Source organism: Acidobacteriota bacterium, from assembly GCA_019347945.1.
Lineage (GTDB): Bacteria > Acidobacteriota > Thermoanaerobaculia > Gp7-AA8 > JAHWKK01 > JAHWKK01.
The window spans coordinates 1-115343 of record JAHWKK010000002.1 but is presented as its reverse complement, the minus strand read 5'-3'; the positions used below and the strand labels follow the sequence as shown (position 1 = coordinate 115343).

The 115343-nt window shown below is 60.8% G+C and carries 109 protein-coding genes, 5 tRNA genes and 3 pseudogenes (1 of these 117 running past the window's edge); 65 read left to right on the top strand and 52 right to left on the bottom strand.

All coding sequences use genetic code 11. From position 1 onward, the window contains the following. The 9 genes from KY459_02005 to KY459_01965 all read left to right on the top strand — a co-directional run. A protein-coding gene (locus KY459_02005; GenBank protein MBW3563478.1) for a lytic transglycosylase domain-containing protein crosses the window boundary here: on the top strand, positions 1 to 487 show its 3' portion. 266 nt of this gene lie to the left of the window's left edge; only the last 487 of its 753 coding nucleotides appear in the window; its start codon lies beyond the left edge, outside the window; it ends in the stop codon at positions 485 to 487. Positions 488 to 582: 95 nt separating this feature from the next. Continuing rightward, entirely contained in the window at positions 583 to 1713 is a 1131-nt protein-coding gene (locus KY459_02000; protein ID MBW3563477.1) for a LysM peptidoglycan-binding domain-containing protein, read from the top strand. Positions 1714 to 1794: 81 nt separating this feature from the next. Beyond that, positions 1795 to 1870: transfer RNA gene (locus tag KY459_01995), tRNA-Ile, on the top strand. Between the two features lie 140 nt (positions 1871 to 2010). Then, positions 2011 to 2721, top strand: a complete 711-nt coding sequence (locus tag KY459_01990) for a hypothetical protein (GenBank protein MBW3563476.1) — start codon at positions 2011 to 2013, stop codon at positions 2719 to 2721. Between the two features lie 2 nt (positions 2722 to 2723). Then, positions 2724 to 3401 carry a YggS family pyridoxal phosphate-dependent enzyme gene (locus KY459_01985; protein ID MBW3563475.1) on the top strand — a complete coding sequence of 226 codons (678 nt, stop codon included), beginning with the start codon at positions 2724 to 2726 and terminating at the stop codon, positions 3399 to 3401. Further along, entirely contained in the window at positions 3401 to 3721 is a 321-nt protein-coding gene (locus tag KY459_01980; GenBank protein MBW3563474.1) for a YggT family protein, read from the top strand. Before KY459_01985 ends, KY459_01980 begins: the two co-directional genes overlap by 1 nt. Before the next feature lie 60 nt (positions 3722 to 3781). Further along, positions 3782 to 4291, top strand: a complete 510-nt coding sequence (locus KY459_01975; protein MBW3563473.1) for a DivIVA domain-containing protein — start codon at positions 3782 to 3784, stop codon at positions 4289 to 4291. Further along, a complete protein-coding gene (gene hutI, locus KY459_01970) occupies positions 4281 to 5552 on the top strand; it encodes an imidazolonepropionase (GenBank protein MBW3563472.1) in 1272 nt (423 codons plus the stop codon). Before KY459_01975 ends, hutI begins: the two co-directional genes overlap by 11 nt. Before the next feature lie 42 nt (positions 5553 to 5594). Further along, positions 5595 to 5918: a septum formation initiator family protein gene (locus tag KY459_01965; GenBank protein ID MBW3563471.1), complete on the top strand. Its 324-nt coding sequence runs from the start codon at positions 5595 to 5597 to the stop codon at positions 5916 to 5918. Positions 5919 to 6317: 399 nt separating this feature from the next. Here the strand turns inward: KY459_01965 and rpsT are convergent, their stop codons facing one another. The 10 genes from rpsT to KY459_01915 form a co-directional block, all read right to left on the bottom strand. Further along, positions 6318 to 6584, bottom strand: a complete 267-nt coding sequence (gene rpsT, locus KY459_01960) for a 30S ribosomal protein S20 (GenBank protein MBW3563470.1) — start codon at positions 6582 to 6584, stop codon at positions 6318 to 6320. A gap of 70 nt (positions 6585 to 6654) precedes the next feature. Then, on the bottom strand, positions 6655 to 7464 hold the full coding sequence (ybgF, locus tag KY459_01955) for a tol-pal system protein YbgF (GenBank protein ID MBW3563469.1): 810 nt from the start codon (positions 7462 to 7464) through the stop codon (positions 6655 to 6657). After that, on the bottom strand, positions 7461 to 8048 hold the full coding sequence (gene pal, locus KY459_01950) for a peptidoglycan-associated lipoprotein Pal (protein MBW3563468.1): 588 nt from the start codon (positions 8046 to 8048) through the stop codon (positions 7461 to 7463). Before pal ends, ybgF begins: the two co-directional genes overlap by 4 nt. 91 nt (positions 8049 to 8139) lie before the next feature. Continuing rightward, positions 8140 to 9408, bottom strand: coding sequence for a Tol-Pal system beta propeller repeat protein TolB (gene tolB / locus KY459_01945; protein ID MBW3563467.1), 1269 nt, complete (start codon positions 9406 to 9408; stop codon positions 8140 to 8142). A gap of 13 nt (positions 9409 to 9421) precedes the next feature. Further along, positions 9422 to 10150 carry a TonB family protein gene (locus tag KY459_01940; GenBank protein ID MBW3563466.1) on the bottom strand — a complete coding sequence of 243 codons (729 nt, stop codon included), beginning with the start codon at positions 10148 to 10150 and terminating at the stop codon, positions 9422 to 9424. Next, positions 10147 to 10581 (bottom strand): ExbD/TolR family protein, encoded by a 435-nt coding sequence (locus tag KY459_01935; protein MBW3563465.1) that lies wholly within the window; start codon positions 10579 to 10581, stop codon positions 10147 to 10149. Before KY459_01935 ends, KY459_01940 begins: the two co-directional genes overlap by 4 nt. Positions 10582 to 10584: 3 nt before the next feature. Then, positions 10585 to 11145: a MotA/TolQ/ExbB proton channel family protein gene (locus KY459_01930; GenBank protein ID MBW3563464.1), complete on the bottom strand. Its 561-nt coding sequence runs from the start codon at positions 11143 to 11145 to the stop codon at positions 10585 to 10587. A 172-nt stretch (positions 11146 to 11317) separates the two neighbouring features. After that, a tRNA-Arg gene (locus tag KY459_01925) sits at positions 11318 to 11393 on the bottom strand. A gap of 73 nt (positions 11394 to 11466) precedes the next feature. Beyond that, entirely contained in the window at positions 11467 to 12912 is a 1446-nt protein-coding gene (gatB, locus tag KY459_01920; protein MBW3563463.1) for an Asp-tRNA(Asn)/Glu-tRNA(Gln) amidotransferase subunit GatB, read from the bottom strand. A gap of 36 nt (positions 12913 to 12948) precedes the next feature. Next, the gene (locus tag KY459_01915) at positions 12949 to 14055 is read right to left on the bottom strand and encodes a calcium/sodium antiporter (GenBank protein ID MBW3563462.1); all 1107 of its coding nucleotides are present in this window, start codon (positions 14053 to 14055) and stop codon (positions 12949 to 12951) included. Positions 14056 to 14225: 170 nt separating this feature from the next. Between KY459_01915 and KY459_01910 the strand changes: the two genes are divergently transcribed. Both KY459_01910 and KY459_01905 read left to right on the top strand, forming a co-directional pair. Next, positions 14226 to 15254 carry an AI-2E family transporter gene (locus KY459_01910; protein ID MBW3563461.1) on the top strand — a complete coding sequence of 343 codons (1029 nt, stop codon included), beginning with the start codon at positions 14226 to 14228 and terminating at the stop codon, positions 15252 to 15254. Between the two features lie 112 nt (positions 15255 to 15366). Next, positions 15367 to 15894 carry a PilZ domain-containing protein gene (locus tag KY459_01905; GenBank protein ID MBW3563460.1) on the top strand — a complete coding sequence of 176 codons (528 nt, stop codon included), beginning with the start codon at positions 15367 to 15369 and terminating at the stop codon, positions 15892 to 15894. Positions 15895 to 15898: 4 nt separating this feature from the next. Here the strand turns inward: KY459_01905 and KY459_01900 are convergent, their stop codons facing one another. The 3 genes from KY459_01900 to nuoB are packed head-to-tail and all read right to left on the bottom strand — an operon-like array spanning position 15899 to position 18826. Beyond that, positions 15899 to 16534: an NADH-quinone oxidoreductase subunit I gene (locus tag KY459_01900; protein MBW3563459.1), complete on the bottom strand. Its 636-nt coding sequence runs from the start codon at positions 16532 to 16534 to the stop codon at positions 15899 to 15901. Between the two features lie 19 nt (positions 16535 to 16553). Next, positions 16554 to 18332, bottom strand: coding sequence for an NADH-quinone oxidoreductase subunit D (locus KY459_01895; GenBank protein ID MBW3563458.1), 1779 nt, complete (start codon positions 18330 to 18332; stop codon positions 16554 to 16556). Then, positions 18329 to 18826 carry an NADH-quinone oxidoreductase subunit NuoB gene (nuoB, locus tag KY459_01890; protein MBW3563457.1) on the bottom strand — a complete coding sequence of 166 codons (498 nt, stop codon included), beginning with the start codon at positions 18824 to 18826 and terminating at the stop codon, positions 18329 to 18331. The genes KY459_01895 and nuoB overlap by 4 nt, the downstream gene beginning before the upstream one ends. 288 nt (positions 18827 to 19114) lie before the next feature. On the opposite strand from nuoB, the gene KY459_01885 reads away from it, so the two are divergent. Further along, positions 19115 to 20584: a M48 family metalloprotease gene (locus KY459_01885; protein MBW3563456.1), complete on the top strand. Its 1470-nt coding sequence runs from the start codon at positions 19115 to 19117 to the stop codon at positions 20582 to 20584. Positions 20585 to 20660: 76 nt separating this feature from the next. Here the strand turns inward: KY459_01885 and KY459_01880 are convergent, their stop codons facing one another. Beyond that, positions 20661 to 22019, bottom strand: a complete 1359-nt coding sequence (locus KY459_01880) for an FAD-dependent oxidoreductase (GenBank protein MBW3563455.1) — start codon at positions 22017 to 22019, stop codon at positions 20661 to 20663. A 75-nt stretch (positions 22020 to 22094) separates the two neighbouring features. Continuing rightward, entirely contained in the window at positions 22095 to 22979 is an 885-nt protein-coding gene (locus KY459_01875) for a formamidopyrimidine-DNA glycosylase (protein MBW3563454.1), read from the bottom strand. 153 nt (positions 22980 to 23132) lie between these two features. Between KY459_01875 and KY459_01870 the strand changes: the two genes are divergently transcribed. From KY459_01870 to KY459_01860, 3 genes are all read left to right on the top strand, one after another. Beyond that, positions 23133 to 23867 (top strand): LOG family protein, encoded by a 735-nt coding sequence (locus tag KY459_01870; protein ID MBW3563453.1) that lies wholly within the window; start codon positions 23133 to 23135, stop codon positions 23865 to 23867. After that, positions 23833 to 24909 (top strand): Mrp/NBP35 family ATP-binding protein, encoded by a 1077-nt coding sequence (locus tag KY459_01865; GenBank protein ID MBW3563452.1) that lies wholly within the window; start codon positions 23833 to 23835, stop codon positions 24907 to 24909. The genes KY459_01870 and KY459_01865 overlap by 35 nt, the downstream gene beginning before the upstream one ends. A gap of 69 nt (positions 24910 to 24978) precedes the next feature. After that, complete coding sequence (locus KY459_01860; protein MBW3563451.1) at positions 24979 to 26157, top strand: acyl-CoA dehydrogenase; 1179 nt, start codon at positions 24979 to 24981, stop codon at positions 26155 to 26157. A 394-nt stretch (positions 26158 to 26551) separates the two neighbouring features. On the opposite strand, the gene KY459_01855 is transcribed toward KY459_01860, so the two are convergent. The 7 genes from KY459_01855 to KY459_01825 all read right to left on the bottom strand — a co-directional run bounded on the left by KY459_01855 (position 26552) and on the right by KY459_01825 (position 33018). Further along, positions 26552 to 26642: transfer RNA gene (locus tag KY459_01855), tRNA-Leu, on the bottom strand. 382 nt (positions 26643 to 27024) lie between these two features. After that, the gene (gene rpoD, locus KY459_01850) at positions 27025 to 28743 is read right to left on the bottom strand and encodes an RNA polymerase sigma factor RpoD (GenBank protein ID MBW3563450.1); all 1719 of its coding nucleotides are present in this window, start codon (positions 28741 to 28743) and stop codon (positions 27025 to 27027) included. Positions 28744 to 28958: 215 nt separating this feature from the next. After that, positions 28959 to 30680 carry a DNA primase gene (dnaG, locus tag KY459_01845; GenBank protein ID MBW3563449.1) on the bottom strand — a complete coding sequence of 574 codons (1722 nt, stop codon included), beginning with the start codon at positions 30678 to 30680 and terminating at the stop codon, positions 28959 to 28961. A gap of 39 nt (positions 30681 to 30719) precedes the next feature. Next, positions 30720 to 31406 carry a rhomboid family intramembrane serine protease gene (locus tag KY459_01840; GenBank protein ID MBW3563448.1) on the bottom strand — a complete coding sequence of 229 codons (687 nt, stop codon included), beginning with the start codon at positions 31404 to 31406 and terminating at the stop codon, positions 30720 to 30722. Positions 31407 to 31408: 2 nt separating this feature from the next. After that, the gene (locus KY459_01835; GenBank protein ID MBW3563447.1) at positions 31409 to 32275 is read right to left on the bottom strand and encodes a hypothetical protein; all 867 of its coding nucleotides are present in this window, start codon (positions 32273 to 32275) and stop codon (positions 31409 to 31411) included. Next, entirely contained in the window at positions 32272 to 32901 is a 630-nt protein-coding gene (locus tag KY459_01830; protein MBW3563446.1) for a CDP-alcohol phosphatidyltransferase family protein, read from the bottom strand. Before KY459_01830 ends, KY459_01835 begins: the two co-directional genes overlap by 4 nt. 40 nt (positions 32902 to 32941) lie before the next feature. Next, positions 32942 to 33018 (bottom strand) — tRNA-Asp (locus KY459_01825). A 100-nt stretch (positions 33019 to 33118) separates the two neighbouring features. On the opposite strand from KY459_01825, the gene KY459_01820 reads away from it, so the two are divergent. Continuing rightward, entirely contained in the window at positions 33119 to 33775 is a 657-nt protein-coding gene (locus tag KY459_01820) for a hypothetical protein (protein MBW3563445.1), read from the top strand. A 9-nt stretch (positions 33776 to 33784) separates the two neighbouring features. On the opposite strand, the gene KY459_01815 is transcribed toward KY459_01820, so the two are convergent. Then, positions 33785 to 34438 (bottom strand): Bax inhibitor-1/YccA family protein, encoded by a 654-nt coding sequence (locus KY459_01815; protein ID MBW3563444.1) that lies wholly within the window; start codon positions 34436 to 34438, stop codon positions 33785 to 33787. 291 nt (positions 34439 to 34729) lie between these two features. Here KY459_01815 and dnaK point away from each other — a divergent pair, with 291 nt between their 5' ends. The 4 genes from dnaK to KY459_01795 are packed head-to-tail and all read left to right on the top strand — an operon-like array spanning position 34730 to position 38550. Beyond that, on the top strand, positions 34730 to 36634 hold the full coding sequence (gene dnaK / locus KY459_01810) for a molecular chaperone DnaK (GenBank protein ID MBW3563443.1): 1905 nt from the start codon (positions 34730 to 34732) through the stop codon (positions 36632 to 36634). A gap of 46 nt (positions 36635 to 36680) precedes the next feature. Further along, the gene (locus tag KY459_01805) at positions 36681 to 37103 is read left to right on the top strand and encodes a MerR family transcriptional regulator (GenBank protein ID MBW3563442.1); all 423 of its coding nucleotides are present in this window, start codon (positions 36681 to 36683) and stop codon (positions 37101 to 37103) included. Then, the gene (locus tag KY459_01800; protein MBW3563441.1) at positions 37084 to 38247 is read left to right on the top strand and encodes a sigma-70 family RNA polymerase sigma factor; all 1164 of its coding nucleotides are present in this window, start codon (positions 37084 to 37086) and stop codon (positions 38245 to 38247) included. The genes KY459_01805 and KY459_01800 overlap by 20 nt, the downstream gene beginning before the upstream one ends. Positions 38248 to 38274: 27 nt before the next feature. Beyond that, positions 38275 to 38550: a hypothetical protein gene (locus KY459_01795; GenBank protein MBW3563440.1), complete on the top strand. Its 276-nt coding sequence runs from the start codon at positions 38275 to 38277 to the stop codon at positions 38548 to 38550. On the opposite strand, the gene KY459_01790 is transcribed toward KY459_01795, so the two are convergent. The 4 genes from KY459_01790 to lpxC all read right to left on the bottom strand — a co-directional run bounded on the left by KY459_01790 (position 38536) and on the right by lpxC (position 42135). Continuing rightward, a complete protein-coding gene (locus KY459_01790; GenBank protein MBW3563439.1) occupies positions 38536 to 39060 on the bottom strand; it encodes a CoA pyrophosphatase in 525 nt (174 codons plus the stop codon). The genes KY459_01795 and KY459_01790 overlap by 15 nt on opposite strands. A 77-nt stretch (positions 39061 to 39137) precedes the next feature. Further along, positions 39138 to 40688, bottom strand: a complete 1551-nt coding sequence (locus KY459_01785; protein ID MBW3563438.1) for a glycosyltransferase family 4 protein — start codon at positions 40686 to 40688, stop codon at positions 39138 to 39140. Further along, positions 40673 to 41170 (bottom strand): hypothetical protein, encoded by a 498-nt coding sequence (locus KY459_01780; GenBank protein ID MBW3563437.1) that lies wholly within the window; start codon positions 41168 to 41170, stop codon positions 40673 to 40675. The genes KY459_01785 and KY459_01780 overlap by 16 nt, the downstream gene beginning before the upstream one ends. A gap of 80 nt (positions 41171 to 41250) precedes the next feature. Next, a complete protein-coding gene (lpxC, locus tag KY459_01775; protein ID MBW3563436.1) occupies positions 41251 to 42135 on the bottom strand; it encodes a UDP-3-O-acyl-N-acetylglucosamine deacetylase in 885 nt (294 codons plus the stop codon). Positions 42136 to 42311: 176 nt separating this feature from the next. On the opposite strand from lpxC, the gene KY459_01770 reads away from it, so the two are divergent. From KY459_01770 to KY459_01740, 7 genes are all read left to right on the top strand, one after another. Next, the gene (locus KY459_01770) at positions 42312 to 43868 is read left to right on the top strand and encodes an HD domain-containing protein (GenBank protein MBW3563435.1); all 1557 of its coding nucleotides are present in this window, start codon (positions 42312 to 42314) and stop codon (positions 43866 to 43868) included. A 24-nt stretch (positions 43869 to 43892) separates the two neighbouring features. Continuing rightward, positions 43893 to 44369 carry an SsrA-binding protein SmpB gene (smpB, locus tag KY459_01765; protein ID MBW3563434.1) on the top strand — a complete coding sequence of 159 codons (477 nt, stop codon included), beginning with the start codon at positions 43893 to 43895 and terminating at the stop codon, positions 44367 to 44369. Between the two features lie 71 nt (positions 44370 to 44440). Next, entirely contained in the window at positions 44441 to 45496 is a 1056-nt protein-coding gene (locus KY459_01760) for a hypothetical protein (GenBank protein MBW3563433.1), read from the top strand. Positions 45497 to 45499: 3 nt separating this feature from the next. After that, positions 45500 to 46345: an acetyl-CoA carboxylase, carboxyltransferase subunit beta gene (accD, locus tag KY459_01755; protein ID MBW3563432.1), complete on the top strand. Its 846-nt coding sequence runs from the start codon at positions 45500 to 45502 to the stop codon at positions 46343 to 46345. Beyond that, positions 46335 to 47384: a phosphatase PAP2 family protein gene (locus KY459_01750; GenBank protein MBW3563431.1), complete on the top strand. Its 1050-nt coding sequence runs from the start codon at positions 46335 to 46337 to the stop codon at positions 47382 to 47384. Before accD ends, KY459_01750 begins: the two co-directional genes overlap by 11 nt. Continuing rightward, positions 47381 to 48655, top strand: coding sequence for a bifunctional folylpolyglutamate synthase/dihydrofolate synthase (locus KY459_01745; GenBank protein MBW3563430.1), 1275 nt, complete (start codon positions 47381 to 47383; stop codon positions 48653 to 48655). Before KY459_01750 ends, KY459_01745 begins: the two co-directional genes overlap by 4 nt. A 67-nt stretch (positions 48656 to 48722) precedes the next feature. Beyond that, on the top strand, positions 48723 to 49979 hold the full coding sequence (locus tag KY459_01740; GenBank protein MBW3563429.1) for a serine hydroxymethyltransferase: 1257 nt from the start codon (positions 48723 to 48725) through the stop codon (positions 49977 to 49979). Here KY459_01740 and KY459_01735 read toward each other — a convergent pair. After that, complete coding sequence (locus KY459_01735) at positions 49973 to 50764, bottom strand: glycosyltransferase family 2 protein (GenBank protein ID MBW3563428.1); 792 nt, start codon at positions 50762 to 50764, stop codon at positions 49973 to 49975. The genes KY459_01740 and KY459_01735 overlap by 7 nt on opposite strands. Positions 50765 to 50823: 59 nt before the next feature. Here KY459_01735 and KY459_01730 point away from each other — a divergent pair, with 59 nt between their 5' ends. Continuing rightward, positions 50824 to 53178, top strand: a complete 2355-nt coding sequence (locus KY459_01730) for a hypothetical protein (protein ID MBW3563427.1) — start codon at positions 50824 to 50826, stop codon at positions 53176 to 53178. Here the strand turns inward: KY459_01730 and KY459_01725 are convergent. Further along, a complete protein-coding gene (locus tag KY459_01725) occupies positions 53126 to 53884 on the bottom strand; it encodes a glycosyltransferase family 2 protein (GenBank protein ID MBW3563426.1) in 759 nt (252 codons plus the stop codon). The two genes, KY459_01730 and KY459_01725, sit on opposite strands and share 53 nt — an antisense overlap. Positions 53885 to 53897: 13 nt before the next feature. On the opposite strand from KY459_01725, the gene KY459_01720 reads away from it, so the two are divergent. From KY459_01720 to KY459_01690, 7 genes and pseudogenes are all read left to right on the top strand, one after another. Next, the gene (locus tag KY459_01720; GenBank protein MBW3563425.1) at positions 53898 to 55319 is read left to right on the top strand and encodes a M20/M25/M40 family metallo-hydrolase; all 1422 of its coding nucleotides are present in this window, start codon (positions 53898 to 53900) and stop codon (positions 55317 to 55319) included. A gap of 173 nt (positions 55320 to 55492) precedes the next feature. Beyond that, positions 55493 to 55579 (top strand): annotated as a pseudogene (locus KY459_01715) (prepilin-type N-terminal cleavage/methylation domain-containing protein). 492 nt (positions 55580 to 56071) lie between these two features. Further along, positions 56072 to 56167 (top strand): annotated as a pseudogene (locus KY459_01710) (prepilin-type N-terminal cleavage/methylation domain-containing protein). A gap of 425 nt (positions 56168 to 56592) precedes the next feature. Next, positions 56593 to 57993, top strand: coding sequence for a M20/M25/M40 family metallo-hydrolase (locus tag KY459_01705; protein MBW3563424.1), 1401 nt, complete (start codon positions 56593 to 56595; stop codon positions 57991 to 57993). A 199-nt stretch (positions 57994 to 58192) separates the two neighbouring features. Further along, positions 58193 to 58465 (top strand): hypothetical protein, encoded by a 273-nt coding sequence (locus KY459_01700; GenBank protein ID MBW3563423.1) that lies wholly within the window; start codon positions 58193 to 58195, stop codon positions 58463 to 58465. Then, positions 58462 to 60663, top strand: a complete 2202-nt coding sequence (gene rnr / locus KY459_01695; GenBank protein ID MBW3563422.1) for a ribonuclease R — start codon at positions 58462 to 58464, stop codon at positions 60661 to 60663. Before KY459_01700 ends, rnr begins: the two co-directional genes overlap by 4 nt. A gap of 40 nt (positions 60664 to 60703) precedes the next feature. Beyond that, complete coding sequence (locus tag KY459_01690; GenBank protein ID MBW3563421.1) at positions 60704 to 61786, top strand: tetratricopeptide repeat protein; 1083 nt, start codon at positions 60704 to 60706, stop codon at positions 61784 to 61786. Between the two features lie 3 nt (positions 61787 to 61789). Here the strand turns inward: KY459_01690 and KY459_01685 are convergent, their stop codons facing one another. Further along, positions 61790 to 62992, bottom strand: coding sequence for a SpoIIE family protein phosphatase (locus tag KY459_01685; protein ID MBW3563420.1), 1203 nt, complete (start codon positions 62990 to 62992; stop codon positions 61790 to 61792). A gap of 43 nt (positions 62993 to 63035) precedes the next feature. Here KY459_01685 and pth point away from each other — a divergent pair, with 43 nt between their 5' ends. From pth to KY459_01635, 10 genes are all read left to right on the top strand, one after another. After that, positions 63036 to 63632, top strand: coding sequence for an aminoacyl-tRNA hydrolase (gene pth / locus KY459_01680; protein MBW3563419.1), 597 nt, complete (start codon positions 63036 to 63038; stop codon positions 63630 to 63632). Next, positions 63629 to 65098: a magnesium chelatase gene (locus tag KY459_01675; GenBank protein MBW3563418.1), complete on the top strand. Its 1470-nt coding sequence runs from the start codon at positions 63629 to 63631 to the stop codon at positions 65096 to 65098. The genes pth and KY459_01675 overlap by 4 nt, the downstream gene beginning before the upstream one ends. Next, positions 65098 to 65526: a hypothetical protein gene (locus KY459_01670; protein MBW3563417.1), complete on the top strand. Its 429-nt coding sequence runs from the start codon at positions 65098 to 65100 to the stop codon at positions 65524 to 65526. The genes KY459_01675 and KY459_01670 overlap by 1 nt, the downstream gene beginning before the upstream one ends. A 190-nt stretch (positions 65527 to 65716) precedes the next feature. Beyond that, complete coding sequence (locus KY459_01665; GenBank protein MBW3563416.1) at positions 65717 to 66670, top strand: diguanylate cyclase; 954 nt, start codon at positions 65717 to 65719, stop codon at positions 66668 to 66670. A 111-nt stretch (positions 66671 to 66781) separates the two neighbouring features. Then, positions 66782 to 67882, top strand: a complete 1101-nt coding sequence (locus KY459_01660; protein ID MBW3563415.1) for a VWA domain-containing protein — start codon at positions 66782 to 66784, stop codon at positions 67880 to 67882. A 608-nt stretch (positions 67883 to 68490) separates the two neighbouring features. Next, positions 68491 to 70146: a S8 family serine peptidase gene (locus KY459_01655; GenBank protein ID MBW3563414.1), complete on the top strand. Its 1656-nt coding sequence runs from the start codon at positions 68491 to 68493 to the stop codon at positions 70144 to 70146. Between the two features lie 30 nt (positions 70147 to 70176). Further along, positions 70177 to 71460: a serine--tRNA ligase gene (serS, locus tag KY459_01650; protein ID MBW3563413.1), complete on the top strand. Its 1284-nt coding sequence runs from the start codon at positions 70177 to 70179 to the stop codon at positions 71458 to 71460. A 76-nt stretch (positions 71461 to 71536) separates the two neighbouring features. Next, positions 71537 to 72379, top strand: a complete 843-nt coding sequence (locus KY459_01645; GenBank protein ID MBW3563412.1) for a thioredoxin family protein — start codon at positions 71537 to 71539, stop codon at positions 72377 to 72379. Positions 72380 to 72381: 2 nt separating this feature from the next. Further along, a complete protein-coding gene (locus KY459_01640; GenBank protein MBW3563411.1) occupies positions 72382 to 74166 on the top strand; it encodes a thioredoxin family protein in 1785 nt (594 codons plus the stop codon). An 18-nt stretch (positions 74167 to 74184) separates the two neighbouring features. Beyond that, entirely contained in the window at positions 74185 to 74874 is a 690-nt protein-coding gene (locus KY459_01635) for a porin family protein (protein MBW3563410.1), read from the top strand. Positions 74875 to 74884: 10 nt separating this feature from the next. Here KY459_01635 and KY459_01630 read toward each other — a convergent pair whose 3' ends face one another. Next, positions 74885 to 75769, bottom strand: coding sequence for an MBL fold metallo-hydrolase (locus tag KY459_01630; protein ID MBW3563409.1), 885 nt, complete (start codon positions 75767 to 75769; stop codon positions 74885 to 74887). 521 nt (positions 75770 to 76290) lie between these two features. On the opposite strand from KY459_01630, the gene KY459_01625 reads away from it, so the two are divergent. Then, the gene (locus tag KY459_01625) at positions 76291 to 76905 is read left to right on the top strand and encodes a superoxide dismutase (protein MBW3563408.1); all 615 of its coding nucleotides are present in this window, start codon (positions 76291 to 76293) and stop codon (positions 76903 to 76905) included. 145 nt (positions 76906 to 77050) lie between these two features. After that, positions 77051 to 77614: a GNAT family N-acetyltransferase gene (locus KY459_01620; GenBank protein MBW3563407.1), complete on the top strand. Its 564-nt coding sequence runs from the start codon at positions 77051 to 77053 to the stop codon at positions 77612 to 77614. Between the two features lie 123 nt (positions 77615 to 77737). On the opposite strand, the gene KY459_01615 is transcribed toward KY459_01620, so the two are convergent. From KY459_01615 to KY459_01570, 10 genes are all read right to left on the bottom strand, one after another. Then, on the bottom strand, positions 77738 to 80248 hold the full coding sequence (locus tag KY459_01615; protein MBW3563406.1) for a HAMP domain-containing protein: 2511 nt from the start codon (positions 80246 to 80248) through the stop codon (positions 77738 to 77740). Then, positions 80245 to 81765, bottom strand: a complete 1521-nt coding sequence (purF, locus tag KY459_01610) for an amidophosphoribosyltransferase (protein ID MBW3563405.1) — start codon at positions 81763 to 81765, stop codon at positions 80245 to 80247. Before purF ends, KY459_01615 begins: the two co-directional genes overlap by 4 nt. 42 nt (positions 81766 to 81807) lie before the next feature. Continuing rightward, positions 81808 to 82014 carry a dodecin family protein gene (locus tag KY459_01605; GenBank protein ID MBW3563404.1) on the bottom strand — a complete coding sequence of 69 codons (207 nt, stop codon included), beginning with the start codon at positions 82012 to 82014 and terminating at the stop codon, positions 81808 to 81810. Positions 82015 to 82052: 38 nt separating this feature from the next. Then, entirely contained in the window at positions 82053 to 82694 is a 642-nt protein-coding gene (locus tag KY459_01600; GenBank protein MBW3563403.1) for a DUF4126 family protein, read from the bottom strand. Between the two features lie 11 nt (positions 82695 to 82705). Next, the gene (locus tag KY459_01595; GenBank protein ID MBW3563402.1) at positions 82706 to 83332 is read right to left on the bottom strand and encodes a hypothetical protein; all 627 of its coding nucleotides are present in this window, start codon (positions 83330 to 83332) and stop codon (positions 82706 to 82708) included. After that, a complete protein-coding gene (locus tag KY459_01590) occupies positions 83307 to 85925 on the bottom strand; it encodes a PBP1A family penicillin-binding protein (GenBank protein ID MBW3563401.1) in 2619 nt (872 codons plus the stop codon). The genes KY459_01595 and KY459_01590 overlap by 26 nt, the downstream gene beginning before the upstream one ends. Positions 85926 to 85950: 25 nt before the next feature. Then, positions 85951 to 86694, bottom strand: a complete 744-nt coding sequence (locus KY459_01585) for a polyphenol oxidase family protein (GenBank protein ID MBW3563400.1) — start codon at positions 86692 to 86694, stop codon at positions 85951 to 85953. A gap of 232 nt (positions 86695 to 86926) precedes the next feature. Then, on the bottom strand, positions 86927 to 87514 hold the full coding sequence (locus tag KY459_01580) for a DUF4388 domain-containing protein (protein ID MBW3563399.1): 588 nt from the start codon (positions 87512 to 87514) through the stop codon (positions 86927 to 86929). Between the two features lie 45 nt (positions 87515 to 87559). Then, positions 87560 to 88036, bottom strand: coding sequence for a DUF2085 domain-containing protein (locus tag KY459_01575; GenBank protein ID MBW3563398.1), 477 nt, complete (start codon positions 88034 to 88036; stop codon positions 87560 to 87562). Beyond that, positions 88033 to 88839, bottom strand: coding sequence for a tetratricopeptide repeat protein (locus KY459_01570; protein ID MBW3563397.1), 807 nt, complete (start codon positions 88837 to 88839; stop codon positions 88033 to 88035). Before KY459_01570 ends, KY459_01575 begins: the two co-directional genes overlap by 4 nt. Before the next feature lie 371 nt (positions 88840 to 89210). Here KY459_01570 and KY459_01565 point away from each other — a divergent pair, with 371 nt between their 5' ends. The 6 genes from KY459_01565 (at position 89211) to KY459_01540 (ending at position 96942) form a co-directional block, all read left to right on the top strand. Further along, a complete protein-coding gene (locus KY459_01565) occupies positions 89211 to 90002 on the top strand; it encodes a DUF4412 domain-containing protein (protein MBW3563396.1) in 792 nt (263 codons plus the stop codon). Between the two features lie 194 nt (positions 90003 to 90196). Continuing rightward, positions 90197 to 91807: a methylmalonyl-CoA mutase family protein gene (locus KY459_01560; GenBank protein MBW3563395.1), complete on the top strand. Its 1611-nt coding sequence runs from the start codon at positions 90197 to 90199 to the stop codon at positions 91805 to 91807. A gap of 889 nt (positions 91808 to 92696) precedes the next feature. Next, positions 92697 to 94715, top strand: coding sequence for a DNA translocase FtsK (locus tag KY459_01555; GenBank protein ID MBW3563394.1), 2019 nt, complete (start codon positions 92697 to 92699; stop codon positions 94713 to 94715). 168 nt (positions 94716 to 94883) lie between these two features. Then, positions 94884 to 95780 carry a hypothetical protein gene (locus tag KY459_01550; protein MBW3563393.1) on the top strand — a complete coding sequence of 299 codons (897 nt, stop codon included), beginning with the start codon at positions 94884 to 94886 and terminating at the stop codon, positions 95778 to 95780. Then, positions 95777 to 96781, top strand: coding sequence for a hypothetical protein (locus tag KY459_01545; GenBank protein MBW3563392.1), 1005 nt, complete (start codon positions 95777 to 95779; stop codon positions 96779 to 96781). The genes KY459_01550 and KY459_01545 overlap by 4 nt, the downstream gene beginning before the upstream one ends. Before the next feature lie 85 nt (positions 96782 to 96866). After that, a tRNA-Thr gene (locus KY459_01540) sits at positions 96867 to 96942 on the top strand. A gap of 221 nt (positions 96943 to 97163) precedes the next feature. Here the strand turns inward: KY459_01540 and KY459_01535 are convergent. From KY459_01535 to KY459_01525, 3 genes are all read right to left on the bottom strand, one after another. Then, entirely contained in the window at positions 97164 to 97517 is a 354-nt protein-coding gene (locus KY459_01535; GenBank protein MBW3563391.1) for a hypothetical protein, read from the bottom strand. Between the two features lie 332 nt (positions 97518 to 97849). Beyond that, complete coding sequence (locus KY459_01530; protein MBW3563390.1) at positions 97850 to 98128, bottom strand: hypothetical protein; 279 nt, start codon at positions 98126 to 98128, stop codon at positions 97850 to 97852. 85 nt (positions 98129 to 98213) lie between these two features. After that, positions 98214 to 98513, bottom strand: coding sequence for a hypothetical protein (locus tag KY459_01525; protein MBW3563389.1), 300 nt, complete (start codon positions 98511 to 98513; stop codon positions 98214 to 98216). Positions 98514 to 98719: 206 nt separating this feature from the next. Here KY459_01525 and KY459_01520 point away from each other — a divergent pair, with 206 nt between their 5' ends. From KY459_01520 to KY459_01500, 5 genes are all read left to right on the top strand, one after another. Continuing rightward, positions 98720 to 99802, top strand: coding sequence for a hypothetical protein (locus KY459_01520; GenBank protein MBW3563388.1), 1083 nt, complete (start codon positions 98720 to 98722; stop codon positions 99800 to 99802). After that, the gene (locus tag KY459_01515; GenBank protein MBW3563387.1) at positions 99795 to 100088 is read left to right on the top strand and encodes a hypothetical protein; all 294 of its coding nucleotides are present in this window, start codon (positions 99795 to 99797) and stop codon (positions 100086 to 100088) included. The genes KY459_01520 and KY459_01515 overlap by 8 nt, the downstream gene beginning before the upstream one ends. Beyond that, positions 100085 to 100318, top strand: coding sequence for a hypothetical protein (locus KY459_01510; protein ID MBW3563386.1), 234 nt, complete (start codon positions 100085 to 100087; stop codon positions 100316 to 100318). Before KY459_01515 ends, KY459_01510 begins: the two co-directional genes overlap by 4 nt. 105 nt (positions 100319 to 100423) lie before the next feature. Next, positions 100424 to 101245 carry a hypothetical protein gene (locus KY459_01505; protein MBW3563385.1) on the top strand — a complete coding sequence of 274 codons (822 nt, stop codon included), beginning with the start codon at positions 100424 to 100426 and terminating at the stop codon, positions 101243 to 101245. Next, positions 101238 to 101783, top strand: coding sequence for a PIN domain-containing protein (locus tag KY459_01500; protein MBW3563384.1), 546 nt, complete (start codon positions 101238 to 101240; stop codon positions 101781 to 101783). Before KY459_01505 ends, KY459_01500 begins: the two co-directional genes overlap by 8 nt. 86 nt (positions 101784 to 101869) lie before the next feature. On the opposite strand, the gene KY459_01495 is transcribed toward KY459_01500, so the two are convergent. Both KY459_01495 and KY459_01490 read right to left on the bottom strand, forming a co-directional pair. Further along, positions 101870 to 102514, bottom strand: coding sequence for a hypothetical protein (locus tag KY459_01495; protein ID MBW3563383.1), 645 nt, complete (start codon positions 102512 to 102514; stop codon positions 101870 to 101872). A 424-nt stretch (positions 102515 to 102938) separates the two neighbouring features. After that, complete coding sequence (locus KY459_01490; protein ID MBW3563382.1) at positions 102939 to 103394, bottom strand: DUF4440 domain-containing protein; 456 nt, start codon at positions 103392 to 103394, stop codon at positions 102939 to 102941. A 219-nt stretch (positions 103395 to 103613) separates the two neighbouring features. Between KY459_01490 and KY459_01485 the strand changes: the two genes are divergently transcribed. The 6 genes from KY459_01485 to KY459_01460 all read left to right on the top strand — a co-directional run bounded on the left by KY459_01485 (position 103614) and on the right by KY459_01460 (position 108892). Continuing rightward, positions 103614 to 104288, top strand: coding sequence for a 50S ribosomal protein L25 (locus KY459_01485; protein ID MBW3563381.1), 675 nt, complete (start codon positions 103614 to 103616; stop codon positions 104286 to 104288). 190 nt (positions 104289 to 104478) lie between these two features. After that, positions 104479 to 104919: a TlpA family protein disulfide reductase gene (locus tag KY459_01480; protein ID MBW3563380.1), complete on the top strand. Its 441-nt coding sequence runs from the start codon at positions 104479 to 104481 to the stop codon at positions 104917 to 104919. Positions 104920 to 104992: 73 nt separating this feature from the next. Beyond that, entirely contained in the window at positions 104993 to 106285 is a 1293-nt protein-coding gene (gene cls / locus KY459_01475) for a cardiolipin synthase (protein ID MBW3563379.1), read from the top strand. 157 nt (positions 106286 to 106442) lie between these two features. Next, entirely contained in the window at positions 106443 to 106670 is a 228-nt protein-coding gene (locus KY459_01470; GenBank protein MBW3563378.1) for a hypothetical protein, read from the top strand. 29 nt (positions 106671 to 106699) lie between these two features. Continuing rightward, complete coding sequence (locus KY459_01465; protein ID MBW3563377.1) at positions 106700 to 108052, top strand: S8 family serine peptidase; 1353 nt, start codon at positions 106700 to 106702, stop codon at positions 108050 to 108052. Positions 108053 to 108067: 15 nt separating this feature from the next. After that, complete coding sequence (locus tag KY459_01460) at positions 108068 to 108892, top strand: hypothetical protein (protein MBW3563376.1); 825 nt, start codon at positions 108068 to 108070, stop codon at positions 108890 to 108892. 370 nt (positions 108893 to 109262) lie between these two features. Here the strand turns inward: KY459_01460 and KY459_01455 are convergent. From KY459_01455 to KY459_01430, 6 genes and pseudogenes are all read right to left on the bottom strand, one after another. Beyond that, positions 109263 to 109528: pseudogene (locus KY459_01455) on the bottom strand (type II toxin-antitoxin system RelE/ParE family toxin). A gap of 26 nt (positions 109529 to 109554) precedes the next feature. Next, positions 109555 to 109743 (bottom strand): hypothetical protein, encoded by a 189-nt coding sequence (locus tag KY459_01450; GenBank protein ID MBW3563375.1) that lies wholly within the window; start codon positions 109741 to 109743, stop codon positions 109555 to 109557. Between the two features lie 404 nt (positions 109744 to 110147). Beyond that, entirely contained in the window at positions 110148 to 111338 is a 1191-nt protein-coding gene (locus KY459_01445; protein ID MBW3563374.1) for an ABC transporter permease, read from the bottom strand. Continuing rightward, positions 111338 to 112489, bottom strand: a complete 1152-nt coding sequence (locus tag KY459_01440) for an FtsX-like permease family protein (GenBank protein MBW3563373.1) — start codon at positions 112487 to 112489, stop codon at positions 111338 to 111340. Before KY459_01440 ends, KY459_01445 begins: the two co-directional genes overlap by 1 nt. Next, on the bottom strand, positions 112486 to 113154 hold the full coding sequence (locus tag KY459_01435) for an ABC transporter ATP-binding protein (GenBank protein ID MBW3563372.1): 669 nt from the start codon (positions 113152 to 113154) through the stop codon (positions 112486 to 112488). Before KY459_01435 ends, KY459_01440 begins: the two co-directional genes overlap by 4 nt. 23 nt (positions 113155 to 113177) lie before the next feature. After that, positions 113178 to 114413: an efflux RND transporter periplasmic adaptor subunit gene (locus KY459_01430; GenBank protein MBW3563371.1), complete on the bottom strand. Its 1236-nt coding sequence runs from the start codon at positions 114411 to 114413 to the stop codon at positions 113178 to 113180. A 489-nt stretch (positions 114414 to 114902) separates the two neighbouring features. Here KY459_01430 and KY459_01425 point away from each other — a divergent pair. Then, on the top strand, positions 114903 to 115343 hold a 441-nt coding region (locus KY459_01425; protein MBW3563370.1), incomplete at its 3' end, for a transposase.

Here is a 115343-nt window from a genome sequence, read left to right as displayed (position 1 = left end):
TCCGGAGAAGACGCCCGAAGAGACCGTGGATGCCGATCCCGGCGAGGCTGTGGAGATGCTGTTCGAGTCGATTCCTTTTGGCGACCTGATCACGACGGCTGCGGAGAAGCACGAAGTCGATCCGATCCTCGTGTTGGCGGTCATCGAAACGGAGAGCAGTTTCGAGAAGGAAGCACGATCGCCTCGGGGAGCCCTCGGGTTGATGCAGCTGATGCCGGCGACCGGCCGCTGGATGGGTGCGGGCAATCTGCTCGATCCGGAGCAGAACATCGAGGCGGGAACTCGGTACCTGAAGTACCTCGAATCGAGATTCAAGGGAGACCTCGATCGTCAGCTGGCCGCCTACAATGCCGGGGAGGGGACCGTCCGGAGATACGGCGGGATTCCCCCCTATCAGGAAACGCGGCAATACGTGGCCAGAGTGATGGAGAACTACGAGCGCCGGACGGCAGAACTCGCGCAGATTCGGACAGCCCGGGGGATCTGAAAAGCTTCGGAAGTCGGTTCGCTGCTGCAATTTGACACCGTCACTGAATTCCGCTACCTTGAGGCGGGTCTTCTCAGTTGCGAGAGGAGGGGATAATGGTGGTGCGTGTGTGTCGAGTGATTTCGATCCTCCTGCTGATAGCGTACGGTGCGTCTGCCGCGGAGACGCCGCCGCGGGACCTCCATTTCGTGGATGGACACTGGACGGCCTGGAATCCTCCGGATCCCTCCGTCTATCCCGAGGGTAGCGAGGTCTACATCATCAACCAGGGTGACACGCTGTGGGGACTGGCGCAGACTTTTTACGGAGATGGCTATCTGTGGCCGCAGTTGTGGGAACACAACACCTACATTCTCGACGCGCACTGGATCTACCCCGGTGATCCGCTCCTGGTCGTTCGAGAGGGTGTGACCGATACTGTGGTCATCGGCGAGACCGCGGTCAGCTCCGAGGAGGGCATGATCGCGTGGACGGACGAGGGGGAGGAGTTCGACTTCGACGCCGAAGACGCGCCGAGTCCGTTCGCACTCGCTTTCGTCTCCGATGTCTACTGTTACGGCTACCTCGGTCATGAGAACGAAGAATGGCCGAACTGGATCACCTCCTTCGAAGACAACGAAGTGAAATACGTCCAGGGAGCCCTCGTGCAGGACATCGGCGCGACCGTCGAGGAAATCGTCTACCTCGAAGGCGAGATGAACCTGGTCGCTGGGGAGGACTACATGATCGTCCGTTCCGGTCCGATCGTGCTTCATCCTGCCACCGGGGAGTCCATCGGTCGTCAGTACAGTTACATCGGGCAGCTACGAATACTCTGCTCGGACAGTCGGGGAACGACTGCGTTGATCACCCAGGCTTGCGATTCCGTTCATCTCGGAGATTTCGTCCGGCCGATGCCGCAAATTCCCATTCCTCTCGCGGTCATGGATGAATGGGAAAGACACTGTCAGCTCCCCAGCGGCAAGTCTTCGGGATACATCGTCGATGCGAAAGATCACGTTTTCGCGCTCGGCGAAGGGATGATGGTTCAGGTCGATCTCGGGTCGGAAGACAATGTTGCCCCAGGAGACTTTCTGACCGTCTATCGGCCCAATCTCGACCCCCGGGCACCCCGGCTGGTTCTGGGAGAGGTCGGCGTCGTCACGACCCAGCCTCACAGCTCGATCGGCAAGATCGTCCGGATGAGATACTCGATGGAAATCGGAGACAGGGTCGAGATCAAATAGTCCGACCACCCGGATTTTCGGAATGAAAGCCCCGCTTGCGGGGCTTTTTCATTGCGCGAGCGCTGATATAGAATTCGCCAAGGGTCCATAGCTCAGCGGTCAGAGCCACCGGCTCATAACCGGCAGGTCCCAGGTTCGAATCCTGGTGGACCCACCAAAGGACGGAATGAATAAACGGATTTTCATGAGATTACCGCGATGTCTCGGACCCGGAAAGTGCCTCGGGTCAGGGGCCCAGGCAGGCAAAAGAGCGTTTCTTCGGAAACGCTCTTTTCATTTTCAGGAGGACCACCGACGTTGAGCAAGACTCTGGAGAACCTGTGGCAGCTGCAGCAGGTGATGGCCGAACTGGCCGAAACTGAGCGAAAACTGACGAACAAACCGCCGGGCTTCGCCGAGACAGACAGGGAGTTCACCGAGGCCAATGACGCGATCTCGGCACAGGAAGCCAGAAGAGAGAAACTGGAGAAGGACCGGCGCGCGCTCGAGAGAGATCTCGAGGCTGCCCAGCAGGAGCTCGCGAAGTACGAGGGCCAGCTGATGAAGGTCAAGGACCAGGTCCAGTACTCCGCCGCATGGAAGGAGATCGACGCGGCGAGGCGGAAGACCAAGGAGCTCGAGGACCAGCTGCTCGGTATCATGGGCGAGATCGAGCAGATCGACCAGGATCTCGTCTCCCGGCGCGAGGCGCTCGAGCCGCTCGCGAAAAAACATGGCGAGGAGTATGAGGAGTGGCAGGGCTCGCTCGCAGGGCTTCGGGATGAAGCCGCAAGAATTCGCGCGCAGGCGGAAGACATCGAAAAGCAGCTTCCCGCCCAGCTCCGGGACCAGTTTCACAGGATTTTCAGGCACCGCCAGGGGATCGCCGTGGCTGAGATCGTCTCCAACGCCTGCAGCGCGTGCAGATTTCGAGTTCGGCCGGCGGTATCGCAGAAGCTGAGGAGAGGTGAGATCGTCCTTTGCGAACAATGCCGGAGAATCTTCTATCTCGAGCCGGCGGCCTCCTGAACGTGAGGATTTCCGATCGCCTTGCGGCCGTCGAGGAGTCGATCAGCGAAGCCTGCCGGCGCTCCGGTCGGAATCGCTCGGAGATCATCCTGGTCGCCGTTTCGAAGACGCAGCCGGCGATACCGGCTTCCGAAGCCGTCGCCGCCGGGGTTCGTCATCTCGGTGAAAGCCGGGTGCAGGAAGCGGCCGGCAAGAAGGATGGGGTGTCCGGGTCTCCGCAGTGGCATCTCGTGGGCCATCTTCAATCCAATAAGGCGCGAAAAGCTGCAGAAATCTTCGACTGGATTCACTCGATCGATTCGGAGAAGACTGCTCGGCGAGTCAGCGAACAGGCCGCGCGTCTCGGGAGGAATCTGCGAGTGCTGATCCAGGTCAATCTGGGGGATGAATCCCAGAAGGGAGGAGTATCTGGCGATGAGATCTCCAGGCTGGCTGAGGAAATCATCGAAATGCCTTCGATCGAGCTCGTCGGCCTGATGACGATTCCACCAATCGGAACCGCCGAAGAGGCCCGGCGCTGGTTTGCGCGTATGCGTGGGCTTAGGGAATTGCTCACCCCGATCGCAGGCAAGGAGGCCACGCATCTCTCCATGGGGATGTCCGACGACTACGAAGAAGCAATTGAGGAAGGCGCCACGATCATCCGGGTGGGCCGCGCGATTTTCGGAGAGCGTGAGTGATGGGTGCCGTCGGGGTCGCATTGCTTGCCGCAGTTTTCTGGATCCTCAACTTCATCTATTGGCTCGTGATCATATGGGTCATCCTCTCCTGGGTCGTTTTCTTCATGTCGCAATCCTCGGCGAGATGGAAGTATCGAAGATTTTTCGAGACGATCGCCCTCATCAACGACTTTTTCGAAAGGGCAACCCGCCCCTTACTCGCCCCGTTTCGAAGGCTGCTGCCGCCGAGCAGGACGGCGGGGATCGACTGGTCGCCGCTTCTGCTCCTTCTTGCGATCTATGTGATCCGCGTCTTTCTTTTCGAGCTCGTCCGCGGCTAGCCTGAACGGCAGCGCGACCCGATCGGGTTATAATTCAGACTCGGGAGTGGAGGGAGAGAGATGGAAATATCACCGCTCGAGATACAGAAGCAGTCGTTCAGCAAGGCCTTTCGCGGTTATTCGGTGGATGAGGTTCGTGCCTTTCTTCACATGGTTTCCGAGGAAATCGAAGGGCTCCTCAAAAAACTCGAGTTGCTCGCGCGCGAGAACTCGATGCTGCGTGAGGACGTTGCAGAAAATCAGGAGCGCGAAGGCATTCTCAAGGATACCCTTCTCGCAGCGCAGAAAGTCTCGGACGATGTCCGCAACAATGCCCGCAGGGAAGCGGAGCTCATCATCAAGGATGCGGAGCTCCTCTCCGAAAAAATGATCTCGCACGCGATGTCCAGGATCGGGGAGCTCGAGAGGGTGATTCAGGATATGAAGATCGAGCGGAAGAGTGTGCGGAACAAGGTCCAGACGGTTCTCGACACTTTTCAGCAGGTCCTGGCTCTCGACGTCGAGCAGGAAGCAAACGAACTGCCGCTGACGCAGTTGCACAGGCGGATCGCCGCGGAGAATGGCGACTGAAAGAACGCCCGCCGGGGCGTTCGTGATTCGGAATCTCGCCGCGGTGGCTACGCCCGTGGGCCACGAAGCGGTCCGCGGTCCTGCGATGAGAACGCTCCTGACCGTGGAAAATGCGGCGATCGCCGTGGCCGATGGCCGGATCGTCTGGGTGGGCCGCGAGCGCGATCTACCGGTCGAGATGGCTGGGTTCGATGAAGTCGACGGCGAACTAGGGACGGCCGTTCCCGGCTTCGTCGACTCCCACACCCACCTGCCGTTTGCCGGTTACCGGGAATCGGAGTTCAATCGCCGCATCCATGGCGAGACCTACACCGAGATCGCGGAAAGCGGCGGCGGCATCGCTTCGACCGTCCGGTCGACCCGGGAGGCTTCCCTCGACGAGCTCGCGGCCAACGTCGTCCGCCGGGCGCGGACGATGGTCGAATACGGGACGACCACCGCGGAAGCGAAGAGCGGATACGGGCTGAACTTCGAGGTCGAAATGCGGCAGCTCGAGGCGATCGAAATGGCTCGAGCGGATTCACCCGTCCGTCTCGTCGCCACGTGCCTGGCGGCACACGACTTCCCTCCGGAGGTCGATCGATCGAAATCGAAGGAACGGGAAGAGTGGATCGAGGAGATCATCGGCCGGATTCTTCCCGAGGTCCGCCGCCGGGACCTTGCGAAATTCTGCGACGTTTTCGTCGAGAAAGGAGTGTTCGGACCGGAGGAGGGGAGGCGGATTCTGGAGGCCGGGATCGCAAACGGTCTGATCCCGCGCGTCCACGCGGATGAGCTTTCCGATTCGGATTCCGCAGCCATGGCAGTCGAGTTCGGTGCGTCCTCCGCCGATCATCTGATGTGGATATCCGAACGGGGGATCAAAAAACTCGCGAAATCCTCAACTGTCGCCAACCTCCTGCCCGGGACGAGTTTTTTCCTGATGTCGGATCGGTTTGCTCCAGCGAGAAGACTCATCGACGAGGGTGCAATTGTTTCTCTGTCGACCGACTGCAATCCCGGGTCGTCGATGACCGAGTCGATGCAGATCGTGATGCAGCTCGCCACGCTTCGGATGGGAATGGCGGCGGAAGAAGCGCTCACTGCCGCGACGCTGAATGGTGCGGCATCGCTCGGTATCGCCGCAACGACCGGCTCGCTCGAAGCTGGAAAGAGCGCCGACATCGTCGTGATCGATGCTCCTGGCTACCTCCACCTCATCTACCATTTCGGCGTCAATCTCGTCAGCGGAGTGTGGCGTGAGGGTGTCCGGGTCGCCTGAGCGGCTTGACAAACCGCGCGAAGCGCTCGAAACTCGACGATGATGGCGGAGGGACGGGGAAGTCTGGGCAAGCCGACGAGAGTCGCATTCCTGGTGTCGGCCGTCGTCACCATCGTCTTTCTCATCTCCTACGTTTTCAGCGACCGCGGAATCTCACAGCTCCAGAGGGCCCAGCAGCGGGTTCACGCGCTCGAAGAGGACGTCGAGCGGCTTCGCGACGAGAATGCGAAACTGAGGGAGCAATTGAGGGACCTCGACGAGTCGACGTTCCCGATCGAAGCGATTGCCCGGGAGGATCTCGGACTCGCGCGGCCTGGAGAAACGGTTTACCTGCTGCGAGAGCGCCCCTCAGAAGTGAGCAACTAGCGGAGTTTGCATTGACGACCCCCCGCCCAGATCCTTCGCCGTCCTTCGGCGGCTCCAGGATGACGAGTGAGTGGGTTTCGCGAGAGCAAACATTCGTCTCGTCGTCGATTCGCGTAAACGCAACATTCGTCATTCTGAGCCCGGCGGAGCACGGGCGAAGAATCCGGGGGTGGGTCGTGAATCGGAGTGATGCCTTCGTGCGCCGCTGCATTCACGAACCCCGCCCAGATCCTTCGCCGTCCTTCGGCGGCTCCAGGATGACGAGTGAGTGGGTTCGCGAGAGCAAACATTCGTCCCGTCGTCGACGAGCTTGGAAAAGAAAAACGCCGGCGGATCAGCCGGCGTTTTTCTGCGGAAGGCTTCCTGGGGGAGTCGCGTCTGGCGGCCTCCGACTTCTCGTCAGCCTGCCTGAGCCTTTGCTGCTTTGGCGAGGCGGGCCTTGTAGCGCGAAGCGGTGTTGTCGTGGATGACATTTCGCTTCGCGGCGGTGTCGATGATGGAGAAAGTCTCCGAGAGGGTGGCCTTGATCTTGTCGGCTTCGCCCTCTTCGATCGTACGTCGCATCTTCTTGATTTGTGTGCGCATTTCGCTCGTCTGGGAGCGCTTGCGCTCGCGCCGGCGCTCGGCCTGGCGGTATCGCTTCTCGGCTGATTTGGTGTTTGCCATCGTTACTCCTCTGATTTCAGGTGACTTCCAGAAAGTGGAAGCCGACCGTTCGACCCTCATGTAACGGCACTCAGCGCATCTGGATTCCCATCGATTCCAGCTTCTCCCGGGCGAGGACCGCCTCGGGACTCCGCGGGTGCTCGTGGATCACGTACTGAAGCTGAATGATTCCCTGGGGACGCTGATTGATCTCGAAGTAGGCATAGCCTTTCTTGAGGAGTGCCGCGGCGACCTTGTCCGATTCCGGATACTGGGTGATCACCGTGTCGAACTGTGAGACGGCCTCTCGGTACTTGGCCTGCGAAAAGAGGGATTCCCCGATCCAGTAGGCCGCGTTGTCGGCAAGGTCGGAGAGAGGATTGTTCTCGACGAACTCGCGGAAACCATCGATTGCAAAGTCGAAGTTGCCCCGCTGGTAGTCGGAATAGGCTCGCTGGTAGGTCTCGATCGGGTCGGAGGTTCCCTGGTCGCCGCTGACGACGATCTGATCCTGGAGCGGTTGAGCGTCGGCCGGACCGGCCTGGCCTCGCAGCGTGGTTCTGAGATTCGCGATCTCCCGCTCATGCTGGGTCAGTTGCTGCACGACCCGATCGATCCGATGATTGGTCTGCTCGATGCTTCCCTGGGTGTTCTCGATTCGCTCGTCGATCCGGTCGACTTTGGCCGTCACGTCGGCGGCCGATCTGAGGATCGTCTGAGTGCGTGATGCGAGCTCCTCGTTGAGGCGCTCGACTTCTTCGCGGGTACTCGCCTGACGTTTGAGGTCGGCAATCTCATCCTGCAGGTCCTGAATTCGATCTTCGAGCCGATCGAGGTCGGACGAGGAGACGCAGCCCGCTCCGAGAGCGCACGCGAAGAAAACTACGAGGATTCTTTTCATCTCTCGAGAACGAGGTGCGCCCGGCGATTTCGTGCCCATGCGCTCTCATTGCTTCCCGTATCGAACGGCCGCTCTTCGCCGTAACTGATCGTACGCATTCGCGATGCGGGAATGCCGAGCGCCATGAGGTACTCCTTCGCGCTCTGCGCTCGCCGTTCACCGAGAGCCAGATTGTACTGCTGGGTGCCCCGCTCGTCTGCGTGGCCCTCGATCCGCAGACGGTACTCGGGATGGCTTTTCAGCCATGCAGCCGACAATGCGAGATTGTCCTGAGATTCGGTGGTCAGGGTATAGGCGTCGAAGGCGAAGTAGGCGTCGCGAATCCATCCCCGTTCGGCGGCGCGGCTGTTGAGCTCTGCGAGGCTCAGTCGGTCGAGCTGCTCGACCTCGACTTCCTGTTCCGGAACGAAGTCAGGCTCCTCTTCGACGATGACGACGGTGTCGGGTTCCACCGGCTCTTCGTAGACCTCGGGTGTCTCGATTACCGGCGGTGGCTCGTCCACAGTCCTGCTCTTGCATCCGATCGAGGAGAGGAGAATGACCGCAAGGATTGCGAGGGAAATTTCGAGATGATTCTTCTTCATTGGGCTGGCTCCTTTGATTCTCGTCGCATCCTAACGGCACGACGGGATGCTTTCAAGCGGAAAACTCTCTAATCATGCATGATTTACGGGATTATGGCGACCACGCCGGGGAAGAATTGGTTCCCTGAGAAGTGAGCGGAACCGGATCTCTTTCGTCGAGGCCGATCCTGTAGATCTGCCAGCGACCCGAGCGATCCGACATGAAAACGATCGATGAGCTGTCGGGAGCCCACGACGGTTGCTCATTGGACCCTGCTCCCGCGATCACTCGGCTCTCGCCGGTCGAAAGGTTGTAGATACGGATCTGGTAGCGCCTCCCGACCAGGGATGTGTAGGCCAGATACTCGCCGTTGGGCGAAAAGACGGCGTCGTCGTTCCAGTTGCCGTCGAATGAAATCCTCCTGACGTTGGTCCCCTCGGCGTCCATGATGTAGATTTGCGGTGTTCCGGCGCGGGAAGAGGTGAACGCGATCTGGCGACCGGTTGGACTCCACGCCGGTGTCGACTCGATCGAAGAACCAGTCGTCAGTCTTCTCAGCTCGGAGCCGTCGTCGTTGATCACGTAGATGTCGGCGTTTCCCTCGACCGCGCCGACGAACGCGATCTTCGTACCGTCGGGCGAAAACGCAGGGGAGGTGTTCAGATTGACGCCCGTCCGGATCCGCACGCGTCCCCCGCCCTGGCGCAGCGCGATGTAGAGATCGCTGTATCCTCGTTTAAAGGATGTATAGACCAGCCGCTCTCCGTCAGGTGACCAGTCGGGTGTGAGTGTCAGTGCGCGCTCGGTCGTGATCTGTCGCTGGTTCGAACCGTCATAGTCCATGATCCAGACCTCGTTGGACCCGGTTCGATCCGAGACGAAAGCGATACGCGACAGGAAGATGCCGGGGCGCCCCTTGAAATAGGTGACGACGTCGTTGGCCAGCGTATGAGCCATCAGACGGAATGCGGTCGGCTCCCCCCGGTAGCGCTTGCCGAGAAGTGTCGTTCCGTTGGCTGTGTCGAGCAGCCGTGCTTCCACCGCAAACGTCCCGCCAGTTCGGATCACGTCGAGCTGCAGCAGGGCCTGCGCCCCCGCCTCGCGAGCGACTTCGTATCCGCGCTCACGTCCGGGCGGGAGCGGAACGATCGTGATGATTCTCGAAAATGCGAGATCCGCTGTGAGAGGCGTGAAAAAGTCCTCGTGAAGTTCGTCCGGGCTGACACCGGCGCCGAGCGAAGGAAAAGGAATGGCCAGTCTTACGGTTCGTGATGCCCGGTCGGCCTCCAGCTCGGTCGTGATCTCGGTCCGCTGCGCCTCGGCTCCTCCGGTCCAGGCCATCAGCAGAACCCCGCAAAGCGCGAGTCTCAGTATTCTCAAAAACGAGTTCCTTTCATTTGAATTCGAGATAGACACCCAGGTCGGTCCCGACATAATCGAATGGCAGAGGGGGGAACGGCTGAGCATCGACGATCGCGCGTCTTGCCGCCCGATCGAATCCGGAATTGCCGCTCGATGTCGTCACCTCGACCTCGTGCGCTCGTCCGTTTCGATCAATGACGAAATGCACGGTCACTGCCCGATTGGGCGACCCCTCCGGTCTGAACCATCGATCCGCGATCAGACTGAGCATCCTCTCGACGTAGAGAGGGTAGGGGAAGGTTCCGTCGAAGGATGAGCTGACGGATGCGCCTTCGCCGACCTCGATACTCGGAGCGGCCCGCTCAGCCGGAGCCGGCGGCGACGCGGGGGTCCGGGAGGGTGCGGCGCGGGTCTCCGCAGGAGCCGGCTCCTCCGCCGGTTTTTCGGGAGATCTGCCGAACAACGCACGATCGAGCTGTTTGGTTTCGGGTTTCGGGGCCTCGGGCTCGGCAACTTCTTTCGGTTGCTCTACCGGAGGCGTTGCGACGGGCGCAGGAGCCGACGGGGCGGGGCGTGTGACCGCGGGGCTGGTGAGCCGTACCCTCACCGGCTGAACCTGTTTCGAGGGGGGTCGCGTTGCGGTGGCGATCATGGGCGCCGCTACGAGAACGTGAAGAAGAAGCGAAAGAACGACCCAGGCGCTGAAGTGAGGGCCGCGCCCGGCTCGTTCTTCGAGAATCGCGGAGACCGCGTCGTTCATGGCTGATCGGTGTCCAATGTCCAGGTCTCGGTCAGCATTCCGACGTCTCGGACACCGGCCCGGCTCATCACGTCGAGAACCTCGACGACCCGTCCGTAGGGGACGCCCTGATCTGCCCGGACCAGTGCACTTTCCACTTCCTCTCCTCGCAGCATCGTCTCGAGGGGGATGCCGATGTCGACGCGGCCTACCCTCGTCTCATTGAACCAGACTGTTCCGTCGCGCCCGATCGAGATCGTTGCCGTTTCCTCCTCGGCGGACTCGAAACTCTCTCCCTCGGCGCGGGGAAGCTCGACCTCGAGGCCCTGGGTCATCATCGGTACGGTGATCATGAAGATGATCAGCAGAACCAGCATGACGTCAACCAGCGGAGTGACGTTGATCTCCGACAGACTGCCGAGCTCGTCTTCCTGTTGGAATCGTATTGCCATCTCTTACATGAAGTTCCGTTGAGTCAGATTCAGAAACTCGAGTGTGAAGTCCTCCATGCGCGTTCTCAGCTCTCGCACACGGTTGACGAAGTGGTTGTAGCCGATCAGGGCTGGAATCGCCGCGAGCAGACCTGCAGCGGTGTTCACGAGCGCCTCGCTGATGCCGGGTGCCACGGCAACGATCGAGGCAGTCTTCATTGCGCCGATGGCTCCGAACGCCCCCATGATTCCCCAGACCGTCCCGAATAAACCGATGAAAGGGGTCGCCGAGGCGGTCGTCGCGAGAAAGGAGAGGTATTTGGAGAGGCGGCTGGTTTCGACTCGAACGGCGCGGTGGAGCGAACGCTCGACCGGGACCAGCGTCGGCAGTCGCGTCTTCTCGCTGCCAGCCATCAGCATCTCGATCTCCGCGTAGCCGGCGCGAAAAACGCCGGAGAGTGGCGAGGCCGGCCAGCGCTGTGCGGCGGACTGAACGTCGATCAGGCGCTTGCTCTGGCGGAACTCTCTCAGAAATCGTTTCGAGGCCCGTGCAGCGCGAGTGAAGCGAAGGTGAACCAGAAGCATGACTGCCCACGAGCCCACGGAGAAAACGAGAAGTACCAGAAGGACAGCCTTGCCGACCCATCCGCTGTCCAGAAATGCGTCCCAGATCTGCACTAACCCCCCACCTGAGCGCACGAGTCCCCTTACGCCCGGCTCATCATAACGTGTGACGATCTTCCGATCGGTGAGTTACTGGTGGCCCCGGCAGGATTCGAACCTGCGACCTAAGGTTTAGGAAACCTCCGCTCTATCCTCTGAGCTACGGGGCCGGAGCGTGCGGGATGCCAGTCCGACGTCCCCGGCCCGGCAACCCGTGACCGGGACGATTAATTCTTGACGGCGTCACTCGCCGGTGAGAAGCGACTCGAGAATCGACCGGGCGAGCTCGGGATTCGCCCGGCCGCCGGTTTTCTTCATCACCTGACCGATGAAAAACCCGAGCAGGGCCGTCTTTCCTCCACGATACGCCTCGACCTGTCCCGGGTGATCCGCGATGATCCGCGATGCGACGTCACGGATCTGGTCCTCGTCGGAAATCTGGGACAATCCGCGCTCGTCGATGATCCTTTCGGGATCTCCCCCCTTCTCGACCATTTCGGCAAAGACATCCTTGGCGATCTTTCCGCTGATCGTCCCGGCTTCGATCAGGTCGACCAGCGCCGCGAGCGAGTCGGGTGTGATGGCGAGATCGAAGATGCTGGCCCCCTTTTCGTTCAGCACGCCGAGAATGTCGTTCCGGACCCAGTTTGCAATCTGGACCGGGGCCGATTGCGATTGCCGGACCGCCGATTCGAAGAAATCCGCGAGCGCGCGATCTGCCACGAGTGTCTCGGCAGTTTCGCGGTCGAGGTGCCACTCCTTCAGGTACCGATCGACGCGATGCCCGGGAAGCGACGGCAGCGATCGCGAAACCTCATCGATGAACGCGCCGGTGATTTCGAGAGGGAGAAGATCCGGCTCGGGGAAGTAGCGGTAATCATGCGCTTCCTCCTTCGACCTCATCGACCGCGTCTCTCCTGATTGAACGTCGAACAGCCTCGTTTCCTGGTGAATGGATCCGCCGCCCTCCAGAATCGATATCTGCCGGGTTTTCTCGAACTCGATCGCCTTCGCCAGAAATCGGAACGAGTTCAGATTCTTGATCTCGGCCCTCGTGCCGAACGGTTCTCCCGGACGATGAACGGAAATGTTCGCGTCGCATCGGAGCGATCCCTCCTCCATATTTCCGTCACACACGGCGGTGTACATCAGAATCTGCCGGATCCGGCTCAGATAGGCGACTGCTTCGGCGGAGCTCCGCATATCCGGCTCCGAAACGATCTCGATCAGGGGAACTCCGGATCTGTTCAGATCGACGAGCGACGAGTCGTCGCCGGCGATCCGAGGATCGTGGATGAGCTTTCCGGCATCCTCCTCGATGTGGATCCGGGTTACGCCGATTCGTTTCGTATCCCCCTCGAAGAAGATCTCGAGCTCCCCTCCCGTCGCAATCGGCCGGTCGAACTGTGTAATCTGGTAGCCCTTCGGAAGGTCCGGGTAGAAGTAGTTCTTGCGGGAGAAGATCGATCGCTCGTGAACGGTGCATCGGGTCGCGAGAGCCATCCGGGCTGCGAGGCGCACGACCTCCGAGGAGAGGACCGGCAGCGCGCCCGGCAGGCCGAGACAAACCGGACAGACCAGCGAGTTGGGTTCCGCTCCGAAACGGTTCTCACAGGAGCAGAAGGCCTTGGTTCTCGTCTGGAGCCTCGCGTGCACCTCGAGGCCGACGACCAGCTCCCATTCCGACATGGCGCCGAATTATACGTAATCCGAATGCCGTCGCCGTCAGTCGGTCTTCTTCACTCGTGCCCCGCGAACGGTCAGAAACGTCTGAATCACGATGAGAACGAAAACGACGGGGAAGACGTACCACGCCAGGATGTGAGCGTACATTTCGATGAAGGGGTGACTCGTGGCATCGAGAATGAGATAGGTGAGGTAGGCAGCGTAACTCAGGACGAAGAGCCCCCCCTCCCATCGCTCGATTCTGAAGTTGGAGAAGAGAATGGGAAGTGCGGCGACGGAAACAATCAGCGTCACAGGAAAGTCGAACCGGAGGGCCTGGCTCGAGATCGCGACACCTTCGGGAACGATCGAGGCGGTGAAGCCGAGCACGCACAGGATGTTGAAAATGTTGCTTCCGATGACGTTCCCCACGGCGATGTCCCGTTCCCCTTTGAGTGTCGCGACAACAGAGGTCGCCAGCTCGGGAAGAGATGTTCCGATCGCCACGATGGTCAGCCCGATCGTCAGCTCGCTCACCCCGAAATATCGCGCGACCTCGGTGGCCGAACCGACGAGCCATCGCGATCCGAGAACCAGCAGAGCGATCCCGGTGATGATCAGCAGGATGTCCATCAGGATCGACCGCGGTGATCGAAGCTCCTCCTGCGGAATCGTCCCGAACTCCTTCTCGTACTCCTCGCGAACCTTCCGCGTCTCGCTCCGGCTCTTTCGGATCGCGAAGATCGTGTAGACGACCAGCAGGGCCACGAGAATGTACCCATTTCTCGCGGAAAGCCTGCCGTTGCTTCCGAGCGCCCAGGCCAGACCCGTTGCGCCGATCATTATCGGCGCATCGAGCCGAATCAGCTGTTGAGACACGACAAGCGGGGCGATCAGCGCGGAGAGGCCGATGATCAGAAGAATGTTGGAGATGTTGCTTCCCAGAATGTTGCCGATCGCGATATCCGGCTGCCCCTGAGAGGAAGCGATCATGCTGACGGCGAGCTCCGGAGCACTCGTTCCGAAAGCCACCACCGTAAGCCCGACGACCAGCGGGGTGATGCCCATTGCAAGCGACAGCCTGGAACTGCCACGCACGAGCCAGTCCCCGCCGACAACGAGGAGGGCGAGGCCCAGAGCGAAGAAGGCGACGACGGAAAATGTCACGCGAGCGAGTATAGAGGATGAGGGTTTTCACGGAGTGAAGCGATGGAACGTCTGAAGTGGTGGATCGGACGGCGGTGCACCACTGGCCAGCCCCGTCCCCAATTCCCGCCGTTTCGGGCATGTTCGCACCGCTTTCCATTCTGGAACCTCCCGTGCATCGGGCCGAATCGATGCCTGATCGAGAGCTCGCCCGCAAAACGCTGGTCGTTTCGATGGTTGTTCTCGGCGTGGCCTCGGGAGGTCTCCTCGCGTGGAAGGCCTCATCGATCATTCTGATCCTTTTCGCCGGGATCCTGCTGGCGATCTTTCTCCGCTCGATTGCCGACGCGGTTCACTCGGCCATGCCTCTGCCGAGGCATTGGGCTGTGCTCCTCACGACAGTTGTTCTGATCGCCGGGACCGCGTTGGCCATCTGGCTGATGGCGCCGCGCGCATCGGAGCAGGCGAGGGAGTTGTCGAGTGCCCTTCCGGACGCCGTCGACGATCTGAAGAACCAGTTACCGGGGGATGAGACGATCTCGAAAGTAATCGGACAATACGAGCGGGAGCTGGTCATGGAGCCCGAAGAGATCGGCAGGTACGTGCGATCCTCAATTGCGGTTTTGACGGGCGTTCTGGTTTTCGGCTTTGTCGGTTTCTATCTCGCTTTCACTCCGCGCATTTACGAGGAGGGGCTCCTGTGGCTCGTTCCACCGTCGGCTCGTGGGCGTACTGAAGAGGTTCTGCTGGCGTGCCGGAGTACGCTCGCCTGGTGGCTGGTCGGGCGGTTCGGGTCGATGGCGATCGTTGGGGCGGCAACGTGGCTCGGGCTATTCATCCTGGGAGTGCCGCTGGCGCTGGTTCTGGGGATCATCGCCGCACTCTTCTCGTTCGTGCCATACATCGGGCCGCTGCTCTCGGCGATTCCGGCGATTCTTCTCGGGCTCGCCGAGTCGCCGCGAACCGGGCTCCTCGTCGCTGTGCTCTATCTGGTGATTCAGCTACTCGAGAGCTACCTCCTGACCCCGCTCATCGAAAGGCGGACTGTCTGGCTGCCTCCGGCGATGACGATCCTCGCGCAGATGCTGATGGGACTGTTGTTCGGGGCACTCGGAGTCATCGTCGCGACTCCGCTTCTTGCGGTCATCGTCGTACTCGTGAAGATGCTCCTGATCGAGGACCGCTACCACGAACGCGTCGAAGTTTCCAGGGCTGGTTGACACGACCTTCCACACACTCACTTTCGATCCGAAGCACCATCGAACGGCAGATGACAGACCCCCGGATGGCACCCATACTGATCTCGTGAGCGCGCAGGTCCTAGAATCGCGTGTGGCGAAGAGATTCCCCTTGGAGCCTCCACTTCGCGCGACGTTCGACACCGACACGGTCGATGTGCTCGATTTGTCGTACTCGGGACTCAGAATCCGGGGCTGCCGAGCGGTCCGGATCGGAGAAAAGGTGCCGGTGCGAGTCGATCTCGAAAATGGATCGATTTCCGTGATCGCGAAGGTCGTCTGGAGTCATCTCGTCAACGAGCGCAATGCTGAGGGCCAGCCGCTTTTCAGAAGCGGCCTGCGCGTGGCCGAGGGGATGGAGTCGATGCGAGCCGGTGTCGAGCGCCTCAGGTCGAATGGCGGCCTCGATCCGGAACGCGACGATGCCAGGATCGACCCCGATCATGTTCTGATGATCAGACAGGCACAGCTCTTTCTCGAATCGAAAGCCGTGCAGGGCGGCTTCGCGGGAAGTGAAGGATCGTCCGGGGCCGACGACGTCCAAGCGATCCACCGATTCCTTCAGGAGATCGTGTCGGAAGAAACGATCGCCTACGTCCTCGAGCACGACCGCGACCTCTGAAGACTCAGGACTGCTGTCCCCCCCGGTAGACTTCCGGATTCGGCGGCTGGTCCTCGTCGTCGAACGGTGCCGGTCGCAAAGGTTGTCCGATACCGGTCCCACCCGCCGCGCCTTCTTTTCTGATCTCGCCGTAGTATGGCCGCCAGCCCATCGGCCCGGTTGGGAAGTTGGGCGGAACCACGAGATCGCGCAGGCCGACCACGGCACGAGACCGGGTATCGATCGACATTTCGTAGTCACGAGTCATGTAAATCGCATCCTCGGGGCAGGCGTCGACACAGTAACCGCAGAAGACGCAGCGGAGCAGATCGATGTCGTAGCGCGTCGGAAATTTCTCTCGCGTCCGCTCGTCCTCACCCGCTTCGATCGTGATGCACTCGGCGGGACATGCCGTCGAGCACATGTAGCATGCCACGCATCGCGTCGTCCCGTCTTCGCGGCTCGTCAGGATATGTCGCCCGCGAAACCGCTCCGAATAGACCCGTTTGATCTCCGGATAGGAGATGGTCGGCAGTTTCTTCAGATTGACGAGGTTGCGCAGCAGATGTCCGATGGTGACGAACATCCCCTTGATGACTTCCGGGATGAAGAGTTTCTCGGAGAAGGTCATTTTCTTGCGCTTGATCTCTACGACACCCATGTCGTCCTTTCTCGTTTCCTCAGCGGTCGAGCTCGCCCGCGATGATGTTGACGGTACCGAGTGTGGCGATGACGTCGGCGATCTGGCCGCCGGTGATCATCTGGCGAAACGCCTGATAGATTGCAAAGCACGGCGGTCGAACGCGGACGCGATACGGATTTTTCGTTCCGTCCGAAACAACATAGAAACCGAGCTCGCCGTTTCCGCCTTCGACCTGGAAGTAAGTTTCGCCGACCGGCGGCTGAATGCCGTGCATGATCAGCTTGAAGTGATAGATCAGCGACTCCATCTCGTTGTAGACCTTCTCCTTGGGAGGAAGAGCTACATACGGATCGTCGACGATGACGGGTCCCTCCGGCATGCCTCGATCGAGAGCCTGTTTCAGAATCCTGAGCGACTGGCGGATCTCTTCGAGACGCACGAGATACCGCGCGTAGTTGTCCCCCTCATAGGCGACCGGAATGTCGAAGTCGTAGGTTTCGTATCCGAGATAGGGTGAGGCTTTGCGGATGTCGTGGGGAACGCCAGAGGCGCGAAGGCATGGGCCGGTGAACCCCCAGTTGATCGCGTCCTCCTTCGAGATGACGCCGGTGCCTTCCATCCGCTCCCGGAAAATCCGGTTCTTGGTCAGAAGTTTCTCGGCATCTCCGACGTAACGGGGAATCATTTCGACGAGCCTTCGGGCCTTCTCGATGAAGTCGGGTGGTGCGTCGACGGCGAGTCCCCCGATTCGAGTGTAGGACGGGAGAAGACGTGCGCCGCAGCATGCCTCGACCAGCCCGTAAATCTCTTCGCGCGGCTGGAACAGATACCAGAAGTTCGTCAGCGCACCGATGTCGACCATGTTGGTCCCGATGCAGACGAGATGATCGGCGATGCGCATCAGCTCCGAGAGGACGAGGAGAATGTATTCGGCTCTTTCCGGAGCCTTGATTCCGAGGAGCTTCTCGACCGTCATGCAGTAGCCGACGTTGTTGATGATGGCCGACATGTAGTTCAGCCGATCGGTGAAGGGGATGACCTGCTGCCACGTGTGGGTCTCCGCCATCTTCTCGAAACAGCGATGGAGATAGCCGATCTCGGTGTCCGCGCCGACGATCGTTTCCCCGTCGAGAGTCACCACGATTCGAAGCGTTCCGTGGGTGGCCGGATGCGACGGGCCGAGGTTGAGGGTCACACGCTCGAACTCCGTGTCTTCGGGCTCGATGGCGAGCTTCGGCACGATCCGGCTGATGTCCTTCTCGGTGAGGATCCATCGGAGCGCCGGGTCGTAATCCTTCCGGAGGGCGTGACCCTGAAACGCCTCGTGGGTGAGGATCCGTCGGAGATCCGGATGACCCTCGAAACGGATGCCGTAAAGGTCGTACGCCTCCCGCTCGAACCATTCGAAGCCCCGATACACCGGGTAGGACGATGGGACCGGCGTCTGTTCGTCCGTGCGCACCTTGAGCCTGACTCTTTCGTTGTTCTCGAACGAGTAGAGCTGGTAGACGACGTCGAAGCGCTCGCCGCCATCCCGGTTCGGGTAGTCGACTCCGAAAAGGTCGAGGGGGAGGATGAACTGCAGCGACGGATCGTCGTGAAGCGTTCGAAGCACTCCGACAATGTCCGCGCGGTCGACTCTGAAGGTCGGCAGATCCTGCCCGAGCTCCTGGTCGAGGCCCTCGAGCCCTTTCGTCCGGCGAATCTCAGCGCCGCGCCGGTCGAATGCTTCGGCGTTGTGGGGAACGTACGGATTCCGATTGGTTGGAGCAGGTCCGGTGTACGGGACCGAGCTCAGCCGGGTCATCGTGCTCATCGGTCGAGCTCGCCCCGTTCGATCTTCTCTTTCAGCTTCAGAATTCCGTACATCAGACCATCCGGGGTGGGGGGGCAACCCGGCACCCAGATGTCGACGGGCAAAACCTCATCGATCCCCTGAACGACGTGGTAAGCGCGGTAGAAGCCGCCGGAGGTCGCACAGGCACCCATCGAGATCACATACTTCGGATCGGGCATCTGGTCGTAGATTTTTTTCATCACGGGAGCCATCTTGTCGACGATCGTTCCCGCCACGATCATCACGTCCGACTGTCTCGGGGAGAATCGCACGACCTCGGCGCCGAACCGGGAGATGTCGTAGTGAGACGAGACCATCGACATGAACTCGATTGCGCAGCAGGCGGTTCCAAAAGGAAGCGGCCAGAGCGAGTTGCCACGGGCCCAGTTCACGAGGTAATCGAGGGTCGAGGTGAACCAGGTGCTTCCTTCGCCGGGTTCCTGACTTTTTCTCTCGCCGGGGAGTGTAATCATTCCCTTTTCGGCGTCGTCGCCAGGCAGCTCCGAGCGTTTGCGCGGCAGGATCGATCCTTGGTTCGTAATTTTCTCGGGTGGCATCGTTCGAGGCTTTCCTCCAGACGGTTCGCGAGATTCTATAACGGGACGCGCGGAGGGCTGCATTCGCGATCCTCGCGCTGACTTGTACTGCTCCCAACGTGATGAGCTCCGGATTCGTTCCTTTCGGGATGCTTTCCGGGCCGACGGGTACCCCCCTTGCACTCCTGACATTTGTGGAAACTGCCGTTACAGGAGGACCAACCGATGCGTAGCAGACTGCTCATACCCGCCCTCATGCTTCTGATCGTCGTCGCGTGCTCGACCAATCCCGCGACAGGCAAACGGGAGCTCAGTCTCATCTCACAACAGCAGGAGCTCGCCATCGGTGCGCAGGCACACCAGGACACGCTGAGGCAGTTCGGTGTATACGACGAAAAACCGGAGATCAATCGGATGGTCGACCGTGTCGGGCAGCGCATCGCCGCGGTCTCGGACCGTCCGGATCTCGAGTGGACATTCACCGTGCTCGACAGCCCGATGCTCAACGCGATGGCTTTGCCCGGCGGTTATGTCTACATCACTCGAGGCATGCTCGAAAGGATGAACACCGAAGACGAGCTCGCCGGCGTTCTCGCGCACGAGATAGCACACGTCACGAACCGTCATGCCGCGCAGCGGATCTCTCAGGCCCAGCTCGCTCAGCTCGGTCTGGTGGCGGGTGCGATCATCGCCGGGCCGGAGGCGGCACAGCAGTACGGCGACCTGGCTCAGCTCGGCGCTTCACTCCTCTTCCAGCGATATTCGAGACAGCAGGAGACGCAGTCGGATCTCTTCGGAACGGCCTACATGGCCGAGGCCGGTTACAACCCTCACGGAGCCGAACAGATGCTGAGGACACTCGACCGGCTCCGAGATCAGGAAGCATCGTCGATCGACCAGTACTTCCAGTCACATCCGGATCCCGCGAAACGCGTCGGCGACGTTCAGCGGCAGATCGCGGAGATCGATGCGACCGGAAGCTCGATCTCGCAACGATCGATGGATCGCGGACCGTTCATCTCGAATCTCGAAGGGATGATCACCGGGCGAAGCACCGAGCGCGTGACGGTCAAAAACAACACCGTTTATGAAAAGACCCACGGTATGGTTCTCTCCTATCCCGCATCATGGGAGGCGCAGGCTGGTTTCGGGGGCGTCTTCCAGCTGGTCAACAAGAACGGGCAGGGCTCGATTCAGGTCGATGAGATTCCGCTCGAGAGGATTCCCACGCGGAATGTCCAGAACGCACTGAGGCAACACTTTCAGCAGATGGGTCTGAAGTACCAGCGGTCGTACGAGGCGCGCGCGAAGACCGGACAGCGCTTCGTCGTCGACCTCTGGGCGGGCCAGACTCGGCAAGGAACGCTGGCCGTCGAAACGACGCACTTCGAGAATGCAGGTAATGCCGTGGTATTCATCGAGATCTCCCCGGCGAGCGCCGCGAGTCAGGCTCCGATGGGGAGCACGCTGGCCGCACTCTCATTCGATCAGCGGACCGCACGGGCGGCGACGCCTCCTCGCCTCAAAGTCGGACAGGCAGGCTCGGGCGACACATGGTCGAACCTCGCCCGCCGGGCGACCGGGGATCTGGGCGATGCGAACGAGATCGCCGCGATCAATGGATTCGATGCCGGAGCGGGTGTTCCCCGTGGCCTGGTGGTGAAATTGCCCGAGCAGATCATCGAACGCGACTAGAAGGTACGGGTTTGGAACTTTGAGGTTGGAGGTTCATTCAGTACGGCTGTGGACGCTCCAACCTCCAACCCCCCTCTCAGCAGTTGTCGCAGCCTTCGAGCATCTCCGAGATCGTCGCGAACTTCACGCGGGGCCGTCCTGACGTGCTTCCCCGCTCGGTCTCGAGCTCGTCGAGCCGCCGCCATTCCTCCCAGGTCACGAAGCGGACTTCGCGCTGGTTGAGCAACTCTGCGATATCCGCCGAGACTTCGAGGTTCCCGAGCGCGGGGATCTCCGCGAGCATCGACTCGACGGTTTCGTTCGCATCGCCCTTGTTTGTACCGATGAGTCCCGTCGGGCCCCGTTTGATCCATCCGACGGCGTACTCCCGATTGCCGACCGTCCCCTTCTGATTTGGGATGATCGCCCGGTTCTCGTCGAACGGGACATCCGGGAGAGGACGGGAACGGTAACCCACCGCCCGCACGACCATCGAGACCGCCAGAGTTTCCATTTCGCCGGTCCCCTCCGCCGAGAGGCGGCCGTCGGGGCGCATGACGAGGCGGTTGCGTTCGACTTTGAGCCCTGTGACCCGCCCATTCTCACCGAGGATCTCGACGGGGGAGACGAGGAACTTGAAATGGATGTGGCGTTTGCCCTCGATCAACGCTTCCCCCGCGAGGCGGCGGAATATCTCGATGTTCTGTTGTGCGCTGCGGTCTTCCTCGAGAGCCTTCTCGCTTTCCGGGCCGAGCTCGAGCTCGTCCGGGTTGATCCACGCCTGCGCCCCTTCGACCTCGCTCAGCTCCGATAGCTCCTTCGGCGTGCATTTGGCCTCGACGGGTCCGCGGCGGGCCAGGACGAAAATCTCACGGATGTGATTCTTCGACAGCTCAGCCAGAGCGGCATCCGAGATGTCTGTCGTTGCGAGATCCTCGGGCCGCTTCGCCAGAATCCTCGCCACGTCGATCGCGACATTCCCGATACCGATGATCGCGACGCTTCTGTGCTCGAGAGGGACATCGAACCCCTCGAGCTCCGGGTGTCCGTTGTACCAGTTCACGAGCTCGGTCGACGAAATGCTTCCTTCGAGGTCTTCACCCGGAATCCCGAGCGAGGCATCAGCCTGAGCCCCCACCGCGTAGACGATCTGGTGGTAGTGATCGAGGAGCTCCTCTCGCGTCACGTCCCGGCCGAGCTTTACGTTTCCGAAGAACCGGACGCGCTCGTCGGCGCCGGTGCGCTCGAATGCCGCAGCGACCTTCTTGATCTTCTGATGATCGGGGGCAACGCCGTATCGGACGAGCCCGTAGGGTGTAGGGAGCTTGTCGAAAAGGTCGACTCTGACTTCGAGCCCCGACTTCAGAAGGGCGCCCGCGGCGAACATCCCCGAGGGCCCGGTTCCGATGATCGCCACGCGGAGTGGATTGCCGGAGCTTCCGATGTTTTCGCTCATGGGGGGCGATCCTATCAGCCTGGGGTATGAACTTGTGACTCGTTTCGACGAAGCGGCTGCGGTCATCCCGACGAGTCAAAGCTCATCGATCGATCTCGGCCAGTCCTTTTTCAGGAGCCGCGACATCGCCCGGTCCGCCAGAACTTTCCCTTCTGTCTGGCACGTGGCGCAGTAGTTCGTCTCGTTGTCCGCGTAGACGATCCGCTGCACGGGACTGCCGCAGGCGGGGCAGGGCTGGCCGTACTTTCCGTGGACCGCCATCTCGGGACGGAACGCCGTGACCTTCTCCGGAAAACCCTTGCGAGCTTCCGACGTGAGACGGTTCCGCCAGTCCGCCAGCGTGACCCGGGTCGCTTCGAAGAGGCGGTCGATCTCATCGTCTCCGAGCCTGGAGGTGAGCTGAAGTGGCGAGAGCCTTGCCGCATGGAGGATCTCGTCCGAGTAGGCGTTGCCGATGCCCGAGAAGTTGCGGGGTTCGGTGAGCGCCCGCTTGAGGGTATGGTTCCCGCGGCGAAGGATCCTCGCGAACGCATCGCGATCGATGCCGAAGACGTCGGCGCCGCCCGGATCGATTTCGGCGAGCGCCTCGCGACCTCGAAAAAGACTGAGCGAAGCGCGTCGCTTCGAGCCAGCTTCGGTCAGCAAAAGCGTTCCGTCGTCGAAATCGAATGCAGCGAGACCGAGCTTCTTCGGGACAGCAGCACCGGTCTCGTCCTTCCAGCGAAAACGCCCGGCGATCATCAGATGGATGACCGCAAAGAGCTCATCCTCGATCTCGAAGACGATCCGCTTGCCGATCGAGGAGATTCCGTTCACACGCCGCCCCTCCAGTTCGGATGGGCTCGGTTCGAATGTCCGAAGCAGGAAAGGACTTCCGATCCTCAGCTTCTGCAGTGTCCGTCGCACGATTCTCGGCTCGAGCGCGACCAGATACGCGGCGATGTCGGGCAGCTCCGGCATGTCGGCCGCGAAAGTCTAGCAGCGAGCGAGCCGCGCAGAGCGATGTGCCTCAGTTTCGGACGTCCGTCCGTAGGCGTTCTTCATCAGCGGTGCGAGATCCGGCTCCTGCGGACCGCGCAACATCCTCCAGCACCCCGTGATACATTTGCCGAAATGGAAAGCCTGAAGAAGGCGCAGAGGAAAAAGGGATCGATCCGGGAACCGGAGCAGATTCTCGATCGCGCGATTTACCACCTGTGGGAAACGATCAACGACCTCGAGCAGATCCAGCCCGAGCACGTCGAGTTCTTTCGCGTTTCGATCTTCGGCAGCTCGCGCATCCAGAAGGGTGATCCGATCTATCAGGACGTCTACGAGCTCAGCCGTGGTCTTTCGGAGATGGGGATCGACATCGTCACCGGGGGAGGTCCGGGGCTGATGGAGGCCGCGAATTCGGGCTCGATGGAGGGAAGCAAGGCAGGACGCTCGAGGAGTTTCGGTCTTCCGATCCATCTGCCCACCGAGGAGGGGCACAACGCGTTCGTGAGCCGGGTGTACCGGCATCGGACGTTTTTCTCGCGACTCCATCATTTCGTGAGGCTTTCGTCGGCGTTCGTCGTCGTACCCGGGGGGATCGGAACGGCTCTGGAGCTCTTCATGGTGTGGCAGTTGCTGCAGGTGAAGCACATCCAGTCGCATCCGCTCATTCTGGTCGGGCCGATGTGGCACGGACTGCTCGAGTGGATGGATCAGATGATGGTCTCGCGCAACCTGGTCAGTCCGCCCGAGATGAAGGTCGCGGTCGTGGTCGACAACGCGAGCGAAGCGCTCCCTCTGCTCAAGGAGACCTTCGAGAAGTTCAAGGAAACGAAGAATGCCAACAGAAAACGACGTACTCGAGGCGCTTAAAGGCGTCGCTTTTCCCGGTCTGTCGCGGGACATCGTCTCGTTCGGATTCATCCACGATCTGAAGGTGGAGGGGAGCCGTGCCTCGTTCACCATCAGGATGAAGACGGAAAAACCGGAGGCGGTGGAGGAAATCGTCCGGAACGCGGAAGCGAAGGTCCTCGCCATCGACGGGATCGAGTCGGTCGACATCCGGAAGGACGTGGTGACGCGCGATGCCCGGATACCAACGGGCGGCAGCCTCCCTCCCACCGTTCAGCGAATTCATGCAATGGCGGGGGTGAAAAACACGATCGCCGTCGCCTCGGGAAAGGGCGGAGTTGGGAAGTCGACCGTGGCCACGAACCTCGCGCTGGCACTCGCGCGTCAGGGAAACTCGGTCGCCATCCTCGATTCCGACATCTACGGGCCGTCCCAGCAGATGATGCTCGGCCTTCATGGCAAGCCGATGATCGATCAGAAGTCCAACCGGATCATCCCGATGGAGCGTCACGGGGTGAAGACGATGTCGCTCGGGCTGATTGCCGATCCCGACACTCCGGTCATCTGGCGTGGCCCGATGGTGAAAAAAGCTCTCGATCAGTTCCTCGGTGACGTGGAATGGGGCGAGGTCGATTACATGATCTTCGATATGCCGCCGGGAACCGGCGATGCCCAGCTGACGATCGCGCAGCAGGTGCCTCTGTCGGGAGCAATCATCGTCACGACGCCGCAGGACATCTCGCTGATCGACGCCCGGAAGGGGCTCGCGATGTTTCGGAAGATCGATGTGCCGATCTTCGGGCTCGTCGAGAACATGAGCTACTTCATCTGCCGGCACTGTGGTGAACGGGAAGAGATCTTCGGCCATGGCGGCGGCCGGCGTACGGCTGCCCTTCTCGATGTGCCATTCCTCGGCGAGATACCGATCGACCCGCGGGTCGTCATTGGCGGAGATTCGGGCGAGCCGATCGTCGCGCTCGATCCCGAGAGCATCGCCTCGCAGGCGTTCATCGAGATCGCATCACGGATCGTGAGTACGCTCGTGCCCGCGGGCTCCCGCTGAGCGTCCATTCATCCTGATAGAATTTCGAACCGACGTGCCCGCTCGGGGCGCGTAAACTGGAGGCACCGAATGATCTCAGAGGATACCCTCGCGGCTGCAGCGCCTCTCACCTCCCTTTCCGAGGATGAGCAGATGCTTCAGGAAAGCGTGCGGGATTTTGCCGTCGAACAGATTCGTCCTCTGGTCCACGAAATGGACCAGAAAGGGGAGATGAATCCCGACCTGATCAGGAGTTTTTTCGAGCTTGGCCTGATGGGTATCGAGATTCCGGAGGAGTTCGGCGGAACGGGATCGACATTTTTCAATGCCGTTCTGGTGGTCGAAGAGCTCTCTCACGTCGATGCGTCGTGCGGGGTGCTGGTCGATGTACAGAATACGCTGGTGAACAACATCTTTCTCCGCTGGGGGAATGACGAACAGAAGAGGCGGTACCTTCCGAAGCTCGCCGAGTCGATGGTGGGCGCCTATGCGCTTTCCGAAGCCGGGTCCGGCTCGGATGCCTTCGCCCTGGCGACTCGCGCTGAGGAGAAGGGCAACCGCTGGGTGCTGAATGGACGCAAGCTGTGGATCACCAATGCCGCCGAAGCGGGGCTGTTCGTGATTTTTGCCAACGTGAACCCGGATGCCGGCTACAAGGGAATCACAGCCTTCCTCGTGGAGAGGGGATTCGAGGGCTTTTCCGTCGGGAAGAAGGAGGACAAGACGGGAATCCGCGCTTCGTCCACGTGCGAGCTGATGCTCGACGATTGCGAGGTGCCGAAGGAAAACGTACTCGGAGAGGTCGGGAAGGGTTACAAGCTGGCAATCGAGACGCTGAACGAGGGGCGAATCGGGATCGGTGCGCAAATGGTGGGAATCGCGCGCGGGGCGCTCGAGCACGCGATTGCCTACTCGAAGGAGCGGAAGCAGTTCGGCCGTCCGATCGCCGAGTTCCAGGGTCTGCAGTTTCAGATCGCCCAGTGTGCCACCGAGCTCGAAGCGGCCCGGCTGATGGTTTACAACTCGGCGCGACTGAAGGACGCTGGTAAGCCGTTCCTTCGCGAAGCGGCGATGGCCAAACTCTATTCTTCGGAGATGTGCGAGCGTGTCACTTCCATGGCCGTTCAGATTTTCGGGGGGAATGGCTACACTCGTGAGTATCCGGTCGAAAAGTACTGGCGGGACTCGAAGATCGGACAGATCTACGAGGGGACGTCGAACATGCAGCTGCAGACGATCGCGAAATCGATTTTGACCGATCAGCTGTAGAAGCAGGATCCAGGATCCAGGATCCAGGAGTCAGGATACAGGAGTCAGGATCCAGGAATCAGGATCCAGGAGTCAGGATCCAGGAATCAGGATCCAGGAGTCAGGATCCAGGATCCAGGGATCAGGATCTCAGCATTCAAGAACTTCGCAGCAGTAGCCATGGCGTCGGCGTGCCATCATTCTGTGAGGAGCGTCAGCGACGAAGGATCCCGGGGAGATCGTGAAGCCACACGACGCCTTCCGAACGTCTCATCCGCCAGTCTCCGCTCCGATCCTCGGCGACATGCGGTGACTCAGGGACCGCCAGCCACCATCACTCAGGGACAAGGTCAGCGCAACGGATACTGGCTTCTGGATCCTGGATCCTGGCTCCTGATTCCTGGCTCCTGCTTCCTGGTACCCCGGGCCGGATTCGAACCGGCACGCCGGAAGTAACCGGCTCGAGATTTTAAGTCTCGTGCGTCTACCAGTTTCGCCACCGGGGTAGAAATCAAAAGGGCGCCTTTCGGCGCCCTTTTTACTTCGGGGTGGGGGTGGCTAGCTACCATCCCCCATATGACGTTTATTAGAAACCATGTACCTGCAAGTACCTCCTCCCCTTGAATTTCCGGCGGACCCATGACAAGCACCATCGCCTTCGAGAGCGCGATGGCCCACACCGCCGCACCATGGACCGGATCGACCGCCCCAACTCACCCCGGAGTGGCGGGGAGGGGCGGGAGCTTTTCGTTCTGGCAAAGAACATCGGACACCGAAGTGTCGTTCTGCTAAACCGGGGAGTGGCGCATTTCGTTCCGCCTGTTGTCCCGCCGAGCAGTATAAAATTTCGTTTCGTTTAATGCAACGCCTTTCCGTGTCGTTTTGATCCTAGAGATTCGAGTCGAGAAACGGCCGGAGCCTCTTCGATCGCGACGGATGCCGGAGCTTCCGGAGCGCTTTCGACTCGATCTGCCGGATGCGTTCCCTCGTGACGTTGAACGAGCGGCCCACCTCTTCGAGCGTGTGCTCGGAGCCGTCGCCGACGCCGAACCTCATCTTGAGCACTTCCTCCTCCCGAGGGGTCAGAGAGCGGAGAACCGAAGCCGTCTGATCCTTGAGATTCGCCACGATGACGTGATCGATCGGTGAAACTGCCGCCCGGTCCTCGATGAAGTCTCCGAGATGCGAGTCCTCCTCTTCGCCGATCGGTGTCTCGAGCGAGATCGGTTCCTGTGCGATCTTCATGATCTTGCGGACCTTCGTGACCGGCATTTCCATCCGGTTGGCGATCTCTTCGGCGTTCGGCTCCCGTCCGAGCTCCTGCACGAGCGCCCGCGAGGTGCGGGTGAGCTTGTTGATCGTCTCGATCATGTGAACCGGAATCCTGATGGTTCGCGCCTGATCGGCGATTGCGCGGGTGATGGCCTGGCGAATCCACCAGGTCGCATAGGTCGAGAACTTGTAGCCGCGCCGGTACTCGAATTTCTCGACAGCCTTCATCAGGCCGATGTTGCCTTCCTGAATGAGGTCGAGAAACTGAAGCCCGCGATTGGTGTACTTCTTCGCGATCGAAACGACGAGACGAAGGTTTGCGACGATCAGCTCCTGCTTTGCGAGCTCTGCCGTCCCTTCACCCTCGCGGACGTCGCGGATCGTTTCGCGAATGTCGTCATGCTCGATTCCGTAAGTCTGCTCGAGATGCGACAGTTTCGATTTGTACTTGGCGATTCGCCTCCGGTAGAAATCCTTCCGGGTGCGATCTTTCTCTTTGCGGAGCTGGGTCTCGTCCTTTCGGACGGATGATGCACAGCGTCCCATCTCGCGGTTGATGTCACCAAGAACGTTGATCATGCGGGCCCGGTGCTGCGGAGTGAACTCGGTGGATCTTGCCAGATCCGCCATCTCACAGCTCCACTTTTCGATGTTCTTTTCGAGAGTCTGCCGCGAGCGGGCTCGCTTGCACTCGGCGAGCTTTTCGCTGGCGGTGTCGATCTTTTTCTGCAGTCTTGCGATCTGATCGAAAACTTTCAGACTGTCGGAGATTTTCGGAGTGTTCTGCAGCTTCGGTGTGTCGGTGTCGCCGTCATCCTGGCTCATCGACGATTCGATCAGTGTTTGAAAAGACTGATCGTTCCGTCTGGCGGCCTCGGAGATCTTCAGCACCTGTTCGACGATGGCGCGATGTCGCGAAAGCGCCTGAAAGACCTGAATCTCTCCCTGCTCGATTCGACGCGCGATGCGAACTTCGCCATCGCGATCGAGGAGCTTGACCGTTCCCATCTCCCGCAGATACATCCTCACGGGATCGTTGGTCTTGTCGACGAGTCCGGCGGCCGCGGCGGCGATTTCCGCCTGGATCTGCTCGCGCTGATCCTTCTCGTCCGGCCCTTCGACCGACTCGTCTTTCGGGGAGCTCAGCTTTTCGGCATCATCGACGATATCGATGCCGAGGTCATTGAAACGAATGTAGATCTCGTCGAGCTCTTCCGGGAGATTGGTGACGTCCTCCGGAAGGCTTTCGTAGATCTCGTCGTAAAGCAGGTAGCCCTTTTCCTTGCCGATCGCGATCAGATGACGGACTTCGACGTACTTCTCCTCAACGCTCAAGTCCAAGCCTCCTGGTGTGGTGTCAGCCCGCTCGATCGATGTCGGCAGTCGATCTCTGTCATTTTGGCGCTGTATCATGCGCTCGTGGACTACGTCGACTTCACTCACGGTCTGCTTTTGGAACCCGCCTCGAGGTCCCGGTCCACGGCCGTTCGTGACGGACGTGCACCGCGGTCTCGGAGTTAACACTTTCGTAATGACCTGCCGATTCGGTTTTATTTCATTTTGATGAGCTTCATCTTTGCCCGGATCAGCTCATCGAGTCGTTCGTGCGCGCCCTCCCTCTCCGCTTCGACGATGGCGGTTTGTATCTCCGCGGCCTTCCGATCCAGCTGTCGCTTTTTCATCCGATCGAGTGTCGCTCCCACCGCGGCCGGGTCCGCCTTCTCCTCGTCGGCGAACGCCAGCTCCGACAGCCGGTTCAACTCGGCTTCCCCTTTAAGATGGGTCGCGATCGACGGAAAATCAACCCTTTCGCCCTGATCATGAAGCTCGCGGGCGGCCCGGGCGATCCTCCGGCACTGAGGATCGTCGAAAAGATCGGGGTCGAGATCGTCCAGGAGATCGGGCTCCGAGCCTCCGAGAAGCCGGCGAAGCAGCCAGATCTCTCCCGAGGCGACGGGGGCGGCTCGGAGCGGCTCCGAGTCGCGGCCCTTCCGGGTCGACTTCGCCGAAGACCAGACCGTGTCGAACTCGAGCTGAAGACGCTCGGCCACCCTCCGTACCGCGTCGTTGCGGGTGACCGGGTCCGATGAGGCAGCCAGCAGGGGGGCGATTGCCTCGAGAGCTTCCCTCTTTGCCGCGCTGTCGAGCCGTTCCCCTCCGGGAACGACTTCGTCCAGCGCGAACTCGAAGACGTCCCGGGAACCGCCGATCATCTTCATCAGTGCGTCGAGTCCCTCCCGCTGGAGGTAGGTATCGGGATCGTCCCCGCTCCCGGGATCCGCGACCGCCACGTCGAGCCCGGCGCCGAGGAGGATCGGCGCGGCACGAAGTGTTGCTCGCCTTCCGGCGGGGTCTCCATCGTAAAAAACAACGACCCGCGAGGCACGACGGCGGATGATTTGTGCCTGGGAGGGCGTCAGGGCCGTTCCCATCGATGCGACGACACCCGAGACTCCGGCGTCGTCGAGGGCGATGCAGTCGAAGTAACCCTCGACGAGCACTGCTCGATCGACTTTCCTCATGCTGTCCCTCGAGCGGTGCATGTTGTAGAGCAGTCGGGATTTGTCGAACAGCGGAGATTCGGGTGAGTTTAAGTATTTCGGTTCGGAGCCGTCGAGCGAGCGTCCACCGAAACCGACCAGCGTCCCGCTCTCGTTGTGAATCGGGATGAGGAGGCGATTGCGGAACCGGTCGTAGTGGCCGCTCCCGCTTTTGCGCGGAACTGCGAGCCCGGCCTCCTCGAGTTGCTTCGAGGAGTACTTCCGCCCGAGCCGTGTAAGAAGGTAGTCCCACATGTCGGGGGCGTAGCCGAATCCGTACTGCGTCCAGATTCTCTCGTCGACACGGCGCTCGATCAGGTAGCGTTTTGCCGGATTGTCCGATTGCATCAGCGCCTGGTGAAATGCCTCGGAAGCGTCCTCGACGAGGCTCAGGAGATCTTCACGAGCCTTCTCGGTCTTTCGGCCAGCCCGCTTCGGAAGCTCGATCCCGTAGCGGCCGGCGAGATGCTCCACCGCCTCGGGGAAGCTCATCCGTTCGATGAGCATCAGGAACTTGAAGACGTCGCCCCCTTCTCCGCAGCCGAAGCAGTAGAACAGCCCCTTGTCGCGGTCGACGTTGAGCGAGGGCGTTTTTTCGCGGTGAAAGGGACAGAGACCCAGATGCGTCCGGCCACGGACCTTCAGTGAGGTCGTCTGGGAGACGACGTCGACGATGTCCGCCGCGTCGCGAACTCGGGAGAGTGCCTGGTCGGTGAGGTCGACGTTCGCCATGTGCGACTGTACTTGCCGATGCGCGCACCGGCGAATATATCAACCCTGAAGGGGACCCGCTTTCGTCCTTCGCACGCCGAGCAGGAACACCAGAATCATTCCTGCCACGAAGCCCCCGATGTGAGCGAACCACGCGACGCCCCCCTGCTCGACTCCTGCCTCGATGCCGATCGAGGCCACGCCTGTGAAGAGTTGCAGGACGAACCAGAGCCCCAGAACGATCAGCGCTGGCAGCTCCCTCATCAGCATCATGTAACCGAGCGGGATGAATGTGATGACCCGGACACGGGGGAAGAGGACCAGATACGCGCCGAGCACTCCTGCGATCGCTCCCGAAGCCCCGAGGGTCGGAATTGACGAGCCGGCAGCGCTGAATGCGTGCGCCAGAGTCGCCAGAAAGCCGCAGGCGAGATAGAAGATCGCATACCGGACGTGCCCCATCCGATCCTCGACGTTGTCGCCGAAAATCCAGAGATAGAGCATATTGGATCCGATGTGGAGAAATCCGGCGTGAAGAAACATCGACACGAGAATCCGGGTGCCATCCTCGAAAAACTGACCGGGCATCCAGAACCTCGCCGGGATGAACGCGAGATCGCGCAGGGCCTGGTCGAGCGCGGGTCCCTGGAGCAGCTCCCAGCCGAACGCGAGGATGTTGATCGCGATGATCGACATGTTGACCCAAGGGAACTTGTGGCGAGGATTGATGTCGCGGATCGGAAGCACGGTCAGCCGCCTCGCAACATTCTGGCCACCGCGGACGCGGAGGCCGGGTTGATCATCGTTCCGGTTCCGAGCTCGAACCCGCCGACGACGACCAGCCGGGGAGTCAGCTCGATGAACCAGTGAAATCGGGGACCGCCGCCCTCGTGGAGAAAGAGGTTCCATCCGATATGCCCGAACGCCTCTCGTATCCGTCTGACGGCCTCCCGGATCGCGCGATAGAGCCCGCCGGCGTCCGTACCTCGGACCGAAGGGGTGTGATCGTTCGGAGCGACGATCAGCCGGAAGGGCCACTCGGAGTCCGGAAGCGCTGAGACGAAAAAAGCCGGGGTCTCGACGATTCGTTCCGCAGCTGATGCCCTGCAGACGGGACAATCTCTCTCGAAGCCTTCGCGGATTCTCGAGATTCGTTCCGGAACACGGGCGAGCGCAATCAGCTGGGTATGGGCGTGCGCGATCGATGCGCCCGATCCCGGACCCGAATTGCGGAAAAGCGTGACGCAGGGGCTGTCGGCGTGGCTCTCGACGCGGTCGATCCAGGTTCCCACACAGAGAGCCCCGTGATCGTCGCCGAGATCCTCGAAAACGATTTCGTGATCGGGATGCTCGATGATCACTTCGTGCGCACCCGTTGCGGGAGCATCCGGCAGAACTGCCGGATAACGGTTCGGAACGATTCTCACGAGCCAGCCGTCCGAGCCGTCTTTCTTCCGGTCGATCTCCGGGGGTGTCTGGTCCTCGTTGCCAGGGCAGAAAGGACAGGAGGATCGTTGGTCCGATGCGAGGATCGCGTTCGGTCTCTCCAGCCGGTCCGGAGCATGGATCGAGGGTACGCCGCTGAGCGGATCGCGGACGTAGCGAGGCAGGCTCACCGGGACTCCTTCCCCGAGCGCGACTCGTTGATCGCTTCCCGCAGCCGGCCGGTCACCGAGTAGAAGCTCCCGGCAGCGAGCGCCAGAGCGAGCCAGTCGACGATCCTGAGGCTGGCGAGCATCGACCCCGAAGCTCCGCTCGCGAGGATCGTCCATGTGATGAGAGGGAGGGCGAAGACGATCAGGACGTACTCCCCCCGTCCCGGTCCAGCGTACGATCGGCTGCCGAACGACGCCTCGATCTGGGTACCCGTGTAACCGGTCAGAGCGATGAGCGAGAGCGTGACGAGCGCAATCCAGCCCTGGACGCCGCTGCCGATACTCCACCCCGCAAAAAGAGCGAGATCGCTGACGCGGTCGGAGAAGTGATCGACGAAGTCGCCCAGGCGGGTCTTCATGTCGCGATGCCTCGCGACGAGTCCGTCGATCGCGTCGAGCAGCCCTCCGGCAGCAATGATCAGAGGTGCGACCAGAAAAAGGACGGGATTCTGGCCGGCGAAGGCCAGCAGGGCGGCTGCGGCGAGATTCAGTGTGAGCGCGATCAGAGTGATCTGATTCGGGCTGAGTGGCGAGCGACGGGCGAGTCCTCCGAACCATCGATCCAACCGCGCTCTCCAGGGGTTCACGTCCGGATTCTACCGGACGCGGTCGGAGGGAGGAGTCAAATGGCGGGACCGACGGGACTCGAACCCGCGACCTCCGACGTGACAGGCCGGCGTTCTAACCAACTGAACTACGATCCCGCGCCGTTTGACGAGTCTCTGAACCGGGCACTTCCAATCTCAATTCCCTGCAGTCCCACTGCACTCCCGATCTCGATTCTTTGTGCGAGATAATGCTCGGATGTCCTGCTCAAAGCTTCCGGGAAAACTCTTCCCGACCCGACTGCGATTACTCGTTTCAGCGCTCGTCTTCGTCGCGTTTCTGGCCGCATGTTCGACCTCGATGCCGAACGCGTTCGACATTCTCCAGTGTTCCGGCCCGTTCGCGCGCTACTCCTCGGAGGAGACTCTCGCCGCCCATTTCGGGACCGGGAACGTCACGAGGGAAGAGATCTACATCGGTGAAGGCGAAAGCGTTGACGGCACCGTCCTGTTCGGCGACGACCCTCGCCGGAGGCTCGAGATCACCTGGGTCGATCCCGTGCGGAGGCGGGAGATCGAATCGATCCGGATCTCCGAGCCTTCGACCGCGTGGTCGACGCAGACCGGATTGAAGGTGGGGGAGGATCTGAGATCGGTCGAGAGGATCAACATGGGACCGTTCACGATGCACGGCTATGCGTGGGACTACGCCGGGACGGTGGCGGACTGGGGAGATGGGCCGCTGGGAGAATCGATCGGCGAGGGTTGCCGCCTGATCGTGCGGTTCGGTGCCGATGACGATCCTCGGACGCGCGCGCTCGAAGGGGAGGATGTCTTCTCCTCCCGGAACGCAGTGATCCAGGCGATCAACCCGGCGATCCGCGAGATCATTCTGATCTACGACGAAAGCGAGTAATCGCTGCCCTCAGTCACGCCGCCCGAAGAGTCGAAGCAGCATCAGGAAGAGGTTGATGAAGTCGAGGTAGAGTGCCAGCGCTCCGAAGATCGCATAGTTCGTCTCACGACCGCCCCCGACCTGCGCGTACGCTTTCAGCTTCTGGGTGTCGTACGCCGTCAGACCGACGAAAATGAAGACGCCGACAATGCTGATCGTGAAGGAAAGCCCCGAGGATCGAAGAAAGAATCCATTGACGACCATCACGAGGAGCAGACCGATCAGTCCCATGAAAAAGAACGAGCCCCACGATGTGAGATCTCGCCGGGTGACGAGCCCGTAGACGCTCATGGCGGCGAACATCCCGGCCGCGACGATGAAAGCGCCGAGAACCGACGCGGGTGTGTAGACCATGATGATTCCCGAGATCGTGAGACCGTTCAGAAACGAATAGGTCATGAACATCGTCGTCGCGGCGAGCGGGCTGAACCGGTTGATCCCGAAGCTGAGCGCGACCACGAGGCCGAGCTCGGCGATGATCAGGATGAACAGATAGCTCCGGACGTAACCCTGCATCGCGGGCGACATCATCACCCAGGCGGCCCCGAGGGCAGTGATCAGAAGGCCTCCGAACATCCATCCGTAGACTCCCTGGATGAAGGTTCGCTCCCTGGCTTTCATCATGTCCACGGAGGCTCGTTCCGGGTTGAGCGCATCGGCGCTCAGACGGTTCAGTTCGAGATCGGGGTTTCGCTGAAACTGCATTTTTGGTTTCCTCCGCGCCCCTCGCGCCGGGGCGCCAATGGTTGCTCCGGGTGCGCGCAAATGTCAACCGAATCTTCGGTCGATCGTAATCCCTGGCGCGTTTTATGCTCGTTCGGAATGTAATACCAGTCGGCTCATGTTTACAAACCTGATAACGGCACACTAAAGTTTTGTATTTCATTCACAAGTTCTTTTGAATCGGAGGATTAGATGCCAGGAAAAATCATAGGAATCGATCTCGGGACCACGAATTCGGTCGTCGCGGTCATGGAGGGTGATGAGCCGCAGGTGATTGTCAACGCCGAGGGGAATCGAACGACCCCGTCGGTCGTCGGATTCACTAAATCGGGGGAGAGGCTGGTCGGCCAGGTAGCGAAGCGCCAGGCGATCACCAATCCCGAGAACACGGTGTATTCGATCAAGCGTTTCATGGGGCGCTCGTTCGACGAGGTCGGTGAAGAGATCTCGATGGTGCCCTACGAGGTCGAGAAGGCGCCGAACGGAGACGCGCGGGTCAAGATCGACGGGAAGCTCTTTTCGCCCCCGGAAATCTCCGCGATGATTCTTCAGAAGCTGAAGCAGGCGGCGGAAGATTATCTGGGCGAGAAGGTGGAGCGGGCGGTCATCACGGTCCCGGCCTACTTCAACGACGCGCAGCGGCAGGCGACCAAGGATGCCGGTGAGATTGCGGGTCTGAAGGTGGAGAGGCTCGTCAACGAGCCGACGGCTGCGGCCCTCGCGTACGGACTCGACAAGAAGGACGACAAGACGATCGCGGTCTACGACTTCGGTGGTGGTACGTTCGACATCTCGATTCTGGAGGTCAGCGGAGAAGGAGTCGTCGAGGTCAAGTCGACCAACGGTGATACGCACCTCGGTGGAGACAACATCGATCAGCGCGTGATCGACTGGATCATCGAGGAGTTCAAGAAGGATCAGGGGATCGACCTCTCGAAGGACAAGATGGCGCTTCAGCGTCTCAAGGAAGCCGCGGAGAAGGCCAAGATCGAGCTCTCGTCGACGACGTCGACGGACGTCAATCTCCCGTTCGTCACCGCCGACCAGACCGGGCCAAAGCATCTCAACCTGACGCTCACGCGGGCGAAGTTCGAGCAGCTCGTCGGCGACATCCTCGAGAAGACGATGGGGCCGGTGAAGCAGGCGATGAAGGATGCCCGTGTCGAACCGAGCGCGATCGACGAAGTCGTTCTCGTCGGTGGCTCCACACGAATTCCGATGGTGCAGCGTCTCGTGAAGGAGTTCTTCGGACGGGAACCGCACCGCGGAGTGAATCCGGACGAGGTCGTTGCGATCGGCGCCGCGATTCAGGGTGGCGTGCTCTCGGGTGACGTCAAGGACGTGGTTCTGCTCGACGTGACGCCTCTTTCTCTCGGGATCGAGACGCTCGGTGGCCTCATGACGACGCTGATCGAGAGGAACACCACGATTCCGACCAAGCGGACCCAGACCTTCACGACCGCGGCGGACAACCAGACCTCGGTCGAGGTGAAGGTTCTCCAGGGCGAGCGCGAGATGGCGAACGACAACAAGCTGATTGGCAACTTCAGTCTGGTCGGGATTCCGCCGGCGCCTCGGAACGTCCCGCAGATCGACGTTACTTTCGATATCGATGCGAACGGGATCCTGAATGTTTCCGCGAAGGATCGGGGCACGAGCAAAGAGCAGAAGATCACCATCACGAGCTCGTCCGGCCTCAACAAGGACGAGATCGATCAGATGGTCCGTGACGCGGAACGGCACGAGTCCGAGGATCGCGAGCGCCGCGAATCCGTCGAGGTCAAGAACAATCTCGACAGCATGGTCTACGATCTCGACAAACTCCTCTCGGAGAATCGAGAGAAGCTCGATGCGGAAGAAATCAGCTCACTGGAGACCGCCCTTTCGGAAGCACGGAAGGCGATGGAGGACGGCGACACCGGTCGAATGAAGAAGGCGCAGGAGTCTCTGCAGCAGCAGTCGCACAAGCTCGCGGAGAAGATGTACAAGTCGGAAGCCGCCGATCAGGGTCAGGCCCCCGATTCCGGTCCGACCGAACAGGCGGAGCAGTCCGAGGACGACGTGATCGAGGCCGAAGTCGTCGACGAGGAGAAGTAAAGGACAGGGCGGGGCGCCTCTGTGCGCTCCGCCCCGACTTCAGATCATGCCGAGGAAAGCCAAACGAGACGGTTTCGTGATGATTTCGGTCGTGGCGGAGCGCTACAACATTCATCCGCAGACGCTTCGCATGTACGAGCGGGAGGGTCTGCTGAAGCCATCCCGCACGGACGGAAACACCAGGATCTACGGGCCGGAAGAGATTCGCCGCCTCGAAATGATTCTTCGACTGACGCGTGATCTCGGTGTCAACCTCGCGGGCGTCGAGGTTATACTCGGATTGTGCCGCAAGCTTCAGGACGAAGCTTCGATCAATACCGATCGGATGCTCGATTTGATACGCGGACAGGTGATCGATCGAAGGATTCGGATCGATCGCGCGACCGCGCTCGTCAGGGTGGAGGCCAGGCATTTGCAGCGGCTGACCTCACATACTCCGGGTGCGGACGATGAAAAGAAGACGGGATGATGAAGTCGACCTCTTACGGGCGTACCTGCAGGAGATCGCCCGCTATCCTCGCCTGACCCCGGAAGAAGAGATCGAGCTCGCGACCCGGGCCCGCGAGGGTGACGCGGAAGCAGTCGATCGTCTCGTCAGGTCCAACCTCCGTTTCGTAGTCTCCTATGCAAAGAAGTTCCGTGGCAGCGGTGTGCCTCTTCTCGATCTGATCGAAGAGGGCAACCTGGGACTTCTTCACGCCGCTCAGAAGTTCGACCCGGGCCGAAAGGTCAAGTTCATCACGTATGCCGTGTGGTGGATCCGCCAGTCGATCCTGCAGGCCCTGTCCGAGCACAGGGGCGCTTTCCGCGTTCCCCAGAAACAGCACTCTCTGCTCGTCAAGCTGGAGCGCGCGATCCGGGCGGGAATCGAGGGCGACGAGGGCATGCCGACTCCTCAGGAGCTCGCCGCCGCCCTCGACGTCAGCGTCGACGAGATCCAGACTCTCCTCCGAGCGAGTCAGACCAGCTTCTCTCTCAATGAGGATCTCGGCAACGACGGCGGGCTTCAGCTCGAAGACGTCCTCGAGCAGACGGCCATCGCTGCGGCCGACGAAGTCATGCAGATCGACGATCGACGCCAGCGCCTTCTCGACGACTTGGCCGAGCTCCATCCCCGGGAGCGCCTGGTCCTGACCCTCCGCTATGGAGTTTCGGACAATCGCCCGTTGAGCGTCGAGGAAATCGGCGAGTTCATCGGTGTCGATCCGAGCGTCGTGCGAAACGCGGTCGACCAGGCCGTCGATCGGCTCGGAGACAGCCTCGGAGTGAACTGGACCGAGCTCAGCCATCTGCTGCTCAACTCGAATCCGGACCCGCACGCATCATGGGTCTTCTGGATTTCTCTCGCTGACCTCCAGGGCGAGGTCGAGCAAATCGGCCGCGAAAGGGCAGCCACGCTCGAAGCGATCAACCACGGCGGCACTCTCTCGGCAGCCATCGATGCGCTGCCGTTGCTCGAGCGTGTATGTCTGCTGCTCCGATACGGCATACTCGGAGGGGAGTCGTTCACGCTGCGGGATGTGGGGCTGATCATGGGGGTCTCGCGCGAAAGGGTTCGCCAGATCGAGTCGAGGGCAGAGTCGAAATGCCGGGGACTCGCGCTCCGGCGTTAGCTCTCCCGAATGGAGTAGAATCCGAGCATGGCCGATGCGAGCCCGCCGGCTTCCGCTCCGATGGGACGGCTCGATGCTTTCGACGCCGGATCGACGAAACTCACCATTCAGACCGAGTTCCTCTACCGTCCCAGCTGGAGAATCGAGACCAAGATCTACGCCGCCGGGGCACTCAAGAAGCTCCATACCGAAGACCTGACAGGAGTGCCCGAGGACGAGCTGCAGCGCCGCATCGATCAGTACCATCATGCCAGGGTCGTCGAACTGAGAGAGAAGCTCTCGAAGATGTCAGGGGAGTCCTGAATCACTCGATTGGTTGATGCCCGCCCGCCTCACTCGATCGAGAAAGAATTTCAGGATCTGGGCGGTGAGTCCCCAGACGTCCCGGTCCTCCCACGCGAACGAGAACACGGGATAGGTTACGCCTCGCCGGCTGACGTAACGCACCCTGGGCTGATCCTCACGGATGAGCTCATCGAGCGGGATCTCGAAGGTTGCGACGACCTCTGAGGGCTGGAGGATGTACTCGGCTGATGCGGGGGCAGTTCCGACGAATGGAGAGATCACGAAGCCGCTTCGAGATTCGATGTCGTCGAGTCTGCCGAGTATCGTGATCCGATCCCGTGGGATGCCGACTTCCTCTTCGGTCTCCCGACGTGCGGCGTCGACACCGGCCTCGCCGGGCTCGATGGCACCACCGGGGAACGAGATCTGACCGCCGTGAACCGGGAGATCAGCAGACCGCTCCGAGAAGAGGATGTTCAGTTGGCCGTCGCGTACGATCAGACAGATCAGAACGCTCGCCCGACGCAACTGGCCGGGATCGATCGACAGCGACGGACGACAGGAGAGCTCCCGCAGGATCAGATCAAGGGTCCGCTCGACATTGCTCAGAGCCGGATCTCCTTCTGGTAGAACGGCCGGGAGAGCCCTGGAAGCCGGTCCTGGTAATGGGCGAGTCTCACGATCGCTCCCTGCGAAACCTCGCCAACGTCGACCTCGAACGAAAAGGACGCGCCGGCTGCGAGGTCACCCTTCATCTCTTCGAGAAAGGACGAACGGTCCGAGGGAGTTTCGATCTCGACGCTAACGGCGTACCACGGCAGTCCCCACTGTTTTGCAGGAAGCGTTCTGGTGCCGTCGTTGCGCAAGGTAACGTGCAGAACATTTCCTCTGACGCTGGCATCAGCGGAGAGCGTTGGAAGAAGTGGAACGCCTTCGAGTCGGGTTTTTTTCGGGATCGTGGGAGGGTGCGAGGGTCGGCTGTTCGCGGCCTCGATCTCCCGCACGTACTGATCCACGACTGAGCCGAGGTCTCCGTGCTGATCGAGCCAGCGGTGCTGAGCTTCGCTGACGAGCCTCCGGTCCGGAGGTGACACGAGGAAGGCGACGAGGCGATCGATCTCTCCTTCGCCGAGCGGCACGTGGATGACCACCGGGTGCGGAAGATCCGCGAATTGGGCATAGTCGCTGACCGCGACAGGAATCCCGTGCCGGAAGAGCTGAATGAGCGGGCCCGAGCTCTCGCCCGCTGAAGGATAGCGGAGTGCGACGACCGCATCGCAGACCGAAAGCATCGCCTCGAACTCCTCGGCCGGGACGTAGCCGGTGGCCGACCAGACCTCATCGGGCACTCCGAGACCTTCCGCAAGGGCCTCGAGATCGACCGTCGGCCCCGGTTCCCCGACAAACGCCAGGTGAAGCGAAGGATCCGACTGCCGGGCGCGCTGGAATGCTTCCAGAACCACAGCCGGTCGCTTCGCTTCGGTGATGAACCCGAATACTCCGATCATCCGACGGTCGGACGGAATCCCGAAACGCGAACGCATCGAGGGGTGCGCGTCCGTGGAGCGAACAGCCGCGTGCGGAGGGTGCGGATGATCGATCACTGTGACGGGACTCGTCACGCCGAGCTCCAACAGTCGTTCACGGGCCCAGCGGTTATGAACGATGACGCGTGTGGCCAGGCTTGCGAAGCTCGCTGATGCCGGAAGAAGGAAGTTTCCGATCTCGAGGTGCAGTCCTGCGGCACGTGCGCGAGCGAATGCGGCTCCCGTCTCGCGATGCTCGGCTTCGAGAATCTGTTCGTACTCATCGCCGAGGCCTCGTGCGAGGGTGACCTCGGCGATGAGGTGATGGAGAACGATGTCGTGAAGAACCAGGACCGAGGGGCCGGCGTTTTCGGTCAGGAAGCGGTAGATCGGTTCATGATGGAGATTGTTGCCCATCTGGGCGACGACGACGTCGAAAGACTCCCGCTGCAGTTCGGCAATCGGGGCGGTGCGGACGCCGGTCAGATCGATCGAAGGCTGATCGCTGGCCGCGACCAGATCGAGACGCTCGGCGAGAGGGGGGAGCAGCATCGCCGAGTAGTCGGCGATCCCGGTTCTGGAGGGAGGCAGTGGAGATAGCCAGGCGACTCGGATCACGCCTGCTGCCACTGAGTCAGAAGATACGGATCGAGGCTCGGGGACGGCGGCCCGAGGCGTTCCGTAAGCCTGGAGCGAACCTCGGCGTCGAGAATCTCGACCTTCTCCAGAACCGATTCGAGACGCTTGTCGATGACCAGCCATGTTGCGAGAAGCGATTCCCACGGGGACGTTTCGAATGAGTCCGATGGTGCGGAAACGCCGAAGCGCTCCGAGTCGATCGCCTCGAGTGTCTTCACGGCATCGCTGATGGCTTCCTCGAGCTCGACGCGGAGGTGGCTCGGACGGTCGCCGGGACGGCGTTTCGATCCTGCGAGACTCGAAAAGACTCCGAGGAGCCTGATGATCTCTCGAAGCTCATCCTCGATCGCATGCTCCAGAGCGCGGTTTTCGTGGCTCGTTCCGAAGGCCGACTGGTAGAGGAGGTCGATCGTTTCCCGGGTGCGGTGATCGATGCGCCCCACGAACCAGCCACGCGCAGGAATGTGCCTCATTCTTCGGCTCGCTCGATCGGTCATTGCGTTCGATGCTACGGGAGTGTGGGACTTCGAGGCAACAGGGAAGCCTCGGCGACTTAGACGACCGTGCGATCGTAGCGGGACGCCGAACGAGCCGGCTGCTCCTGTTCCGAAGCCCTCAGCAGAGCCTCGACGAAGCGGGAGTGAAGCGCGTGGCCCGCCTTGTAGGCGGTGATTCTGCCGATGACCGGCCGTTCCAGAAGAACGAGATCTCCCAGCAGGTCGACGATCTTGTGGCGAACGAACTCGTCGTGAAATCGGAGCGGGCCATTCGTCACCGTTGCGTCGTCGAGAACGATGCAGTTGTCGACCGAGCCCCCTCGCGCAAGGCCGACGGCCCTCAGCTTCTCGACCTCTGCGAGGAAGCCGAAGGTACGCGCGGGTGCGATCTCGGTTGCAAAGCTCACCGGGTCGGCGACCCAGTCGAGGGATTGAACTCCGATTGCGGGATGATCGAAGGCGATCGTATACGAGACGGAAAGCTCGGCTGCCGGATCGATTCTGATGAAACGGTCACCGGATTCCACGACGATCGGACGCTCGATTCTGATCGGAGAGGCCTCTCTGTCGAGCTCGCGCAGGCCCGCTGCCTCGATCAGATGGACGAACGGAAGAGCGCTTCCATCGATGATCGGCACCTCGGGGCCATCGATCACCAGGCACGCATCTGTGACTCCGGAAGCCTGCATCGCCGAGAGAAGATGTTCGATCGTCCCGACCGAGACGTCGTCCAGGCCCACCGAGGTCGCGTGATCCAGCGCGGTGGTGGAGTCCTGACGGACGGCGATCTCGAGGTTTCCGAGGTCCTTCCGGTGGAAAACGATGCCGTCCCCCGGGTTGGCCGGACGGAGCTCCAGGGTCGTATAGATCCCCGAATGGAGGCCGTGACCCTCGATGGCGACTGCATTGGCGATTGTGCGGCGGGACCTTTGGCGACTCATCGAGGGAGCTGCAAGAGCCAGGATGATGCCAGGCGTCGGTTCGGGCTAAACATCGTGAAACAAAGGACGTATGTCCTGACCAGCCGCGCGGTAAGTGTCGCAGCAATGCCACATCTGTCTCTGATACGAGACAGTTCGCCCTAGTGGAGCGCGAAAGCTGGCTATACTTCCTCCGGATGAGTCTGGCCAAACTGGAACCGCGGTTCAAGGAACTTCTCTACCGGTGCCTCGAGGAAATCCGGGCGACAAAGGCCGCGCTGTATCTCGCCGAAGGTGACGAAACCTATAAGGCGGTGACCCAGTACGGCTTCCGGGAAGGTCTCCCCGACAAACACCAGTCTCGCGACGATCTGGTCAACAACCTCATCATGAAAAGGGGAGCGTTTTACCTGAACAACCTGACTGAGGATATGAGGTTTTCCGAGCTTCTCTATGATGCCGGCACCAGCAGGCTTCTGGTGGCGCCGATCTACTCACGGGGCAAGCTCGTCGGTTTTCTCGACATCAGGGACAAGGCGGGCGATCAGCCATTCACGCCGAAGGACGTGCGGAGCTCGCAGGCGATCGCGGACGCCTATCTCGATCTGTTCGCTGAAGAGGGTTTGTTCGGCCAAAAGAAGATCCAGGTTTCTGAGATGGGACAGAGCTCCGAGGGTGGCGATGACGAGATCTGGATGCTTCCGGTGGTCGAGAGGGCGAAGACGGAACTGCAAAAGGGGAAGACGCGGAGCTCGGGCCGGATCGAGCCGATCGATCCTGCGCGACTGGATGTGGCACGCACGATGCTCGGCCTTTTTCTCGGGCTCCGTGGGGTCGTGGCGGCAGGGCTGGCGGATCTGTCACCCACCATTTTGACGTATTACATGGTTGCGCGCGGTCCGATTTCTCCGGAAGCCGTGAGCGACATTCAGAAGCGGCTGGGCACCTGGATGCAGAAGCGGGGCGGGGATCTTGCTCCGTTGAAAGTTCAGCAGGACCCTTGGATCGGCAATGGAGGGTCACCGGTTGTTCCGGGAGACATCGCCTCGCTGATGGCGGCACCGCTTCGCGAATTCGGCGAGCTCGTTCTGAGCGTGGCGTTCAGCCAGACTCCGGGGCGCGACGTACGCAGTCTTCTGGAACGGCTTCACAAGTGTGTCGAGGAATCGGTATCGAACGCAGTAGCCGCGCACTCGCGCACGCCGCTGATGCGGAACGTGGCCCTACGACTGATCGAGCCCGATCTGGAGTCACTTCCCGATCTGGTCGACCACTCCGAGCGCGTGGCTTCGATGGCTGCCGAGCTCGCCGGCAAGGCAGGCCTCGGAAGCGAGGAGATTGAGAGAATCCGGCTGGCCGGGATGGTTCATGACGTCGGGATGAGGCCACTCGGGTGGGAGCGAATACAGAGGAAGGGGCAACTTTCCGACTCGGAGATGATCCTCGTGCGACAGCATCCGATGGTCGGTGCGGCCATCATCTCACGCTCTCCACTCGGAGCCGAGATCGCAACGCTGGTTCATTCGCATCACGAGCGCGTCGATGGTACAGGTTATCCGGAAGGCCTGAAGGGGAAAGAGATCCCGACCGGGTCGAGAATCATTCACATCTGCGAAGCGTTCGACGCGATGACGGCACCGGACTCGTACAAGCCGCCGGTATCGGTCGAGGAAGCGTGCAGTCGGCTTTCCGGGGCGAAAGGCCGCCAGTTCGACTCCGATCTTGTCGACGCCTTCGTCTCTCTCCGCACCTGAATCCCATCATCCGAAAGAGTATTCATGTCACCTTCGTCCAACGAAGACCGTAAGGTCATTGCAACGAACCGGAAGGCCCGTCACGACTATGAAGTCGTCGAGAAGCTCGAGGCGGGCCTCGTTCTGACGGGGACCGAGGTGAAGTCGCTTCGTGACGGGCGGGCCAACCTCAAAGACAGCTACGTGATCTTCAAGGACGGCGAAGCCTTTCTGTTCGGTACGCACATCTCACCCTATGATCACGGCAATCGCGAGAACCACGAGCCGACGCGGACCAGGAAGCTGCTTCTGCATCGACGGCAGCTCGAGAAGCTGCACGGAATCGTCACGCAGAAGGGGCTGACGATCGTACCTCTCGAGCTGTATTTCATCGCCGGTAGAGTCAAGGCCGAGATTGCAGTGGTGAGAGGTCGCAAGCTGCACGACAAGAGAGAAGTCGTCAAGCAGCGCGAAGCGGAACGCGAGACCCGTGCAGCCATCAAGGAAGCCGGAAAGGCCTGATGTAGAATCTTTTGCTGCCTCATCGCGCGCGCACGTGCGATCGCAGCTCACTTCGGAGGAAACGCATTGTAATGTCACGCAATATCGTTCATGTGGTCGGAACGGGCACGATCGGGGAGCCGCTGATCGGCCTTTTTACCGATTACGCAGCCGACTGGGGGATCGATGAGGTCACCTTCCACAAAAGGACTCCCAAGGCGGATGACCATGCGATGGTCGAGCACGTGCTCGGCAGAGGTGCCAAGCTCGTCGTCGACGAAGATTCGCGCCCCGATTTCGAAAGACTCGGGCATCGCGTATCGCTGACCACGGAAGAGGCAATCGAACAGGCCACCGTCATTGTCGATTGCACCCCCGCAGGAAATCAGAACAAGGCGAAATTCTACGATCACTTCAGCCAACCGAGGGGTTTTCTGGCTCAGGGTTCGGAGTTCGGATTCGGAAAACCTTACGCCAGGGGCATCAACGACGAAGCTCTGACCTCCGATGATCGATTCATCCAGATCGTCTCGTGCAATACCCACAACATCGCGTCACTCGTCAAAACGATTGCCACCCATGATGGGGAGATCAGCCTCGCCGGCGGGCGCTTCGTGTGCATGAGACGAGCGAACGACATCTCCGACATCTCCGCGTTCATCGCCGCGCCGCAGGTCGGCAAACACGATGATCCGGAGTTCGGGACACATCACGCCCGAGATGCCCACCATCTGTTCGGCACGATGGGTGTGAAGCTGAATCTCTTTTCTTCGGCAATCAAGATCAATACTCAGTACATGCACACTCTCTGGTTCGATCTCGACCTCGGTTTCGACATTACGATGGAGGAGGTGCGGGCGAGGCTTCGGAACAACATCCGGGTCGCCATTACAAACAAACGATCGGCCGGCCAGATTTTTTCGTTCGGGCGTGACCACGGCTATTTCGGGCGGATCCTCTCTCAGACCGTCGTTCCGATCTCGACGCTCACGGTTCCGAATCCGCGAAAAGTCGTCGGCTTCTGTTACACACCCCAGGATGGCAACTCCCTGCTCAGCTCCGTTGCGGCGACGCTGAGGTGCCTCGATGACACGACGTTCGAGGAGAAACTGATGAAATTACGGAAGTACATCTTCCGAGAGATCTGAGCGATGGCCTGGTTCCGCAAAGAAAAGAAGCCAAAGAAACCTCTCGAAGAGAAGCCGCTCACGATTCCCGAGGGACTCTGGGTCAAATGTGACGGATGCAAGGAGATCGTCTACCGGCGGGAAGTCGACGAGAACCTGAGCGTCTGCCCGAAATGCTCGCATCATTTCCGTCTGTCTGCCACGCAGCGGTTCGAGCTCCTTTTCGATGGATCGTGGAAGGAGTTCGCGCAGGAGATCCGGTCGGCGGATCCGCTGGAGTTCCGGGATACCAGACCCTACCGCGACCGCTTGCGCGTCTACGAGAACCGGGTCGGGACCGGCGATGCCGTGCTCTGCGCCGAGGGCCGGCTGGAGAAAATGCCAGCGGTCATCGCCGCGATGGAGTACACATTCATGGGCGGCTCGATGGGCTCGGTCGTCGGCGAAAAGATCACGCTCGCCGCCGAGCGCGCTCTGGAAAAGAAGATTCCTCTCATCGCCGTATCTTGCTCCGGCGGAGCCAGAATGCAGGAAGGGATACTTTCTCTGATGCAGATGGCGAAGATCTCGGCAGCGCTCGCGCGTCTTTCCGAGGAGGGTATCCCCTATGTTTCAGTGCTGACCGATCCGACCACCGGAGGGGTCACCGCGTCGTTTGCGATGCTCGGAGACATCAACATCGCCGAGCCTCGGGCCCTGATCGGATTCGCCGGTCCGCGCGTGATCGAGCAGACGATTCGTCAGAAATTGCCCGAGGGCTTCCAGCGATCCGAGTTCCTCGTCGAGCACGGAATGCTCGACGCCATCGTCGAGCGACAACAGATGAAGGCGTTCATCGCCACATTTCTCCGCTTCTGCCGTGGCGCCTGAACCGTTCGCGTCCGACGGCGATCCGGTCGTCGAGAGACCCGATCGTTGCGCCATCGCCGTCCTGGCAGGGATTGGTTTCTGCGCGATCGAGATCGTGATCCTTTTCGTCCTGATGAGGCGTCACGGGATCGAACTCCTCATCTCCGGACCCTTTGTCGCAAGCGCTGGCTTTTTCAGCTTCGTGCTCTACGGTGCCGTGCTTCATGGCGTCGTGGCACTTTTTCGCAAGCGCGCAGGGCTCTACTGGAAACGAACGTTTCGTAACCCGCGCTGGCTCGGCGTCACGGCGCTGCTGGCAATCAATCTCGGGATGCTGAGCTACTTCTATCAGGGTCTCAAGACCGGGACCTGGCTGATGGGGAGATCGGGCGTCGATTCGCTTCTCTGGGCGATCGACAGTTTCGTTTTCTTCGGGATGTCCCCCAATACCTTCTTCCTCAATCTGTTCGACAATCCCGTGCTTCTGGGCGTCTTCGACCTCGGATACGGGATGCTGTTCCTGTTCGTTCTGATTCTGGGAATCGCTTCGTATCTCGCGATGCCGGGTTTTGCACGACGAACTTCGTTCATTCTGGCGAATACCCTTTTGTGGAGTGCCGGTGCCTGGCTCTATTTTGCGGTCCCGGCCATGGGCCCGGCGTATGGGTTCAGCGACGTCTGGGAGGAAGCGCGTCCGGGGATGCCCGCCACGACCTATCTTCAGCGGCGCCTCATCGAGAACCATCTGAACGTTCTCGCGCGCAACGAAGGTCTGTCCTTTGGAAGCATCCGGTTCGCAGAAGGCCTCGGAGCATTCCCGAGTCTCCACGTCGGGTTCTTTGCTCTGCTTGCGCTGTTCGTCAGGCGGGGGTCGCGTCGAGGAGGAAACTGGTTGTTCGGCGCGACCGCATTCATGTTTCTCGGGTCGATCATTACAGGCTGGCACTACATGATCGATTCGGTGGCCGGTCTGATCCTGGCCTGGCTCTCGTACCGGGTGATCCGCTGGCTCGAGCCCCGATGGGCTCCGCTTACACCGGCCAAAGACGGACCGTGGTGAACGAGCCGGCGGACTGGCTCGAGCAACTGATCGGACAGGGGATCCGACCCGGGCTCGAGCGAATGCAAATCTTCGTCGACGCACTGGAGATCTCGCTCGGTCGCCGGTGGGTGATCGTCGCCGGGACCAATGGAAAGGGCTCGACCGCCGCCACGCTCGACTCGATCCTGCGAAGCGCTGGTCGGTCGACGATCCTCTATACCTCGCCGCACCTGGTGCGGCTGTCGGAGCGGTGGATCATCAGGGGAGAGGAAGTTGACCATGCGGCTCTGCGATCCGCGATCGAGCGGATCCGGACTGCATCCGGAGAGCTCGACGTTCTTCCGACCTTTTTCGAGGCGCTTACCCTCATCGCGTTGATCCTCGCGGATCGAGACGACGTGGAGATCGGAATCTTCGAAGTCGGGATGGGGGGGCGGCTCGATGCCACCAACGTGGTCGAGGCGGATGTCGCGGCAATCTCGATGATCGGGCTCGATCATGCGGAGTGGCTCGGAGACACGATCGAGAAGATCGCTGCGGAGAAGGGGGGCGTGATCAAGAAGAGCACACGGGCGGTCACCTCGAATACCGGCGCTTCGATTCTGAGAGTACTCGACGAGCTCGCGGATCGTGCCGGTGTCACCCTTGAAGCTCTCGAGGACTGCTGCATGATCCGCGCGAAGAGCTCAGACTGCGACGGCGTTCATTTCCGGTTCACGACGCCTCTGCGAGAGTACGATCTCGAGAGTCCGCTGCGCGGTGAGCATCAGATTCCGAACGTCGCCCTGGCGGTCCGCGCAGCGGAGCTTCTTTTCGATCGAATGGGTCTGGAGTGCGATGCCGCGGCGATCGAGAGAGGCGTTGCGGGCACGAGATGGCGGGGACGGCTCGAGATTTTCGACGTCGATGGACGCAGGCTTCTGGTCGACGGCGCTCACAATCCGGCCGGAGCCGAGACGCTCGCTCGATTCGTCGAGCGCCATCTCCAGGGGGAAGTCTGCCTCCTTTTCGGATGTCTGCGAGACAAAGACTGGAAGGCGATGATCGAGCGGCTGGCGCCGCTCGCGCAGAAGGTGATTCTGACCAGCGTCGACTCGGATCGGGCAGCCGAACCCGGCGAGATCGCGACGTGGCTCAGTGAGCGATACGGGGTGGATGTAGTCGAGCCTGCGAGCGCCGCTCTCGACCAGGCCTGGCGAAGCGGATGTCAGAATGTGGTCGTCGGAGGATCGCTCTATCTCGCGGGCGATGCCGTCGCGTTCGGCGATCGGCTACGGGGCTCTCGCTGAGCCGACCCCCTCTTGGAGTTAGACTGTGGCGCAACAGGCGGAATCGAACCGGAGGAGAACGAGCTCGATGACGAGTACATCCACTTTCCACCATCAGGACCTCGAGACAGTCGACCAGGAGATCCACGAGGCGATCCTTCTCGAGACCAGACGACAGAACGAGACGCTCGAGCTGATCGCCTCCGAGAACCACGTTTCGGAGGCCGTACTCCGCGCGATGGGTTCCGTCTTCACGAACAAGTACGCCGAGGGGTACCCGGGCAGGCGATATTACGGCGGGTGCGGACCTACCGACATCGTCGAAAATCTGGCGCTCGATCGGGCGAAGGAGCTGTTCGGTGCCGAGCATGCGAACGTCCAGCCGCACTCCGGCTCGCAGGCCAATATGGCGGTCTACTTCGCGACGCTCGAGCCGGGCGATGTGATCATGGGAATGGATCTCTCGCACGGGGGACATCTGACTCACGGACATCCCCTTTCGTACAGCGGTCGTGATTTCGAAGTCGTTGCGTACGGCGTCGACAGAGAGACGGAGAGAATCGATTACGAAGCGATGCAGCGGATCGCAGAGAAATCGAAGCCGAAAATGATCATATGTGGCGCGTCAGCGTACTCGCGAGTCATCGATTTCGCGCGCATCCGGGAGATCGCTGATTCGGTCGGAGCTCTGATGATGGCCGATGTCGCCCACATTGCGGGCCTCATCGTTGCCGGAGCGCATCCGTCACCTGTCCCGTTTGCGGATTTCGTCACCACGACGACCCACAAGACCCTGAGGGGCCCGCGCGGAGGGTTGATCCTATGCCGCGAGAAGCATGCGAAGGCGATCGACCGTGCGCTGTTTCCCGGAGTTCAGGGCGGGCCGCTGGTGCACATAATCGCGGCCAAAGCCGTCGCTTTCAAAGAGGCTCTTTCCAGCGAGTTTCGCGACTATCAACGCCGGATCATCGACAACGCTCAGGCTCTCTGCGCCGCAGTTGCGAACGGAGGATTTCGAATCGTCTCCGGCGGTACGGACAATCATCTTTTCATGACGGATGTCTTCTCGAAAGGAATCACAGGCAAAGATGGTGAGAAGATGCTCGAGGACGCCGGAATCACGGTGAACAAGAACACGATACCTTTCGACACCAACAAGCCGATGGTGGCATCCGGGCTTCGCATCGGCACGCCGGCCGTGACTTCGAGAGGGATGAGCCAGAAGGAGATGGAAACGATCGGAAAGCTGATCGTCAGAGTGCTCGACGCCGAGGGGGATGAGGCGACGGTAAAAGCGGTGCGAGACGACGTCCGGTCGCTCTGCCTCGGATTTCCGCTCTACTGAGTCGCCTTAACGTGCCGCCCGCTCGGACCCGAACCAAGTCCCCGGAAGATCCGGTGACTGAACAGACCCTTGCGATGCAACTTGTAGAAGCCCATTGTCTTCAGAATCTCGAGGCCATATCGAACGGAACGGACGAACCCGATCTGCGATGCCTCGTCGAAGTATCTCGTCTGAATCGGTACCTCGCGGATGGTCATGCCCGCGGCCACTCCCTGAGCGATGATCTCGGTGTCGAAGACGAAATTGTCCGAGCATTCTTCGAACGGGACCGACTCGAGGTAGCGTCGTGAGTACGCGCGAAATCCCGAATGGTATTCGGAGAGAAACACATAGAAGGTCGCGTTCTCGATTGCCGTCAGGCCGAGATTCGCGAAGTATTTCCACTTCGGCATTCCGCCCTCGATCGGTCGCCCTCCGAGCATCCGGGAGCCGAATACCGCATCGCATTCATCGTCGAGAAGTGGCTTGACCAGCTGGGGAATGATCGTGGGGTCGTACTGATGGTCCGGGTGCACCATCACGACGATGTCGGCATTCAGCTCGTCCAGCGCCGTACGGTAGCAGGTTTTCTGGTTCCCGCCGTAACCGCGATTCTCGGGATGCACCACCGTTCGTATCCCTATCTCTTCGGCGAGCCGAACGGTGCCGTCCGTCGACGCATCATCGACGAGAAGGACTTCGTCGACCCACTCTTTCGGGATGTCGTCCCACGTTGCGCGCAAAGTCGCCTCCGCGTTGTAGGCGGGAAGGACGACCACGATTCTCCTGTCGGGGGACCGGCTCACTCGCCCGAGACGATAACACGGCGGAATGCGGCCCCGGCCTCGAGAGTGGAGTGGCGGGATTGAACGGAGAAAGCACCCGAGAGCAGTGGCGGGACCGCTGCGCTCTCACGGTTCTGGCAGCCGCGATTCTCCTTGCGATCGTCGACGTCGTCGCGGGAGGGCGGAGCTTCTTCATCAGGGATATATCGAGGTTCTACCACCCGACTAAGCGGATCATCAGGGAAATTCTTCTCTCCGGTGGGTTCCCATGGTGGAACCCGTTCTATTCGGCCGGGCAGCCACTCGCGGCGAATCCCGAGTATGCCGTTTTCTATCCGCCGCAGCTGCTGATCCTCCTTCCGGACTTCGAACTGGGTTTTCGATTTCACATCGCGTTTCATCTCGTGGCCGCTGCGTTCGGAATGTATCTGCTGCTGCGGTCGCTGCGGCTTGGGAGAGGAGCGTCCGTTGCTGGCGCCCTGTCCTGGGGAATGGGCGGGCTGATGATGTCGCTCGTCAATCTGCTGCCGATCCTCTTCTGTGCGACGTGGTTGCCGTATCTGCTCCGATATCTCACTTCTTATGTTCGAACGGGAGCGCGCCGCCACGCGTGCATCGCCGTGCTCTTCGGCGGCCTGCAGCTTTTGGCCGCGGAGCCCGTCACGCTGATCCAGACCTGGGTTCTCGCAGGGTTGTGGCTAACGTGGTTTTTGTGGAGAAGACGCCGGCTTCTCGCCCCGCAGCTGATCTCGCTCGTCGTCGCCCGCTTTTCGGTCGTTCTGATCGGAGCGGTTCTCGTCGGGGCGATTCAGCTGTGGCCGGCCATCGATCACGTCTCCGACACCGTCAGAGCCGATGGCTTCGACTATGACTTGGTCACATCGTGGAGCCTCCACCCGCTGCGCCCGCTCGAAATGATCGTCCCATCGGCTTTTGGCCGTTTCAACCTCGACGGCCATGTTCTGTACTGGGCCGGCGGACGCTTCTATCCGCGGCAGGCTTCCCCCTTCCTCTTTTCGATTGCCCCCGGAATGATCATCGCGTTGATGGCGATGGTGGGAGTCGTCCTGCGGTTTCCCGGCTGGCTTCGCTACCTCGGAACGAGCGCCTTGTTTTACCTGCTGACTCTCGGGAGCTTCACACCGTTGTATTGGTGGGCCTGGCAGGCGGAAATCGGCAGGGGATTCCGCTATCCGGAGAAGTTCTCGATCGGTCTCGTCTTCGCCACGATCGTATTCGGCGCGATGCTTCTCGACCGGCTCTCGGGGAATGATGAGAAGGTCAGGAAGGTCGCGACGGCTCTCGCGCTCGCCATTGCTGCAGGCGTGACGGTCCTGGCTGCGCTGTCGCTTCATCCGGGCTACACCTCGATGTTCGGTGATCTCTTCGGTGTTTCAGAGTCGAGGTATCTGACCCGGATGGTGGAGGGGTCGCGTGAGGTCTGGACCCTGGTCGCACTTCTCTGGGGCGCGATCCTCGTGACGTTGACTGTGGCGCGGCGACGAGCTCTGGTCATTCTGAACGTGATCCTCTGGATAGAGCTGGCACTGCTGGGCCTCGACGTCTCGCCCCGGATTTCCTCGGAGTTCTACCGGGCACCTCCACTGGCCGCGGAGCTCGCGCCCGGCCGTGATGGCTACCGAATCTTTCACGAAGTCGACTGGTATGGACGATCGAAGACCGCCCGTTCGTGGTTTTCGACGGGTGATGCCGTCTACTGGGTCGTTCGCAACGGAATGTTTCCGATGACGCCGGCGAACGATCTTTACCGGACCGTGCTCGAGCGCGACTATGACAAGACCGCGATGAAGCATTCGGTGGACTTGGTCCACACGATGTTCGAAGTCAGAGACCGCGGAAGAAAGGACTGGGCCTCGATCTTCATGTCGATGTCGAACGCGAGATACCGGAGTCGATACCGCAGCTCGGTCGCCGTCGTCGGAACCAGCAAGCGGGAGGTCGATCCGATCCGGATGGTCGACGAGGGAGAGCGTCCTCGCTACAGCATCGCAACCGGCGTGAGACGAGTTGATGATCTTGCCGAGCTCGTCGATACGATCGTCGAAGAAGGTAGCGAGCCGGGAACGGCATGGATCATCGGTACCGATTCTTCAGGCGGAGTCGCAGGTTCATCGGGATCGGTCGAGCTCATCGAGGAGATCTTCTCGGGAGCCGATCTGAGAGTGAATGCCTCTTCGCCGGCAGTGCTCGTCTCCTCGATCACCTTCCATCCCAATTGGCGCATCTCCGTCAATGAAGAGGAGGTGGAGCACTTCCCCGTGAATGTCGCATACACCGGTGTCGTCGTTCCGGAGGGTCGCAGCGTCGTGCGAATTCGCTACTTCGATCCGGTCGTCGCGGTCTCGGCGATCATCAGTTGCGTCAGCGTTCTGATCGTTGTCGGGATCCTGCTGTTCCCGGGTCGGCGCAGCTGACCGGTCCGATCCGGATCCGCATTCGAAGCAGATCGACGAGCATTCTGAAGGAGTCCCGGACGACTCGCACCCTCGACTCGGGAGAGTTGAACCAGAGCACAGGCACTTCCTCGATCCGATAGCCTTCCCGGCAGGCGAGCATGAGGAACTCCACGTCCCAGGCAAACCGGTCGACGGTTGCGCGGTGGGCGACGGTTTTTGCGGCGTCGACGGAGAAAAGCTTGAATCCGCACTGCGTGTCACGGAAGGGAAGGCCCGTGATCATCCGCATCAGCCGGTTGAAGGTTTTGCCCATCGATTGGCGGTAGGAGGGCTGTGCCACCTTCACGGAAGTCTCGTCGACGGCTCTCGAACCGATGACTATGTCAGCCCCGCCGGCTGCTGCCAGCAGGGTCTCAACCTCGGCCAGCGGCGTGGAGAGATCCGCGTCGCTGATCAGTATTCGGGTTCCGGTCGCCTCCATGATCCCGCGACGAACAGCGTAGCCCTTTCCCGCATTGGTACTGTAGGTAACGACCCGCCAGCCGTCCCGGCGCGCGGTTGCAGCCTTCAGGATCTCGCCGCTCCGGTCCGAGCTGCCGTCGTCGACGAAGATGATCTCGGTCGGGCGGTCGAAGCCGCTCCGGAACTCTTCGATCCGCTCGATGGTTTCCGGAAGTCTCCGCTCCTCGTTGAAGACGGGGATGACGATCGACAGTTTTCCCATTATATTCTCGCCCGTGACGAACCACCGGCCCGTGAAGAAACTCGGGAACAAGGACTTCATCCTGACCGCCTTTGGTGTCGTCGTGGTGGCGGCCCTGATGATCGGCGCCGCAGTTTACCTCAATAGCCAGGCGCCGGCCGACGATGGCAGTTATGTTCCGGGTGAGACCGCGATCACACCCGATATCGAGCTTCTTCGTGACTACGTCAGGATCGATACGACTGCGGGCAAAGAGATCGACGGCGCCCGCTTTCTCTTCGAGTATCTCGAACGACAGAGTATCCCCGCGGAGATGATCGAGAGCGCACCCGGGAGAGCCAACGTCTACGCGAGAATCGAAGGCCGTGAGCCGGGCGGAGCGCTGATGCTGCTCAGTCACATCGACGTCGTCCGAGCGGATCCCGAAAAGTGGTCTTACCCACCTTTCGAGGCTGAGGTCGCGCTCGACCGCGTCTGGGGTCGAGGGACGCTCGACATGAAGGGAACGGCGATCACCCAACTGCTGGCGTTCGTGGATGTCGCAGAATCGGGTCAGCAGCCTGCTCACGATCTGATCTTTCTGGCGACCGCCGACGAGGAATCGGGGAGCGCTCTCGGGGTCCCGTGGCTGATCGCGAACCGGCCGGATATTTTCGAGGGCACCCGCTTCGTGATCACCGAGGGAGGGCTGACCGAGACAGTGCGCGAAAAGCTCGTCTATTTCGCCGTTGAGACCGGTTCGAAGAACATCGTCCGGCTCCGAGTGAACAGTCCTCGAAGGGAGGATCTCGAACGGTTCCGTGCCCAAATGCTCGAATGGGACATCGAGCCGAAGATCGAGCGGCTCCTTCCTGGGGTGGACGAGTATTTCCGGGCAATCGCTCCCAGGCGAACGAAGGGGGGCGAAATCCTCGCAGACGTTCGGAAGGCCGAGTCGGAGGGCCGGCTCGATCAGCTCGGGGAGAATTATCTCGAGCTGATGCAGAACCACGCGATCGTCCGCGACGAGGTTGAACCGGTCGATGGCGGGTACACTCTGCGCATATACCTGTCGCTCCTTCCGGACGAGGATCCCGCCGAGCCTCTCGCGCGTATTCGCGAGTTGCTACCGCGCGACGCGGAGATGTTGGTCGAGTTCATGACGTTTCCGCAACCATCACGGCTGTCGCCGACGGACACGCCGCTTTTTCGGGAGCTGGAAGAAGAGGTGAAGGAGACGTGGGGCGAACAGACGCGGGTCGGTCCCCACGTCATGCTCGCTCAAACGACCGATTGTCGCTTTCTCAGATCGGAAGAGATCGACTGCTATGGACTCTGGCCGTTCCAGGTCACCTTCTTCGAGAGCCAGGGGATTCACGGAGTCGACGAGCGGCTGAAACTCTCCTGGTTCGTCGAAGGCGTCGAATTCATGAAAGATCTGGTTCGGAGATACCTGGAGATCGAAGCCCCGAAGTGACGTAATTTGTCACATTCTGTGCCGCTCGTTGTGAATCCGGAATGCCCTTGGTTTTCTAACTTCTTGATAAAAATCAAATTATTGGTCGCTTCGACATGGTACGGCGATTGGATTGGTAGGGTGTCGGGGAAACAAGTCCCACAATCACAAGGAGGATTCAAATGCTTTCAAAAATGCGTAGGGGTCAGCGCGGTTTCACGCTGATCGAGCTTCTGATCGTCGTCGCGATCATCGGCATTCTGGCCGCAATCGCGATTCCGAACCTGCTGTCGGCGATGCAGAGGTCGAAGCAGAAGAGGACGATGGCAGACATGCGCTCGATCGCCACGGCGTGGGAGTCGTATGCAGTCGACTGGAACTTCTACTGGAATTCCGCTCAGCAGAGCTTCAGCCAGCTTCCGAATGTAATTGTAACTTCGGATCTGGTCGGCGAGCTCGAGCCGGACTACATCAAGGAGATGCCTAACGCCGACGGATGGTCCGAGCCGTGGCAGTTTTTCACCGACAGCGCTACCCGAGCGACCGAGTATCAGATCTATTCGCTCGGAAAGAACCAGACGGACGACAGCATCACCGTGCAGGGTCCGACGACCAACTTCGCTTGTGACATCGTTTATCAGAATGGGTCCTTCGTCGTTTACCCGGAAGGCGCTCAGGAAAACTAAGAGCTCCGTATGACTGTGGCGGGGTGGCCGAATGGCCGCCTCGCCATTTTTTTACTGCGACAGGAACCGAGACTCGTGGGGGATTCGATGAAGTCGCTCAAAGGTGAGATGCGTGGATTTACGCTGATCGAGCTTCTGATCGTCGTCGCGATCATCGGTATCCTGGCCGCGGTTGCAATACCGAATCTGATCGCCGCGATGCACCGGTCGAAACAGAAAAAGACGATGGCGGACATGAGGTCGATTGCATCCGCGTGGGAGTCCTATTCGGTCGACTGGAACTTCTACTGGAACTCCGGCTACGACCTTCTCGACAAGACGGTACCGAACTCGGAGATCGCGTCGCACCTGGCCCCGATCTACATCAAGGAGCTCCCGGCCCGAGACGCGTGGGGAAGCAACTGGATCTATCGGGTCGATGCAACGGAGAAAGCAAACGAGTATCAGATCATCTCCGCGGGAAAGAATCAGACACTCGACACGGGCGCCGAGACGGGACCGACGGACAATTTCATCTGTGACGTCGTCTACCAGAACGGCAGCTTCGTTCTCTGGCCCGAAGGGGCACAGAAAAACTGAGCGACGAGAGCTTGCTGAGCTTCCGACGCATGCTGGCTCGGGCGCTCCCTTCTCTTCTTTGCTCCCTCGTACTGCTTCATTGTCACGAAGCGCATTCCGAGGTCGAGGATCCGGATCATGCTCTCTCGAGCGAGCTTCTGATCGACTACGTCCGGATCGATACTTCCAATCCGCCGGGAGGAAACACTCGCGCGGCGGCGGAGCTCCTTCGCGATTTTCTGACCGGACATGGCATTCGGGACGTTTCGATCGTCGGAGTTCCCGGTAATGATTTCGCGGTGATCGGTCGGATTGTTTCGGGTCATGCCAGACCCGCGCTGATGCTCACTCATCACATCGATACGGTTCCCGCGAGCGAATCGGACTGGCGGTTCCCTCCTTTTGGCGGCGAACGCCGGTCGGGCTACGTCACCGGTCGCGGAGTCCTGGACGACAAGTCACTCGGGGTGGCGCATGCAGTCGCGATGATGAACCTCGTGCGGAGCGGTGCCGCGCTCGAGCGCGACGTCATTTTCCTCGCTGTGCCGGACGAGGAAGCCGGCGGAACTCGCGGGATGGTTCATCTCGAAGAGGCCATGCCGGAGCTGTTTCGGAATGTCGGCCTCGTACTGGGAGAGGGAGGCTCCAACGTCACGGTCGTCGACGAGGTGACCTGGTGGGGAATCGAAGTCGAACAGAAGATTCCGCTATGGATCGAGATCGTCGTGACGGCGAAGGGCGGTCACGGAGCTGGGGGCGGAGCCGGTACGGCGCCCGAGATTCTCCTCGACATCCTCGAGGATCTCCGCCGGATGGACCGCCCGGCCGGGACCTCGCAGGCGACCCTCGAATACCTTGAATCGCTCGCATCGAGCAAGGTTGAGCGTTCGGCCGGGGTCCTGCTCGCGGCGGCGCGACGGCCCGACCCGGAGACTCTCGCACAGCTTCCGAGCCCGCAGCGGGCGGTCGTCGAGACATCGATGGCGGTCACCCGGCTGGCGGCCGGATCCGAAGACTCGGCGCCGAACGCGATTCCATCGGAGGCCCGCGCGATGATCGACTTCCGCCTCCCTCCGGCGGCCGACTCCGACGCGTTTCTGCGATCGGTGGCGGAGTTAGTGGAAGGCCGAGGCGAGGTGCGCGTCCATCTCAAAGGCCGGAGCGACTCGAGCTCGAGCCGCGGAGGCGCTGCGTGGGATCTGATCGCGGGCGTGCTGCAGAACCACGCTGCCGCTCCCGTGGGACCGCTCGTGATCCCCGGAACGACCGATCTCCGTCTGTTCAGGGAAAAGGGAATCGAGGCGTGGGGGCTCTCACCCTTCGAGCTCAACTATTACGATGGAGCGACGATTCACGCGGAGAATGAGAGGATTCGCGAGCGCCAGTTCCACGAAGGAATCGACGTCATGAAGGACGTCGTCCTGGCGCTCGCGAGAAGCTCCGAATGGTGATCAGGCTTTCTTCCACTTGATGGTGCAGCCGAAGGGCTTGGTCGAGTCGGTGGCCACCGGCTGACCTCAAAAAATGACCCTCCTTCGCATCAGGTGAATAGCGCCCTGGTGAATTTGATTCGCCACGAAACGGAAACGGACTTCACATTGGCGATCATGACGAATATGATGCGGGTCCGCGATCGGAAACGCCTTTTCAATGCCGACAATCGACGATCATCTGAACAGCATCGCGCGTGAGCTCGTATCGTGCGGAATCACCCTCGAGCAGGCCCTCGAAGAATTCGAAGGGAAGTACATCGGAGCCGCCATGGACCAGGCTGATGGCAACGTGACCCGCGCTTCGCAGATGCTCGGCATCCATCGGAATACGCTGCACAACAAGCTCCGGACGCGTTTGCGTGTCGCGGGCTACGTCGCGCGGATTCGGAAGGCGAGGCGGAAGCCCTCCTCGAAGAAGCGGGGCCGGTGAACACCGCGGAACTGCGTAAATCGATCGTCGACCTGCTCGACCAGCGAGGCCAGCGCGTCCTCGCGGTTCGCGACATCGCGAGGAAGCTCACCGAGTCGGGATTGAAAGTCGACCGGGAGAAGCTCGGGGCGCTGATCGAGCAGATGGAGGGGGCGGGCGAGATCATTGCCGTTCGTGGAAAACGATATTCGCTTCCTCGGCATACCTCGTTCGTGATCGGCACCTATCGCGCCCGCTCGGACGGATCTGGTCTGGTCGTTCCCGTGTCGCGGGACGATGCAGCCAGACAGCTCTTCGTCGGTCGCCGCAGCGACCACAACGCGATGAACGGTGATCTCGTGGTGGCGCGGGCGAGCGCGTCGAAGAAAAGCCAGCGGACCGCTCGTGGCGAGGTCACCCGGGGAGAGATCGTCAGGGTTCTGAGGCGAGAGCACTCGAGTGTCGTGGGACGTTTCCATGAGGGGAGCCCGGCCTGGGTTCGCCCTTACGATACGCGGCTCGACATCGACATCGAGATCGAGCCGGGGCACGAGGATGGCGCGGAACACGGCCAGATCGTCGAGGTCGACATCACACGCTATCCCGACCGCCATCCCACCGCCGAAGGGAGGATCATCGATGTCCTAGGATTCATCTGGGAGCCCGGGGTCGACGTGGAGATCGTCCTGAGGAAATATCGGATTCCACGAGAGTTTCCCGAAGAGGTCGAGAGAGAGGCGGAAGCGGTTCCACTGGAGGTCGCGGATTCCGAGATCGCAGATCGGACCGATCTGAGGGATCGTGTGATCGTGACCATCGATGGCGAGACTGCGCGAGATTTCGATGACGCCGTCGAAGTGACCCGTCTCCCTTCGGGAAACTTCCGCCTCGGAGTTCACATCGCCGACGTCTCGCAGTACGTGCGCCCCGGCTCGGCGCTCGATGCCGAGGCCTGGACGCGAGGGACGTCGGTCTACTTTTCCGGTCGCGTGGTACCGATGCTGCCGGAAAGGCTCTCGAACGGAATCTGCTCGCTCAATCCGAGGGTCGACAGGCTGGTGTTCTCGGTCGAGATGGAGATCGACCAGAACGGTGGTGTGGTTGCCAGAAAGTTCTTCCGGGCGATCATCCGAACGCGAGCCCGTCTCACCTATACGGAGGTCGCTGCGACGATTGCCGGCGACTCGGACGCGATCGCGGATCCGGTGGTGGTCGATCTCGTTCGAGTGATGGACGAGCTTTACCGGGTTCTCAGGGCGCGGCGAGATCGCCGTGGATCGATCGACTTCGACCTTCCACAACACGAGGTGCTTCTGACCGAGCAGGGAGAGATCAGCTCGATCCGGGCACTCGAGCGAAACGACGCGCACCGGCTGATCGAAGAATTCATGCTGGCCACCAACGAGACGGTGGCCAAGGAGCTCTTCTTCGCCGGCCAGCCCTCTCTCTATCGCAACCACCTTGCGCCGGAGATGGAAAAGCTCGAAGAGCTCAAAATGCTACTGGCCGAGTTCGGTTACGAGTTGAAGGGTGACCTCGAGAAGATCCGGCCGGGCGATCTGCAGCGTGTGTTGCAGCGAATTGACGGCGACGCGGGAGAACGGTTTCTCAACGAAGTCATCCTCAGATCGATGAAACGGGCCGTCTACGCTCCCGAGTGCAACGGGCACTTTGCGCTCGCCTTCGAGCAGTACACCCACTTCACCTCGCCGATCCGGCGGTATCCCGACCTCGTGGTTCATCGAATGCTCGGCGCTCATCTGAAGAAAGGCGGGGCGACCGCCGATCAGGAGCAACTGGAGCGGGATCTCGTCGCAACCGGCGAGCAGAGCTCGACGACCGAGCGGCGCGCCGAGGCGGCGGAGCGGGAAGTGATGGAATGGAAAAAAGTCGTATTCATGCTCGACAAGGTCGGGGAGAAGTTCAACGGCGTGATCACCGGAGTCGTACCGTTCGGTCTTTTCGTCGAGCTCGACGAATTCTTCCTTCAGGGACTCGTTCCGATTGCCTCGATCGGGGGGGACTACTGGTCCTATCTCGACCGTGAGCACCGGCTGAGGGGCTCGAGCACCGAACGGGAGTTCAGGCTGGGAGATCGCGTGGTCGTCGAAGTTGCCAGGGTGGACGAGGATCGCATTCAGATCGACCTCCGTCTCATCGAGGCCGGCGGCCGGCCGGTCAAGGCGCGAACCTCGCAGGAGTACCGGCAGAAACGCTGACCTGATATAGTTATTGAACCATTAGAGTGGGGAGGGGTCGATGGAGCAACGTGCGGGGGTGCCCTTGGAAAATCTCGCCAGACGCCGTGAAGATGTCGAAACCAGGCTCGAAGGGCATCACGGAAATCTCAGCGATCGACAAATTGAAGAGTACTCGGCGGAGCTCTCGGGCCTGCGTCGCGAGCTCGTCTCCGCTTTTCAGGGGGATATCGATGATTCTACACGTCTCGACATTCTGGTCGAGATCGTGCGAACACTCGAAGTCGAGCTGATTCACCTCCACAACCTCGTCGTCGACCCGTCTCGCGATCACAAGGAACTGGCCGTCAGAATCGGATCCCTCCTCGGTGAGATCTCGTCGCTCGGAAAGGGACGCCCGAGCCGGCTGGAAACTCTCTATTACCGGGGTGTCCTTTCGATGTTTGCGGGAGACAGGGCAAAGGCGCGAGCACACTTCGAGAGTGTGTGCGAGTCGGAAGAATCGGACGAATCGAGCGACGTCAAGTACAAATCCTTCGTGATTCTCGGCCACCTCTCCCACGAGGACTCCGATTTCGAGGGTGCCAGGGAACTGCACGAACGCTCCATGGAGTACTCCTCCCACTCGAACGTTACTGCCCAGGCCCTCGCGCTCAAGGCCCTCAACAGCTACGCGCTTGGAAACGCCAAAGATGCCCTCGATCTGTTCGAGAGCTCCCTCAGGGAGTTCCATGAGGACGAGCCGCACTACAACGAGTACTTTCACCGGAATGCGCTGCTGTTCTGCGGAGCGATCTACTTCGATCGGAAGGACTATGCGAGAGCGAAGGAGTACTACGAAAAAGTGCTCGAGCACGTCGAGACCGCCTCGTACGACTTTTTCGATGCGAACGCCCAGCTCGGCAAAATTTACTTCGCCAGCGAAGAGTGGGACGCGGCGTCCTCCCGTTTCAGAAGCGCCGTCGAGAACCAGGCGGGGAACGAGAACGAGTATCTGCTCGACACCTACTTCTGGCTTGCGAAAGCGCTGCTGAAAAAGAACGAGAAGAAGGACGCGAGGGAGTGCCTCGACCGGATCGTCCGGTCGGAGGTCAAGTATGCGAAGCGCCCTCAGGCGGAGGCTCTGCTGGCGCGAGTCTCCTGAATCTCAGGAAAAACGGGCCAGGACGAAAGCGGTGTCGTCCTCCAGCTCCTCGGTTTGCGCGAACGAGCCGACGTCTTCCAGGATTCGGTCGTACAGACTCGACATGTCCTGATCGCTCGAATCAGCGAGGATTTTCCCGATCCGATCGATCGAATAAAACTCGTTGGCGTCGTTCAGTCTGTCGGTGAGCCCATCGCTGTAACCGAAGAAGAGATCGCCCGCACCAATCGACAGAGAAAAATCCTCGTAGGTCGACGATGGAAGCGCCCCGAGGAGATGGCCGGGTTGCTCGTGAACCTCGATCTTTCCCGCAGCGCGTCGGTAAAGCACGAATGCCGGATGGGCTGCATTGCTGAACTCGAGGGTCGCGGCTTCACGATCGTACCGGAGCAGCAACGCGGTCGCGTACTGGGATGGCAGGCTGGCCGTGACGAGGAAATCGTTGAGCTCCGCCATGAAGTCGGAAAGAGCGTTGAGATTGTCGGCTTCGGTGCGAATGTAGCTCTTCAGCAGGGAAGTCAGAATCGCTGCGGGAGTTCCGTGACCGGAGACGTCTGCGATGAATATCAGAAACGAGTCGCGTACCGTGAAATAGTCGAAGAAGTCTCCCGAAAGCGTTTCGGTGGGCTGGTACGACGCCCGGACCTCGACTCCGGGGGCGGTGAGCATGCGCGGGGGGAGAAGGGATTCCTGAACCCGGCGGGCGAACTGAAGATCCCGGCTCAGCCGCTCGTTCAATGCCATGATCTTGTCGGATTTCTGTTTGACCTCTTCGTAGAGAAGTCTGAGCTCGGACGACTGCTGAACGATCTTGTCCTGGTACGCTTTGATTCGGAGGAGTGCACGGATTCGGGCGAGGATGATCGCGACGTCCGCGCCCTTCGTCACGAAGTCGTCTGCACCGGAATCGAGTCCTTCGACGTGCACCTCGGAGGAGCTCGCGCCGGTCAGAATGAGAACCGGGATGTTGTGAGTCCCGTCGTCGTCTTTGATCTTCCTGGCTACCTCGTACCCTGTCATTCCCGGCATCCGGTAATCCACCATCACGCAGCTCGGGGGATCCGCCGAGATGAGCTTCAGCCCCTCGTCCCCGGAGGAAGCCGTCTCGACCTGGTAGCCGTTCGATTCGAGGAGTCGTCTCATCAGAACGAGGTCGTTCTTGTCATCGTCGATGAGGAGAACTTTTTGAGGTGTTTCGGGCGCCATGAATCAGTGGCGATTACTGTACACTCGCGGCCGGAGAGGAACAATGAAATTGATCGTCGGACTCGGGAATCCGGGAGCGAAATACGAAGGATCCAGACACAATGTCGGATTTCGCGTCATCGATCGGATGGCGGCCAGATTCCGTTGCGCGGAGGACGTGCACGAGAAGCAGGCCCTGACCCGGTCCTGCCGCGTCGCCGGCGGAAAAATCGTCCTTGCGAAGCCGCTCACATTCATGAATCTGTCCGGGGAAGCAGTGCTCGGATTGGTCAGGAAGTATCTCGAAGGCGACCTGGGCGATATGATCGTCGTCTACGATGACGTCGATCTTCCGCTCGGAACGCTGCGCATTCGAAGGGACGGATCGGCGGGGACGCACAATGGAATGCGGTCGATCGCAGAGAGTCTGGGAACCGAGGCGTTCCCGCGGCTCAGAATCGGTGTACGAGGGGAGAGTTACACCGAGGGTTCCGATCTCGCCGACTATGTGCTGGACGACTTCGAGAAGGGAGAACATCAGATCATCCGGGAAACGATCGAGCGCGCGACCGACGCGCTGCTGCTCTGCGCCCGAGGAGATCTGACGCGGGCGATGAACCAGTTCAACCGGAATCAGGAAAAGGGAGAGACGGTCGCGTGAACGAAGCTACGACATTACGGGAGCTTCGTGAGAGCGGATGGTCCGATCGATCCGTGCGCGAGGAGATGCGGAGCAACCTGCTCGCTTCGATGCGGAACGGCACGAAGAGATTTCGTGGAATTCACGGATTCGACCGGACCGTGCTTCCGGCCATCGAGAACGCGGTCCTTGCGCGCCACGACATCATCCTTCTCGGTCTGAGAGGTCAGGCGAAGACGCGGTTGCTTCGTTCGCTCGTCGATCTCCTCGATCCCGAGATTCCGGTCGTGGCCGGATGTCCGGTCAACGACTCCCCCTTCGCACCGTTCTGCAAATACTGCCGGCGTCTGCTCGACTCGAAGGGAGACGACCTGCCCGTCTCCTGGCTACCGCGGGAGCACCGGTATCGTGAGAAGCTCGCGACGCCGGACGTGACGGTGGCCGATCTGATCGGCGACATCGATCCGATCAAGGCGGCCAACCTGCGACTCGACTACTCCGATGAGGAAGTCATTCACTACGGAATCATTCCTCGAACCAACCGCGGGATCTTCGCGATCAACGAAATTCCGGACCTCGCTCCCCGGATCCAGGTATCGCTGCTCAACATTCTCGAGGAACAGGATCTCCAGATTCGCGGCTTTCCTCTCCGGATTCCACTCGACATCGTCATGGTCTTCACCGCGAATCCGGAGGACTACACGAGTCGCGGGAGCATCATCACGCCGCTCAAGGACCGGATCGATTCTCAGATCATCACGCACTATCCGCGGGACGTCGAGACGGCACGGAGAATCACGGATCAGGAGGCATGGCTCGACCGCGACAACGGCGTCGACCTCCCCGAGGAGACGCGCAATTTGATCGAAGAGATCGCGTTCGTCGCGCGCGCGAGCGACCTGGTCGATCAGACCTCCGGCGTCAGTGCGAGGTTGCCGATCTCCGCCGCGGAGCTTCTGACATCCAACCTCGAGCGCCGCCTGGCCACCACCGGCGACTCGGTGGCAATGCCGAGAGTCTCGGACTTCATCATGCTGATTCCGGCGATCACCGGAAAGATCGAGCTGGTGTACGAGGGAGAACAGCAGGGTCCCGAGATCGTCGCGCGCAACATCATCGGAACTGCCGTGCGCAATCTCCTCGAGAGAAAGCTCGGCGGAAAATTGCTCTCGCCGGCCAACCGGTCGTCCGAATCGGTACTCGATCCGGAAATCTTCGAGCCGATCGTCGCATGGTTCGCCGAGGGGAATACCGTCGAGCTCTCGGACGAAACACCGAACCGGGAACACGAGAAGGCCTTGAGCCGCGTTCCGGGACTCGAGGACGTCGCCCGCCGGATCGCTGAGAACGATCAGGATCTCCTCTTTTCGAAAGAGCTCGTTCTCGAGGGTCTTCATCAGGCTCTGCTCCTCGCGCGGGAAGATCGTGATTCGACGATAACCTTCAGCGAAGCGGTACGATTCAATGTACTCAGAACGGTGAAATGATGGGAACGATCACGATTGAATTGCCTTACGAGCTCGAACGTCAGGTAAAGCGCGTCGTCCGCGAGGGGTGGTACAAGAGCGAAGAGAACCTGATCATCGAGGCGCTCGACCAGTTTGTCGGAGCGAAAACCTACCTCGGGGATTCGCCGATGATGCTCCATCACTTTGCCGCCGACGCTCTGAACGATTCGAAACCGGAGATCGCTCTGAAGTTTGCGGATCGGGCCCTGACACTCGCCGAGGCCGACCGAACCGGAGACATGAAGCTGTACCAGAGCTTCGTCGAGCTGAAGGTGCAGATACTCCTGGTCCTCGATCGCTACGAGGAGGCGAGCGCGGTGCTTGACGCGGCGAAGGAGCGGCTCCCCAATAACCCAGCCATCAACCGCTGGATCGCGAAAGTTCGGAAGGCAACCGCGAAGGTGTGAAGACCGCGCGGATCCAATCCAGCCCCCCGACCGTGCTGAATCTGAACAGGTGTCCACAATCCAGACCGGCTGCCCGGCATCTGGAATCGATCTAGCCGGTTTCGAATCAGGCACTTGCCGTAACCAGTGATCGTGTCATCTCGCTTGCTGTTCCCAACCGCCGGGCTCAGAGTGAGTCGGAGGGAATGCGATGAAGGTATTGATTGCGGATGACAGCAGAAGCTATCGGTTTGCCCTGCGCCAGATTCTGGCCGCCAAAGGTTTCGATGTGGTGGAGGTGGTAGACGGAGAAGAGGCTTGCCGGATTCTCGAGGGAGACGATCCTCCGCAACTCGCGATCCTGGACTGGATGATGCCGCAGCTGACGGGACCCGAGGTGTGTCGGCGGCTCAGGAGCCGGAGTCAAGACGTACCGTACACGTATCTGATTCTGCTGACCGGATGCGATGCGATCGAGGATCTGAAACAGGGTCTCGAAAGTGGAGCCGATGATTATGTGTCGAAGCCGTTCATGCGGGAGGAACTGGAATCTCGAATTCTGGTCGGGCAGCGTCACGCTCGCCTGCATCAGGCACTTGCCGAAGCACGATCGAAACTGTGGGATCTGTCGGTCAGAGATGCTCTGACAGGCGTCTTGAACCGCCGAGGAATTCAGCAGCGCCTCGAGTCGCTCGCCGCCGAAAATGCGTACCGTTCGCGGCCGTTCTCCGTGATTCTCAGTGACGTCGATCACTTCAAGAGGGTCAACGACGAGTTCGGTCATCAGGCTGGTGACCAGGTACTGCGTGTGCTCGCTACGAGAATGACCGAGGCCATCCGCAAAAACGACGAAGTCGGGCGATTCGGTGGAGAGGAGTTTCTGATCGTCCTTCCCGGAACCGATCACACCGAAGCCTCGACAATTGCGGAGCGGATCCGTCGGATCGTTGCGAGTGAGCCGGTTTGGACGGGAGAACGGATGACTCACGTCAGCGCGAGTTTCGGTGTCGCCTCGGCGATGAGCTTCGACTTCCGTTCCATCAGCGATTTGCTGTTACGAGCGGATCGAGCGCTCTATCGGGCGAAAGACATGGGTCGCAACCGAGTCGAGTCCGACGTCGATCTCGGGAAGGTCTTCTCCTTTCCCGAGTGCGCGTCGGCTTGAGACGCGCGCTCTCGTTGTATTCTGGTGCGCGCGCGCATCTCGATGGTCCGCAGCGCTGACGGCCGCTCAACCACGGCCAGAGCGCGGCCCCGAGCGTTCGCGCCATTGAACATGAGGCACGTTTATACATTTTTCGATCCGTCGTGGATTCAGCAGATCCTCGATGAGCAGGCGCTGCGGCGTCTTTTCAATGAGCTGCTTCTCCAGTCCGGAGGAGATCCCGAAGAGGCGATGGAATGGATCCGGGCGCTTCAGCAGCGAGGATTCATCTCCGAAGATGTCGACCTGGAGGCCTTCTTCGCGAGACTGATGGAGGAGGGTCTGCTCGAACCGACGGCGAGCGGCGGAGTCCGACTCGGAGGGGCCGGCGAACGGCAGATCCGCCGCGATGCTCTCGACGAAGTGTTCCGTGGACTCCATCGATCGATGAAGGGTGATCACGCGACTCCCAGCGCAGGTCAGGGCACCGAGCGACTGACCGAGAGCCGGGCATGGCGTTTCGGCGATGATCCGGGGACGATCGACGGGGTACGAACTCTACAGAATGCGATCCGGTCGAGCTTCGCCGAAGGCGGTGACGAGATCCGGATCCGGGAGGACGATCTCGAGGTCTTCGAGACCGAGCATGGATCGAACTGTGCCACCGTGATCATGATCGATCTCTCGCATTCGATGGTGCTGTACGGCGAGGACCGGATCACACCTGCGAAGAAGGTCGCTCTCGCTCTGGCCGAGCTGATCATTACGAAGTATCCCCGCGACGCGGTCGACGTTCTGACCTTCGGGGACGACGCCAAAGAGATCCCTCTCTCCGAGATCCCGTATGTGGAAGTCGGCCCGTTCCATACCAATACGAAGGCCGGTCTCGAGCTCGCGCAGACGATTCTCCGTCGCCGGCGCCACGCGAACAAACAGATCTTCATGATCACCGACGGTAAGCCTTCCGCCTTGTGGGAGGGGAAGATGCTCTATACGAACTCGTTCGGCCTTGATCTGAAAATCGTCAACCGGACCCTGGAGGAAGCAGACAAGTGCAGGCGGGCCAAAATCCCGATCACCACCTTCATGCTCGCCACCGATCCGATGCTCGTCGACTTTGTCGAGAAACTCTCGAAGATCAACAGAGGTCGCGCGTTCTACTCCTCGCCTGACCGGCTCGGCGAGTACATTCTGGCTGACTACATCCGAAACCGAAGGCGGTTCGTTCATTAGAAGCAGGGATCAGGGATCAGGGATCAGGGAAGAGTGAAGGGTGAAGAGTGAAGGGTGAAGGGTGAAGAGTGAAAGAGTGAAACACTCGTCATCCTGAGCAAGTGACCGGCGCGTTGCGCCGGTGAAGCGGGAATGAAAACCGGAGCCCGCAAAACTCCGCACCCCATACTCAAACCGACGTCGTCCCGAGCGGGCGGTCGGGTGGGCAAGCGAGGAGCCTGCCCTGAGGGGTGATGGGTGGGGGAAACCGAAGGGACCCTGCAGGGTGGGACATCAGGCCAAGCGAAGCGCTGCAAAAGGTCGAAGTCCACGCAATTTCGTGGTCGTTTCATTAGGAGCCGCCGAAGGACGGTGAAGGATCCGGGGGAAGGCTCGTGAATCAACGCGACGAGCACCTGCGGTTGACTCACGAGCCCGCGCCCAGATCCTTCGCCCGCGCTTCGCCGGGCTCAGGATGCCAGGTATTGGAATTGCGCGAGACCATTTCGCCGAGCGCCTCGAACCTCCATCGATTCCTACATGCTTCACGTCAGGGTCTTGCGATCGAGTAACTGCGCTAATCCCCTACATCCCTACACGATGGCGCCCGACTTGCTGAATCCCGGGTGATGAAGTTGCCGCTCATTCAGCTTTTTCTGGCCTCATCCATCGCGGTGTCAGTCGCGGGGAACGACGTTTCGACTCGAGCGCATCAGTCCGGCGATCCGGAAGGCCCGCGAATTTTCACCGACGCCGGCATCTACGGACTCGGCCAGGTGATCGCGATTCTCGATACCGGCCTCGACTGGGACAGTTGCTATTTCTCCGGCCTCGAGGACGGAGTGCCTCCGATCAATACCGTGGCCGCGACCGGAGAGCTCGAGAGCACCAACGTCGACCCGTCCCGCAGAAAAGTCATCGCTTACGACTTCCTCTACTCGTGCGACGAGTATCCGGGTCAATTCGGATGTGAGGAGCCCGGAGACCCATTCGACTGGGACAATCAGGGGCACGGAACTCACGCCGCGGCCTCGGCCGCCGGGGACAGGCTGACCCCTCTGCTGCACGATTTCGGAGATGCCATCGCGCCGGGGGCAAAACTCGTCATTCAGGACGCCGGGTTCATCGGTGGCGACGACTGCAGCCAGCGGCCGGGACTCCGATGTCCGCTGCGGGATCTGCGCGACGTTCTCCGGCAGGCCTGGGACCAGGGAGCGCGAATCCATTCGAACTCATGGGGAAACCGTCAGGGTGTCCCGCCGACCGCCGTTCCGCCGACCGGGAACTACACACCGGGCGCCTCGGAGATCGACGATTTCGTCCATCGCCACCGCGACATGGTCGTTGTTTTCAACACAGGCAACGCGGGCTCGCTGGGCCCTTCATCGATCTCGAGTCCGGGTTCGGCGAAGAATACGATTCAGGTGGGCGGGTTCGAATGGCAATACGGTCTGGCTGTCGTCACCGGATACAGCGGTTACGGCCCGACCCGGGACGGAAGAATCAAACCGGAGATCGTCGGACCATCGCTGACCCTCGCCGGCGATACGGATTTCGACGTCACGACATTCAACTGCGATCACAGCTATCAGGGGGGCACCTCCTGGGCTTCACCGACGATTGCCGGCGTCGTGGCTCTGATTCGTGAGTACTTCGAGCGGGGCTTCTACCCGACAGGAACGCCGGATCCGGGCTCGGCCCGCACGCCGAGCGCCGCGCTCGTCCGGGCGATTCTCGTCGCCTCGGCGCGGGCAGTTCCGTATCAGGATGGCAACCCGGTCCCGGTTCCTGCCGAGCCGGTACCTTCCTACCGCCAGGGTTGGGGCTACCCCGTTCTGGCCGATGCGCTGCCTCTGGGCGAGGGCCCACCGTCGCTCCACGTTCTGGACGAATCGAACCTCGAGCTTGCGGAAGGTGGCAGCCATCGAGTGCGGATCAGAGTCGTAGCCGGCGGGAGAGCGCGGGCGGTTCTGGCCTGGACCGATCCTCCCGGCGCGAACAGTAGGGACGCGACGACGCCGAAGCTGGTCAACGATCTCGATCTTCTGGCTGCCGCAAACGGTGGTGGCGTCCACCATGGCAACGAGAGTCTTCACCCTGGCCATCCCGATCGCCTGAACAACATCGAGGTCGTGACCCTCACGCCGGACGTGGACACTACGTATCTGATTACGGTGTCGGCTGAACGAATCGCGGTCGGTGGGTCTCAGTCGGCCGCGCTCGTACTGGCCGGCGACTTCGAATTCGCGCCAGAACCGAGACGCCGGGGTGTGCGGCGTCGGTGAGCAATCGCTTCGCGATATGATCCGCCGCGAATGCTGGACCGTTCCTTCCTTCGCGATCGGAGTGACGTCTACCGGGAGTCTCTGGATGCCCGGTCGAGCGACGCAGATCTCGAGCGCTTCCTCGAGCTCGACCGTGAACGGCGGGAGCTCGTGCAGGAAGTCGAGGCGCTGAGGGGGCAGCGAAACGATGTCACCGCCGAGATCGCCCGCCTGAAGAAGTCCGGCGGAGATGCCTCTGCTCAGATCGAGGCGATGAAGAAGGTCGGAGCGGAGATCAAGGCTCTCGACGGGAAGCTGCTCGAGGTCGATTCCGAGCTGGAAGCGCTCGAGCTGACGTTCCCTAATGTTCCGCACGAGGCAGTTCCCATCGGTGGCGATGAGACCGCCAACCGCATCGAGCGAGTCGAGGGAGAGCCGAGAAGTTTTTCTTTCGAGCCGCGGCCTCACTGGGAGCTCGGCGAGAAACTCGGCATTCTCGATTTCGACCGCGCCGCAAAGATCGCCGGTGCCCGGTTCGTCATCATGAAAGGTGACGGGGCAAGGCTCGAGCGCGCCCTGATTCAGTTCATGCTGGACCTTCACTCTGGTGAGCATGGATACGTCGAGGTACTTCCTCCCTTCATCGTGAATGCCGAGTCGATGCGGGGGACCGGTCAGCTTCCGAAGTTCGAGGAAGATCTCTTCAAGCTCGAAGGAGACCGGGATTTCTACCTCATACCGACTGCCGAGGTGCCCATCACGAACATCCATCGCGACGAGATTCTGGACGAGTCCGAACTGCCGATTGCCTATTGCGCCTACACGCCCTGTTTTCGCAGCGAAGCGGGTTCGTACGGCAAGGACACTCGAGGGCTGATCCGTCAGCATCAGTTCGACAAAGTCGAGCTCGTCCGCTTCACGACTTCCGATTCCTCGTGGGACGAGCTGGAAAGGCTGACTGCCCATGCGGAAGAGGTTCTCCGACGGCTCGAGCTGCCGTATCGCGTCGTCAGCCTTTCGACCGGAGATCTCGGGTTTGCGGCCGCCAGAACTTACGATCTCGAGGTCTGGCTGCCATCGCAGGCCGTCTACCGCGAGATCTCGTCCTGCTCGAATTTCACCGACTTTCAGGCGAGGCGTGCGAAGATTCGATACCGGGATGCGAACCGGAAGACTTCATTCGTGCATACGTTGAACGGATCGGGACTTGCTGTAGGGCGGACGCTAGTCGCGCTCCTCGAGAACTTTCAGAATGAGGACGGCAGCGTGACGGTCCCCGAGGCGCTGCGACCATGGATGAATGGCCGGGAGAGGATTACCCTTCGAAAACCCTGATGGTGACGCCCCCGAAACAGGGATTGAAATCGTACGGCGGCCCGAGTCGTTTGGTCAGTCGGAGGCAACTCTCACATTGAAACGCATTGTCCCGACATTTCTCCTCCTTCTGATTTCGCTGCCACTGCTGGCGGAAAACAGCTGGTCGAAGTCCATCTCCGAAGCACAGAAGAAGGCGAAGCGGTCGAATCAGCTGATTCTGGCCGAGATGTATGCCGACTGGTGCGGATGGTGTCGGAAGATGGCGGCGGAGCTTTTCCCGGCAAAGGAGTTCATCCAGGCCACCAATGACATGGTGCTGCTGCAGGTGGATACCGAGGATCGCGGAGAGGGGCAACAGCTCGCGATGAGTCTGGGGATCACGAGGCTTCCTACGGTCGTGCTCTTCACGCCGGATCTCGAAGTCGCGGGGATGATCGAGGGCTACTCGCCACCGGGGAGGTGGATCGATCAGCTGAAGGCGACCAGAGCCGGATACGAGGACTTTCTGGTCCGGCTGAAACGCGATGACGGCGGCAAGGCGAGCCCCGAGGAGACGTATCAGCTCGCGACGGAACTGATCGAGCGTCGCCGGCTCGCCGATGCAGAAGAGAAGCTGGGGAGCCTGATCTCGCTCGCGAACGCACCCGCCGAAGTGCGAGGGCGGTCGATGATCGACCTCGGCCGTCTCGCGATGATGCAGAACAAGCCGTCCGATGCGGTTTCCCGCCTCGAGATGGCCATCAGTATGAAAGGTCTCTCGAAGGAGACCCGCGCCGAGGCCCATGTCATTCTGGCCGAGATTCATATGCATTCTCAGCGTTACGATGATGCGCTCCGGGAGCTGGAGGTCGTCCGCGACAGCTATCCGGATAGCCGTGCGGCCGTACAGGCGCAGCGTTATCTCCCCTCGGTCCGGGCGCGCCTGGGCCTGAACTGACGATGCGTCGAGCCCTCCGCCTCGCCGGCTGGTTCGCCTTGGCGGCCACGCTTGCATCTCCCGGTGCATTCGCCCAGGTCGGATCGGTCGCTGGCGCCGGCAACGAGCAGCTCGTCGAGCTCGGACTCGAGATCGATCAGGCCGGCGACACTCCCGGCGCGCTGGTGAAGGGACGAGTGCTCCTCGCGATCGAACGGGGGTGGCACATCAACTCGATCACTCCCAACGACGAGTTTCTAATTCCGACGCGACTGACAATCTCCTCCTCGGCATTCGAGGTGAGCTCGGTCGAGTTCCCTCCGCACGAGAATCTCGAGTTCAGTTTCGCCGAAGGGCCGGTGGCGGTCTACGAAGGAATGATCAGCGTCGGTTTCGAGGGGACGAGAATCGATTCGGTCGACGATTCGGTCGAGATCGAGCTTTACTATCAGGCTTGCGACGATTCGGTCTGTCTGCGACCCGCCACGGTGTCTCTGTCGACGTCCATGGGCGGGCATGAGATCGAGGGTTCCCCGGTCGAGGCCCTCGCGGGAGGAGGGGGATCCCCCTCGGATTCATTCACTTCGCTCGACGCTCGGAGCTCGGTTGAGCCCTCGATTTTCTCTGATGCCGGCGCGGTTTTCGAAAGCCGGAGCCTCGTCCTGGCACTGATCGCCGTCTTTCTGGTCGGGCTCGCCCTCAATCTGACCCCGTGCGTCTACCCGCTGATTCCGATCACCATCGGCTACTTTGCGTCCCAGCGTGAATCGGGAGCCCGAACCTCGCTGCTGGCGATGGTCTACGTCCTCGGGATCGCGGTGACGTACTCGATCCTTGGGGTCGTCTCAGCGCTTTCGGGAGCGCTCTTCGGCGCGTGGCTGCAGTCGACGGCGGTGCTCGTCTTTTTTGCTCTGGTGATGCTCGTGCTCGCCTCGTCGATGTTCGGCATGTGGGACATGACGGTCCCGCAGTTCATCATTTCGCGAGCGGGTGGCCGGGCGGGATACGCCGGCGCTCTCATCATGGGGTTGCTCGCGGGAGTCGTCGCGGCTCCCTGCGTCGGACCGTTCGTGGCGTCGCTGCTGGCTTTCGTCGCGAGGCAGGGAGACCCCGTGATGGGGTTCGTCATCTTTTTCACCCTCGCCCTCGGGCTCGGTCTTCCGTATCTGATTCTCGGAATGTCGGCCTCGCTGGCGAACCGGTTGCCGAGATCCGGAGGCTGGCTCGTGATCACGAAGAAGGCATTCGGATTTGTCCTGATCGGGATGGCCTTTTACTTCCTCCGCCCGGTTTTCGGGGAGCGTGTATATGAAGCGGGATTGCTGGCGAGCGGACTCATCGGGGCGGTCTGGCTCGTCGTCGAGGGTGTTCGGAAACCGGAGGCCCGCGTCGTCAGTTTCGTTCTCGCCGTCGTCCTTGCCGCGGCGGCACTTTATCTCGGATGGCCGTCGAACCGCGTAGGGATCGAGTGGGAGCCGTGGACCCCGGAGAGGATCGAGAGCGCTGCTGCCGGGGGGAAGCCGGTCCTCATCGACTTCTATGCCGATTGGTGCATTCCTTGTAAGGAGCTTGATTCGCGAACCTTCACCGATCCGGCGGTGATCGCGGAGGCGGAGAGGTTCGTGAGACTGAAGGCCGACCTCACCGATGATGATGAGGAATCTGCGAAGCTGACCCGGATGTACGGGATCGTCGGAGTGCCCACGATCGTATTCATCGACTCAAATGGTAACGAGGTGAGCGAGACGCGATTGCTGGGGTTCGAAAAGCCGGATCGTTTTCTCCGGCGACTGAAGGCAGTGGAGTGAGCGAAACGGGAGGATGACATGCGGCGGTTAGCAGGGGTTTTCCTGATCGGAATGCTTGCAGTACCGGCGGTTGCCGAGAATCGGGCTGGAGGGCGCTACTCGAATTACGCGACCGATCTCGGAATCATCGGGTTCTCGATCGATACGGAACGAGAGTCCTCACTTGGGATACTGGGGCAATTCGAAAGTGGTCCCATCATTATCAAGGCGCAATACGACCACGATTTCGAGGCAGGTCTCGGCTTCCTCGATTTCATCAATCTCGATCTGGCCACGCTGCAACGCGATCGCTTCGAGGGATCGGTCGGATGGCGGGTCGCCGACTATCTGACGCTCGAGGGCGCGGGTCGATACGACTCCCTCACGGCATCCAGCGGAATCTTCGGGGGCTTCGACGACGTCACGCTCGACGGCGGGCAGTTCGGTTTCGGTGCAACCGCGCATTCGGCGCCGGCTGACGACTTCAGGTGGTACGTCACCGGACGCTATTTCTTCGGCAGTGTCGACATCGACAACATTGCGGGTACCGGTCTGGATGGATCGATCGACACCAACGGTCTCAGGGTCGAGATCGGCGTGCCGATTGGAATCAGCGACAGCCAGTGGGTGGTCGTGCCCGGGCTCGAGTACGAGCGCTACGAAACCGACTCGTCGCTGATCGAGATCGAGAGCAACCGATTCTTCATTGCGCTGCAGTATGCGTTCTGAGCTTCGAGGTTCAGTCGGATAGCTCGCGATAAAGCGTTTCGAGCCATCGATCCGTGGTGATGAAGTTCCACGACCAGTTGTCCCAGGCCGCGAGGATTCTCCGCGACTTCGCGTCCTCCAGGCTCAGGTCCTCGTCGATCGCCCGGGCGACCACGGTACGCGTCGCGCGGAGCATCGATGCGTATGCCTCGAGATCCCCGACTGTCGAGACCGGACCATGGCCCGGAATGATGGTCGCGTCGGGCGGCACCTCCGCGACGATTCTCAGCACCCCCCGGATCAGGCCCGAGACGGAGCCCCCGCTGTCGATGTCGACGAACGGAAAGCGTCCGGCGAAGAAGAGATCACCGGTGTGGACCACATTGGAATCAGGAAAAAAGACGACGGCGTCCCCGTCGGTGTGGGCGTGGGGAAAGTGGATCGCTCGAATCTCCTGCTGGTCGAAATGAATCGTCAGATCTTTGCCGAACGTCAGAACCGGCAGCGCGGAATCCGGTGCCGGGGCGACCATGCGACCCGGAACAGACGAACCCGCCGCAAGCCGCTCTCGGACGTTGTGATGCGCGATGATCGGCGCCGATTTGCCGAACGCCTCGTTTCCGCCGGTATGATCCCCGTGCCAGTGCGTATTGAGAACCCAGCGGAGGGGCTTGTCGGTGATCGTCGCCAGAGCCTGCTCGATCTTCGGCGCCAGTGGGGCGTACTGGTCGTCGATCATCAGAACGCCGTCCTGCCCCACCGCGACACCGATGTTTCCGCCAGCACCTTCGAGGTAGTAGACGTTCCCCGCTACCCGATGAACCTTGATCTCGACCTCGCTCAGGTCCCGCTGACCGAGCGCCGGAACTGCGGCCCATGTGGTGAGGAAGACGACAGCGGCGGCTCTGAAGTTCATCGAACGAATCCCCCTTTTCCTTTCGGATCATTTCAGGATCCGCCTGTAGAGGCAAGGTGAAGCCGCCGAAAGAAGAAGGGGAGTGGATCGATCTCCCCGGCGGATCCGGACGCGTGCTCGTGCGGACGGGGTACCCCCGCTGGCTGCGCGTCCTCCTTCTTCCAAAAGTGATGGGAATCACTCTGGGACGCCGAATCTACCTTTCCGAGTCGGTTCACGGTCTGGGGCGCGAACGATTGCTCCGTCACGAGCTCGTGCACGCGAGACAGATCCTCCGAAACGGTCCCGTCCGGTTCGTGACGACGTACCTCGTGGAATATCTCCGGGCCCGAATCTCGGGGCTTGGCCACGCTGAGGCCTATCGCGGCATCTCGTTCGAGGTCGAGGCGAGAGAGGCCGAGGAGGCCATCCCGTTTTCAGATCGTGAGCGTTCTGCGATAGAGTCGGGTTCAGGCACCGCTTCCGCAGTCGCAATCGCATCCGGGAGCCGGCAAACCTTCACACCACAAGGGAGACTCGATATGCACACTTACGAGACCAGAACCTTCGATCTCAGCGGCCTCAAGGGCATCTCCGACGAGACGCTCGAGATTCATTTCAAGCTCTACGACGGATACGTCAAGAACACGAACTCGCTCAATGAGCAGATCGCCGACCTCACCAGGGGTGGCCTCTCCGATTCGGACAAAGTCAAATTCTCCGAGCTCGTCAGACGGAAGGGGTTCGAGTACAACGGGATGGTTCTGCACGAGTATTACTTCGGAAACATGAAGAAGAGCGCCGAAGGAGATCCCGCTTCCGGCAATCGCTTCCGCGAGGTCGCCGAAAATGCCTTCGACGGCTTCGATGCCTTCAAAAAGGAGTTCTCGGCGATGGGAGGGATGCGGGGCATCGGATGGGTCATCTGCTATCAGGACCTCTCCAACGGTGCGCTTTCCAACCACTGGGTCGATGAGCATCAGGACGGCAATATCGCCGGTTTCGCGCCGATTCTCGTCATGGACGTCTGGGAACATGCTTTTCTGCGTGACTACAAGCCGGCGGAGAAGGGGAAGTACATCGAAGCTTTCATGTCGAACGTCGACTGGGACGTGGTGGCAGGGCGGCTCAGGCAGCCCGACGGCTCGCGGCGATAGGACCGGACGCGGCCCTCAGCCGGGCCGCGGGCTTCTGATCATTGACCATCCACGGAGCATAAACGGCGGGCCGGAACGCAACTGAAGTCTCCCGGCCCTGATGATTGATTGCCGTGACTTCACCGTCCTGGTGGAGGAGGAGAACATGCCACACACATATCCGCAGGAAGCATCATTGAGAGATGGACGGAGGGTACTGATTCGGCCCTTCCGTGAGACCGATGTCGATGCGCTCTTTTCGTTCTTCATGCGCCTTCCGCAGGAAACGCGGCGGTTCGCGTGGGCTGCGATCGACAAGAAATCGACGGTTCAGGGTTGGGCGGAAAATCTCGACTATTCCCGGGCCTTTCCTCTGCTCGCGCTCGACGGATCGAATGTGGTTGCGGACGCAACGCTGCATCGCCGGGAGGGCGGACCACTCCGGCGGGTGGGCCGGATCAAATGGCTCATCGATCCCGAGTACCGCGGGCTGGGGCTCGGAACCACCCTGGTGAATCAGTTCATCGACATTGCCCGCGAGAACGGAATGCGACATCTGAGCTGCATGCTCGTTTCCGATTTCGAGAAAGATGCCGTCGAAACGCTGCAGGGTCTCGGATTCAAAGCGCACACGTTCGAAGGATATGGAACGGACCCGGAGGGGGCTCAGCACGACATGACGAAGCTGATCCTGGAGTTGAACGGAGGCGGATCCGGTCCTCGCTGCTGAGCTCGCGCCCTCGGTGGTTGGAGGTTGGAGGTTTGAGGTTTGAGGAGATCGACGGGTCGGACTCGTTGGCGCTCCGCCTGGCCGCATTCCTACAACCTCGAACCTCGAACCGCCAACCTTCTCCTAGATGTGAAACCGGCTGACTTCGTTCTCGAACGAGCGTGCCGAGTCTGCAAGGGTGCCGACGGTCTCGTCGAGCTGTTCGGCGAGCGCTTCGTTCTCGCCGGCAATCGTGGTGAGGGATTCCGCGGCCTCGGCGATCTGATCCGTTTCCACGAGCTGGCGCTTCAGCAGATCACGGATCTGTGCCGCATCGCTGGCGATGGTCTCCAGCGCCTCGCTGATTCCGCGGCCCGCCTCGCGCTGCTCCTCCGAGGCTTTTTTCACGCGGGCGGCGATATCGCTCACTCGTTCCGCCTCGTCGGCGAGGAGCGATGTTCCCCGCGCCTGTTCGCTGGTGGACCGATTGATCTCCGCGATCTGTTCGGAGATTTTGGCCGTAACCTCGTGGAGACGCTGACTCGCCTGCGCCTGTTCCTGAAGTGAGCGCGCCATTGCCTTGGCCATTTCAAAGGACTCGTTAGCGCTGTTCAGGATCAGAGAGAGGGAAGCGGAGGCTTCCTGAGCCAGCGAGACGTTCTCGTCGACCATCGCGACGCCCTCGTTCATCGCAGCGACTGCTTCGCCGGACGCCGACTGCACCGCCTTGATGATCGAGCCGATCTCTCGCGTCGAGCCTCTCGTTCGCTCCGCAAGCTCGCGAATTTCCTCGGCGACGACACCGAACCCGAGACCATGCTCGCCGGCCTGGGCTGCGATGATCGCTGCGTTGAGCGAAAGAAGGTTCGTTCTCTCCGTGATGTCCTCGATGACGTCGAGGATGCCGCTGATGCGACCGATCTGTTTCTGCAGATCATCCAGCGTGTTTGCGGATCGGCGTGTCGTTTCCTGAGCCGAGACGATTCCCGAGACCGTCTGTTCGACGGCTTCGCCTCCCGATTGGGCATCCTCCCGGACCTGTCGTGAGATCTCGGCTGTCTTATCGGCGTTGATCCGGAGCTCCCGGACGGTCGAATCCATTTCGGAAACGAAGGAAAGGAGCTCGTCGCCCACACTTCGGAGGTACTCGGTGCGCGTGGTCATTTCGTTTGCCGAGGCGTTCATTTCGGTCGTGGAAGAGGAAGTCTTTTCGACCGACTGGAAGAGCTCGTCCATGAGGCGGGCGATTTCTTCGGCGACGGCTCTGAGCTGGATGGCGCGGCTTGCTGAGTCCTGAGTCGATCCGCTGACCTGGGACGCTGAATCGAGCACGCTTTTCGCCTGCTCGCGAATTCTGGTGATGGCCTGTCTCGTACGGCCGGCCAGATCCGACTGCTTGGTACCGCGATCGAGTAGCGAGCGGGATCCCCCGGTGATGACGTCGACTCCGTTCCTGACGTCTCCACCGCTCTGCGCGACCGCCCGCACGAGCGTCCTCAGGCGGTCACGAGTCTGTCGAAAGCTGGAACCGAGAATACCGATCTCGTCGTCGGAAAATACTCGAATGTTTCCCCTGAAGTCGCCCGTGGAAAGGTTGTCGGCGGCTTTGCGGAGCGCACGGAGGGGCCGATCGATGTCACGCCCGAAGTAGTAGACGATCACCGAGAATTCGATCAGGCCGAGCAGAGCGATGATCAAACCGTAGAGGGCAATCTGATGGGTGACCTGTTGGTAGGGGCCCCAGGGAATCGTCATGACGATGATCGATCCATCGGGGAGGAGGCTGAATCGGGAGACGTTGCTCGAGATGAACTCGGTACTCGTCCCACTTTGCATTTCTCTGATGATTGCCACGTCGCGCTCTGCCAGATTCGTCGCCGCCGACCCCGATACGGATCCGTCCGGATTGAGAAGTGCGATCCCGTAATCCTCAGGAACGAATTCGTCGAGAGCCGAGACGTCGAGATTACCGGCGGTCTGACGCGAGATCGCGATTTCGTAGAGGCGATCGAAGCGGTCTTTTGCCGAGGTGACCGCAAGCTCCTCGAGCGTGGAAGAGACCTGAGCAGATCCCAGAAGGATGAAAACGAGCGCCGTGATCGTCAGAAGCGTCATGAAAATGATCGCGACTTTTCGCGCGATCGACACCCGCGCCCCCTCGTACTCGAATTCCGCGATCTCGACAGCCGAAGCGAAAATGAGCTGCTTCACAGCAAAGTACGAAAAGCAAACCCCGAGTGTCGTGATGATCAGAACTGCAGCGAAGAAATAGAGAAAACCTAGCCATCCGGGCAATATGAAGATCGTCGCGACAATCGCGAATACGGTGCCGGTGCCGAGCCAGTAAACGACGGACGTCGAAAAAGCATCCCGCAGACTCTTCGACAGGCTTTCAGAGACTCTGTGGCCGGCTGAAACCGCGGCGTGGACCCCCGCCGACATCGAGCGAAGCCACCTGGCGTAGAGCAGTCCCCCGGCCAGATAACTCAAAGCCAGCAATGCGATCGCAATCGTCGCCCGGGTCGACGTCGATGCGAGGATGTGCCAGAGAAAGAGGCTGGCAAGCGAGAGACCGATGCAGAGCGGTAGGACCAGCAGCCACAGGATCCATGACTGGCCCCATCCGCGTGATCGGTTCGCGTTCCCCTCGCTCACGCCTGGAGGCCTGCCTCTACGATTTCGGACTCTTCGGCAGTCTCGGGATCGATCGGGTAGCGACCGGTAAAGCAGGCCGTGCAATAACTCTCCCGAGGATTGTCGGGCCCTCCTCGGGCTGCGTCGAGCATGCCTTCGGTCGAGAGATAGGCGAGCGAATCCGCCTCGATGTACTCCCGGATTGCCTCGACCGAGTTGTTGCTCGCGATCAGCTCGCGGCGCCTCGGCGTATCGATTCCGTAGTGACACGGCCCCGTGGTCGGCGGTGAGGAGATTCTCATGTGAACCTCCCGCGCCCCGACGGCTTTGAGCATGCGAACGATCTTGCGCGAGGTCGTGCCCCGTACGATCGAGTCATCGATCAGGACGAGCTTCTTGCCTTCGACGATTTCCCGGACGGGATTGAGCTTGATCTTGACGCCGAAGTTCCGGATCGACTGTTTCGGCTCGATGAAGGTCCGACCGACGTAATGATTGCGCACCAACCCGAGCTCAAAAGGAATTCCGGATTCCTGGGCGTATCCGAGTGCGGCGTAGAGGCCTGAATCGGGGACCGGGATCACGACATCGGCATCCACCGGATGCTCCCGCGCCAGCGTTGCGCCGAACCGCTTCCTCGTCTGTCCCACATTGGCGCCGAAAATCATCGAATCGGGGCGGGCGAAATAGACATGCTCGAAGACGCATTGCGCGGCACGCGGTGCCGGTTCGTACGAGAGGATCCGGATTCGATCCTCGGGTGGGACTCCCGGCCGAACGCAATCGAGCGCGACGATCTCGCCGGGGCGGATCTCGCGGATGGTCGTTGCGCCGATCAGATCGAACGCGCAGGTCTCGGACGCGATGCAGAGCGCATCGTCGAGCTTGCCGATGATCAGCGGTCGGAAGCCGTGGGGATCCCTCGCTCCGATGATCCTCCCCGGCGCCATCGCCACGACCGACCATGCGCCCTTCAGTCTGGAGAAGGTGTCGACGAAGGCAGCTTCCACTCCTTCTGCATGGGAGCGTGCGACCAGATGAACGATGACTTCGGAATCCGACATCGTGTTGAAGATCGAGCCATCTCGCTCGAGCTCCGATCGGACCCTGTTTCCGTTGACGAGATTTCCGTTGTGGGCGACGGCGATCGGACCTTTCGAAGTCGACGCGACGAGCGGCTGCGCGTTGCAGAGGAGGGATCCGCCCGCGGTCGAGTAACGAACGTGACCGATGGCCACTTCACCCGGCAGCCGGTCGAGTCGCTCTTTGTCGAAGACGTCGGCGACATAGCCCATGTCGCGCTCGAGGTGGATCTGCGGTCTGCCCTGCTGAACGAAGTGCTCGCCCGTTCCGTCGGAACCCGCGGGGGGTCCGATATTGGCGCCCGAGGGGACCGAGGCGGTCGACATCGAGGCGATCCCGGCGCTCTCCTGTCCACGATGCTGGAGCGCGTACAGCCCGAGGTAGGCGAGGTTCGCGGCGTCGGGATGATCGATCACCCCGAAAACGCCGCACTCGTGATGGAACCGGTCCTTCACTCCCCGATTAAATCACAGCTCGGAGCCCGAATGGCGAACCGCTCAATCGAGCCGGAACCCGACCTTGAGCTTGACCTGGTATTCGGCCACTGCTCCGTCGCTGATTCTTCCTCTCATTTCGGTGACCTCGAACCAGTCGAGGTTGTGGAGCGTACTCGAAGCTTTTCGGACGGCCCGGTCAGCCGCCTTTGCGAACGACTCGGACGAGGTGCCCACGACTTCCACAAGCTTGTAAACGCTGTCTGACATTGTTCCTCCGGTGGCAGTCTAACGAATCGGCCTCGCCATCACCACGCGGTTCTCGCCCCGCACGAGGGACAGACCAGCGCCTGAGAACGGATCATGGCCCCGCAGGCGCCACACGGACTTCGCCGGCTTCCAATGCGCCATAAGAGCACCCCCGACACGATGGCGAGCGCAATTGCGGCGAGTCCTGCGAACGGGGAGAGGATGGCCGCCGCACTGATCGTGGCTGCGGTCGCCGCCTCTCCGGCCGAAAAAATCTTCCCGACCGATTCGTGCGCGATCTCGGCTGATTCCCGCATCGGTCTTCTGATCGCGTTTCGGGCGCCGTGAACGGTAATCGCCGTCACCCCTCCGAGAAGCCCCGAGCCCGCGAGCTCGGTGATCTCCGGATCAAGCTGTCCCACGACGGCAGCCACCGCGATGAACCCGGCGATGAATTTCGACAGATAGCCGACGATCGCGGAAGCGCCGCCGAGATCGGGATGAGCGTCGACCCACAGCTCGACGATGACCAGGACGGCGAGGATGGAGATCACGACCGGGTGGGCGATCCAGAGGTAGTCCTCCGAAAGATCGAACCAGACCGTGTAGTGGAAGAGCCCCAGCAGAAGGACAGGCACGAACGCCTTTGCCCCGGCGCCTGTGGCGAGTCCGAATGCGGTCAGCAGTGTCAGTATCTTCATCTCCGGCCTCCTTATCCGATGTTGGTCATCGAATGCGTGAACCACCCGATCGCGTATCCCATTGCAAGCAATGAAATCAGAATGAAGGTCAGAATGAGTGCGAGTAGCAGCAGAACGAGCTTCTCCCACAGCTCGGGCGGTTCCCTCTCCTTTTCCTTCCTCAGACTACGAAGAATGTAGCGGTGGGTTGCGAAGGTGAGGAGCGCGAAGGTGAGCCCGCCTGCCCCGGCTCCGACGATCGGGGCCAGAGTCGCGCCATAGCCCACCGTGCCCGCGACGATGAGCCCGAGCCGGGTGATCCACCGGACGAACATCCTCCTGCGGGCGCTGAGAAGCAGCATCGCCCTCCGCGCGAGCACGAGCCGGAGCACGACCATCTGCGTCACGAGAAGAAACGCTGCGGCGACAGGCGCCGCGACATTCGTCAGCGGTACGGCGAGCGAAGCGACCGCAAATGCGATGCTGCCCCAGAGGAGAAGCTCGTTCGCCGTTCTCTTCTGCCAGGCAACGGTTTCCTCGTAGACGAGATCGAGCCGGCGGAGAGGTCGCCCGTGGTCGTCGATGACCGCTCGCCCACAGGTCGGGCACAGCCCTTCTCCACGCGGGACCTTCTCAGCGCACCAGGGACATCGACTCATTCGGTCGTGAGCTTTCCGATGAGGGGGGATCTTCCTCGTCGTCCGGCGGCTCATCTGGCGGCTCATCCTGAGGCTGATCCCGGGGTGGAGGCTCTCGCTGCCGCTCGACTTCGCGCCGCGATCCCGAGGTGTCAACCGGAAGCGGCTGGCGCCGCTCCATTCGGGGTGGCTCCTCGATCGGTCGCGGCTGCGAGGGCGTCTGCTGCTGTTCCTCGCCCGGTTCCGTGCGGAAGATCCCGCCCTCGAGCACGTCGCCCGTCCCCTCGATTCCTTCGCCCATCAGATCCTCGAAGCTCGGAAACTCCAGATCGGGGAGCTCAGGCTCGGGACGCAGATGTTTCTGACAGGTGAGGGCTGGTTGCGTGCCGCTCTTGAAGGCTTCGGAAATCTGCACGTTTTCCGGGCAGTATGGACTGGCGAGCTGTCCCGTCGTCCGGTCGATGGTCACGAACGTGATGCCGGGGGGGACGGCGAAGTCGCGGTTTCCATCCGCGACATCCCTGATGAAGCTGGTCCAGATCGGCAGTGCACCCTCGGATCCCGAAACGCCGATCGGAGCGTTGTCGTCGAACCCGACCCATGTGAGCGCCAGGATGTCGGGAGTGAAGCCGATGAACCACGAGTCGCGCCTGTCGTTCGTCGTCCCTGTCTTGCCAGCAGCGGGAGCTCTGAAACCCGAAGCCCTGACTCCCGCGGCTGTTCCGCGATCGACGACACCCTTCATGACGTCGACGACGAGATATGCGTCGCGCTCGGGAAAGACCTGAAGCGAATCGACCTCGCCTTTGACCACGTCACCATCCTCGTCGACGATGTAACGGACGGTATGCAGAGGGATTCTCGATCCCATGCGCGCGATCGTCGTGTAGGCCTCGGCCATCTGAATGGGCGGAATATCGGCAGACCCCAGGAAGAGCGCTGGAACCTCGTCGAGCTCCGCCTCGATGCCGACGGCCTTTGCCGCCCTGATGACCGCATCGAGCCCCGTAGCGAGACCGAGCCTGACTGAAGCAGTGTTCATCGACTTTTCGAGCATCTGCCGGACGGTGACGACACCGTAGTAGGCGCCCTCGTAATTTTTCGGCGACCAGTCGCGTGCGAATCGGCGTTTGTAGGTGAACGGCTCGTCCTTCACCTGAGTGGCCGGGGTGATGTTCTGCTTCGACAGGCTCGGCTCGAACGCTGCGAGGAGGATGAAGGGCTTGAACAGCGAGCCGACCTGGCGTTCGGCGGAGAGCGCACGATTGAACTGGCTGATCTCGAAGTCGCGCCCGCCGACGAGCGCCCTGATCTCGCCGCTGGGGACGTCGACCGCGATGAGCGCCCCCTGCACCGGCTCGGGACGCGACCGGATCTCGGGAACCGTACGGGCGAGCCGCTCCAGACCGGTTTTGAGCCGCGTCGCGGCCGCTTCCTGCCAGCCGAGATCGATGGTCGTGTAGACTGACAGCCCCTGACCGGCCGGATCGTCAATTCCGTAGTTCTCCTGCAGCTCCCTGATGACCGCGTCGACGAAGAACGGGATCGATCCGAGGTTCCGCCGTGTGCGATCCGGTGCTTCGGGAAGGGCGGTTTCGACCGCTTCCTCGTACTCCTCCTCGGTGATCTCTCCCGCGTCGAGCATTCGTTTCAGCACGCGATCCCTTCGCTTCTTTGCCGTGTCCGGCGCTTCGAACGGGGAGTAATTGTTCGGCGAGGGAATCATCGATGCGAGCAGAGCCGACTCGGAAATGCCGATCTCGGAGACCGGCTTGCCGAAATAGAAGCGGGAGGCCTGTCCGACTCCGATGATCGAGATCGACTGATCGCGGCCGAGGTAGATGTCGTTGAGGTATGCCGACAGAATCTCGTTCTTGCTGTAGCGGGCTTCGAGGATCACGGCCATGAACGCTTCGAGGATCTTCCGCCGGTAGCTCTGCTCGCCCGTCAGGTAGTAGTTCTTGACGAGCTGCTGGGTCAGGGTCGATCCGCCCTCTCGAACGCCGCCGGAGCGGAGATTCGCGAACAGCGCCCGGAAGATTCCGAGGGGATCGACACCCGCGTGACGCCGGAACCGCACGTCTTCCGCGACGATGACGGCGTCCTGGAGGTGCTCGGGAATCTGCTCCAGTGTGACGGGGCTGCGATTTTCGAGGCGATCGCTGAGAATCGAGGTGAGCAGCTCCGGCTCGAGAATGGCGGTTTCGACCGGGGCCCCCTCCGGACCGTTCGTGACCGACTCGATCGCCCCGCCTGCGAGATTCACGGTGTAAAGGCCGCCCTCACGGTCCCCATCCGGGTAGTCGAACGAGCGGCCCCAGATGGCGAATGTTGTCCCCTCCCGGTTGTATTCACCCTCCTTCGAGGGCTCTTCGACGGCCCTGTAACCGAGCCGCTGCAGCCGCGCCTCGAGCTGATCGGCGGTCGTTTCGACGCCCGGACGAAGCGGTGTCGCGTCGGTGTAGATCAGAGTTGGAAGTGAGACCCGACGGATCTCGAAACGCTTGGTCGCCTGGTAGTAGAGCAGGCCGGCCGATACGACCATGACGATCGCGAGGATGACAACGCTCCAGGCGATCGTGCGGAAGACGGTGCCTCGGCTCGGCATCCTCAAGCGGCGTGGCTTCTGTGGCGCTTCCTCAGACATCTTTCATCCCGGCGATGGCCAGATTCCGCCCGACGCGTGGTCCGCTGCGACGATAGGAGTGAAAGATCGAGCCGTCGCAACGAGTGCAGAGGCCCGTGTCGTGGATCTGTGACGCGGCGAAGCCGTGCTCGATCAGCTCATCCGTGACGATTCCGGCGAGGTCGAGCAGCGGATTCCGTTCGCCGCGCTCGCGGATGTGTGCGTCGATCGAGCCGTGACTGTCACGGAATGCGTCGACGACTTCCCGGCCGACCTCGAAGCAGCAGCTCCGGATCGAAGGGCCGAGGAAAATTCGCGTAGAGGGGGAGGCTTGACGCGGAAGGGCACCCAGGGTTCGGGAGACGATTCGTTGGGTCGCGCCGCGCCAGCCCGCGTGGATTCCAGCGGCGATTCTGTTTCCGGAATCGATCAGAGTCACCGGGAGGCAATCTGCAACCTTGGTGCCGAGGGAAATCGAGGGATCGTCGGTCCATAGCGCGTCACAGGCCTCCTCGGTTTCACCGCATCGGGAGTGTGTCGCGCGAAGCGCGGTCGCGCCGTGAACCTGGGCGCAGGTGGCGAGGGCGCGGGTCGAGCCTGCGCGTTCCCGTGCGAACGAGAGGATTTTCTCGCGGCCCGCCGGAGTGAGCGCGCCGTCGAAGTCAGCCGTCGTCCAGAAGACGAAGGCATCGGCGGGCTCGGGGTCGGGTACGACGACCCGGCCGAGAGCGGGATCTCTGATGATTCTGATGGTCACCGCAACGTCGACTTCAGGAACTCCGCGAAAGCGGCGCGGAGGTCCGCCTGAGCACTCTCATCGACGGTACCAGCAAGTTTGTCGAGGTTGCGAACCAGCGTGCGAATGGCATCGTCGCCGTGGCCCGTATGGATGCCATCGACGACCTCGTCGTACTGTTCGTCGATTGCCTTCTGGGCGGAGGGACCGAGACGCTGGTCCGCGAGACGCCGGATGCCATTTGCGAGATCGACTAGACGGCGGCGATCGTCCGGGGCTCTGCCCCCACCGGACTCAGTCGAGGTTTTTTTTTTAGCTCCACGAGGTTCGAGCTCACCATTCCGTAGAGGAGCTTGGCTACCTCGAAGGGAGCCCAGTCCATACTGCGACCGATCTCGGCGATCGACCGTTCGGAGTCGATTCGGGTAACGATCATCCACTCCAGAGGGGAGAGGTTGATCTGCTCGCGCCGATCGGGATCCGCTCTGAGGACCGGCACCATCTCCACCGACGGAATCTTTTTCGACAGCACCCGCCACTCATCGAGTCGGCGGGCGGCCTCCATGAGCAGATTGGTGTTCGATTTCGTGATCGTCTGCTCCACAGGGTCGGTTCCGGGAGTGAAGAGAAAATCGCCATCGTCCCATATGGCGAGCGCGTAGACCGCCTCCTCACCCGTGACGTCGCCGACCTCCGCGTGGATGATCTGGCCATCTCTGAGGTAGATATGACCTTCTCGATCGTCCCGTGTGAGGACGAATTTTCCAGTCTTGCCGGATACTGAGACGAGCTGGACGATGTCCGGTAGTAGTAGCTCTTTGAGCGAGCCCTGAAATGCCATGATGTTCCGATGGCTCGATTCGGGTGAACGAGCCGGAGGTGAAGATTAGCGCATGGAAAGAGTGGATTCAAGAACTTCGGGTTCGCTGCGCCGGCGAGCGTATGCGACCGCGGCCGTCACGAAGCCGACTGCGAAAAGCATTCCGGTCGCAAATCTCGCCGGGTTGCCGGTGGTCCAGATTCCGAGAGCCTGACCGGTTCCGTCGATCGCAAGCGGAATCATCAGCACGATGCCGAGAGCGAGCGAAGCGGAGCGCACCCGGAGGAGAAGTGCCGCGAGCGCGGCGAGGATCCCGCCGAGATAAATGCCGGTGCATCGCGCGCAAATCGGCAGGAGATGATCCGCGATCCGCAGCGATCGCTCCGGGATTCCGTGGCAGATCATGGAAAAGGGAAGTCTCGCGGCATCTCGCCATGGATGAGGGAGGACGGTGGCAATCAGGACGAATGTGAGAATCGTCCCGGTGACGGCGAGCGTCGCCGTCAGGACTGCATTGACCGTTGCCGTGCGTCCGGTGCTCATGAGAGGCTCCGGAACCGCTTCAGATGGCGGAAAGCGGCGACCTTGTCCCCTCTCCGCTCGTAAAGCTGAGCCAGGTTGTAATGGGCGTCGGCGAGGGAGTCATCGATCGAGATCGCACGTTCGTAGGCTTCGATCGCGTCTCGATAGCGTCCGGAGTCTTCCAGAACGACGCCGAGATTGAAGGCGGCGAGAGAACTGGAGGGATCGGCTTCGAGAGCGGCGCGGTACCGGGATTCCGCGCTTGCAAGGCGCCCCTGTTCGTGCAGCAGCCGTCCGAGATTGACCAGTGCATCGACGTGACGCGGGTCGATTCTGAGGAGTCGCTCATAAACCTCGATGGCTTCATCGATCGCGAGGACTTCGAGCTCGAGCGCGAGGTCGAAAAGTTCTGCGGGCGGCATCGTCTCGTCTTCTGCGGCTTTCCTCGCGATTGGGAGCGCTTTGCCGGCGATGTCGGCGACCTCGAAACCGAACACGTACTGCCCGGAATCGGGCTCCCAGGCGACCGACCCGTCCTGAACGACGACATCTTCCCCTTCGGCGGACAACCGGACTGCCGACAGCGAACGGCCTGCGGGGAGCTGCGAACGAAGCCGCTCGAGGGATCGCCGGACGCGTCGCGCGGGGAGGTTCGATCGGACGAGCTCGGTGGCGACTCGGAGAATGATCAGATCCTGGAACGAGAAGAGATAGACGTTTCTCGGTCCCCGTCGAGGCTCGACGTAGCCGCTTCGGGCATGCCGCCTGACCTGCGCCGGCGAGAGCCCGAGAATCTCCGCGACCTCGATCGTCCTGTATTCCATCCGAGAACGCCAAACAAAGCGGGCCCGGGCTTTCTGCCGGAGCCCGCCAGATTCGCACTCGTTTCACAGGAGCCGTTTAAGTTGTCGACGTTCAGTCCGCTCGTATCTCTTTCGGGAAAGTGCACGATCGAACACATCAGATTCATGTTGGAAGGACGAAGTGGTGATCTTCGTGACGGGGCCACGGCCGGAAGCGAAGCTTTGTTTTGCAAGTCGGAAATCCTTCCTGGGCGCGAAAGAGTCGAATTTCGAGGACGACCCTCGCGTTTTCCTCGCCGAGAGAGCGATCTTAGCATGGCGGTCGCGACCCCTTAGCTCGTTGTTTTTCGATAGTTTACCCGGTTCAGAAACCTTAAAGGAGAAAAGAATCCATGAAGCGCTTCTTCATATTTGTGGCAGCTGCAGTGCTCGCTGTTCCCGCCCTCGGCGGAGTGGCTTACGACTTTTCGATGACGACCACGGGAGAAGGCCAGAACTCGAAGATGGCTGGTGTCGCGAAGGTCGAAGGGTCGAGCATGAGGATGGAGATCACCGAGGGTGATGAAGGTATCTTCGAGACCGGCTCGGTCATCGTTTCGAAGGATGGGGGCTCTTCGATGGTCGTCATTGACCCGAAGGAGCAGACCTATTTCGAGCTTTCCGTCGATCAGATCTTCAACCAGCTCGCCGCGATGATGGAATCGATGGGGAGTAACTTCGAGATGTCGATCAAGAACCAGAAGATCAACGTCCGGGATCTGGGTTCCGGCGGGACGATCGCGGGTTATGCGACGACCAAATATCAGGTCGACGCGAAGTACGACATCATCATGTCGATGATGGGTATGAACATGACGATGAACGTCGACAGCAGCACCGTCATGTGGGCCACCCCGGAAATCTCGAAGGAGAGCGCGACCTTTTTTCAGTCGAAGGGTCTGAAGACCGGAATGAAGGATCTCGATGCGCTGATCGAGCAGTACTCCGACAAGATCGAGGGCTTTCCGCTCAAAACCGAGGCGGATTCCACGATGGTCATGATGGGCAGAAACGTGAAGTCGCGGACGATCACGGAGGTCTCGAACGTTCGAGAGACGACCGTTCCGAGCTCGGAATTCAACGTTCCGAGTGGCTACACGAAGGTGGACAGCCCGCTCGAGGAAATGGTGAAGGGCGCTCGCTGAGCTTTTCCGGCGGTGATACGCTGAGGTTGCGGGAGGAAGAGACCATGAGCGAAGTCGAGATCACTGAACCGGGCGGCGGCACTCCTCTATCCGGACGCTCCGACGGGGACGACCAGCTCTCCCTCTTCTCTCCCGAAGCCATCGAGACCGTGAAGCGACAGTGGGAGGAGTGGAAGCGCGAGTCCCATGATCCGATGATCGAAAAGCGGGGGGTCTGGAAGAGTGACTTCACGACCACCAGCAGCGCGCCGGTCAATCCCCTCGGTGTGCCACATCAGGTCGCCGGGCTCGACTACGAGCGCGACCTCGGTAATCCCGGTGAGTTTCCCTACACCCGAGGCGTCCACCCCACTGGTTATCGCGGGAAGCCATGGACGATGCGGCAGTTCGCGGGATTCGGCACCGCGGAGCAGACCAACGCACGCTATCACTACCTTCTGAAGCAGGGCCAGACGGGCCTCTCCGTCGCGTTTCACCTCCCGACTCTCTACGGCTACGACTCCGATCACGAGTACAGCAATGGAGAGGTCGGCAAGTGCGGGGTTGCAGTCGACACTCTCGCCGACATGGAGACGATCTTCGAGGGAATCAGCCTGGAGGACGTGACCGTCTCCATGACGATCAACTCCACGGCGCCGATTCTCCTGGCAATGTATCTCGCGGTCGCCGAGAAGCAGGGAGCCGACTGGAAGAAGATCTCCGGCACACTGCAGAACGACATACTGAAGGAGTACATTGCGCAGAAGGAGTACATCTATCCGCCGCGTCCTTCGATGCGCCTGGTGACCGATACGTTCCGCTTCTGCACCGAGAACGTACCGCGCTACAACACGATCTCGATCTCCGGCTATCACATCCGGGAAGCGGGCTCGACCGCCGCGCAGGAGCTCGCATTCACACTTCGCGATGGTCTCGAGTACGTCGAGTACGGCATTCGCGCCGGTCTCGACGTCGATGACTTTGCTCCTCGCCTTTCGTTCTTTTTCAATTCGCACAACGATTTCTTCGAGGAGATCGCCAAGTTCCGTGCGGCCCGTCGGATCTGGGCACGCGAGATGCGCGATCGGTTCGGTGCGAAAGATCCGAAGTCGATGATGTGTCGGTTCCACACGCAGACCGCCGGCTGCTCGCTGACGGCCCAGCAGCCGTACAACAACGTCGTCCGTGTCGCCATTCAGGCGATGGCCGCGGTTCTCGGAGGAACCAACTCGCTCCATACGAACTCGCTCGACGAGACGATGGCGCTGCCGACCGAGCAGGCGGCTCGAATCGCACTCCGGACCCAGCAGGTCATCGCTCATGAGTCGGGTCTGGTGAACACCACCGACCCGCTCGGTGGATCGTGGTTCGTTGAAGAGGCGACCAACCGGATCGAGGCAGAGTGTCTCGAGTACTTCCGGCGGATCGACGAGCTCGGCGGTATGGTCGAGGCGATCGAGGCCGGATTCCCGCAGCGCGAGATCTGGGACGCGTCGTACCGCTATCAGCGTGCGATCGACAGCGGAGAGAAGATCATCGTCGGCGTCAACGAGTTCCGGATGGACGAGGAGGATCCCTACGACATCCTCTACATCGACGACTCGATCGCCGAGGGGCAGATCGCCGCGCTGAACGAGATCAGGAACGAGCGGGATCAGGCGAAAGTCGAGCGGACTCTCCAGGCACTCAGAGATGCCGCGAAGATCGAGACCGAGAACACGATGCCATTCATCCTCGACTGTGTGAAGGCATACGCTTCGGTGGGCGAGATCTCCGATGCTCTCCGGGACGTGTTCGGCACCTACCAGGAGCCGGCAGCCTTTTAAGGCAGGATCCAGGAGACAGGATTCAGGATCCAGAGACGCGGGACCAGCTTGCTGCACTGCAACGATCATGGACGAAGGTTTGCTCTCGCGAAACCCACCCCCTCGTCATCCTGAGCCGCCGAAGGACGGCGAAGGATCTGGGTGGCGACTCGTGGAAAAAGTTGACGAGTGAGCCGCAACGATGACTCACGATCCCCCGCCCAGATTCTTCGCCCGTGCTCCGCCGGGCTCAGAATGACGAGTGGTTCGCTCCTGTCTCCCGAATCCTGTTTCCTGAATCCTGTCTCCTGAATCCTGTCTCCTGAATCCTGTTTCCTGAATCCTGTCTCCCGAATCCTGTCTCCTGAATCCTGTCTCCTGAATCCTGTCTCCTGAATCCTGTCTCCTGAATCCTGCTTTTTTGCTATCATCGAGGCAAGCGGCTCTACGTGTGTCGTGTGGGCAGGGGAGGAAGATGGAGCTGGACGAGCTTTTCAGGAGCCGGCGTGGCAATGAACTGATCGGGGTGATCATTCTCGCCCTCGGGATCACCATTGCGCTCGCGCTGGTCACCTACCACCCCGGCGACTCCTCGGCGTTCAATACATCCAGCAATCCTGCGATCTCCAACGCCATCGGCTATTACGGTGCCACGGTGGCATGGCTGCTGGTCAGCTTTCTCGGGGCGGGAGCGCTCTTCGTTCCGGCAGTTCTGGTGCTGCTGGGCTGGAAGCGATTCTGGGGCGAGGAGGTCGATCACTTCAGGACGAAGTTTCTCGGTGTCGTCATTCTGCTGACGGTCATTCCGCCGCTGCTCGATCTGGCGCTGGGTCAGTTCTGGTTCCGAGGGGCGCTGGTCGATGCCGGAGGCTATTTCGGGGAGCAGATCCGAGCGGCAATTGCAGCGAACATGAACGCGACGGGTGCTGCCATCGCGCTCGTGACGTTACTTCTCGTCGGGCTTCTGCTTGCTACTCGCGTCAGCCTCGCCGACATCTTCTCCCGACTCCGACAGCTCATCGCGTACGGCTGGAGTGTCCTGCTGGTTCACTGGTCCCGACTCACCGAGCGGCGCCGGAAAGACCGGATGAAATCGGTCGTCGTCAGAAAGCATCTCGAACAGACGCCCGCAACTGCCGAACTGATCCGGCCCGTCGTCGATCGAACGCCGGCCGTTCGACAGGTCAGCGGTCCCGGTTCGTTCAGCGTGCGCCGCGTCACCCGAGACGATCTCCGACGCGCCGCCGCCGAGATGGGTCGCGATCCGGAGGAGGTGAGGGAGGAGGGGACGTTCTTCGAGCGCGAGGCCCTCGAGGAAAACGTGACTAGCATCTCCCGCCGCAAGCTCAGACGTGACGAAGCCGAGGCTGATGGGCTCATCCTCGGTGACGAATCGAACTTCAAGCCGCCGAAGAGCACGCCGGCTCCGCGCCGCACCCGCACGACTTCCTCCAGGCGGCTGCCGCACGTCGGTCTGCTCCTCGAGGGCTCGGGTGGCGGTAAGCTCGACGAGTCGGAGCACCGGCGGTTCATGGATCTCGGGAAGCTCATCGAGCAGACCGCAGGCGAGTTCAACGTCGAGGGGGAGGTCACCGCATATCATCCCGGCCCCGTCGTTACCACCTTCGAGTTCAAACCGGCCCCGGGGGTCAAGTACGCGAAGGTCGTGAATCTCGGTGACGATCTCGCGCTCGCCCTCGAGGCCGAATCGATCCGGATCGAGAGGATCTCCGGCTCGTCGACGGTCGGGATCGAGATCCCCAACAGCCGGCGTGACCTGATCGCGCTGAGGGAAATCATCGACACCAAGGCCTTCCAGAGAAGCCAGTCGCCCGTCACCGTCGCGCTCGGAAAGGACATCCACGGCGAGCCCGTCGTGACCGATCTCGCCAGGATGCCGCATCTTCTCGTCGCCGGTGCGACGGGCGCAGGGAAGTCGGTCGGTCTGAACTCGATGATCGTCTCGCTCCTCTACAAGAGCTTTCCGAGCGACCTGAGACTCCTGATGATCGATCCCAAGCTGGTCGAGCTCAAGGTTTACGAAGACGTCCCCCATCTGCTCCATCCGATCGTCACCGATCCGAAGCTGGCCGCGAATGCTCTCCTCTGGACCGTTCAGGAGATGGAGAACCGGTATCGCCTCCTCGCAAGCTGCGGCGTGCGCAACATCGTGCAGTTCAACGAGCTCCTCGAAGACTCTGCGCGACTCGAAAAGCGGAAGGCGAGACTGAACGAGGAGCAGATCGATCTGCTCCAGCACATGCACTACATCGTCGTGATCATCGACGAGTTCGCCGATCTGATGATGGTGGCTTCGAAAGAGGTGGAGGATTCGGTGGCACGGCTCGCTCAGAAGGCGCGCGCGGTCGGTATCCATCTGATTCTCGCAACGCAGCGCCCGTCGGTCGATGTCATCACCGGCGTCATCAAGGCGAACTTTCCCTCACGCATCGCCTATCAGGTCGCCTCCAGAATCGACTCCCGAACGATTCTCGACACGCAGGGTGCCGAAAAGCTTCTCGGGAACGGCGACATGCTCTTCCTCCCGCCCGGGACGGCGCGGATGCGTCGTCTGCACGGCGCTTACGTCTCGGAGCAGGAGATCTCCGAGGTGGTGGAGTTCGTCAAGAAATGCCAGGGAGACCCCGATTACATCGAAGAGGTCACGGCGGCGCCGGAAGAAAAGACCGGAGCCGACGGAATCGAGTTCCTCGACGATCCGAAGTACGACGAGGCCGTTCGGACGGTACTGACGACCGGACAGGCGTCCGCCTCCTATCTGCAGCGACGTCTCCGCCTCGGTTACTCCCGCGCCGCGCGTCTCATCGAGATGATGGAAGCGAACGGAATCGTCGGCCCGAGCCAGGGATCGAAGCCGCGCGAGATCCTGATCCGCGAAGATGATTACCCGGCTGAGAAGAGGATATGAAAAGAAGAGGATATAAGGATATGAGGATTTAAGGATTTAAGGATGTTGGACCTTCTCCCTCAAGTGCGCGCCATCCTCATGATTTCCGGCGTCCCCCAATCCGCATATCCTCAAATCTCTCCTCCTCATATCCTTATATCCTCACATCCTTAAATCCTTCAAAAAACAATGCTCCGGCTCGTCCCAGAGATCGAACAGCGCGGTGCCGGCGAGCAGCTCGTGCGCATCGAGCGTCGGGAGATCTTCTCGATCTGGTCGCCGCTTCGGTTCCTGATGCTGGCGGGTGTCAGCCTGATCGTCGGTGCCGCGGCGATGTGGCTCGCCGAGACACCCGGCGAGACGGTCCACATCATCGGCATCGCGACCGTCCTTCTGACCTCCGCGATCTGCTACGGATGGGCAACGAGGCGGGGAAGCGCGGAAGCGACCGTCGGCGAGATCGTTCTTCTGCTGGGAGCACTGCTGTTCTCGACCGCGATCGCGTGGATCGAGATCCGCTACGCGGTCCTCGGAAGCCGGTGGTCCTGGCATCTGCTGCTTCTCGCCGCCTTCCATGGCGCGACCGCCTATCGCTTCGGATCGCGCGCGGTCATGACCGTCGCGATCGTTTCGCTCGCCGGGTGGTGGGGAGTCGAGCGGAGCGGTCAGTTTCTCTCCGCCGGTGCGTTCGGAGCGGGAGGGCGGCTCCTCGCCGCCGCCGGCTCGATCGCGATCTGGGGATTGCTCGATGCACGGCTGGCCGCACCATCGAAGTTCACTCCGTACTTCCGGGGCTTCGCCATCAATCTCGCATTCATCGGCGCGATCTGCTGGATCGTCTCCGATGAGGCGCGGTGGATCGGTCTCGCGATCCTGATCGTGCTCGCCGCGTTCGCCATCGTTCGAGCGAGAGCGGGTACGCGGGACGAGGAGCTGTTCTACGCGGTCGTCTATGGAGCCATCGGCCTCGACGCGCTGGTTCTGAGCGAAGTCCAGTCGGAGTTTGCGACGATCTGGATCGCGCTGACCTCGCTCGTCCTCGTCGGCTTCACGGTCTGGTTCCTCTCGAAGCGGAGGTCGCGGTGAGATTCCGGCCGACGGTTGCGGTCGAGAGAATGATCGCCGCCGCGAAGCGCGTGGGCGAGAATCCCGTGACCGTTGCGCGGGAGCTCGAATGGAGAACGACCTCGACCTTTCCCCGTCTCGCGCTCTTCGCCCTGACGGCAGTCGGGATCTATGCGTCGTTCGGAATCGTCATCCTCTTCGACATTCTCGAGCAGGAACCCGCGCAACTTTTCATTGGATTGTTCTCGATTGCAGCGGGCGAGCTGCTGATCGACCGGCGGCGGTTCTTCCGGCATGGGGTCGAGGAGGCGCTCTGGTCGATCGGAGCCGTCATGATCGTCACGTCTCCCGGCGGAGATTCGGTTCCGGCGGGGCTGGCGGCCATTGGTGTTGCTCTGGCAGTCTCTGCGATCCGTCTGCTCAATCCCTGGATCGGTCTGGCTTCGGTGGCTTTCCTTGGCGCCAGCCTTTCGGATTGGATCGACGACACGGCAGTAGGCTGGGTCGCGCTGATTCTCGCGATTCTGTTTGCCATCATCGATACCTTCGAGCAGAAACGCCCCTTCCACGCGCGGTTCGTCGAGCTGTCGACGATCCTCTGCTACGGGTTTGCGGCGGCGATTCTGAGCTCGAAAGGCGTTGCGGGCCTTACGGCAGCGGTGATCGGCGGAATCACGCTCGCGGCGATCGGTCTGCGGCGCCGGATTCTCGCGCCGATCCTCGCTGTCCTCGCTGGGGGCGGGTTCGTCCTGTACGAGATTTCCGGCTACCTCGACTGGAAGCCGGAGGCGGAGGCGTTTGCCTGGGGGCTCGTTCTGCTCACCTCGGCGGTCCTCTGGAGCCGGCGATTTGCGGGGAAGACCGAGGGGATCACGTCCGACCGCCTCCGGCGCGCAACCGACGAAGAGATCGCGCAGACGGTTCTGATCGCCGCCGCGACCCCGGGAACTTCGCCGGAATCCGCTCCCGCGCGCGAAGGGGAAGGGGATTTCGGCGGGGGCGGCGCAACCGACCGCTGGTAGCACCGGTTTCCAGCTGGGCGTACGGAACTCAATCCGCGAATATATCGGCACCCCGAGGTGTTCCTCACAGCCGCATCACCCGGGTGCCGTTGTAGCTCAGTTGGTAGAGCAGCTGATTCGTAATCAGCAGGTCGCCGGTTCAAGTCCGGCCAACGGCTCCACCCTTTTCCTAAGCCTCCTCGTATTCGACTCATGTGGGAGGGACTCAGCCGCCCTCCGAGGGGCAAATAACGTTCGCAGAATCACGTCAGATTGCTGGAGGCCTACTTCCATCCATCAAGCGGGCGGAGGGAACGTTTGCGCTGACAGACGACGAATTCCCGGTTTGTTCGGACGCGCTCCGACACGTCTGAGTGTGACGCGATCGATCGACATCCTCCCGTTACTCCAACTCTACGCTTGTGATTTTAACGTCCAGGCGGTAGCCGTGCTCGCTTGGTATCGCAGTAAACAGGACCATCTCCTCAAAGTCTCGCGATTCGCCGTCCGGCACATCCAGGATCTCGAAGGAGTCCCGATCTACGGTCTCGCATATCATCTCCGGGGATCGCCGCCCGATATGCTGAACCGGCGCGGCATCGGGGCAGTGGTGCAGCGTTGCTTCGAGGTGGACGCGAGCGATGTTTTCATCGGACCGATTCTTTACGCGCCCCCAGAGGGTCGCCGACGGAGTTGTTGCCGAGGCCGTCCCACTCCATTCCGTGATCGTGATCCTTCCGGAGTCAACTATCGCCATTGCACGCGCTGCCTCTTCTGCCTCGCGAGCTTTGGTTCTTGATCGATGAACAGCATTACCTACGAGTGGTCCGACGAATATCACCACGGCGAGGACCGCCACCGCAATCCCAAGCCAGACCCGCCTCCCCCTCACAGATTTCCTGTCGCCCTAAGCATCATGTCGAGGCCTCGGGCGCTCCATACTTCCAGCGGATGAAGGAGCATTCCTGAATCATCGGGGTGCAAGCTCGCAGAGTTCGCTCTCGGTGCCATTGTACATTCGGCCTCAGCCAAACTCCCGAGCCCTGATATCCCTCCCGCCCGGCTCTTCGACTCCGGTGACCTGGTACCTCACTGAGCGCCGCGGACCCTGCCTTCGGCGATCATGGCTTTCGCGTTTGGAGCGGTGGCCGGGATGAGGGACTTGTTGTCGCACCGTGGGCAGCGTTTCTTCCACGCATCGACGACAGCCGCGTAGATCAGTCCCGGAAGAATCCCGAAGAGCAGCAGGAAGATCAGGACGAAGAGCTGAACGCACGAATACGATCGGGGGATCCCGAAGTAGCCGCATGCGGTGCAGACTACATACTTCGAGAGTTCCGCGTCAGTGAAGCGGGTTGCTTGGGTCATCGGTTTACCCCCTCAACCACTGATCTTCGAGAACGTCGTGACCTTGATTCCGCGCCGGACGATTCCACGGATCTCAAAATCATCCTCATTCGCATTTCTCAAACAGAATCCTGCTCGCCTCATCCTCAAAAAGCATGTAGTCCTCGATGTAAACCTCGATCTCAAGATCCTGAGTTTTGTTGTACAGCGTGACCATGCCGTACGTGTTGAACTCGCCGATGAGCTCGTCTTTTTTGTCGGGGACCGAAAGATCCCAGGACTCGATTACCGCATAATCAACTCCTTCAACCTCCACGATGAAAAAATCGCAGTTCTTCAGGGTTCGCACGACTTCACCGCGATCGGCGAATACGGGCACTGCAAAGAGAATGATGAGAACCGTCATAGCTGCGTATTGGCGTAGATGCTGGACGCCGGTAGTTCGCTGAATTCTCATCGGTGCCTCCTGATGATGTCGTTGAGTTGAGTGCTCGAAATCATACTCCCGAAGAGAGCTTGAGAAAAGGCGAAGGGGCATCCATCCGGGACGCCGGAAGGCTCTGCCCCTTCGCCCCGTGTCTTCAGATCGCTCCTCGTCGCATTCGGGGTCCGGTGCAGTCCACCCGGGGGGCAATCCCCTTGGTGCACTTTGCGTTTTATGTTGCCATGGGAGGTAATCCATTCGATGGGGAGCGCAGAGTCCTTGAGCGGTTAATCGCCGGCCATCCACTGCTCCATACCGCCGAACTTGAACACTTCGATGTCCCGGGGATAGACGGGGTCCTGGTCGCAGACGGCGGGAAGAGGGTGGGCTTGCAGCTCACGGAAATGTTCGCTGAAGGTACCACCAACAAGGGAGGTTCAACAGCGCGACGGGTCGAGTTAGAGTGGAGTGATATTGCTCCGCGGCTGGAGGTAAAACTGGCAAAAGTGACTCACCTGGATAGAACATCAATCAGCCTCCGATTTCGGATGTCTGGGGCTCATCTTGATCCCTTTGAACTCCCTCGAAAGAACGAGAGGGAGGCGTTCGTTTCGCAGCTATCCGGCTTCCTTGAGAGTTCGGTGGCGAAACTGGACCGGACGACATTATTTGGTCACGATCTGCTCCCGCAGCCTAACTCGCTGGTCGGGCGGTATATCCAAAATATTCACGTTGAATGGCGGCGCATAGAAGAGGATGCGCCACCTCTCCTTCGAGTGGTCGGATTGAACCAGTGGCTCCGGATGGGGCCGGATGTCATGAATGAGGTGTTTCAGCGGAAGGCCCCGAGTCTGAACTCGGCCGAAGGTGACAGGATACGATGCGATTACCGCCTCGAGGAGCTGTACCTAGTTATCGGGGGCGACTCATCGGGGCGTCGTCACACCAAGCAGACTGCAGACTACCCGTTTCTCTTACACTCTCTGACGTACATGTCCTTTCTCCTCGACCAGGTTGGAGTAGACGGTGTCATACTTTTTCACGGCGATCGCGGGCCAGTTTCAGTGTTTTGCGCGCTGTGCGTTCGAAATCACCAGACTCTACACAACTGGCGGGCGCGACAGCTGGACTTGCGTCCTATCCGCCATCGGTGCGCACGACTGAAGCTCCGGGGACCAACGCGACGCCCGAACACAGGAGAGCTGCTCTCAAATGTGACCGTAAATGACAGCGACGAAAACGAGTGGTCGATGAAAGAAACCCATGAGTGAGTCCGAGCGCACATTCCAGCAGGAGTTCACGGAGGTAACGTTGAACGCGATCCTCAGCTACATCGAGGATTTTCGCGGATACCTCGACGGCCGTGATCTGGACTGGGATGCGCCGGTTCGGGCTCGGCATCTCGCTTGGATGATGGAGTGGAAGGGCGACGAGGCACGGCCGGTGTACCGCTGGCTCGCGCTGCCCGGTCCGGAAACAGAGCGCGAGCTCCGCGCGGCGCTCGACGTCTGCGAGAGAGACGTCCGCTCGCGGTTCACAGATGGAGAAGACACATGAAGATCACCTTCGACGGTATGGACTCTTTCGATGACGCGATCAAGGAAGCCGTGACGGAGTCGATCGCTGATGCGGTCTCGGACTATCGATGCCCCGAGCACGGGGAGCGCGTTCGGGACATCAAGGTTTCGGGGAGCGAACTCGAATCACTACAGCTCACGGCGGAGATCTGCTGTGATCAAGCGACTGAAGAGGTGCTGGATCTGCTTGGCGCGGAAGACGACGACTGAGGGAGGAAGGAGCCGCCGATGGCACCGTTAGGTAAAACCACAGGAGTCATCTCGCCATGTACTGATGCTGGCACGTCGATTCGATACGGTCCATACTGTCCCTGAATGACCACCCGAAAACCACCACGTCTCTACATCCGATTCATCGGAGACGATGAGGAAGGAGACGTCCGCCTCGACGAGCTGGCGGACAGGCTGGAGAGGATTGTCAATGGGCTCCGGGAAATCGAGAGGAGCGTTCTACAGAAGAGAGGTCTCAACTACGTGGTGGTGGAGTTGGTCAACGAAAGCTCCGGGTTTGTGGTAGAGCCGAGGCCCATCAACCGAGATGTTCCAATGAATGCGGGTCGGCAGGTCGTCAGGACGTTTAAAAGGTCAATGGCTCACCTCGGTAAGGGGCGCTTTGACCAAGTGCCGAGCACATCTCTGGATACGCTCAGCAAGATCGTTCCGTCCACGGATGACCACATGCGTCGCATCGAGTTCAGGGTGGTGGGAGAGAAGCTGAAGCCGTTGGTGATGGATGAGAAGTATCAAAAGACCTTCTTCGACCTGTGGGCTCGCGAAACATCCTACGAATACGGTTCGGTAGAGGGCAGCCTTGAAGCGGTGAACCTTCACAAGGATCGCAAGTGCAGAATCTATCCGATCATCGGCCCGACGAGTATCGATTGCTCGTTTAAGGCTGAACAAATGGATCAGGTTCTACGGGCCCTGGCGGGCCGAAAATGGGTCCGGATATACGGAGAGCTGCGGTACAAGCCGCGATCGAACTTCGCCGATCACATCGCGGTCGATGAAATCGAGGAGCTGCCCGATGAAAAGGATCTTCCTAAACTGAGCGACCTCCGGAATATGTCGCCAGGGCTCACCGAGGGAAAGAACGTGCGAGATTACCTGGAGGAGCTGAGAGCTGAGGATGAGTAAGTCGCCAAAGATCTACTGGGATACCTGCGTGTTCATAGCATTGATCGACATGGAGAAGCGAAAGACCTCCGTCCTCGACGGCATCAACGCTTGCATCGATAGGGTCGAAGCTGGGGAGGCGACACTGGTCACATCGACCATCACCCGCATCGAGATAACCAAGACGAAGCTGGATCCTAAAAAAGAGAAGCGCTTCGTCGGACTATTGTCTCGCCGAAATGTCGTCGAGCGTAACGTAGACATCCGAGTCGCCGACATCGCGCGCGAGATCCGATACACCTACAGCGGCGAGAACGATGACCCGAAGATCAAGACTCCAGATGCAGTCCACGCCGCCACGGCAATAGCATCCGAGGTCGATTCCATGTGGACTCTCGACGGGGCGGGTGATCGCCTACGCCCCAGCGATCTTCTGAGCCTGAAAAGCCCGATCTGTGGGAAGTGGAATCTTCAAATCGAAGAGCCCTTCGAGGCTCAGGGAACTCTTTTCCGAGCTCTTCCATCAGGACAAGAGCCTGACGCCGACGAAGAAGAGTAGTTTTCTTCCAGATTTTCCATCTGGCAAAAGAAGAATTCGAAGGGGCAGAGCCTTCCATTCCGGACGGATGCCCCCTCGCGCACGTCTCAGATCGCTTCTTCGTCGAATTCCGGCTCCGGTGCAGTCCACCGGATCCGCGTCTCACTCACCGAGGAAACTCTCAGATACTTCTGCTTCGCTGCTGCCAACGCCTCTGCGAGAAACCAAGCGGGCAGATGGAGCTCATCCGTCATTTCCGAGTTGTCGCGGGACTTCCCGGCCCCGAAAGAGAAGCCGGGCCGGGAGTCTCGAGCGGTATCTCGATCGGTGAGGATCTCGCAGAGATAGCCGACAGTGAGGCCGGTTCGCCTGGTCACGACCCGGAGGAAATCAGATCGCTTCAGGAAGAGAAACCCGATGCTCTCCGGATCGATGGCTTCAGGTTCACTGACGTCCGGCTCGAATTCCTCGTTCTCCAGCGCGGCACGGAAGACCTTCCGCACTCCCTCGATTCCGCCGACCGTGTAGTTCTCGCAGACCGTCAAGACGTAGTTAAAAGGCATGAGCTCCTCGTCGCAGTCGGCAGACAGCAGGGCCCGGACGCGTGCCCGCGGGTTCATGAAGCCGTCTTCGTCTGCATCGCCGGTATCGGTCGGCTCGAACCAGTGAAGCTCACCGGGCGGCGTGATTTCGATCAGCCTGAATGCCAGGGAGAGCTTCTCGCTTTGCGTCAATTCTCGTTCGTCGTTCATCTTGTTTTCCTCCGGGCTTCGAACCCGTTCATGAAGTGGGACAGTTTGAGTAGAGAGAGGGGACCCGGTTTCAATTCCAAGGGTTGGGTACACCCCCACCCCCTCCGATTTTTTGGGAGCGCGGGCGAGCGCTGTCCCTGCTGCAACCAGCCGGGCGGGCCTCTCTCGTGCTCCTCGATGACGGCCGCTCTCGAGCCGTGCGTGGCCTCTGCCGCGTGACCGTGGCCGTCAGAACAGATCATTTGACAGCCAGTTTGACAGCCACCCCCGCGACTCGCAGCAATTCTCCGCGAGTGGAAGAGCGAACGAAAGGCCTGAGAAATGAGGCTTTCCGGCTTCCTGCGATTCTCGGCGACTTTCGTTAGATCGAATTCGTAATCAGCAGGTCGCCGGTTCAAGTCCGGCCAACGGCTCCACCCCTTCCTCAGTTCCGGTTCTGGAGCCGCGCCCACATGTCGACGGCAATGCGCCACACCCCGTCTTCGCCCCGCTCCCAGATGATGACGTAGGTTCCGCGGAACGGCGATGCCTGTCCTTCCCGGACCGTCTCCCCTTCGTAGTAGCCCCAGTCGTACGCGTGATCGCCGTCGACGACGATCTCGACCGGGGTCGCCTGATGACGAATCACGTCGGCCCCATCCGGAAGCGTCCAGAGCCGCCTCAGCGCCTCCGGACCCCGAACGAAGTCGCGGCCGCCGGGCGCCGCGACACCGTCCACGGTGTAGATCGCGACCAGCGCCGGGATGTTCTCCCGGGCATAAGCCTCGGAGAGCGCGCGGCTCTGCGCCTGGATCTCCTCGAGGTCGGAGGCCTGGGTAGGAGCTGAGGATGTGCAGCCGAGAAGGAGGGAAAGAGCGAGGAGGATGGCGGCATATCTCATGGAGGGATGGTAACGCAGGGGTCCGCGTCGAGATCCGGGATCGGGCGCTCGACCTTCTCGATCCCAGAGCCGAAAGCGGCACGTTGAGTCGATGAATGAGCTCTGGGTTTGCAACCCCTGATCCCTGATCCCTGATCCCTGGTCCCTGTTTCTATGGGAATTTGTTTGATTCGAGGGCTTTTATCGGGCACGGCGTAGATTCGAAAGGAGTATTGCAGCATGTCTGAGATGACCCTCGAAGTGGCCCGGCGCGAGAAGACCGGCTCCGGAGCCGCCAAAAAACTACGACGGGACGGGAAGATCCCGGCCGTCGTCTACGGTGGAGATCGCGATTCGATGGCGATCACCGTCGGCTCGCGCGAACTGACCGACCTCATCCGCAAGGGTGATCACGGCATCCGTTCGGTCTTCCTCCTCAAGCTGGCAGACAGCGATCAGACCCGTCACGCGATGATCCGTGATTTCCAGATGGATCCGATCAGCAGGCGTCCGACCCACATCGATTTCATTCGCGTCAACATGGACGAGAAGGTTCACGTGACGGTTCCGATCCACGTGACGGGAACGGCGAAGGGCGTGAAGCAGTTTGGCGGTATTCTCGACTTTCAGCTTCGGGAGCTCGAGGTCGAATGTCTTCCGGCCGACATCCCGGACGAGTTCGTCATCGACGTCACCGACATGGACATCAACGACGTCCGTCGCGTCTCCGACCTCGCCATTCCTCCGGGGGCTGAGCTCTACGACGTCGACGAGGATCGCGTCGTCGTCTCGGTTGCACCGAAGGCCATCGAAGAAGTCGAAGAGCCCGAGGAAGGGATCGAGGAGATCGCCGAACCGGAGCTCATCGGACGCGCGAAGGACGAGGCAGAAGAAAAAGAAGAAGAAGAGGACTGACATCCACACTCTCGAAAAGAACAGGCCCGCTGAAAGGCGGGCTTTTTCGTACCTGCTGGCGGCGACGCTGCTGCTGCCCGGCATCGCCGGATGTGGCGGGGACGAACAGACCTCCGAGCTCGGAGACAGCGGACCGCGAATCGTCCAGAGTGCTCCGCAGCAGAGGGGGGGCATCGAGATCGGCGATCGATTGCCTCAGTTCGAGGCCGTCACCCTCGCCGGCGGGCGATGGTCGGGCGACCTCGAAGGCAATGTGACCCTGATCAACATCTGGGCGACGTGGTGCACGCCCTGTCGCTACGAGATTCCCGATCTGATCGAGTTGAAGTCGGCCTGGGGACCGAAGGGCTTCGAAGTTCTCGGAGTCTCGGTCGACAACGCCGGAACCGCCCCGCAGATCCAGGAGTTCGTTCGCAACTTCGAGATCAATTACGCGGTGATCCACGATCCCGGCATGACGACCCTGGACGCGTTCAACACGACCGTGGTCCCGACGACCGTTCTGGTCGACCGCGACGGTAATGTCCGCTGGTATCACATCGGTCCGGTCTCGAGCGACGACCCGGAGCTGATCGACCTCCTGACGGAATTGCTCGGTCCCGCTTCCCCCTCGACGACTGTCTCTTTCTAGAGGCTGAGATCCCGGACTCTCTCGCCGAGCGGGACGACTACCCCCCGGCGCAACCCTCGCAAGCGCCCTCGCCGTGGTCACCATCATCGTTCTCCTTCTGATCATCGGGCTGTTCCTGCTCGTGACGATTCCGTACATCACGCGTGAGACCCGGGTCAGCAGTGTCGAGATCCTCGATGAAACGGATGAGCTTCCGGAGGTGGGCGGTGCGCTCTTTCTCCGCCACTTCGAAGTCCTCAGTGGCAGCCGGCTCTATGACGGCAACCGGGTCGAGATCCTCCTCAACGGAGACGGCACCTATGACCGGATGATCGACGAGCTCGGAACGGCGAAGAAGTCGATCTCCTGGCACGTCTTCTTTCATCGGCCCGGAGAGCTGTCCGATCGGGTCCGCGAGGCGCTCATCGAACGCGCGAAGGCCGGTGTGAAGGTGAACTTTCTTTACGATTACTTCGGGACGGATGGTTTGAGTGATGAGTACCTCGACGGGTTACGCGACGCCGGCGTTCATGTGAATGTTTTCCGGCCATTCCAATGGAACCTCCTCTACAAGATCGGTCAGCGTATGCACATCCGCGCGGTCGTCATCGATGGAGCGGTCGCGTACACGGGCGGTTTCGGGATCGACGACCGGTGGCTCGGCGACGGAAAGACCGAGGGATGCTGGCGGGATACGAACGTCCGGATCGAGGGGCCTGCGGTCGACCAGCTCCAGGGGGCGTTCATTGCGAACTGGGCGGAATCGAGCGCGAAGCTGCTGATGGGCGAAGTTCTGTTCGGCGAGATCGAGGATGATGCAGAGGCGCGGGCGGGAGATGTACGCGCCGGAATCATGCACACCGATCCGTCGATCGGCAGCACGAACGCCGAACGGTTTTTCGTTCTCTCGATCGCCGCGGCGAAAAGCTCGATCTGCATCACCACCCCGTACTTCGTTCCGGATGACGACTTTCGCACGCTGATGATGGAAGCCGCGAAGCGTGGCGTCGACGTCCGGATCCTCGACCCCGGCTGGAACACCGATCAGAGGCCGGCGTACTTCGCCGGGCGCGCCCATCTCGAGGAGCTCATGGAAGCCGGAATCCGGATCTTCGAGTACGAGCCGACGATGGTCCACGCGAAGACGATGGTGGTCGACGGCAAGTGGGGCTACGTCGGTACGATCAATTTCGACAATCGGTCGATGATGCTCAACGACGAGGTCGCGATGGTCTTTTCGTCGAGCGAGATCGGAGGCCAGCTCGTCAGGATCTTCGAAGACGATCTGACGCGTGCGCATGAGGTCGACCTCGAGGAATTCCGGGCGCGCCCGTTGTGGCAGAAAGCGACCGAACAGCTCTCACGAACCGTCTCACACATTCTGTAACAGTCGAGGTTCACACACACGCCGACGAGAATCCGGGATCTGTCGCCCCTCCAACCACGCCCTCTCTGTCACGATTCTGTTACAGATCACTTCTAGCAGGTATGAAAATCATGGTGGCTGACTCTCCTGATACGAGATCGAACCTAAGGGAGAAACTGTGAAAAATCTTCATATCGCCTGTATTTTTCTGTTCAGCGCTACGGCTGTTTCCGCCATTCCATCGAAAGTGATCCGGCATCCTGCTACGGGTGTTCAAGGGGAGTACATGGTCGTTCTAGACTCCGCCATACCTTCAGAAGCGGTGGAAGGTGTTGCGCTTCTCTCACAGAATCTTACGCTCTGGATCTCGTCGATGTCTGGCGATACTCGCTTCGTGGATTTCTAACAAGGGGATCGGACACGAATATCGATGCGATGGCGGCCGATCCACGAATCCGCTTCGTCGAGCAAAACTTCACGACCGAAACTCCGCAGCCGCAGATCTCAGGGACCCAATGGACATGGTTCAATGGTGAATACCTGTGGCACCTCGACCGAGTGGATGAGGTTTCATGGGAGGATCGCGACAGCAAGCACAATATGTGCACCGAGGGGCGCAGCGTCTACGCATACGTCATTGACACAGGAGTCCAAAGCGATCACCCCCAGTTCGAGGACCCCTCCCGTGTCGTTCACTCGGTCGATTTCTCTGAGGACCGGACGGATAAGTCCAAGCCTTTTACAGCGGATGTGACCAACGGATGCACCGCGCCAGGCTATGAGCAGCCGCACCTGTGGCATGGCACCGCGGTCGCGTCCGTCCTCGCGGGAACCCAGGTCGGTGTTGCAAAGCCACAGGTCGTTTCATTGAAGATTGCACAGTGTTTGAACGGTCAAGCCCTCACGGCGGATCTCATCGACGCGACCGATTGGATCGCGGATCCGAACAGCAATCCATACATATCCCTGCCGGGAGTGGTGAACCACAGCGGATTCGTCCCTGACTGGAAAGATGAGATCGAAGGCGGTGGTTCACAACCATCGGCATACAGCGTGGCTGTCGAGGGATTGGTGAACGCCACGAACAAGCCGTTCTTTACCTCGGCTGACAACTTCACTGCCGATGCATGCCTCTTCGCCCCTAACGACCGTGCCCGGACGAGCCTTCGTTCGGGATACGTTTTTGTTGTGGGAGGTACGAGCGTATCGACATCCTCGACGGATCCGAAGGATTACCGGTTTCAGTTCTGGGAAGATTCGTCCACCATCGACGTCGGCCATGACAGCGGCTCCAATTCGGGTGCGTGCGTCAGCATCTATGCGCCCGCGACCAGTATCTATGCGGCGCGCCATTCTCTCTACAGAGACGTTGATGAAAATCTGACGCTGTACGATCGCGCGACCGGAACCTCCTTTGCGTCGCCGATTGTGGCCGGTATTGCAGCACGCTACATGGAACGGCAGAAGAGCGAGACGGGCAGCACGCCCGGTAGCGAAGCCGTATACTCATGGTTGCTCGCAAATGCCTCGGCCGAGATCTACCTGACGACCACGGACGATTACTGGTTCTGCCTCGATGTTGATCCGAATAATAGCCTACGTGATCAAACCTGGCTTTCCAGCCCGCCAGCGCAGTGCCCCAGTGGAACCTTGGGATACGACACGCAGCAGCAAACCTGGGGTGCCGGCTATCCGCCGTACAAGTTCAACGTGGTGGGGAACGCCTCCGGAGCGCGAATGGTTTACTGGAATGAAGCTGCCGGCTCACCGACCGGCGAATGCGAGTAGAGAGGAGAGCTGATCATGAATGTACGATTCCCAGTCTGCCTGACGATACTCATCCTCGCCTCTTCAGGCATTTCAGTATCTGCCCTGGAGCCTGAAGGGAATGACGTCGATGGGGATGGTCGGGTGACCGTACTCGTTCCGGTGGCTCTCACGAGGCACGATCAGGCCGCCGGCGCGTACGGGAGTCTCTGGGCTACCCAAACGTGGATCCATAACGGCACCGGCCTCGACATCCATTTCCTGCAGGTGCCAGTCGACTGTTTCCTTTCGTGTGCACCGCTCTATCCCACGGGCTATTTTGGTCGTGTGGGTGAGGTCGGCGGTTCTCCCACACCCGACCAAGGGGAGCTCCTCTATCTTCCGGAGGTCGACGACCTCATCCACCTCAATCTGCGCCTGTTCGAGTTGTCGCGCCATGCCCAGCCGGCCGGCGTCGAGATTCCGGTGATCCGGGAAAAAGACTTCCTCACTCGCGAGGCGGTGCTTCTGGCCGTTCCGGTGGGGGAGGAACTTCGCTCGACGCTTCGCGTGTTCGACCCGGTCCTGATCCGCGGCAGCGCCGTGAAGGTGGAGCTGCTCGACCCGGAAGGTCATCTGGTGGCGACCACCACGCTTCGACCCGGAGATCACCCGGCGGTTCCCGAGGTTAAGGGATCAGGCTTTTACCGCTATCCCGGGTACGACGCGATCTACAACATCACCGACATCTTCCCGGAGCTCCGCCAGTTCGACCATTTCCACGTCCGACTGACTTCACTGACGCCAGGGCTCGGATACTGGGGATTTGTGAGTGTGACCGACAATGAGACCCAGCATGTTCTTCTGATCACACCGGACTGAATGAACATTCATGACGCGTGTGAGTTCGACCTCGATGAGTTCCGCTCGCGCCCGCTGTGGCTCAGAAAGCGACCGAACAGCTCGCCCGAACCATCTCGCACATTCTCTGACCGCAGGGTTCAACGCGCGTCGACGAGATTTCGGAATCTGTCGCCCCTCCGGGGCAGGAAAATGGTTCGCCAGTTGACCCGGGGTTCCGACATCGCGCTTGAATTCTCTTGCCCACGGGGGAACAGGGATGCGGAACATCTTCATGGTTTTCGTGCGACGCGGCCTGCGCCCTAACGTTTGAGCTGAGCTGCCAGCGCACGCCTCAGCGATGTTCAAAGATTGAGTAGCGGTCGAGCGTGCGGTGGTTGGCTCGAGCGATTCAGTCAGGACGCCGCCTGATGACGGCAGCGGAATCCCGGGCTTGATGAATGACCGCGAGGATTCGGACCTCGTGCGGGAGCACATGGTAAATCAGCCGGTAGTTTTGGACGAAGAGCTCGCGAACCGACGCTCGCCAAGCTCGGGCACCTCCCGACCACGATCGGCAAAGTGGTTCAGCGATCTCGCCGCGTCTCTGGTCTCGCGAACGAATGAGGCAGCATAGTACTTCGAGTCTCGCGCGATGTGATCCGCAGCCTCTGTCAGATCCTGCCAGGCGGGAGTGGTCCACCTTACTCTGCGAGCCACTTCTCCATCCGGCGCTCGACTTCTTCCTGATTGATGAGATCGCCACGCTCTGCCGCTTGCAAACCTCGTTCGATCTTCTGCCTGACGTAGATGTGATACTGGATGTCTTCGTACGAGCTGTCGTCGGAGAGCTCATCCAACATCCGCCGAACTTCTTCCTTCGGTTTTCCCATGGCTGGATTTTACCTCGGCTGCGGGACGCGCCCTAACGGATCGGCGCTTCAGCTGCGCTGCCCGCGACGCGACATTGTACCGCGCTCGGGACCTTGCAACGCGCGGGCAGCGGGACGCCAGCCGACCCGCCGACCCGGGCCGCGCCCCGAACGCATCCCGCACGTCTCCCGAACCCTCTCACACATCCTGTAGAGTCGAACCACACGCACGCCGGCGAGACTCCGGGAGATCTGTCGCCCCTCCGGAGCTGGCTAACCTAGGGCCCCTACTCGGGTTCCGCCGCTTCGGGAGACCGGCGTGTCGCTGCCTGATCTTCCCGCGCCCGTGAACGCGCCCGTGCCCGGCTTTCTTCACCCCGCTCTACCTTCTCTCAGCCCTCCGAGGCTGGAAGCAGGCCGTGAATCTATGATTCTCGCAGTGCAACCGAGATCGGCATCCGGGCGGCGCGGATCGCGGGAAAGAGCCCGCCGATCATCCCGATGAGCGCGGCATAGACGATCCCCTGGACGAGCAGATCTGGGGTCACCCGGAAAGCGAATGCGACCTGGCTGAAGCTCTGCCAGTTCAGCGTCGACGTCTGGAAGCCATCGAAAGCAACCCAGGCGGCAACCGCTCCGAGTACGCCTCCGATCAATGCCAGGAGAAGCGACTCGATGATGATCGAAATGACGACCGGACTTTCCGAAAAGCCGAGCGCCTTCAGGGTCCCGATCTCGCGCGCACGCGATGCGACGGCCGTATACATCGTGTTGAGCGCTCCGAAAACCGCAGCAATCGCCATGAGCACCGAGATCAGAGTCCCGAGGACCGCGATGAGGCGGGTGAGGAGGCGGGACTGGTTGGCGTAGTAGTCGGTCTCGCGCTCGACCTTGACATTGACCCTGGGATCCGCGGTCAGCGTGTCCTTGAACTCCTGGAAGACACCCGGCGAAGCGAGCTTCGCGACGACGATCTGATAGGTGGATCCCCGGCGGTACGCGGGCTGGACGACCGCCGCATCGGCCCAGATCTCCGACTCCGTGAGTCCTCCTTCAGCCTCGAAGAGACCGACGACCTCCCATTCGTTCTGGCCGAATGTCAGCTGGTTGCCGAGCTCGAGTCCGGAGAACTGCAGGCTTGCCGCGCGCCCGACGATCACTTCGTTGCGTCCCCACTGAAACATCCGACCCTCGACGATCTCGAGCTCCGGACGAACGAGAAATGCCGGCTTCTCGACGCCGCGCATCGGCACGTTGGCGTCCGTACCGGTCGAGCGTTTCGGAAGATTCACGATGACGAAGAGCTCGGGAGAAGCGAGAATCACCCCTTCTTCGGTCGCAATACCGGGAGCGTCGGCCACGATCCGCGTCTCGTCCCGTGTCAGAGCGCTGGTGAGCTCGCTGTCCGATCCCGACCGGAGAATCAGCGCGGTGTCCGGAGAGCCGGTCCCGGTCATCGCGGCCTCGAAACCTCTCGCGATCGACAACACTCCGATAAGAACGGCGACGACACCGGCTATGCCGATGATCGCGGAGAATGCGCTCCCTTTTCGCGCCGGCAACGTCTTCAGATTGAAGCGGATCAGCGACCATATCTGTGCGAGCCAGCTCGTCATCAATCCCTCCGGAGGGCCTCGACCGTATTGAGGCGCATCGCCTGAATCGCGGGAAGGAGTCCCGCTACGATTCCGAGGAGGAGCACGAAGGCCGCTCCGAGTACGAGATCGCGAATCGGAAAATAAAAAAGCGGGAGCGCTCCGCCGGTCGGGTCCCCCTGAGCGATCAGTACCCAGGCGAGGCCCAGCCCGATCGCGCCTCCGATGATCGCGATGATCGTCGACTCGATCAGGACGAGTGCCAGCACCGCGGCGTCGGAGAACCCGAGCGCTTTGAGCACCCCGAGCTCCCGGGTCCGCTCCCGGACCGCCTGCGCCATCGTGTTCCCGGCGACGAGAAGAATCGTGAAGAAGACCGCCGAGAGGATTGCGGTCACGATCGCGCCGATGTTCCCGACCTGATCGGCAAAAGCCTGGATGAACGCTCCCTCGGTTTCGGTCTTCGTCTCGGCAGGCGAGTTCGCGAATGTTTCGTCGACCGTTCTGGCGAGCTCCACCGAGCGGTCGGGGTCGTCGACTTTGATCACGTACCAGCCGACCTGACCGCCCGTGTATGAGTTCTCCTCGAGGTAATCCTGCCGGAAGAAGAACTGCGAGTCGTCGGCCCCTTTTTCGGCAGCTTCGTAGATGCCGACGATCTCGAATGTCCACGTCTGGGTTCCGTCTCTCGGTTGCCAGATCGTCGCCTGAATCGGAACCCGATCGCCTACTTTGAAGCCGTAGCGTTCGGCGGTCTGTTTCCCGACGACCGCGCCCGTTCGTGTCGCATTGAATCGCGCCAGCGATTCTTCATCGATCACGTATTCCGGATAGATGTCCCACACTTCATCGGGGTCGGTGGCGATCTGAGCGAAGAAGTTTTTCGGATCCTGATAGATTCCGCCGAACCACGTGAACGCGGTGGCGTTCGCCACTCCGTCGATGCTCTCGATGTCCTGCTCGTAGCTTTCCGGCAGCAGCTGGATGATCGATACCTTGTGCCGAACGACGAGACGGTCCTCGCCGGCGATGTCGATCCCCATCGAGAATGCCTTCGTGATCGCGGAGAGGTAACCGAACAGGAGGAACGCGACCAGGACCGAGAGGATTGTCAGGATCGTTCGCAACCGGTGTCTTCTGAAGTTTGCGAGAACGACGGGTAGAAACTTCATGCGGCCATTTCCGCCGAGAGTTTCCCGTCGAGCAGGTGCAGGGTTCTTGAGGCGCGGGCTGCCGCGTGGGGGTCGTGGGTGACCATGACGATCGTCTTCCCGTGCTCGCGGTTGAGCGCCTGAAGGAGATCGAGGATGCCGTCTCCGCTTTTTCGATCGAGGTCGCCGGTCGGCTCGTCCGCGAGGACCAGGGTCGGGTCCGTCACGATCGCTCTCGCAATGCCGACCCGCTGCTGCTCTCCGCCGGAAAGGGTTCGCGGCGTGTGATGCATCCGGTGGCCGAGCTCGACGAGATTGAGCGCGTTCTCCACCTGCTTCCGTCGCTTTGCGCGCGACAGGGAAGTGAGGAGCAGGGGGAGCTCGACATTTCGCGCGGCGGAGACGACCGGCAGGAGATTGTAGAACTGGAAGATCAGACCGACGTGGCGCGAGCGCCATCGTGCGAGCTGCCGGCTCGACATCCGATCGATCCGCTGGCCACCGACCTCGATCGATCCTCCGCTCGGACGGTCGAGTCCGGCCAGAAGGTTGAGCAGCGTGCTCTTTCCCGACCCGGAGGGACCCATGAGCGCGAGAAACTCCCCCTCTGCGATGCCGAGGTCCAGACTCGAGAGCACGTGGATCTCTTCCGATCCGCGCCTGAATACCTTCTCGACGCCATTCATCGTGACAATCTCATTTCGATCCGTCATCGCTCCTCTCCTTCCCGAACCTCGACTTCCATTCCGTCCTCGAGCGCTTCCTCCGAGCTCGTCACGACTCGTTCCCCGGGCGATACGCCCGCACGAACCAGGACCCGCTCGTTCTGCCGCGACGCCACATTGACCGCCCGGCGCTCGACCCTTCCGTCACGGACGACGAAAACGATGTCGCTCTCACCATCGCGTCGAACCGCTTCTCCCGGGAGAGACGTCAGACTCGAAAGTGTCGACGCCACGTCTTCTTCCGCGATGAACCGGACCTTCACTCCCATGTCGGGAAGAATTCTCGCGTCCTCGACGTCGAGTGCGATCCGCACCCGCACCGTCGCCTTCTGCCGGTCCGCCGTTGGAATGACTGCGATGACGTGCCCCGGAATCTCCCAGTCGGGATACGCGTCGAGAACCGCCACGACGCGCTGGTCCGCCGTGACGCGATTGATGTAGGCCTCGTTCACGTCGACCTCGATCTCGAGCGAGCTCATGTCGACGATCGTGCAGATGCCGGTGCGGGTGAAACTCCCGCCAGCGGACATCGGCGAGATCATCTCGCCTTCCTGAGCGTTCTTGGAAACGACGACGCCGCCGAAAGGTGCACGGATGATCGTGTCGTCGAGATCCCGCTCGCGCAGGGCGACCTGCCGGAGGGCGACCGACAGATCGTCGCGCTGCGTTTCGAGCCGGGCCTGGAGAGCCCGGAGCGTGGTGCGGGCGCGATCGAGATCCTGCTGGCTCGCGACTCGTTCCCGAGCCAGCCGCTCCGCCCGCTCGAGATCGAGCCGGGCCTCCTCGATCCGAACCTCGGTTTCCCTCAGCGCGCTCTCGGTCGCTCGGGCCTGAGCCTGCGCGAGCCGGAGCGCCGCCTCTGGTGTGGCCGGATCGATCCTCGCGAGGATCTCCCCTTCCTCGACGACCATTCCTTCCTCGACGAGAACCGCCGTCACCCGCCCGGTGACCTTCGAGGAAACCGTGGCCGCCCGTCGGGCAGTGACATAACCGTTGGCGTTGAGAACAGTTGCCGCGTCCGCCGAACCTCCGACATTGAGCGCCACCGCTTCCTCGACCGTCACCTCGGGTGCCTGGTTCCGGGCGGCGAACCCCCAGACGGCGGCCAGAAGGATCACAGTGAGGACCCCCGCGGCCACCCAGCGGCCGGCAGGCGAACGGGGCTCCTCATCGCCACGGTCGATCCTGAGGTCGTCCAGCGCCTTCTTATCGATTGCCATTCCACGTCCCGTCCATCGTTCGAGCTCCGCGATTCGATCTGCATCTTAAACGAAGCGCCGGGTCGCGCCGTTTCATGCTCGCGCGATCTCCAGCATCGCCGGAAGGGCGAGGCTCCTGCCGAGCCGCACCGTCACGAGCTTGCGTGACTGGTACCGAAGGAAGCTCAGATCCAGATGAAAACGTCTTCGCGGGCTGTTGCTCATATCGAAAACCCGAGAGAAGCGGTTAAGGTCGCGCCAGCCTCTTCAACCGCGATTTACGAGTTTCCCCGGACACGATCGACGCCTTCACAACTCGTCATCCTGAGCCGCCGAAGGACGGCGAAGGATCTGGGCGCGGGCTCATGAATGATTCCCCCCGCTCGCCATGACGATGATTCGCGAGCCACCCCCAGAGACGATGAGTAGGCCGGTCCCCTCGAACGATGTCACGATTTGATCGTGCATCCCACGTTAGACGGGCTCGAAGCCCAGAAGAGGAGACCAGCCGTGAACCATATTGCCATTGATATCCATGATCAGTACAGCCAGATCTGCGTAATGACCCAGGAACGAGAAGTGATCGTCGAGGCGAAGATCCCGACTACTCCAGCAGCGTTGGGGGATTTCTTCCGGCACCGGGAGAGAAGCCGGGTGGTGCTGGAAGCGGGCCCTCATGCGAGCTGGATCGCGCCGCTTCTCGAAGAGCTTGATCATGAGCCGGTGGTCTGCCATCCACAGCGAGTACGTTTGATCGCAGAGAGCCGGAACAAGAACGATCGCGTCGATGCGGAGCTGCTCGCACGCATGTCGCTTTCCGATCTGGAGCTGATCAAACCGATTCACCCGCGATCGCCGTCGACGCTCGAGCAGCGATCGTTGCTCCATTCACGAGCTGCGCTGGTCGAGACGCAGACCCGGCTTCGGGTCATGCTTCGAGGATTGGTCAAG

Coding starts and splice junctions, on each gene's coding strand:
- KY459_02000 (MBW3563477.1), top strand. CDS start 583: ATGGTGGTGCGTGTGTGTCGAGTGATTTCGATCCTCCTGCTGATAGCG.
- KY459_01980 (MBW3563474.1), top strand. CDS start 3,401: ATGGGTGCCGTCGGGGTCGCATTGCTTGCCGCAGTTTTCTGGATCCTC.
- KY459_01975 (MBW3563473.1), top strand. CDS start 3,782: ATGGAAATATCACCGCTCGAGATACAGAAGCAGTCGTTCAGCAAGGCC.
- hutI (MBW3563472.1), top strand. CDS start 4,281: ATGGCGACTGAAAGAACGCCCGCCGGGGCGTTCGTGATTCGGAATCTC.
- KY459_01965 (MBW3563471.1), top strand. CDS start 5,595: ATGGCGGAGGGACGGGGAAGTCTGGGCAAGCCGACGAGAGTCGCATTC.
- rpsT (MBW3563470.1), bottom strand. CDS start 6,584: ATGGCAAACACCAAATCAGCCGAGAAGCGATACCGCCAGGCCGAGCGC.
- ybgF (MBW3563469.1), bottom strand. CDS start 7,464: ATGAAAAGAATCCTCGTAGTTTTCTTCGCGTGCGCTCTCGGAGCGGGC.
- pal (MBW3563468.1), bottom strand. CDS start 8,048: ATGAAGAAGAATCATCTCGAAATTTCCCTCGCAATCCTTGCGGTCATT.
- KY459_01940 (MBW3563466.1), bottom strand. CDS start 10,150: ATGAACGACGCGGTCTCCGCGATTCTCGAAGAACGAGCCGGGCGCGGC.
- KY459_01935 (MBW3563465.1), bottom strand. CDS start 10,581: ATGGCAATACGATTCCAACAGGAAGACGAGCTCGGCAGTCTGTCGGAG.
- KY459_01930 (MBW3563464.1), bottom strand. CDS start 11,145: ATGCTTCTGGTTCACCTTCGCTTCACTCGCGCTGCACGGGCCTCGAAA.
- gatB (MBW3563463.1), bottom strand. CDS start 12,912: ATGTCGGAATGGGAGCTGGTCGTCGGCCTCGAGGTGCACGCGAGGCTC.
- KY459_01910 (MBW3563461.1), top strand. CDS start 14,226: ATGCCTGATCGAGAGCTCGCCCGCAAAACGCTGGTCGTTTCGATGGTT.
- KY459_01900 (MBW3563459.1), bottom strand. CDS start 16,534: ATGGGTGTCGTAGAGATCAAGCGCAAGAAAATGACCTTCTCCGAGAAA.
- KY459_01895 (MBW3563458.1), bottom strand. CDS start 18,332: ATGAGCACGATGACCCGGCTGAGCTCGGTCCCGTACACCGGACCTGCT.
- nuoB (MBW3563457.1), bottom strand. CDS start 18,826: ATGATTACACTCCCCGGCGAGAGAAAAAGTCAGGAACCCGGCGAAGGA.
- KY459_01885 (MBW3563456.1), top strand. CDS start 19,115: ATGCGTAGCAGACTGCTCATACCCGCCCTCATGCTTCTGATCGTCGTC.
- KY459_01880 (MBW3563455.1), bottom strand. CDS start 22,019: ATGAGCGAAAACATCGGAAGCTCCGGCAATCCACTCCGCGTGGCGATC.
- KY459_01875 (MBW3563454.1), bottom strand. CDS start 22,979: ATGCCGGAGCTGCCCGACATCGCCGCGTATCTGGTCGCGCTCGAGCCG.
- KY459_01870 (MBW3563453.1), top strand. CDS start 23,133: ATGGAAAGCCTGAAGAAGGCGCAGAGGAAAAAGGGATCGATCCGGGAA.
- KY459_01865 (MBW3563452.1), top strand. CDS start 23,833: ATGCCAACAGAAAACGACGTACTCGAGGCGCTTAAAGGCGTCGCTTTT.
- KY459_01860 (MBW3563451.1), top strand. CDS start 24,979: ATGATCTCAGAGGATACCCTCGCGGCTGCAGCGCCTCTCACCTCCCTT.
- dnaG (MBW3563449.1), bottom strand. CDS start 30,680: ATGGCGAACGTCGACCTCACCGACCAGGCACTCTCCCGAGTTCGCGAC.
- KY459_01820 (MBW3563445.1), top strand. CDS start 33,119: ATGTCCTGCTCAAAGCTTCCGGGAAAACTCTTCCCGACCCGACTGCGA.
- KY459_01815 (MBW3563444.1), bottom strand. CDS start 34,438: ATGATGAAAGCCAGGGAGCGAACCTTCATCCAGGGAGTCTACGGATGG.
- dnaK (MBW3563443.1), top strand. CDS start 34,730: ATGCCAGGAAAAATCATAGGAATCGATCTCGGGACCACGAATTCGGTC.
- KY459_01805 (MBW3563442.1), top strand. CDS start 36,681: ATGCCGAGGAAAGCCAAACGAGACGGTTTCGTGATGATTTCGGTCGTG.
- KY459_01800 (MBW3563441.1), top strand. CDS start 37,084: ATGAAAAGAAGACGGGATGATGAAGTCGACCTCTTACGGGCGTACCTG.
- KY459_01795 (MBW3563440.1), top strand. CDS start 38,275: ATGGCCGATGCGAGCCCGCCGGCTTCCGCTCCGATGGGACGGCTCGAT.
- KY459_01780 (MBW3563437.1), bottom strand. CDS start 41,170: ATGAGGCACATTCCTGCGCGTGGCTGGTTCGTGGGGCGCATCGATCAC.
- lpxC (MBW3563436.1), bottom strand. CDS start 42,135: ATGAGTCGCCAAAGGTCCCGCCGCACAATCGCCAATGCAGTCGCCATC.
- KY459_01770 (MBW3563435.1), top strand. CDS start 42,312: ATGAGTCTGGCCAAACTGGAACCGCGGTTCAAGGAACTTCTCTACCGG.
- smpB (MBW3563434.1), top strand. CDS start 43,893: ATGTCACCTTCGTCCAACGAAGACCGTAAGGTCATTGCAACGAACCGG.
- KY459_01760 (MBW3563433.1), top strand. CDS start 44,441: ATGTCACGCAATATCGTTCATGTGGTCGGAACGGGCACGATCGGGGAG.
- accD (MBW3563432.1), top strand. CDS start 45,500: ATGGCCTGGTTCCGCAAAGAAAAGAAGCCAAAGAAACCTCTCGAAGAG.
- KY459_01740 (MBW3563429.1), top strand. CDS start 48,723: ATGACGAGTACATCCACTTTCCACCATCAGGACCTCGAGACAGTCGAC.
- KY459_01725 (MBW3563426.1), bottom strand. CDS start 53,884: ATGGGAAAACTGTCGATCGTCATCCCCGTCTTCAACGAGGAGCGGAGA.
- KY459_01705 (MBW3563424.1), top strand. CDS start 56,593: ATGCTGGCTCGGGCGCTCCCTTCTCTTCTTTGCTCCCTCGTACTGCTT.
- KY459_01700 (MBW3563423.1), top strand. CDS start 58,193: ATGCCGACAATCGACGATCATCTGAACAGCATCGCGCGTGAGCTCGTA.
- KY459_01690 (MBW3563421.1), top strand. CDS start 60,704: ATGGAGCAACGTGCGGGGGTGCCCTTGGAAAATCTCGCCAGACGCCGT.
- KY459_01685 (MBW3563420.1), bottom strand. CDS start 62,992: ATGGCGCCCGAAACACCTCAAAAAGTTCTCCTCATCGACGATGACAAG.
- pth (MBW3563419.1), top strand. CDS start 63,036: ATGAAATTGATCGTCGGACTCGGGAATCCGGGAGCGAAATACGAAGGA.
- KY459_01670 (MBW3563417.1), top strand. CDS start 65,098: ATGGGAACGATCACGATTGAATTGCCTTACGAGCTCGAACGTCAGGTA.
- KY459_01665 (MBW3563416.1), top strand. CDS start 65,717: ATGAAGGTATTGATTGCGGATGACAGCAGAAGCTATCGGTTTGCCCTG.
- KY459_01660 (MBW3563415.1), top strand. CDS start 66,782: ATGAGGCACGTTTATACATTTTTCGATCCGTCGTGGATTCAGCAGATC.
- KY459_01655 (MBW3563414.1), top strand. CDS start 68,491: ATGAAGTTGCCGCTCATTCAGCTTTTTCTGGCCTCATCCATCGCGGTG.
- serS (MBW3563413.1), top strand. CDS start 70,177: ATGCTGGACCGTTCCTTCCTTCGCGATCGGAGTGACGTCTACCGGGAG.
- KY459_01640 (MBW3563411.1), top strand. CDS start 72,382: ATGCGTCGAGCCCTCCGCCTCGCCGGCTGGTTCGCCTTGGCGGCCACG.
- KY459_01635 (MBW3563410.1), top strand. CDS start 74,185: ATGCGGCGGTTAGCAGGGGTTTTCCTGATCGGAATGCTTGCAGTACCG.
- KY459_01630 (MBW3563409.1), bottom strand. CDS start 75,769: ATGAACTTCAGAGCCGCCGCTGTCGTCTTCCTCACCACATGGGCCGCA.
- KY459_01625 (MBW3563408.1), top strand. CDS start 76,291: ATGCACACTTACGAGACCAGAACCTTCGATCTCAGCGGCCTCAAGGGC.
- KY459_01620 (MBW3563407.1), top strand. CDS start 77,051: ATGCCACACACATATCCGCAGGAAGCATCATTGAGAGATGGACGGAGG.
- KY459_01605 (MBW3563404.1), bottom strand. CDS start 82,014: ATGTCAGACAGCGTTTACAAGCTTGTGGAAGTCGTGGGCACCTCGTCC.
- KY459_01600 (MBW3563403.1), bottom strand. CDS start 82,694: ATGAAGATACTGACACTGCTGACCGCATTCGGACTCGCCACAGGCGCC.
- KY459_01595 (MBW3563402.1), bottom strand. CDS start 83,332: ATGAGTCGATGTCCCTGGTGCGCTGAGAAGGTCCCGCGTGGAGAAGGG.
- KY459_01580 (MBW3563399.1), bottom strand. CDS start 87,514: ATGGCATTTCAGGGCTCGCTCAAAGAGCTACTACTACCGGACATCGTC.
- KY459_01575 (MBW3563398.1), bottom strand. CDS start 88,036: ATGAGCACCGGACGCACGGCAACGGTCAATGCAGTCCTGACGGCGACG.
- KY459_01570 (MBW3563397.1), bottom strand. CDS start 88,839: ATGGAATACAGGACGATCGAGGTCGCGGAGATTCTCGGGCTCTCGCCG.
- KY459_01565 (MBW3563396.1), top strand. CDS start 89,211: ATGAAGCGCTTCTTCATATTTGTGGCAGCTGCAGTGCTCGCTGTTCCC.
- KY459_01560 (MBW3563395.1), top strand. CDS start 90,197: ATGATCGAAAAGCGGGGGGTCTGGAAGAGTGACTTCACGACCACCAGC.
- KY459_01555 (MBW3563394.1), top strand. CDS start 92,697: ATGAACGCGACGGGTGCTGCCATCGCGCTCGTGACGTTACTTCTCGTC.
- KY459_01550 (MBW3563393.1), top strand. CDS start 94,884: ATGCTCCGGCTCGTCCCAGAGATCGAACAGCGCGGTGCCGGCGAGCAG.
- KY459_01535 (MBW3563391.1), bottom strand. CDS start 97,517: ATGGCGATAGTTGACTCCGGAAGGATCACGATCACGGAATGGAGTGGG.
- KY459_01530 (MBW3563390.1), bottom strand. CDS start 98,128: ATGACCCAAGCAACCCGCTTCACTGACGCGGAACTCTCGAAGTATGTA.
- KY459_01525 (MBW3563389.1), bottom strand. CDS start 98,513: ATGACGGTTCTCATCATTCTCTTTGCAGTGCCCGTATTCGCCGATCGC.
- KY459_01515 (MBW3563387.1), top strand. CDS start 99,795: ATGAGTGAGTCCGAGCGCACATTCCAGCAGGAGTTCACGGAGGTAACG.
- KY459_01510 (MBW3563386.1), top strand. CDS start 100,085: ATGAAGATCACCTTCGACGGTATGGACTCTTTCGATGACGCGATCAAG.
- KY459_01505 (MBW3563385.1), top strand. CDS start 100,424: ATGACCACCCGAAAACCACCACGTCTCTACATCCGATTCATCGGAGAC.
- KY459_01500 (MBW3563384.1), top strand. CDS start 101,238: ATGAGTAAGTCGCCAAAGATCTACTGGGATACCTGCGTGTTCATAGCA.
- KY459_01495 (MBW3563383.1), bottom strand. CDS start 102,514: ATGAACGACGAACGAGAATTGACGCAAAGCGAGAAGCTCTCCCTGGCA.
- KY459_01490 (MBW3563382.1), bottom strand. CDS start 103,394: ATGAGATATGCCGCCATCCTCCTCGCTCTTTCCCTCCTTCTCGGCTGC.
- KY459_01485 (MBW3563381.1), top strand. CDS start 103,614: ATGTCTGAGATGACCCTCGAAGTGGCCCGGCGCGAGAAGACCGGCTCC.
- KY459_01465 (MBW3563377.1), top strand. CDS start 106,700: ATGGCGGCCGATCCACGAATCCGCTTCGTCGAGCAAAACTTCACGACC.
- KY459_01460 (MBW3563376.1), top strand. CDS start 108,068: ATGAATGTACGATTCCCAGTCTGCCTGACGATACTCATCCTCGCCTCT.
- KY459_01450 (MBW3563375.1), bottom strand. CDS start 109,743: ATGGGAAAACCGAAGGAAGAAGTTCGGCGGATGTTGGATGAGCTCTCC.
- KY459_01445 (MBW3563374.1), bottom strand. CDS start 111,338: ATGACGAGCTGGCTCGCACAGATATGGTCGCTGATCCGCTTCAATCTG.
- KY459_01440 (MBW3563373.1), bottom strand. CDS start 112,489: ATGAAGTTTCTACCCGTCGTTCTCGCAAACTTCAGAAGACACCGGTTG.
- KY459_01435 (MBW3563372.1), bottom strand. CDS start 113,154: ATGAATGGCGTCGAGAAGGTATTCAGGCGCGGATCGGAAGAGATCCAC.
- KY459_01430 (MBW3563371.1), bottom strand. CDS start 114,413: ATGGCAATCGATAAGAAGGCGCTGGACGACCTCAGGATCGACCGTGGC.